83 protein-coding genes and 2 riboswitches (2 of these 85 running past the window's edge) are annotated in these 115,343 nt (G+C 61.3%); of the genes, 47 read left to right on the top strand and 36 right to left on the bottom strand.

Annotated elements, in window-relative coordinates; genetic code table 11:
- A protein-coding gene (locus tag POF45_RS03935; protein WP_259494606.1) for an EamA family transporter crosses the window boundary here: on the top strand, positions 1–73 show its final stretch. The gene continues 803 nt to the left of window position 1, outside the view; the window shows 73 of its 876 coding nt (coding positions 804–876); its start codon lies beyond the left edge, outside the window; its stop codon occupies positions 71–73.
- A gap of 61 nt (positions 74–134) precedes the next feature.
- On the opposite strand, the gene POF45_RS03930 is transcribed toward POF45_RS03935, so the two are convergent.
- Complete coding sequence (locus tag POF45_RS03930; RefSeq protein ID WP_282315123.1) at positions 135–476, bottom strand: hypothetical protein; 342 nt, start codon at positions 474–476, stop codon at positions 135–137.
- A gap of 145 nt (positions 477–621) precedes the next feature.
- Between POF45_RS03930 and POF45_RS03925 the strand changes: the two genes are divergently transcribed.
- Positions 622–1,842, top strand: coding sequence for a putative DNA modification/repair radical SAM protein (locus tag POF45_RS03925; protein ID WP_259494603.1), 1,221 nt, complete (start codon positions 622–624; stop codon positions 1,840–1,842).
- Positions 1,839–2,684 carry a TIGR03915 family putative DNA repair protein gene (locus POF45_RS03920; protein ID WP_282315122.1) on the top strand — a complete coding sequence of 282 codons (846 nt, stop codon included), beginning with the start codon at positions 1,839–1,841 and terminating at the stop codon, positions 2,682–2,684. Before POF45_RS03925 ends, POF45_RS03920 begins: the two co-directional genes overlap by 4 nt.
- Before the next feature lie 54 nt (positions 2,685–2,738).
- Here POF45_RS03920 and POF45_RS03915 read toward each other — a convergent pair whose 3' ends face one another.
- From POF45_RS03915 to POF45_RS03895, 5 genes are all read right to left on the bottom strand, one after another.
- Positions 2,739–3,758 carry a branched-chain amino acid aminotransferase gene (locus POF45_RS03915; protein WP_259494601.1) on the bottom strand — a complete coding sequence of 340 codons (1,020 nt, stop codon included), beginning with the start codon at positions 3,756–3,758 and terminating at the stop codon, positions 2,739–2,741.
- Between the two features lie 259 nt (positions 3,759–4,017).
- Positions 4,018–5,400, bottom strand: coding sequence for a dihydrolipoyl dehydrogenase (lpdA, locus tag POF45_RS03910; RefSeq protein WP_282315121.1), 1,383 nt, complete (start codon positions 5,398–5,400; stop codon positions 4,018–4,020).
- Between the two features lie 18 nt (positions 5,401–5,418).
- On the bottom strand, positions 5,419–6,693 hold the full coding sequence (locus POF45_RS03905; RefSeq protein WP_282315120.1) for a dihydrolipoamide acetyltransferase family protein: 1,275 nt from the start codon (positions 6,691–6,693) through the stop codon (positions 5,419–5,421).
- Complete coding sequence (locus POF45_RS03900; RefSeq protein ID WP_259494595.1) at positions 6,694–7,752, bottom strand: alpha-ketoacid dehydrogenase subunit beta; 1,059 nt, start codon at positions 7,750–7,752, stop codon at positions 6,694–6,696.
- 1 nt (position 7,753) lies between these two features.
- On the bottom strand, positions 7,754–8,989 hold the full coding sequence (locus tag POF45_RS03895; RefSeq protein ID WP_259494594.1) for a 3-methyl-2-oxobutanoate dehydrogenase (2-methylpropanoyl-transferring) subunit alpha: 1,236 nt from the start codon (positions 8,987–8,989) through the stop codon (positions 7,754–7,756).
- 186 nt (positions 8,990–9,175) lie between these two features.
- Between POF45_RS03895 and bkdR the strand changes: the two genes are divergently transcribed.
- Positions 9,176–9,667, top strand: a complete 492-nt coding sequence (gene bkdR / locus POF45_RS03890) for a Bkd operon transcriptional regulator BkdR (protein WP_259494593.1) — start codon at positions 9,176–9,178, stop codon at positions 9,665–9,667.
- Positions 9,668–9,802: 135 nt separating this feature from the next.
- Positions 9,803–11,029, top strand: coding sequence for an HD-GYP domain-containing protein (locus tag POF45_RS03885; protein WP_259503199.1), 1,227 nt, complete (start codon positions 9,803–9,805; stop codon positions 11,027–11,029).
- Positions 11,030–11,040: 11 nt separating this feature from the next.
- On the opposite strand, the gene POF45_RS03880 is transcribed toward POF45_RS03885, so the two are convergent.
- Positions 11,041–11,904: an MBL fold metallo-hydrolase gene (locus POF45_RS03880; protein WP_282315119.1), complete on the bottom strand. Its 864-nt coding sequence runs from the start codon at positions 11,902–11,904 to the stop codon at positions 11,041–11,043.
- A gap of 103 nt (positions 11,905–12,007) precedes the next feature.
- On the opposite strand from POF45_RS03880, the gene POF45_RS03875 reads away from it, so the two are divergent.
- The 3 genes from POF45_RS03875 to POF45_RS03865 all read left to right on the top strand — a co-directional run bounded on the left by POF45_RS03875 (position 12,008) and on the right by POF45_RS03865 (position 14,558).
- A complete protein-coding gene (locus POF45_RS03875) occupies positions 12,008–12,343 on the top strand; it encodes an ArsR/SmtB family transcription factor (protein WP_259494590.1) in 336 nt (111 codons plus the stop codon).
- 160 nt (positions 12,344–12,503) lie between these two features.
- A complete protein-coding gene (locus tag POF45_RS03870; protein WP_259494589.1) occupies positions 12,504–13,748 on the top strand; it encodes an NAD(P)/FAD-dependent oxidoreductase in 1,245 nt (414 codons plus the stop codon).
- A 9-nt stretch (positions 13,749–13,757) separates the two neighbouring features.
- Positions 13,758–14,558, top strand: coding sequence for a sulfite exporter TauE/SafE family protein (locus tag POF45_RS03865; RefSeq protein WP_259494588.1), 801 nt, complete (start codon positions 13,758–13,760; stop codon positions 14,556–14,558).
- A gap of 16 nt (positions 14,559–14,574) precedes the next feature.
- Here POF45_RS03865 and POF45_RS03860 read toward each other — a convergent pair whose 3' ends face one another.
- Genes POF45_RS03860 through POF45_RS03850 form a run of 3 tightly spaced genes read right to left on the bottom strand, consistent with a single transcriptional unit; the run spans position 14,575 to position 17,243 of the window.
- On the bottom strand, positions 14,575–15,438 hold the full coding sequence (locus POF45_RS03860; protein WP_431978586.1) for an aldose 1-epimerase: 864 nt from the start codon (positions 15,436–15,438) through the stop codon (positions 14,575–14,577).
- A 59-nt stretch (positions 15,439–15,497) separates the two neighbouring features.
- Positions 15,498–16,391 carry an SMP-30/gluconolactonase/LRE family protein gene (locus tag POF45_RS03855; protein ID WP_282315117.1) on the bottom strand — a complete coding sequence of 298 codons (894 nt, stop codon included), beginning with the start codon at positions 16,389–16,391 and terminating at the stop codon, positions 15,498–15,500.
- 27 nt (positions 16,392–16,418) lie between these two features.
- On the bottom strand, positions 16,419–17,243 hold the full coding sequence (locus tag POF45_RS03850) for an NAD-dependent epimerase/dehydratase family protein (protein WP_282315116.1): 825 nt from the start codon (positions 17,241–17,243) through the stop codon (positions 16,419–16,421).
- 644 nt (positions 17,244–17,887) lie between these two features.
- On the opposite strand from POF45_RS03850, the gene POF45_RS03845 reads away from it, so the two are divergent.
- A complete protein-coding gene (locus tag POF45_RS03845) occupies positions 17,888–19,552 on the top strand; it encodes an MFS transporter (RefSeq protein WP_282315115.1) in 1,665 nt (554 codons plus the stop codon).
- Positions 19,549–20,709 carry an HlyD family secretion protein gene (locus POF45_RS03840; RefSeq protein ID WP_259494582.1) on the top strand — a complete coding sequence of 387 codons (1,161 nt, stop codon included), beginning with the start codon at positions 19,549–19,551 and terminating at the stop codon, positions 20,707–20,709. The genes POF45_RS03845 and POF45_RS03840 overlap by 4 nt, the downstream gene beginning before the upstream one ends.
- A gap of 83 nt (positions 20,710–20,792) precedes the next feature.
- Here POF45_RS03840 and copD read toward each other — a convergent pair whose 3' ends face one another.
- Together copD and copC are read right to left on the bottom strand one after the other, a co-directional pair.
- The gene (copD, locus tag POF45_RS03835) at positions 20,793–21,653 is read right to left on the bottom strand and encodes a copper homeostasis membrane protein CopD (protein ID WP_259494580.1); all 861 of its coding nucleotides are present in this window, start codon (positions 21,651–21,653) and stop codon (positions 20,793–20,795) included.
- 3 nt (positions 21,654–21,656) lie between these two features.
- A complete protein-coding gene (gene copC, locus POF45_RS03830; protein WP_259494579.1) occupies positions 21,657–22,022 on the bottom strand; it encodes a copper homeostasis periplasmic binding protein CopC in 366 nt (121 codons plus the stop codon).
- Positions 22,023–22,163: 141 nt separating this feature from the next.
- On the opposite strand from copC, the gene POF45_RS03825 reads away from it, so the two are divergent.
- The 3 genes from POF45_RS03825 (at position 22,164) to POF45_RS03815 (ending at position 27,950) form a co-directional block, all read left to right on the top strand.
- Positions 22,164–22,784, top strand: coding sequence for a TetR/AcrR family transcriptional regulator (locus tag POF45_RS03825; RefSeq protein ID WP_259494578.1), 621 nt, complete (start codon positions 22,164–22,166; stop codon positions 22,782–22,784).
- Positions 22,785–23,000: 216 nt separating this feature from the next.
- The gene (locus POF45_RS03820) at positions 23,001–25,112 is read left to right on the top strand and encodes a hybrid sensor histidine kinase/response regulator (protein WP_282315113.1); all 2,112 of its coding nucleotides are present in this window, start codon (positions 23,001–23,003) and stop codon (positions 25,110–25,112) included.
- Between the two features lie 201 nt (positions 25,113–25,313).
- Entirely contained in the window at positions 25,314–27,950 is a 2,637-nt protein-coding gene (locus tag POF45_RS03815) for an excinuclease ABC subunit UvrA (RefSeq protein ID WP_282315112.1), read from the top strand.
- Between the two features lie 1,346 nt (positions 27,951–29,296).
- On the opposite strand, the gene POF45_RS03810 is transcribed toward POF45_RS03815, so the two are convergent.
- From POF45_RS03810 to POF45_RS03780, 7 genes are all read right to left on the bottom strand, one after another.
- Positions 29,297–31,240 (bottom strand): response regulator, encoded by a 1,944-nt coding sequence (locus POF45_RS03810; protein WP_282315111.1) that lies wholly within the window; start codon positions 31,238–31,240, stop codon positions 29,297–29,299.
- The gene (locus tag POF45_RS03805) at positions 31,230–32,105 is read right to left on the bottom strand and encodes a sensor histidine kinase (protein ID WP_259494573.1); all 876 of its coding nucleotides are present in this window, start codon (positions 32,103–32,105) and stop codon (positions 31,230–31,232) included. Before POF45_RS03805 ends, POF45_RS03810 begins: the two co-directional genes overlap by 11 nt.
- Positions 32,098–33,108 carry an ATP-binding protein gene (locus POF45_RS03800; RefSeq protein ID WP_282315997.1) on the bottom strand — a complete coding sequence of 337 codons (1,011 nt, stop codon included), beginning with the start codon at positions 33,106–33,108 and terminating at the stop codon, positions 32,098–32,100. Before POF45_RS03800 ends, POF45_RS03805 begins: the two co-directional genes overlap by 8 nt.
- Complete coding sequence (locus POF45_RS03795) at positions 33,105–33,509, bottom strand: anti-sigma regulatory factor (protein ID WP_259494571.1); 405 nt, start codon at positions 33,507–33,509, stop codon at positions 33,105–33,107. Before POF45_RS03795 ends, POF45_RS03800 begins: the two co-directional genes overlap by 4 nt.
- A complete protein-coding gene (locus POF45_RS03790; RefSeq protein WP_259494570.1) occupies positions 33,506–33,868 on the bottom strand; it encodes an STAS domain-containing protein in 363 nt (120 codons plus the stop codon). Before POF45_RS03790 ends, POF45_RS03795 begins: the two co-directional genes overlap by 4 nt.
- 4 nt (positions 33,869–33,872) lie before the next feature.
- The gene (locus POF45_RS03785) at positions 33,873–34,724 is read right to left on the bottom strand and encodes an STAS domain-containing protein (RefSeq protein ID WP_259494569.1); all 852 of its coding nucleotides are present in this window, start codon (positions 34,722–34,724) and stop codon (positions 33,873–33,875) included.
- Between the two features lie 256 nt (positions 34,725–34,980).
- Positions 34,981–35,502 (bottom strand): DUF4142 domain-containing protein, encoded by a 522-nt coding sequence (locus POF45_RS03780; RefSeq protein ID WP_282315110.1) that lies wholly within the window; start codon positions 35,500–35,502, stop codon positions 34,981–34,983.
- Positions 35,503–35,708: 206 nt separating this feature from the next.
- Here POF45_RS03780 and POF45_RS03775 point away from each other — a divergent pair, with 206 nt between their 5' ends.
- A complete protein-coding gene (locus POF45_RS03775) occupies positions 35,709–35,951 on the top strand; it encodes a DUF465 domain-containing protein (protein WP_259494567.1) in 243 nt (80 codons plus the stop codon).
- 115 nt (positions 35,952–36,066) lie between these two features.
- A complete protein-coding gene (locus POF45_RS03770; protein ID WP_259503310.1) occupies positions 36,067–36,231 on the top strand; it encodes a hypothetical protein in 165 nt (54 codons plus the stop codon).
- A 79-nt stretch (positions 36,232–36,310) separates the two neighbouring features.
- On the opposite strand, the gene POF45_RS03765 is transcribed toward POF45_RS03770, so the two are convergent.
- Entirely contained in the window at positions 36,311–41,902 is a 5,592-nt protein-coding gene (locus tag POF45_RS03765) for a dermonecrotic toxin domain-containing protein (protein WP_282315109.1), read from the bottom strand.
- Between the two features lie 137 nt (positions 41,903–42,039).
- Positions 42,040–43,206, bottom strand: a complete 1,167-nt coding sequence (locus POF45_RS03760; RefSeq protein ID WP_282315108.1) for an SRPBCC family protein — start codon at positions 43,204–43,206, stop codon at positions 42,040–42,042.
- A gap of 235 nt (positions 43,207–43,441) precedes the next feature.
- Between POF45_RS03760 and POF45_RS03755 the strand changes: the two genes are divergently transcribed.
- Positions 43,442–46,072 (top strand): MGH1-like glycoside hydrolase domain-containing protein, encoded by a 2,631-nt coding sequence (locus tag POF45_RS03755; protein WP_282315107.1) that lies wholly within the window; start codon positions 43,442–43,444, stop codon positions 46,070–46,072.
- Positions 46,073–46,874: 802 nt separating this feature from the next.
- Here POF45_RS03755 and POF45_RS03750 read toward each other — a convergent pair.
- On the bottom strand, positions 46,875–48,593 hold the full coding sequence (locus tag POF45_RS03750; RefSeq protein WP_282315106.1) for a hydrogenase maturation protein: 1,719 nt from the start codon (positions 48,591–48,593) through the stop codon (positions 46,875–46,877).
- Positions 48,594–48,919: 326 nt separating this feature from the next.
- Between POF45_RS03750 and POF45_RS03745 the strand changes: the two genes are divergently transcribed.
- From POF45_RS03745 to POF45_RS03710, 8 genes are all read left to right on the top strand, one after another.
- Complete coding sequence (locus POF45_RS03745; RefSeq protein WP_259494562.1) at positions 48,920–49,432, top strand: sigma-70 family RNA polymerase sigma factor; 513 nt, start codon at positions 48,920–48,922, stop codon at positions 49,430–49,432.
- A complete protein-coding gene (locus tag POF45_RS03740; RefSeq protein WP_259494561.1) occupies positions 49,429–50,382 on the top strand; it encodes a FecR domain-containing protein in 954 nt (317 codons plus the stop codon). The genes POF45_RS03745 and POF45_RS03740 overlap by 4 nt, the downstream gene beginning before the upstream one ends.
- 148 nt (positions 50,383–50,530) lie before the next feature.
- Entirely contained in the window at positions 50,531–53,443 is a 2,913-nt protein-coding gene (locus POF45_RS03735) for a TonB-dependent receptor (protein ID WP_282315104.1), read from the top strand.
- Between the two features lie 872 nt (positions 53,444–54,315).
- Positions 54,316–57,201 carry a TonB-dependent receptor gene (locus tag POF45_RS03730; protein ID WP_282315103.1) on the top strand — a complete coding sequence of 962 codons (2,886 nt, stop codon included), beginning with the start codon at positions 54,316–54,318 and terminating at the stop codon, positions 57,199–57,201.
- 316 nt (positions 57,202–57,517) lie between these two features.
- A complete protein-coding gene (locus tag POF45_RS03725) occupies positions 57,518–59,329 on the top strand; it encodes an extracellular solute-binding protein (protein ID WP_431978601.1) in 1,812 nt (603 codons plus the stop codon).
- Positions 59,316–60,380, top strand: a complete 1,065-nt coding sequence (locus POF45_RS03720; protein WP_282315101.1) for a microcin C ABC transporter permease YejB — start codon at positions 59,316–59,318, stop codon at positions 60,378–60,380. Before POF45_RS03725 ends, POF45_RS03720 begins: the two co-directional genes overlap by 14 nt.
- The gene (locus POF45_RS03715) at positions 60,380–61,402 is read left to right on the top strand and encodes an ABC transporter permease (RefSeq protein ID WP_259502661.1); all 1,023 of its coding nucleotides are present in this window, start codon (positions 60,380–60,382) and stop codon (positions 61,400–61,402) included. The genes POF45_RS03720 and POF45_RS03715 overlap by 1 nt, the downstream gene beginning before the upstream one ends.
- 10 nt (positions 61,403–61,412) lie before the next feature.
- Complete coding sequence (locus POF45_RS03710) at positions 61,413–62,987, top strand: ABC transporter ATP-binding protein (protein ID WP_282315996.1); 1,575 nt, start codon at positions 61,413–61,415, stop codon at positions 62,985–62,987.
- 155 nt (positions 62,988–63,142) lie between these two features.
- Here POF45_RS03710 and POF45_RS03705 read toward each other — a convergent pair whose 3' ends face one another.
- Both POF45_RS03705 and POF45_RS03700 read right to left on the bottom strand, forming a co-directional pair.
- Positions 63,143–63,457 carry an SCP2 sterol-binding domain-containing protein gene (locus tag POF45_RS03705; RefSeq protein WP_282315100.1) on the bottom strand — a complete coding sequence of 105 codons (315 nt, stop codon included), beginning with the start codon at positions 63,455–63,457 and terminating at the stop codon, positions 63,143–63,145.
- A 64-nt stretch (positions 63,458–63,521) separates the two neighbouring features.
- Positions 63,522–64,232, bottom strand: coding sequence for a histidine phosphatase family protein (locus POF45_RS03700; RefSeq protein ID WP_259502662.1), 711 nt, complete (start codon positions 64,230–64,232; stop codon positions 63,522–63,524).
- Positions 64,233–64,432: 200 nt separating this feature from the next.
- Between POF45_RS03700 and sohB the strand changes: the two genes are divergently transcribed.
- The 3 genes from sohB (at position 64,433) to POF45_RS03685 (ending at position 70,092) form a co-directional block, all read left to right on the top strand.
- A complete protein-coding gene (gene sohB, locus POF45_RS03695) occupies positions 64,433–65,455 on the top strand; it encodes a protease SohB (protein ID WP_282315099.1) in 1,023 nt (340 codons plus the stop codon).
- Positions 65,456–65,677: 222 nt separating this feature from the next.
- Positions 65,678–66,223, top strand: coding sequence for a DUF6543 domain-containing protein (locus POF45_RS03690; protein WP_282315098.1), 546 nt, complete (start codon positions 65,678–65,680; stop codon positions 66,221–66,223).
- An 11-nt stretch (positions 66,224–66,234) separates the two neighbouring features.
- Positions 66,235–70,092: a dermonecrotic toxin domain-containing protein gene (locus POF45_RS03685; RefSeq protein WP_282315097.1), complete on the top strand. Its 3,858-nt coding sequence runs from the start codon at positions 66,235–66,237 to the stop codon at positions 70,090–70,092.
- A gap of 72 nt (positions 70,093–70,164) precedes the next feature.
- Here POF45_RS03685 and POF45_RS03680 read toward each other — a convergent pair whose 3' ends face one another.
- On the bottom strand, positions 70,165–70,659 hold the full coding sequence (locus POF45_RS03680) for a DUF934 domain-containing protein (RefSeq protein WP_259502666.1): 495 nt from the start codon (positions 70,657–70,659) through the stop codon (positions 70,165–70,167).
- On the bottom strand, positions 70,643–72,301 hold the full coding sequence (locus POF45_RS03675; RefSeq protein ID WP_259502667.1) for a nitrite/sulfite reductase: 1,659 nt from the start codon (positions 72,299–72,301) through the stop codon (positions 70,643–70,645). The genes POF45_RS03680 and POF45_RS03675 overlap by 17 nt, the downstream gene beginning before the upstream one ends.
- A gap of 523 nt (positions 72,302–72,824) precedes the next feature.
- Here POF45_RS03675 and POF45_RS03670 point away from each other — a divergent pair.
- Positions 72,825–73,910: an ABC transporter substrate-binding protein gene (locus tag POF45_RS03670; RefSeq protein WP_259502668.1), complete on the top strand. Its 1,086-nt coding sequence runs from the start codon at positions 72,825–72,827 to the stop codon at positions 73,908–73,910.
- A gap of 7 nt (positions 73,911–73,917) precedes the next feature.
- On the opposite strand, the gene POF45_RS03665 is transcribed toward POF45_RS03670, so the two are convergent.
- A complete protein-coding gene (locus POF45_RS03665; RefSeq protein ID WP_259502669.1) occupies positions 73,918–74,133 on the bottom strand; it encodes a DUF2970 domain-containing protein in 216 nt (71 codons plus the stop codon).
- 161 nt (positions 74,134–74,294) lie between these two features.
- Between POF45_RS03665 and POF45_RS03660 the strand changes: the two genes are divergently transcribed.
- Complete coding sequence (locus POF45_RS03660) at positions 74,295–81,233, top strand: NEL-type E3 ubiquitin ligase domain-containing protein (RefSeq protein ID WP_282315096.1); 6,939 nt, start codon at positions 74,295–74,297, stop codon at positions 81,231–81,233.
- Positions 81,234–81,285: 52 nt separating this feature from the next.
- On the opposite strand, the gene metH is transcribed toward POF45_RS03660, so the two are convergent.
- Complete coding sequence (gene metH, locus POF45_RS03655; protein WP_282315094.1) at positions 81,286–84,996, bottom strand: methionine synthase; 3,711 nt, start codon at positions 84,994–84,996, stop codon at positions 81,286–81,288.
- Between the two features lie 154 nt (positions 84,997–85,150).
- On the opposite strand from metH, the gene POF45_RS03650 reads away from it, so the two are divergent.
- The 3 genes from POF45_RS03650 to nfuA all read left to right on the top strand — a co-directional run bounded on the left by POF45_RS03650 (position 85,151) and on the right by nfuA (position 89,211).
- Positions 85,151–87,436 carry a fatty acid cis/trans isomerase gene (locus POF45_RS03650; RefSeq protein WP_282315995.1) on the top strand — a complete coding sequence of 762 codons (2,286 nt, stop codon included), beginning with the start codon at positions 85,151–85,153 and terminating at the stop codon, positions 87,434–87,436.
- A gap of 98 nt (positions 87,437–87,534) precedes the next feature.
- On the top strand, positions 87,535–88,569 hold the full coding sequence (locus POF45_RS03645; protein WP_282315093.1) for an acyltransferase family protein: 1,035 nt from the start codon (positions 87,535–87,537) through the stop codon (positions 88,567–88,569).
- Between the two features lie 57 nt (positions 88,570–88,626).
- A complete protein-coding gene (gene nfuA, locus POF45_RS03640; protein WP_007898222.1) occupies positions 88,627–89,211 on the top strand; it encodes a Fe-S biogenesis protein NfuA in 585 nt (194 codons plus the stop codon).
- 203 nt (positions 89,212–89,414) lie between these two features.
- On the opposite strand, the gene cobM is transcribed toward nfuA, so the two are convergent.
- The 4 genes from cobM to POF45_RS03620 all read right to left on the bottom strand — a co-directional run bounded on the left by cobM (position 89,415) and on the right by POF45_RS03620 (position 91,574).
- Positions 89,415–90,161, bottom strand: a complete 747-nt coding sequence (gene cobM, locus POF45_RS03635; protein WP_282315092.1) for a precorrin-4 C(11)-methyltransferase — start codon at positions 90,159–90,161, stop codon at positions 89,415–89,417.
- A 92-nt stretch (positions 90,162–90,253) separates the two neighbouring features.
- Positions 90,254–90,667, bottom strand: a complete 414-nt coding sequence (locus POF45_RS03630) for a cobalamin biosynthesis protein (RefSeq protein WP_259502674.1) — start codon at positions 90,665–90,667, stop codon at positions 90,254–90,256.
- On the bottom strand, positions 90,664–91,371 hold the full coding sequence (locus POF45_RS03625; protein WP_259502675.1) for a CbtA family protein: 708 nt from the start codon (positions 91,369–91,371) through the stop codon (positions 90,664–90,666). Before POF45_RS03625 ends, POF45_RS03630 begins: the two co-directional genes overlap by 4 nt.
- 11 nt (positions 91,372–91,382) lie before the next feature.
- Entirely contained in the window at positions 91,383–91,574 is a 192-nt protein-coding gene (locus tag POF45_RS03620) for a CbtB domain-containing protein (RefSeq protein WP_259502676.1), read from the bottom strand.
- 97 nt (positions 91,575–91,671) lie between these two features.
- Positions 91,672–91,896, bottom strand: a riboswitch (cobalamin riboswitch).
- Between the two features lie 214 nt (positions 91,897–92,110).
- A riboswitch (cobalamin riboswitch) is annotated at positions 92,111–92,323 on the top strand.
- A 98-nt stretch (positions 92,324–92,421) separates the two neighbouring features.
- Here POF45_RS03620 and cobW point away from each other — a divergent pair.
- The 5 genes from cobW (at position 92,422) to POF45_RS03595 (ending at position 100,977) form a co-directional block, all read left to right on the top strand.
- Entirely contained in the window at positions 92,422–93,495 is a 1,074-nt protein-coding gene (cobW, locus tag POF45_RS03615) for a cobalamin biosynthesis protein CobW (protein WP_282315091.1), read from the top strand.
- A gap of 3 nt (positions 93,496–93,498) precedes the next feature.
- The gene (gene cobN / locus POF45_RS03610) at positions 93,499–97,380 is read left to right on the top strand and encodes a cobaltochelatase subunit CobN (RefSeq protein ID WP_282315090.1); all 3,882 of its coding nucleotides are present in this window, start codon (positions 93,499–93,501) and stop codon (positions 97,378–97,380) included.
- 84 nt (positions 97,381–97,464) lie between these two features.
- Positions 97,465–98,463 (top strand): magnesium chelatase ATPase subunit I, encoded by a 999-nt coding sequence (locus tag POF45_RS03605; RefSeq protein WP_282315994.1) that lies wholly within the window; start codon positions 97,465–97,467, stop codon positions 98,461–98,463.
- On the top strand, positions 98,388–99,128 hold the full coding sequence (locus tag POF45_RS03600; RefSeq protein ID WP_282315089.1) for a vWA domain-containing protein: 741 nt from the start codon (positions 98,388–98,390) through the stop codon (positions 99,126–99,128). The genes POF45_RS03605 and POF45_RS03600 overlap by 76 nt, the downstream gene beginning before the upstream one ends.
- Positions 99,129–99,330: 202 nt before the next feature.
- Positions 99,331–100,977 (top strand): phospholipase D-like domain-containing protein, encoded by a 1,647-nt coding sequence (locus POF45_RS03595; RefSeq protein WP_259502680.1) that lies wholly within the window; start codon positions 99,331–99,333, stop codon positions 100,975–100,977.
- Between the two features lie 165 nt (positions 100,978–101,142).
- On the opposite strand, the gene poxB is transcribed toward POF45_RS03595, so the two are convergent.
- Both poxB and POF45_RS03585 read right to left on the bottom strand, forming a co-directional pair.
- Positions 101,143–102,867 carry a ubiquinone-dependent pyruvate dehydrogenase gene (gene poxB / locus POF45_RS03590; protein ID WP_282315088.1) on the bottom strand — a complete coding sequence of 575 codons (1,725 nt, stop codon included), beginning with the start codon at positions 102,865–102,867 and terminating at the stop codon, positions 101,143–101,145.
- An 84-nt stretch (positions 102,868–102,951) separates the two neighbouring features.
- Positions 102,952–104,175, bottom strand: a complete 1,224-nt coding sequence (locus POF45_RS03585; RefSeq protein WP_282315087.1) for an NADH:flavin oxidoreductase/NADH oxidase family protein — start codon at positions 104,173–104,175, stop codon at positions 102,952–102,954.
- 78 nt (positions 104,176–104,253) lie between these two features.
- On the opposite strand from POF45_RS03585, the gene POF45_RS03580 reads away from it, so the two are divergent.
- Positions 104,254–104,652: a MerR family transcriptional regulator gene (locus POF45_RS03580; protein WP_282315086.1), complete on the top strand. Its 399-nt coding sequence runs from the start codon at positions 104,254–104,256 to the stop codon at positions 104,650–104,652.
- Here the strand turns inward: POF45_RS03580 and POF45_RS03575 are convergent.
- Both POF45_RS03575 and POF45_RS03570 read right to left on the bottom strand, forming a co-directional pair.
- Positions 104,649–104,906, bottom strand: coding sequence for a DUF2790 domain-containing protein (locus tag POF45_RS03575; RefSeq protein ID WP_259502684.1), 258 nt, complete (start codon positions 104,904–104,906; stop codon positions 104,649–104,651). The two genes, POF45_RS03580 and POF45_RS03575, sit on opposite strands and share 4 nt — an antisense overlap.
- Positions 104,907–104,969: 63 nt before the next feature.
- Positions 104,970–106,517 carry an MFS transporter gene (locus POF45_RS03570; RefSeq protein ID WP_282315085.1) on the bottom strand — a complete coding sequence of 516 codons (1,548 nt, stop codon included), beginning with the start codon at positions 106,515–106,517 and terminating at the stop codon, positions 104,970–104,972.
- A gap of 102 nt (positions 106,518–106,619) precedes the next feature.
- On the opposite strand from POF45_RS03570, the gene POF45_RS03565 reads away from it, so the two are divergent.
- From POF45_RS03565 to POF45_RS03525, 9 genes are all read left to right on the top strand, one after another.
- Positions 106,620–107,486, top strand: coding sequence for a LysR family transcriptional regulator (locus tag POF45_RS03565; protein ID WP_259502686.1), 867 nt, complete (start codon positions 106,620–106,622; stop codon positions 107,484–107,486).
- Positions 107,487–108,022: 536 nt separating this feature from the next.
- Entirely contained in the window at positions 108,023–109,582 is a 1,560-nt protein-coding gene (locus POF45_RS03560; protein ID WP_282315082.1) for a TerC family protein, read from the top strand.
- A gap of 759 nt (positions 109,583–110,341) precedes the next feature.
- Positions 110,342–111,190 carry a transporter substrate-binding protein gene (locus POF45_RS03555; protein ID WP_259502688.1) on the top strand — a complete coding sequence of 283 codons (849 nt, stop codon included), beginning with the start codon at positions 110,342–110,344 and terminating at the stop codon, positions 111,188–111,190.
- 53 nt (positions 111,191–111,243) lie between these two features.
- Positions 111,244–111,906: an amino acid ABC transporter permease gene (locus tag POF45_RS03550; RefSeq protein ID WP_259502689.1), complete on the top strand. Its 663-nt coding sequence runs from the start codon at positions 111,244–111,246 to the stop codon at positions 111,904–111,906.
- 9 nt (positions 111,907–111,915) lie between these two features.
- Positions 111,916–112,578: an amino acid ABC transporter permease gene (locus POF45_RS03545; RefSeq protein WP_259502690.1), complete on the top strand. Its 663-nt coding sequence runs from the start codon at positions 111,916–111,918 to the stop codon at positions 112,576–112,578.
- Positions 112,575–113,366, top strand: coding sequence for an amino acid ABC transporter ATP-binding protein (locus tag POF45_RS03540; protein WP_259502691.1), 792 nt, complete (start codon positions 112,575–112,577; stop codon positions 113,364–113,366). The genes POF45_RS03545 and POF45_RS03540 overlap by 4 nt, the downstream gene beginning before the upstream one ends.
- A gap of 31 nt (positions 113,367–113,397) precedes the next feature.
- A complete protein-coding gene (locus POF45_RS03535; protein ID WP_259502692.1) occupies positions 113,398–113,787 on the top strand; it encodes a RidA family protein in 390 nt (129 codons plus the stop codon).
- A 143-nt stretch (positions 113,788–113,930) separates the two neighbouring features.
- Positions 113,931–114,695: an IclR family transcriptional regulator gene (locus tag POF45_RS03530; protein WP_259502693.1), complete on the top strand. Its 765-nt coding sequence runs from the start codon at positions 113,931–113,933 to the stop codon at positions 114,693–114,695.
- 39 nt (positions 114,696–114,734) lie between these two features.
- Positions 114,735–115,343 carry the 5' end (the start) of an amino acid deaminase gene (locus tag POF45_RS03525; RefSeq protein ID WP_259502694.1) on the top strand. The gene runs 609 nt beyond the window's last position, so the window shows 609 of its 1,218 coding nt (coding positions 1–609); its start codon is at positions 114,735–114,737; its stop codon lies beyond the right edge, outside the window.

The following is a 115,343-nucleotide window of genomic DNA, read 5'->3' as shown; positions in this document are numbered from 1 at the left end:
GTTGATGTGCATCCTGGCGACGCTGGCGCTCAACCATCAGTTTTTCCTGCGACCCCGGGCGCGCCTGGGCTGAGCAACAGGTTAAGGCATCAAGGGGCCTGTCCACCGCAAGCGCGGGGATGGGCTTGTGGGTGTCAAACGCGCAAATCCCAGACAATTTCCACAACCCGTTCCGCCAGGATCAAGTACATCAGAAACAGGATGACCTGCAACGCCGTGTGATAGCGCAATCGCGATAACCGGCGCATCCCGTCACTGACATTGAGCAACAGCAACACCGTCGACACGGCAATCAGTACCCAACCCGCCACGTTGGAGCCCATCACGCCCATGTACAGGTGATGTTCGCTGTGCAGGGCGTTGGTGCCGGCGGCGAACAGCAACGCGCATACGAGCAGATTCTTGATGTTGTCGAACACCTGCGTGGTGAAGTCGGTGTCCAGCAAGGCCAGATACTTTCGCCAGAGTCTGCTCATGTTTTTTTGTACCTGTTGGTCGATTGCACGCGCCAAGTCTAGTGCAAGGCGCTGATTTGATCCGGGCCGACGAAGGGCCTGCTGATGGCTTGTGTCCCGGTCGCTGACGCTATACTGTATATGCAAACAGTATCAGGCATAGCCCATGGAACTCATCGACAAGCTCAGCATCCTCGCCGACGCCGCCAAGTACGACGCGTCCTGCGCCAGCAGCGGCGCGCCCAAGCGCAGCTCCGAGGGCAAGAGCGGGTTGGGCTCGACCGATGGCATGGGCATTTGTCACAGCTACACGCCTGACGGGCGTTGCGTGTCGCTGCTGAAGATCCTGCTGACCAACTTCTGTCTGTACGACTGCCAGTACTGCGTCAACCGCCGTTCCAGCGATGTGCCGCGAGCCCGTTTCACGCCGGAAGAAGTGGTGACCCTGACCATGGATTTCTACCGGCGTAATTGCGTCAGCGGGCTGTTTCTCAGCTCCGGGATCATCCGCTCGGCGGACTACACCATGGAACAACTGATTCGCGTGGCCAGACTGCTGCGCGAGGACCATGAGTTTCGCGGCTACATCCACCTCAAAACCATTCCCGAAGCGGATCCGGCCCTGATCGAGGAAGCAGGGCGTTATGCCGATCGCCTGAGCGTCAATATCGAGTTGCCCACCGATGCCAGTCTGCAAACCCTGGCCCCGGAAAAACAGCTGGGCTCGATCAAGCAGGCGATGCAGACCATCTACACCGGCGAACAGACCGTGTTGAACGAGCCCCGGTCGCCGAAGTTCGCCCCGGCCGGGCAGAGCACCCAGATGATCGTCGGCGCCGATGATACCGACGACAGCACCATCCTCCACAGTGCCCAGGCGCTGTACGGCAACTTCCGTCTGCGGCGGGTCTATTACTCGGCATTCAGCCCGATCCCCAACAGCCCGAAAAGCGTGCCCCTGGCTGCACCACCGCTGATGCGCGAGCACCGCCTGTACCAAGCCGATTTTCTATTGCGCAGTTATGGCTATACCGCAGGCGAGCTGTTCAAGGGGCCGGGGCATCTGGCGTTGGACATCGACCCGAAACTGGCTTGGGCACTGGAGAATCGTGAGGTCTTCCCGCTGGATCTCAATCGCGCCGAGGCCTCGTTGATCGCCCGTATTCCCGGGATCGGCCTGCGCACTACCGAGCGGCTGGTGGAGCTGCGCCGTCAGCGGCGCATTCGTTATGAAGACCTGGCCCGCATGCGCTGCGTGCTGGCCAAGGCCAAGCCGTTCTTCATTACCAGTGACTACCACCCACAGCAGGCGGAAGTCACCAGCCATTTGCTCTATCAGCAATTGCGCGACCGGCCGCAGCCGCAGCAAATGGGCTTGTGGGGATGATCAATCTCGATTGCGACGACCTGTTCGACACCTGGCGCCAGCAGGCGCGCTGGCTGCTGAGCCATGAGGTCGATCCGAGCCTGGTGAGCTGGGCCAGCGAAGGCGTCGCGGACCTGTTTGCCAGTGACGATGCGCCGCCCGCTGTACCCGGTCCTTTTCAGGCGCGTATTCCGGTGGCGTTGCTGGGCATTCTGGAAAACGCTGCCCGCTATCGTGGCGATCAACGCTGGAGCCTGTTGTATGAAGTGCTGTGGCGGGTCAGTCACGGCGACCGCACGGCGATGCTGGCGGGTGACAAGCTCGGCAGCGAGTTGCAGCGGCGTATCAAGCAGGTCCAGCGTGAATCTCATCATTTGCACGCGTTTGTGCGATTCGTCGAGCGGCCACAAAGTGCCGAGGGCCCGCAGTATGTGGCCTGGCACGAACCGGCCCACGACATTCTGCACAGTGCCAGCGAGCATTTCGTCCGGCGCATGGGGCGCCATCGCTGGTTGATCGCCACGCCCCGCGACGGGGTTTATTACGATGGCGAACAGTTGATCCACCAGCGCCAGTGTCCGGTTGAATGGCAGCAACTGGCGCAGAACGTCGACGACCCGCACGGCGACATGTGGTTGACCTATTACAGCCATACCTTCAATCCGGCGCGCTTGAACCCGAAAGTCATGCAAGGGCATTTGCCGGCTCGGTTCTGGAAAAACTTGCCTGAAGGCGCGCTGATTCCGGGGTTGATCACTCAGGCGCGCACCGGCAAGCAGCAGGACGGCCAGGCCAGTGGCATCAAGGGCAGGGGCGGTAAACGCATTGCCGTGGGGGACGCCGAACGCAATCAGCAGCCGTAAAAAAGCCCGGCCATCAAGGAGATGGTCGGGCTTTTTATTCAGGCGGTTGTCAGGTCAAACCTTGACGATCCAGCCTGCTGGCGCTTCGATGTCGCCGGTTTGCACACCGGTCAGCTCTTTGTAGAGCTTCTGGGTGACCGGGCCGACTTCGGTTTCGCTGTGGAACACGTGCAGTTTGTCGTTGTAGCTGATGCCGCCAATCGGGGTGATCACGGCCGCGGTGCCACAGGCACCGGCTTCCTTGAAGTCCGACAGCTTGTCGATGAACACGTCGCCTTCAATCACTTCCAGACCCAGGCGCGATTGCGCCAGCTCAATCAGCGACAGGCGGGTGATGCCCGGCAGTACCGACGGCGAGCGTGGGGTGATGAACTTGTTGTCGTGGGTGATCCCGAAGAAGTTGGCAGAGCCGACTTCTTCGATTTTCGAGTGAGTCATTGGGTCCAGGTAGATGCAGTCGGCGAAATTCGCTTTCTTGGCCTGGGAGCCGGGCATCAGGCTGGCGGCGTAGTTGCCACCGACCTTGGCCGCACCGGTGCCTTGTGGGGCGGCGCGGTCGTAGCTGGAGATCAGGAAGTTGTGCGGGGTCAGGCCGCCCTTGAAGTAGGCACCGACCGGGATGGCGAAAATCGAGAAGATGAACTCGGGGGCGGTACGCACGCCGATGTTGTCACCCACGCCGATCACGAACGGACGCAAGTACAGCGCGCCACCGGTGCCGTAAGGCGGGATGAAACGCTCGTTGGCGCGGACCACGGCCTTGCAGGCTTCGATGAACTGTTCGGTTTCGACGAACGGCATCAGCAGGCGCGAGCAGCTGCGTTGCATACGCAGGGCGTTCTGGTCCGGACGGAACAGGTTGATCGAGCCGTCCTTGCAACGATAGGCCTTCATGCCTTCGAAGCACTGCTGGCCATAGTGAAGGGCAGTGGAGCCTTCGCTGATGTGCAGCACGTTGTCTTCGGTCAGGGTGCCTTCGTCCCAGGCACCATTACGCCAGTACGACAGGAAACGCTTGTCTGTCTTGATGTAGTCAAAGCCCAGCTTGTCCCAATTGATGCTTTCGTTACCCATGACACCCTCTATCACTTAACAATCGCCTGAACGATTCAAGGCTTCTGACGTTTTTCTGGATGGGGACAACAATACTTCATTCTTGAGCCCTGTGGGAGCCGGGCTTGCTCGCGATAACGGTGTTTCAGTCAACCTCGGTGGTGACTGTGAAATCGCCATCGCAGGCAAGCCAGCTCCCACATTGGATCTATGCCGTACACGGATGTCGTGTACGACGCTGCCCCTGTGGGAGCTGTCGCAGGCTGCGATCTTTTGATCTTTACAGGTGCAACGCATGCCCCAACGCACGCAGCGCCGCTTCCTGCACCGCCTCGCCCAATGTCGGATGCGCATGGATGGTGCCGGCGATGTCTTCCAGTCGTGCGCCCATTTCCAGGCTCTGGCCGAACGCCGTCGACAATTCCGAAACGCCTACCCCCACCGCCTGCCAGCCCACAATCAGATGATTGTCCCGACGGGCTACCACCCGCACGAAGCCGCTTTTGGACTCCAGCGTCATCGCCCGGCCATTGGCGGCAAACGGGAAGCTGGAAACGATACAGTCCAGCCCGGCAGCCTTGGCTTCGTCCGGCGTCTTGCCGACCACCACCAGTTCCGGGTCGGTGAAGCACACGGCGGCGATAGCAGTAGGGTTGAACTCACGGCTTTTGCCGCTGATCAGTTCGGCAACCATCTCGCCCTGGGCCATGGCCCGGTGCGCGAGCATCGGTTCGCCACTCAGGTCGCCGATGGCATACACGTTGCGCATGCTGGTCTGGCAACGATTGTCGATCTTGATCGCCGGGCCATTCATCGCCAGGTTCAGCGCTTCGAGGTTCCAGCCTTGAGTGTTCGGCTTACGCCCGACAGCCACCAGCACCTGATCGGTTTCCAGGTTCAGAACGTCGCCGTCTGGCGCGAGAACCTGCAAGGTATTAGCAATAGAATCAAAGCCTTGAACGCTATGCTTCAAGTAAAGCTTAACGCCCAGCTTTTTCAGTTCGTCGTGCACCGGCTGCGTCAGTTCAGCATCGTAGGCCGGCAGGATGCGGTCCTGCGCCTCGACCACGCTGACCTCGGCGCCGAGCTTGCGGTAGGCAATGCCCAGCTCCAGGCCGATGTAACCGCCACCGACCACGATCAGTCGTTTGGGCACGGACTTGGGCGTCAGCGCTTCGGTCGAGGAAATGATCGGCCCGCCGATTGGCAGCATCGGCAGGTTCACGCTTTTGGAACCGGTAGCCAGCACCAGGTGCTCGCACTGGATGCGCGTATCGCCCACGTCGACGGTCTTGCCGTCGATGACGTTCGCCCAGCCTTGAATCACCTGGATCTTGTGTTTTTTCAGCAGCGCCGACACGCCAGTGGTCAGGCGATCAACGATGCCGTCCTTCCATTCAACGCTTTTGCCGATGTCCAGCGTGGGCGCCGAGACGCTGATGCCCAGCGCCGAATGCTGGCTGTGGTGGCGGGTTTGATGAAACTGCTCGGCCACATGGATCAGCGCCTTGGACGGAATGCAGCCAATGTTCAGGCAGGTACCGCCCAACGATTCGCCTTCGACCAGGATGGTCGAAATACCCAGCTGACCGGCACGGATCGCCGTCACATAACCGCCAGGGCCGCCGCCGATGATCAGTAGCGTGGTGTTCAGAGTTTGCATGCCTTGCTCCACAAATACTTATTCCACAAACAGCGTGGCGGGTTGTTCGAGCAAGCCACGGACGGCCTGGATGAATTGCGCCGCGTCCATGCCATCGACCACCCGGTGATCGAAGGAGCTGGAGAGGTTCATCATCTTGCGGATCACGATCTGGCCTTTGACCACCATCGGCCGTTCGACGATCTTGTTGACGCCGACGATTGCCACTTCCGGCAGGTTCAGTACCGGCGTGCTGACGATGCCGCCCAGGGCGCCAAGGCTGGTCAGGGTGATACTTGAACCGGACAACTCGTCGCGGCTGGCCTTGCCGTTGCGCGCAGCCGTGGCCAGGCGCGAGATTTCCGCGGCGCTGTCCCACAGGCTGCGGGCTTCGGCGTGACGCACCACCGGCACCATCAAACCGATGTCGGCCTGAGTGGCAACACCGACATGCACGGCGCCGAGGCGAGTGATGACCTGGGCTTCGTCGTCGTAACGGGCATTGATCTGGGGGAAGTCGCGCAGGGCGACGACCAACGCACGGACCAGGAACGGCAGCAAGGTCAGCTTGCCGCGCGTGGCGCCGTGTTTTTCGTTCAGGTGCGCGCGCAGTTCTTCCACGGCAGTCACGTCGATCTCTTCGACGTAGCTGAAGTGGGCGGCGCGTTGGGTGGCGTCCTGCATGCGTTGGGCGATCTTGCGGCGCATGCCAATGACCGGGATCTGCTCTTCATCGTTACGCTGGGCGTAAGCGGCGCCAACGGACGTCGAGGCATTCGACTGACCTTGAGCCAGATAGGCGTCGAGGTCTTCGTGCAAGACGCGACCGGCCGGGCCGGAACCGCGCACCAGACGCAATTGAATGCCCAGATCCAGCGCATGCTTGCGCACGGCCGGGGACGCCAGCGGACGCTCATCGGCTTCGCGAGCCACCATCGGCCCCTGACAGGTCGGTGCCGGACGCGGTGCGGCAAGCGGTTTGTTCTCAGCCACGGCGGCGGCCTGAGGGGCGACAACCGGAGTCTCTTTAACAGCCACCGCAGGCTGCGCTGACTCCTTGAAGTTGCCCGCGCCTTCGACTTCGATGCTGATCAGAATGCTGCCAACGGCCATCACTTCCCCTGGCACACCGCCAAGGGAGATAACTTTGCCATGCACCGGCGATGGAATATCGACCATCGCCTTGTCGGTCATGACATCGGCCAGCACCTGGTCCTCGACGACCATATCGCCGACCTTGACGTGCCACACCGACAATTCAACTTCCGCGATGCCTTCGCCAATGTCCGGCATCTTGATAACGTGCGTGCCCATTCAGACCTCCATAACCCGATGCAAAGCCGCGCCCACTCGGGACGGGCCAGGGAAGTACGCCCACTCTTGCGCGTGTGGGTAGGGGGTGTCCCAACCGGTAACGCGTTCGATGGGCGCTTCGAGGTAGTGGAAGCAGTGTTCTTGCACCAGCGCCGCCAGTTCGGCGCCGAAACCGCAGGTGCGGGTGGCTTCGTGAACGATCACGCAGCGGCCGGTTTTCTTCACCGAGTTGACGATGGTCTCAAGGTCCAGCGGCCACAGGCTGCGCAGGTCGATGACTTCAGCGTCAATGCCGGTTTCTTCGGCGGCCACTTGCGACACGTAAACCGTGGTGCCGTAAGTGAGAATGGTCACGGCCTTGCCCGGACGGGTAATCGCGGCGACGTCCAGCGGCACCGTGTAATAGCCATCTGGCACTTGTGCCGCAGGGTGCTTCGACCACGGGGTTACCGGGCGGTCGTGGTGGCCGTCGAACGGGCCGTTGTACAGGCGTTTCGGCTCCAGGAAAATCACCGGGTCATCGTTTTCGATGGAGGCGATCAGCAGGCCCTTGGCGTCGTACGGGTTGGACGGCATCACGGTGCGCAGGCCGCAGACCTGAGTGAACATCGCTTCAATGCTCTGGCTGTGGGTCTGGCCTCCATAGATGCCGCCGCCGCAAGGCATGCGCAGGGTCATTGGGGCGGTGAACTCGCCGGCCGAGCGATAACGCAAGCGCGCCGCTTCGGAAATGATCTGGTCCGACGCCGGGTAGACGTAGTCGGCGAACTGGATTTCGGCCACTGGCCGCAGTCCGTAGGCACCCATGCCGACGGCCACCCCGACGATGCCGCTTTCGGAAATCGGCGCATCGAATACACGGGAGGTGCCGTATTTGGTCTGCAGGCCTTCGGTGCAACGGAACACACCGCCGAAGTAGCCCACGTCCTGGCCAAAGACCACGACGTTGTCGTCGCGCTCAAGCATCACGTCCATGGCCGAGCGCAGCGCCTGGATCATGGTCATGGTGGTGGTGGTCATGGCGGTTTCCAGCTGGATATTGTTGTTGTGATCGTTCATGTCAGATCCCCAACTGCTGACGCTGGCGCTTCAAGTGCTCCGGCATCTCTTTGTAGACGTCTTCGAACATGGTCGCGGCGCTTGGAATCTGGCCGCCGGCGAGGGTGCCGTACTGCTCGGCTTCTTTCTGCGCGGCAATGACTTCGGCTTCAAGTTCGGCGCTGACGGCGGTGTGTTCCTCTTCGGACCACTGGCCGATTTTCACCAGGTGCTGCTTCAGACGCGCAATGGGATCGCCCAGCGGGAAGTGGCTCCAGTCGTCGGCAGGACGGTATTTGGACGGATCGTCGGACGTCGAGTGCGGACCGGCGCGGTAGGTGACCCACTCGATCATGGTCGGGCCGAGGTTACGGCGGGCGCGTTCGGCGGCCCAGGCGGAAGCGGCATAGACCGCGACGAAATCGTTGCCATCGACCCGCAGTGAGGCGATGCCGCAGCCAACGCCACGACCGGCGAAAGTGGTGGCTTCACCGCCGGCAATCGCCTGGAAGGTCGAGATCGCCCACTGGTTGTTGACCACGTTGAGGATCACTGGCGCCCGGTAGACGTGGGCGAAGGTGAGGGCGGTGTGGAAGTCGGATTCAGCGGTGGCGCCGTCGCCGATCCAGGCCGAGGCGATTTTGGTGTCGCCCTTGATCGCCGAGGCCATGCCCCAGCCCACGCCCTGCACGAACTGGGTGGCGAGGTTGCCGGAAATGGTGAAGAAACCGGAGTCCTTGACCGAGTACATGATTGGCAACTGACGGCCCTTGAGCGGATCGCGCTCGTTGGATAGCAGTTGGCAGATCAGGCCCACCAGTGGCACTTCGCGGGCCATGAGGATGCTTTGCTGGCGGTAGGTCGGGAAACACATGTCGTCGATGTTCAAGGCCAGGGCCTGGGCGCTGCCGATGGCTTCTTCGCCAAGGCTTTGCATGTAGAACGACATTTTTTTCTGACGCTGGGCAACCACCATGCGGTTGTCGAAGATCCGCGTCTTGAGCATGGCGCGCATGCCTTTGCGCAGGATCTCGACCGGTACGCCTTCGGCCCATGGGCCAAGGGCATTACCCTGGTCGTCGAGTACGCGGATCAGGCCTTTGGCCAGGTCGGCGGTGTCGGCGGGTTCAACGTCGATGGCGGGTTTGCGCACCGTGCCGGCATCGGTCAGACGCAGGTAGGAGAAGTCGGTTTTGCAGCCTGGGCGGCCCGAGGGTTCGGGAACGTGCAGGCGCAGCGGTTCGTACGCTTGGTTCATGGCTTCTACGCTCGATCTTGTGAATTTCTTGTAGTGAGCTGACCGTCATTCCATGGGTGATGGAAATCTTGTCCTACAAACATCATAGGCCCGGCGCAGGAGAATATTTCTCTCTGTTTCGTTGCGTTGGCGATCATTTGAGGATAGAAATTCTGCATAAACAAAAATAACAGGTGGTTTTGTCTCATGCGCAAATTGGACCGTACCGATATCGGCATTCTCAATAGCCTCCAGGAGAACGCCCGCATCACCAACGCCGACCTCGCACGCTCGGTGAACCTGTCGCCCACGCCGTGTTTCAACCGGGTCAAGGCGATGGAAGAACTGGGGCTGATTCGTGAGCAGGTAACGCTGCTCGACGCCGACCTGCTGGGGTTGCACGTCAACGTGTTCATTCACGTCAGCCTGGAGAAACAGGTTGAGGAGGCGCTGGCGCATTTCGAGGAGGCGATTTCCGATCGCCCGGAGGTGATGGAGTGCTATCTGATGGCCGGCGATCCGGATTATCTGATCCGGGTGCTGGTGCCGACCATTCAGTCGCTGGAGCGTTTCATGATGGATTTCCTGACCAAAGTCCCCGGCGTAGCCAACATACGCTCAAGCTTTGCGCTCAAGCAGGTGCGTTATAAAACCGCACTGCCGTTGCCCCGAGACGGATTGATGTTAAGCAAGCCTTGACTGAACCCTGGCGGATGGCGCTATGGTGGCCAAGGTGCGTAAAAGGACTTGTGACACCTGCTGCACTCTGCGCCGCTGATTTCTGGGGGCTGCGCAGACAGTAGTTTTATCCTTCCATTTGGGGGATACGCGCTTATGTTGAAACGAATTCCGCCACCCGACATCAGGTTGGGCATGTACATCCACAAGCTTGACGGTTCGTGGATAAGTCACGGGTTCTGGAGAAGCAGTTTCAAGCTGGAGCGACAGGAGGACCTGCAACAACTGCGCGGTTCCACGCTGAGCGCTATCTGGATCGATACCGAGAAAGGTCTTGATGTGCAGCTGGCGGCGCCCCGGCCCGATGCCGCGCGTGTGAGTCCAGCCCTTCCAGTGCGTTCTAGCCGGTCGCCGCGTACGGAGATGAAGGTGGAGATGACTCGGGCCCTCAAGCTCTGTGCCCGCTCCAAAGCCGCGGTGATCGAGATGTTCAGCGATTTGCGCATGGGGCGAGCGGTGGAACTCACCCAGGTCGTCTCATTGGTGGATGAGATTTGCGCGTCGGTCTTGCGTCACCCCAATGCCCTGATCAGCCTGGCCCGCCTGAAAAAGGCCGACGAATACACCTACATGCACTCGGTGGCGGTCTGCGGCCTGATGATATCGCTCGCCCATCAGCTCGATTTTTCTCCGGACATGGTCCACGAAGCTGGCATGGCCGGACTGTTTCATGATGTTGGCAAGATGGCCATTTCCGAGCAGATTCTGAACAAGGCGGGAGCACTCAGCGATGAGGAGTTCGACATCGTGCGCAGCCATCCGGAGGAGGGCGGCAAGATGTTGATCGGCAGCCGGCATGTCAGTGCGCTGGTGCTCGACGTGTGTCTGCACCACCACGAGAAATGTGACGGCAGCGGGTACCCCCATCATCTGGTGCAGGACCAGATCAGTCTGTTCGCCCAGATGAGCGCGGTCTGTGATGTGTACGATGCAGTGACCTCCGATCGACCTTACAAGAAGGCCTGGGGCCCGGCGGAGGCGATTCAGAGAATGGCTGAGTGGAAAGGACACTTTGATGAACGGGTGTTTCAGGCGTTCGTCAGGTGTGTCGGCATCTACCCGGTGGGCACGCTGGTTCGCCTACAGAGCGGGCGCATTGGCGTGGTGGTCGAGCAACACGAAAAGTCCCTGTTGACGCCAGTGGTGAAGGTGTTTTTCTCCGCACGTTCACGCCTGCCGATCATTCAGACGATCGTCAACCTGGCGGATGCGGGCATGGACGACAAGATCGCGGGCCGCGAGACCGCCGATGCTTGGGGGCTCAAGGGCGTCGATGAGCTTTGGTCGGGCCTGGCGCAGCAGAAAAAATCTCACTTTGATTGAGCTGCTCGCCCTTAGAGCTGATTGAGCGGGATCTTCAGGTACGTGACGCCATTGTCGTCGGCCGGCGGCATATTCCCCGCCCGCACATTCACCTGAATCGCCGGCAACAACAGATTTGGCATGCCCAGCCCGGCGTCGCGCCGGGTGCGCATCTCGACGAACGTGGCTTCATCGACGCCATCGTGTACGTGAATATTGCTTTTGCGCTGCTCACCCACGGTGGTCATGCAGTGCGGCTCACGGCCTTCGGGCGGGTAGTCGTGGCAAACGTACAGCCGCACGCTGGCCGGGAACGCCAGCAACGTGTGGATCGAGGCATACAGCTGATTGGCGTTGCCACCCGGAAAGTCGCAACGCGCCGTGCCCACGTCCGGCATGAACAGCGTATCGCCCACCAGAATGATGTCGTTGCCGATCAGATAGGCCATGTCCGCCGGGGTGTGGCCGGGCACGTGCAGGGCCGTGGCCTTGAGATTGCCGATCATGAACGACTCGTTTGGTGCGAACAGGTGATCGAACTGCGAACCGTCGACGCAGAATTCCGGTTCGAGATTGAACAGGGTCTTGAACACGCCCTGAACCTTGCTGATCGACCGGCCGATGGCGATCTTGCCGCCCAGTTCACGGCGCAGGTACGGCGCGGCGGACAGGTGATCGGCGTGGGCGTGGGTCTCCAGCAACCATTGCACTTGCAGCCCGTGCTCGCGGACAAAGGCAATCAGCCGGTCAGCCTGCACCGTCGCAGTGCGCCCGGCGGCTGCGTCGTAATCCAGCACTGGGTCGACGATGGCGCACGGCCCGCCGCAGGCTTGGTAAACCACGTAGCTGTAGGTCGAAGAGGCGGGGTCGAGGAAGGCTTCAATCAACGCGGGCATGGGCACGAACCTGTGAAAAGGGCGGAAAGACATTAACCTGTTGCAACACTTTATGTTTACACATAATGTCCGCAGCTTAAGTGACGTCCAAGGCATCGTGCAAATGCAATCCAGTCTGACCGAATGTGAAGTCGCCCAGTTACGGGCTTCGGCCTCCAAGGCCTGTTCGTTGCTCAAGGCCCTGGCCAATGAGGATCGCCTGCTGATTCTCTGCCAGTTGACCCAGGGCGAACGCAACGTCGGCGAGTTGGAAAAAATGACCGGCGTGCGCCAGCCCACGCTGTCCCAACAGCTGGGCATCCTGCGCGATGAAGGCCTGGTCGGCACACGCCGCGAAGGCAAATACATTTTCTATGGCCTGGCCAGTCACGAAGTCATCCAGGTGATGAAGACGCTGTCCGGCCTGTATTGCGGAGCGGTGCTCAAGAGCTGGGGCTGAATCGAATGCCTTTCAATTAAAAATAAACACCGTACTTGTGGCGAGGGAGCTTGCTCCCGTTGAGCTGCGCAGCCGCTCTGCGTGAATCGGGGCCGCTTTGCGACCCAGTGCGAGCAAGCTCCCTTGCCACATGCGTGCAGCAATAAAAAGGGAACAACCTATGAACGATCAACACTGGGGCTCAACCATCAGTGCCGACATCGTGGTGATAGGCGGCGGCACCGCAGGCATCGGCTTCGTCGCGAGCCTGCTCAAACGCGATCCGTCGTTACAGATCACCGTCATCGAACCCAGCAACCAGCACTACTATCAGCCGGCCTGGACCCTGGTCGGCGGCGGCGCGTACAGCGTCGAAGATACGGCGCGGCCGATGGCTTCGGTGATGCCCCGTCAGGCCACCTGGCTGCAAGCGGCGGTGAGTGTCATTGACCCCGACAACAAGCAGCTGACCCTTGATGATGGCCGCAACCTCACGTATCAGAACCTTATTGTCTGCCCGGGTTTGCGCCTGGCCTGGGAAAAAATCGAAGGCTTGCCGGAAACCCTGGGCCACAATGGGGTGACCTCCAACTACAGCTACCAACACGCCGCTTACACTTGGGAACTGGTCAAGGGATTGCGCGGCGGCAAGGCGATCTTCACTCAGCCGGCGATGCCGATCAAATGCGCCGGGGCACCGCAAAAGGCCTTGTACCTGTCTTGTGATCACTGGCGCAAAGCCGGGGTCCTGAACCAGATCGACGTCGAGTTCAATCTGGCTGGCGCTGCGTTGTTCGGGGTGGCGACCTTCGTGCCGCCACTGATGAAGTACATCGAAAAGTACAATGCTCGATTGGCTTTCACCTCCAATCTGGTCAAGGTTGATGGCCCGTCAAAAACCGCCTGGTTCGATGTCATTGACGCTGACGGCAACATTACCCAGCAAACGAAAACCTTTGATCTGTTGCACGTCGTGCCACCACAGGTCGCGCCGGATTTCGTCCGTAAAAGTCCCCTGGCCGACGCTGCTGGCTGGTGCGAGGTGAACATGCACAGCCTGCAACACGTGCGTTATCCCGAGGTCTTCGGGCTGGGTGATGTGTGCTCCACCAGCAACGCAAAAACCGCAGCGGCCGTGCGCAAGCAGATTGTGGTGGTGGCCCAAAACCTGCTGGCACAGCGCAGGCGGCAACCGTTGCCGCTCAAGTACGACGGCTATGGCTCCTGCCCGCTGACGGTGGAGAAGGGCAGGGTGATCCTTGCCGAATTCGGTTACGCCGGCAAGTTGCTGCCGACCTTCCCGATGGACCCGACCGTGGCCCGTCGTTCGGCGTGGTGGCTCAAGGCGACGTTCCTGCCGTGGTTCTACTGGAACGGCATGCTCAAGGGCCGCGAGTGGATGACCCGCCTGTCCAAGGTCGATTGAGAGAACCCTATGCTGCTGGCAAGTTTTTTTGGCGTGATCATGGGGCTGGTGCTCGGTTTGACCGGCGCCGGTGGCGGCATCCTTGCGGTGCCAGCACTGGTGTTGGGGTTGGGCTGGACCATGACCCAGGCGGCGCCGGTGGCGTTGTTCGCGGTGGGCAGCGCAGCGGCGGTCGGCGCCATCGACGGTTTGCGTCACGGTCTGGTGCGCTACCGCGCGGCGTTGCTGATTGCGTTGCTCGGTGCGGTGTTTTCACCGGTGGGCATCTACTTTGCCCATCAGATGCCGGAAAAAGTGCTGATGATCCTGTTCAGCCTGCTGATGGTCATGGTGGCCTGGCGCATGCTGCGCCGCGAACGTCAGGACGAAGGCCCAAGCGACCACGGCCACGCCAACTGGGGCCAGAAAAACTGCATGCTCGATCAGCAGACCGGGCGTTTTTCCTGGACCGCCAAATGCACCGCGACCCTGGCGGCGTTAGGTGCAGTGACGGGCGTGGTATCAGGGTTGCTGGGTGTGGGCGGCGGTTTCCTGATCGTGCCGGCGTTCAAGCAACTGACCGATGTGCAAATGCGCGGGATCATCGCCACGTCGCTGATGGTGATCAGTTTGATCTCGGCCATAGGTGTGGTCGGTGCGTTCCATGCCGGGGTGAGGATCGACGACCAGGGCGTGGCCTTTATCGTCGCCAGCATCATCGGCATGGTCATTGGCCGTCAGCTCTGCGCACGGGTGCCGGCCCGGGCGTTGCAGGTAGGGTTTGCCAGTGTCTGCCTGATTGTTGCGGTGTACATGCTGATTCGTGCCTGAACGCTGTGCCTGGGAGCTACAGTGGCCGGTATTGCAGGCTCAAACCCAGCTCGGCAGCTTGGCCTTGCTCCAGTAATCGCAGGCCCGGTTGACCGGGCAGGTGATGCGCGTTGACCGGGTGGCTCACCGGTTCGATACAAAAAAAGTCCATGCCCACCGGGCAGTACAGCAGGTAGTAGTCGCTGCCGGTGGCCTGGCATTCCAGCTCATGGCCGAGCTCGGGTTGCCGGATCAGGCAGCGGCCATCCCATTGGCAGAAACCGTTGTCCACCAGCGTATCGGGCAACGCCTTGAGCTGGCGAAAATCCCACGCTTGAGGCAGTTCGACAAGCTGGGTCGGCAGTTTCGCGCTATCACACAACCAGACTTGCCGGGCCGGCGCCTGCAGGCGTGTGCCTCGCGTTCGCGGTAAATAAGGATGCAACCCCAAGCCATGCCACGCAGCCTGCTCGGCCAGATGGGTGACCTTCAGTTCAATACTCAACTTGCCGTCACTCAGATGAAACCGTTGCCGGGCGCGATAAGCGAAAGGCGTCGAACTGTCGAGTTGCAGGACGATATCGTTAGCGGACTGCGAAACCACCTGCCACGGTTGCTGCCAGGCGCTGCCGTGAATGGGCAGGGGATCGGTCAGGCTGTTGGCGGTCAGTGCCAGCCAGCCGTCCGGGCAATCGAAGCCGCCCCTGGCGATGCGGTTTGACCACGGCGCCAATGGGTAGCAGGCGAGCTTGCCCGGCAGGCCGGCGTTCAAGGCATGGCTGTCGCTGTGACGCAGCAGCGCCTGGCCGCTGCTGCGAACGGTCCAGTTGACGATGCTCGCGCCCAGTTCGGGGGCGAGGGTCAGGCGAGTGAGATCGTCTTCAAGTACCAGCAATGTCATGGCGATCCGGTCCGGCTCAGTAAAGGACGTTTCTGTGAGCAACAATGCCGCAGCAACGCTTATCCGGGAAGTTCAAATTGCGGCTCCTCAAGACCTTTGACACCGGGATCGAGGGCGAACACCCCACCGGCCAGCGACTGCTCGTCGTGGTCGTCGGCGGGGCGAATCGAGGTGACGAACAGGGTGTCGAGTTGGCTGCCACCGAACGCGCACATGGTTGGCTTTTTGACCGGCACGGCGACGGAGCGGTCCAGCCGACCATCCGGGGTGAAGCGGTGAATCAGCCCGGCATCGTTGGCGCAAATCCAGTAGCCGCCGTCGGCATCGACAGCGGCCCCGTCAGGGCGGCCAGGGAAGCGGTTCATATTGACAAACAGCCGGCGATTACTCGGCGTGCCACTGTCGATGTCGTAGTCGAACGCCCAGATCTGCTGGACTTGCGGGTGCGAATCCGAGAGGTACATCGTGCGTCCGTCCGGGCTGAATGCCAGGCCATTGGGGGTGATGAAACCGTTCAACCGCGCTTCGAGTGGTCCGCTTTGGCCCGCGTTGTAGCGATAGAGCGCACCGTCGTTGGCATTGGCGCCCATGTCCAGCACCATGCTGCCGGCCCAGAAACGTCCCTGGCGATCACAACGACCGTCGTTCAGGCGCATGTCCGCACGGGCGTGATCGATGTGGGCCAGCGGCTGCCAGTCGAGGCGGCCATCGGCGTGAGGCTGCAATTCGAAGAAGCCGCTTTCCATGCCGGCGATCCAGCTCCCGGCGCTGCTGCGGGCGATGCACGCAAGCATTTGCGGGGTGTGCCAGGTGTCGATCTGGCCACTGTCGGCGCTCCAGCGGTGCAGGTTTGCGGCGGGGATATCGACCCAGTACAGGGCATTTTCCTCGGGCACCCAGACTGGGCTTTCACCGACCGCGTTGCGGGCATCGACAATCAATTCAGCTTGCATGGTCACTCCACTCCCAGACGTGTCGTTTCAGTCGCCGAACGGCCCAGCCACGCAAAATGCGCCACCCTGATAGACGCGCACGGGATCATCGGTGGCAGGCAGCGGTAGCGCATCAACCTGTTTGCGGAACGCTTCGGAGCTGTCTTGCGGGGCATAACCCAGCGCAGTGGCGAAACGGTTGTCCCACCAGACGTTGCGGTTATCCGACACGCCGTACACCACGGTGTGACCGACACCCGGTGTGTACAGCGCCCGCTCCAGCAACTGGGTAAGGTCGCCGAAACTCAGCCAGGTGCTCATCATTCGGCGGTTTTGCGGTTCCGGGAACGATGAACCGATACGGATGCTGACGGTTTCGATGCCGTAGCGATCAAAGTAGAAAGTGGCCATGTCTTCGCCGTAGGACTTGGACAGGCCGTAATAGCTGTCTGGGCGGCGAGGGGAGTGGGCGTCGAGCGTTTCGTCCTGCTTGTGGAAGCCGATAACGTGGTTGGAACTGGCAAAAATCACCCGTTTCACGCCGTGGCGACGTGCCGCCTCATAGATGTGGAATACGCCGCAGATGTTGGCGCCGAGGATTTTTTCGAAGGAGCGCTCTGTCGACACGCCGCCAAAATGCACGATCGCGTCCACACCTTCGACCAATTGATGCACGGCGTTCTTGTCGGCGAGATCGCAGAGCACCACTTCTTCACGGTCATCGATGGCCGGGGTGATATCAGCGATGTCCGACAGGCGAATCACCTTGGCGCAGGTCCGCAGACGCTCTCGCAGGACCTTGCCAAGGCCGCCGGCGGCACCGGTCAGCAGCAGGCGATTGAAGGGAATTCGGGCAGGTGAGGAGATGGTCATGGAAGTCTCAGTACCGCAGTTGTTGTTATTGGATGGTTGTAAGTTGTCGTACGACTTGGGCGGAGTATTGTTGTGGGATAGGGGGATTGTCAATGCGATCGCTCGATATTGCCTGCCAGACTGCATAGCCCTTGTGGGAGCGGCAGTTTTGTGTACGACCCAAATCAAATGCGGGAGCGAGCTTGCTCGCGATAGCAATCTGTCAGGCGATATCGATGCTGGATGTGCCGGCCCCTTCGCGAGCAGGCTCGCTCCCACAAGGAGCTGGCTGTCGGGCGGCAGTTTTGTGTATGACCCAAATCAAATGCGGGAGCGAGCTTGCTCGCGATAGCAATCTGTCAGGCGACATCGATGTTGGATGTGGCGGCCCCTTCGCGAGCAAGCCCGCTCCCACAAGGAGCTGGCTGTCGGGCGGCAGTTTTGTGTACGACCCAAATCAAATGTGGGAGCGAGCTTGCTCGCGATAGCAATCTGTCAGGCGACATCGATGTTGGATGTGCCGGCCCCTTCGCGAGCAAGCCCGCTGCCACAGTGGATTTTCGCCGGGTTTTGAACATTTGTGCCTGGCAACGATCAACGGGTGAGCGAGCGTCTTCCATGATTTTGCGGCAAACTGACGCTGTCCCCAGAACAAGGCCCTTGAATTGGATCAATACGCCCCGCGCAACTGGCAGCCCCACGAAAAGCCCAGCCTGCCCGGTTCCCCCTCGACGCCTGAGCACTCCAACCCCAAGCGGTTGGCGTATGCGCTGGTGGGTCTGCTGGTGGCTTTGACCGGTGGCCTCGGTAACGCGCTGGTGATCGCCAACCTGCCTTACCTGCAAGGCGCCTTGGGTGCGACCACCGCCGAGATGGCGTGGCTGCCCGCGGCCTATGTGATGACCAACGTCTCGATGAACCTGCTGCTGGTGAAATTTCGCCAGCAGTTCGGCCTGCGGGCGTTTACCGAGGTGTTCCTGGTGCTGTACGCGCTGGTGACCTTCGGTCACTTGTTCGTCAACGACCTGAGTTCGGCGATTGCCGTGCGCGCAGCCCACGGCATGGTCGGCGCGGCGCTCAGTTCGTTGGGCCTGTATTACATGATCCAGGCGTTCCCGGCGAAATGGCGAATGAAAGCGCTGGTGCTTGGGCTAGGTGCCTCGCAACTGGCGCTACCGCTGGCCCGGCTGTTTTCCGAAGACCTGATGCAGATTGCCGAATGGCGCGGGCTGTACCTGTTCGAGCTGGGCATGGCGCTGCTGACTCTGGGCTGTGTTTTCCTGCTCAAGCTGCCGCCGGGAGACCGCTTCAAGACCTTCGAAAAACTTGACTTCCTGACCTTCGCCATCCTCGCCACCGGCGTCGCCTTGTTGTGCGCCGTGCTGTCGCTGGGGCGCATCGACTGGTGGCTGGAGGCACCGTGGATTGGCATCGCCTCGGCGGCCTCCATCGTGCTGATCCTCACCGGGCTGGCCATCGAACATAACCGCAGCAACCCGATGCTCATGACGCGCTGGCTGGGCAGCGGGGTGATGATTCGTCTGGCCCTGGCGGTCATCCTGATCCGCATGGTCACCTCGGAGCAATCCACCGGCGCGGTCGGTTTCATGCAGGCGCTGAACATGAGCAGCCAGCAACTGCACAGCCTGTATGTGGTGATGCTCATCGGTGCCGTCGCCGGACTGGCCACCAGTGCCCTGACCATCGACCCCAAACACCTGTTCATGCCGCTGATCGTGTCGCTGGCGCTGATGGCGGTCGGCTCGGTGATCGACAGTTATTCGAACAACCTGACGCGTCCGGCAAACATGTACTTCAGCCAGTTTCTGCTGGCCTTCGGCGGTACGTTCTTCCTCGGGCCGACCATGGTCCTCGGCACCCGCAACGTACTGACCAATCCGCGCAACCTGGTGAGTTTTTCCGTGCTGTTCGGGATCTGCCAGAACCTCGGCGGCCTGATCGGCGCGGCATTGCTGGGTACGTTCCAGATTGTCCGGGAGAAATTTCATTCCAGTAATATCGTCGAACACCTGACGCTGCTCGATCCACGGGTGGCGGCGCGGGTGCAGAGCGGCGGCAACGCGGTCGGCTCGTTGATTGCCGACCCCAGCCTGCGCAACCTGCAAGGCATCCGAACGCTGGCCACGGCGGCCACCCGCGAGGCCAATGTGCTGGCCTACAACGATGTGTTCATGCTGATCGCGCTGATCGCGGTACTGACCATGATCTGGATTTCCATTCGCGCCCTGTGGCTGATGAGCACCACCCAAGCCGTCAGCCCGGCGCCAGCCACCCCTTCCGTCCCATCCAGCGGTGCCACTTCTTCATGACTGAACCGACGACCACGACCACCAACGCCATCGCCGCCACCCCGGAAGGCGTCGCGCCGCCTTCTTCGCCTGCCACCGAACCGCGTTCATTGCGGGTACGGGTGATTTCTTCGATGGGCTTTGCGGCGATTGCCCTCGTCGGCGTGCTGATCGTGTTGTACGCCTGGCAGCTGCCGCCGTTCAGCAGTGCGGTGGAAACCACCGAGAACGCGCTGGTGCGCGGTCAGGTGACGATCATCGGCCCGCAATTGAGCGGTTACGTGTTCGAGGTGCCGGTGCAGGACTTCCAGTTCGTCAAGGCCGGCGACCTGCTGGTGCGCCTCGATGACCGAATCTACAAACAGCACCTCGATCAGGCACAGGCGCAACTGGCGGTGCAGAAAGCTGCGCTGGCCAACGTGGTGCAGCAGCGCAACAGCGCCGAGGCGACCATCAAGTTGCGGCAGGCCGCCGTGGCCGACACCCAGGCTCAGGTGCGCAAAAGTGAAGCGGATTTGCGCCGTAACAACGAGCTGATCAGCGACGGCTCGGTGTCCAGACGGGAACTGGACGTGACCCTGGCCGCCAACGCGCAAACCGTGGCCGCCGTGGCGCAAGCCCAGGCCAACCTCGACATCGCCCGTCAGGACCTGCAAACGGTGATCGTCAATCGCGGCTCGCTGGAAGCGGCGGTGGCCAGTGCCGAAGCCGCTGTAGAACTGGCGCGGATCGACCTGTCCAACACCCGTATCCTGGCGCCCCGGGACGGTCAGCTCGGGCAGATTGGCGTGCGCCTGGGCGCTTACGTGAACTCGGGTGCGCAGTTGATGGCGCTCGTGCCGAAGCAGTTGTGGGTCATTGCCAACATGAAGGAAACCCAGATGGACAACATCAGGGTAGGGCAGCCGGCGAGCTTCACTGTCGATGCCCTGGACCACCGTAAGTTCAAAGGCCAGGTGCAGCGTATTTCACCGGCCACCGGTTCCGAGTTCAGCCTGTTGCAGGCGGACAACGCCACCGGCAACTTCGTCAAGATCGCCCAGCGGGTGCCGGTGCGCATCACCGTGGATGCGGATCAGGACGAGACGGACCGGCTGCGGCCGGGGATGTCGGTGGTGGTGAGTATCGATACGGCGGCTGAAGTTAATCACGACAAAACCGAATCAACACAAAACTGATGTGGAAGCGGGCTTGGTCCCACAGGTAGTGTGTTCAACTCAAAGGTCTGCTTGAGCACACATCCCAACCGTGAATCTGCGTTTCAGGACGCAATCATCGGCGGCAACGTACCCAGCAACGACACCGCCGCCACCGCCCCCATCCCCAGCAGCCATTCGAGAATCACGCTGGTCTTGAGCATGCCGACCCGCTGTTCACAATCCTTGATTCGCAACCGGTTGAACAACGCCAGCCCCAGCATCACCGCCACCAGCAGCACCTTGATCAACAGGATCAAGGCAAAGCCGGACAACAGCGGCGTCGGCCAGAACGCGCCGGTCAGCACCCGCACATTGATCAGCCCGGTGATCACCAGCCCCGCCACCAACGCATAACCGACCCCACTGAACCGGCGTAACACCGCGCTCAATGAGTGGCCATCGGGATGACGCAAAATCATCACCAACAGCATCAGGCCGCCCAGCCAGATGCCGACGCAGGTCAGGTGAATGATCTGGTTGAGAATCAGCAGTTGCCCGCTGAGCCCGTCGAGCATCGCGCCGTGGCCCACGGGGGCGAGGGTCGCCAGCAGCAGGCTGGCGAGGCCGATTCGCAGCGGCGCATTCGGGCGCCATGGCGACAGCAGCAACGCCATCAGTACACCGTTGAACAGCAGATGTGCGCTCCAGACCTGACCGAAAAAGGTGTTGCTCAAGACCAGGCCCAGGGTCGACGGGTCGAATGCCGCGTCCCAGGCACCGGCCATGCTGGCGGTGATCAGCAGCAACCAGCCCACGCCGCTGACCAATGCTACAGCGGTCAGCCAGACGCTGACCCGCGCCAGGCGCCGGTCCAGATTCACTGCCTCACCGCTGAGCAGCAACGGCCTGAAAATCCAGGCCCCGAACAGCATCAACACCACGGTGAAATGCAGGAAACGGCCCAGCACCAGCGCGTCACTCATGAATTACTGACCCACCTTGAAGCTGTAGGCGCCTTCGCTTTTGTGGGTGTCGACCGATACCGCATGCCATTCGACTTTGTAGTCACCTGCTGCCAGAGGCGCTGCCGGGGTGACGATCAGGGTTTTCTTGTCCGCGCCTTCGGTGGTCAGGCTTTTTACCGCAACGGCAGCACCGTCCTTGGTCAGGCTGACCTTGGTGAAGCTCGCTTCGACGCCTTCGGAAAACACCAGGCGCAAGTCCGTTGGTGCGGCCACGGTGCTGTCGGCGGCCGGGGTTTCACTTTTCAGATGAGCGTGGGCAAACACCGAAGAGGCGGCGAGCAGCGAGCCGAGCAGGGCGGTGGTGGTCAGGGTTTTCTTGAGCAGCATGGGGAAATACCTCTGAGGCAGGATCGAAGAAGCCAGCAGTTTACCTGCCGCAAGCGCGCTGTACGAAGTTTCGTTTCAGGCTGTCGCCGGGAGGCCAGAGCGGGTGCTAGTCTTGGGCATTGCTGTTGTCAGGGAGCCCTCATGGGCAATCACAAGATCGAGATTCGTCGCAGTAACGTCGAGAAAATCCTGCTGGGCGCCGAGAAGGTCTTCGCCGAAAAAGGCTTCGGCAGTACCGCGATGGCGGACATTGCCGCCGAAGTGCAACTGCCGCGCTCCAACCTGCATTACTACTTCAGCACCAAGAGCGAGCTCTACAGCGCGGTGTTGTTCGACCTGCTGGAAGTGTGGAAACAGGACGCGCTGTGTTTCGAGATGTTCGACGACCCGCGCGTCGTTCTGAGCAGCTACATCCGCGCCAAGATGAACCACTCCCGTAGCCGGCCCTACGGTTCGAAAGTCTGGGCCAACGAGATTATTCATGGTGCCCCGACGCTGGGTGAGGCGCTGGATGTCAGCCTGTACGACTGGGCCAAGATGAAGGAAGCGAAAATCCGTCAGTGGGTGGAGGATAAACGCATCCTGCCGATAGAGCCTTCAAGCCTGCTGTACATGATCTGGGCGTCGACCCAGCATTACGCCGATTTTGACCACCAGGTAAACATCATCAACGACCACCAACCGCTGTCGGACATGCAGTTCGAGCGTGCGGTGCAGACGGTGACGAGTGTGATATTGCGCGGGATCGGGCTGGAGCCCTGACCCTGCGAACCCGTGGGAGCGAGCCTGCTCGCGAAGGCGGTGGTACATTCAGCAATGATGTGACCGAGGCGCCGCTTTCGCGGGCAGGCTCGCTCCCACAGGTCATCGGTTCACCACAAAACCTGGTGACTGTGAATCAGCTATACCTCAATGAAACCATTGGCATCCCCGATGCTCGAAACAACGGGCGTCATCACAGGAAGACAGAGTCAGTCGATGCAGTTTCTATCTGATAGCCACGGGTGTGCCGGCTGGCGCGGCGAAATGGCCGGGCGTATCCGTGCGTTTGACTGGAGCCAAACCGAACTGGGCAGCCTCGACGCCTGGCCGCAAAGCCTGTGCAGCGCAGTGCAGCTGATGCTCGCGTCCCCACTGCCGATGGTGATGCTCTGGGGGCACCCCGGCTACATGATTTACAACGATGCCTATTCCGCCTTTGCCGGTGGCCGTCACCCGTACCTGCTGGGTTCACCTGTGGAATTGGGCTGGCCGGAAGTGGCGCAGTTCAACCGGCATGTGCTGGACACCTGCCTGGCCGGTGGCACCTTGTCCTATACCGGCAAGGAGCTGGTGCTGTTGCGCGACGGCGTTCCGGAAGACGTCTGGCTGGATCTGTATTACAGCCCGGTGGCCGACGATGGTGGACGCCCTGGCGGGGTGATGGCGATGGTGGTCGAGATCACCGAGCACGTGATCTCCGAACGCCGGCGCCAGGAAGCCGAAACCGCTTACCGTGCCGACAACGAGCGGGTGCGCCTGGCTCTGAACGCCGGGGCGTTGCTCGGCTCGTTTGTCTGGGATCTGAGAACCGATGTGCTGTCCGGCGACGAGCGTTTCGCCCGCACTTTTTCCTATCCAGAGCACCACAACCTGGCCAACTTGCCCGCGCACATCGCCGAAGCGCGGATTCATCCCGATGATCAGGCCTGGGTCAAGGAGCAAGTCACTCAAACCGTGGAAACGGGTGCCCCTTACCATGCGGAATATCGGGTCCTGCGCCCCGATGGCAGTTACCTGTGGGTCCTGGCCAGCGGCTGCTGCGAGTTCAACGAGCAGGGCGTGCCGCTGCGTTTCCCGGGCGTATTGATCGATATCCACGAACGCAAGAGCGCCGAAGAATCATTGCTCAAGTTCACCCGCAATCTGGAACAGCGAGTCGCCGAAGAAGTCGATGCGCGGCTGGCGGCGGAAGAGCAGTTGCGTCAGTCACAAAAGCTCGAAGCCATCGGCGGGCTGACCGGGGGCGTGGCGCACGACTTCAACAACCTGCTGCAAGTGATCGCCGGCAACCTGCACCTGCTGGCCCGCCACGAACCGGATAATGCCAATGTACAGCGTCGTGTCCGAGCCTCGATTGCGGCGGTCGAGCGAGGGGCCAAGCTGTCATCGCAATTGCTGGCCTTCGCCCGTCGTCAGCCGCTGTCACCGGCGGTCTGTGATCCACGGCAGGTCTTCGAAGGTTTGGCGGAACTGTTGCAGCGAGCGCTGGGGGAAACCATCCAGCTGGATGTGCAACTGCCTGCCGAGTCCTGGCATATCCACGTGGACCGCAACCAGTTCGAAAACGCCATACTCAATCTGCTGATCAATGCCCGCGACGCCATGAACGGTGAGGGGGTCATTGAGCTGGAGGCGCAGAACATTGTGCTCGATCGCCGCTTCTGCGCCGGCAAAGGCATCGTCGCCGGTGACTACGTGCGGGTGATGGTGGCGGACAGCGGCGTGGGCATGCCGCCTCAGGTGCTGGCTCAGGCATTCGAGCCATTCTTCACCACCAAGGCCGACGGCCAGGGCACCGGCCTGGGGCTGAGCATGGTGTTCGGTTTCGTCAAACAGAGTGGTGGGCACATCGAGATGTCGAGCGTGGTGGGCGAGGGCACCCGGGTGCAGGTGTACTTTCCTCGCAGCCTGCGACCATTGACCGGCGAAAACCTGGCGCACGGCTCGGCACATCAGGGCGGCCACGAAAGCATTCTGGTGGTGGAAGACAACGAAGCGGTGCGCAGTTCCGCGGTGGAACTGCTGCGCGAAGAGGGCTATCAGGTGCATACCGCCATCAATGGCGACATGGCCATGCAGATGTTGCTGGAGGGCCTGGCAGTGGACCTGATTTTCACCGACGTGGTCATGCCCGGTCTGATCAAGAGTTCCGACCTGGCGGCCTGGGCCAAGGTCCAGGAGCCCCCCGTGGCGGTGCTGTTCACCTCCGGGCATACCCGCGACATCATTTCGCGCAACCACCAACTGAGCCCGCATACGCATTTGTTGAGCAAGCCGTATGGGCCAGAGGGGCTGGCACAGATGGTGCGGATGGTGCTGAGTAGCTAATGCAGCGCACCATCCCCTGTGGGAGCGAGCCTGTGTCGCGAGGGAGCTTGCTCTCGCTGGATCGCGCAGCGACCCCAACTTCTGAGCTTGGGGTTTGTCAGAAAGATCTCGGATACCGATTTCAGGACTGCTGCGCAGCCCAGCGGGAGCAAGCTCCCTCGCCACACAGGCATCACCTTTAACCTGAACCAAGGCTGACCCATGACTTCCAGGCACACCCCCAGCCCACCTTCCAACATGGTCAGGGTGCGCGGCGCCCGGGAACACAACCTCAAGAACGTCGATGTCGACATCCCCCGGGACTCGCTGGTGGTGTTCACCGGAGTCTCCGGTTCCGGCAAGTCGTCGCTGGCGTTTTCCACACTGTATGCCGAAGCCCAGCGCCGCTATTTTGAATCCGTGGCGCCTTATGCCCGGCGCCTGATCGATCAGGTCGGCGTGCCGGACGTGGACTCCATCGACGGCCTGCCGCCAGCGGTGGCCCTGCAACAGCAGCGCGGCACGCCGAGTACCCGCTCCTCGGTGGGCAGCGTGACGACCCTGTCGAGCCTGATCCGCATGCTCTATTCCCGCGCCGGCAGTTACCCACCGGGGCAGCCGATGCTGTACGCCGAGGACTTTTCGCCGAACACGCCGCAAGGCGCATGCCCCGAATGCCACGGCCTGGGCCGTGTCTACGAAGTCACCGAGGCGCTGATGGTGCCGGATCCGAGCCTGACCATTCGCCAGCGTGCAGTGGCGTCCTGGCCGCTGGCCTGGCAAGGTCAGAACTTGCGCGACATTCTGGTAACGATGGGCTATGACGTGGACAAGCCCTGGCGCGACCTGCCGAAAAAACAGCGCGACTGGATTCTGTTCACCGAAGAAACGCCCACGGTGCCGGTGTACGCCGGGCTCAGCCCCGAAGACACCCGCGTGGCCCTCAAGCGCAAACTGGAACCCAGTTATCAGGGCACGTTCAGCGGCGCCCGGCGCTACATCCTGCATACCTTCACCCATTCCCAGAGCGCCTTGATGAAGAAGCGCGTCGCGCAATTCATGCTCGGCAGTCCCTGCCCGTTGTGCGACGGCAAGCGGCTCAAGCGCGAAGCGCTGTCGGTGACGTTTGCCGGTTATGACATTGGCGAGCTGTCGCAGATGCCGTTGCTGCAAGTGGCACAGGTGCTCAAACCGGTGGCCGACGACGCCTACCTGCAACAAGCCGATGAAGCGGGCGAAGTGCTGACTCACCAGCAAACCCGTGACGCCCGCGAACGGCGCGTGGCCCACGGCGCCAGCGGCCACGCCAACGCCCCCGACGTGCGCCATACGCCGAACCTGTCGGTGGAAAAACGCCTGGCCGCGCAACGTATCGCCCAGGACCTGCTGGAACGGGTCAGCACCCTGACGGATCTCGGTCTTGGTTATCTGGCGTTGGAGCGAAGCACGCCGACGCTGTCGTCCGGCGAACTGCAGCGTTTGCGGTTGGCGACGCAATTGGGTTCGCAGTTATTCGGGGTGATTTATGTACTGGACGAGCCGTCCGCCGGCCTGCATCCGGCTGATGGCGAAGCATTGTTCGAGGCCTTGCAGCGCCTCAAGGCTGCGGGCAATACGTTGTTTGTGGTCGAGCATGATCTGGAAACCATGCGCCGCGCCGACTGGCTGATCGATGTCGGGCCAGCGGCGGGCGAGCATGGCGGACGGGTGCTGTACAGCGGGCCGCCGTCCGGTCTGGCGCAGGTAGACGAGTCGCAGACCCGCGCCTACCTGTTCGCCGACCAGGCCCCGCAGTCACGCCCCGCACGAAAGCCGTCGGACTGGTTGCGTCTGGAGGGCATCAGCCGCAACAACCTGAACAGCCTCACTGTCGAGTTCCCGCTGGGCTGTTTTACGGCGGTGACCGGCGTGTCGGGTTCAGGCAAGTCGAGCCTGGTCAGTCAGGCGCTGCTGGAGCTGGTGGGCGCGCACCTGGGGCGCGTGGTGAATGACCGTGAAGCAGAAGAATTGAGCCTGGAAGACGATGCCCCGCAAGTCAGCGACGGTCAAGTCACCGCCGGCCTGGACGCGATCAAGCGACTGGTGCAGGTCGACCAGAAACCCATCGGCCGTACGCCGCGCTCCAATCTGGCGACCTACACCGGGTTGTTCGACCAGGTCCGCAAACTCTACGCCGCCACGCCCGAGGCGAAAGCGCAAGGCTACGACGCGGGGCAGTTTTCGTTCAACGTCGCCAAGGGCCGTTGCCCGACTTGCGAAGGGGAAGGTTTTGTCAGCGTCGAGTTGCTGTTCATGCCCAGTGTCTATGCGCCATGCCCGACCTGCCACGGCGCCCGTTATAACCCCCAGACGCTGGCGATCAGTTGGCAAGGCTTGAACATCGCGCAGGTGTTGCAATTGACGGTGGACGAAGCGGTGCCGGTGTTCGCCGAGCAACCGGGAATTCGTCGCTCGCTGCAAGTGCTGAGCGACATCGGCCTCGGTTATCTGCGCCTGGGTCAACCCGCCACCGAGTTGTCCGGCGGCGAAGCCCAGCGGATCAAACTGGCCACCGAGCTGCAACGCAACGCACGCGGCGCGACCTTGTATGTGCTGGACGAGCCCACCACCGGTTTGCATCCTCGGGACGTGGATCGATTGCTGGCGCAATTGAATGTGCTGGTGATGGCGGGGCATACGGTGATCGTGGTCGAACATGAAATGCGTGTGGTGGCCCAGAGTGACTGGGTGATCGACATGGGACCGGGGGCAGGGGATCAGGGCGGGCGGGTGGTGGTGGCCGGGACGCCGCAGAAAGTGGCGGCGAGCAAGAAGAGCCGGACGGCGCCGTTTTTGGCCCAGGTCCTTGGCAATATCTGATCAAACGCCGACCCCTGTGGGAGCGAGCTTCTGTGGCGAGCGAGCTTGCTCGCGCCGGGCTGCGAAGCGGCCCCAAAATCTGCGACAAACCACAGACTTTGTGAGTGCTGCGCGCTCAAGCGGGAGCAAGCTCCCTCGCCACAAAAAAACCTCGCTCCTACGCAGTGTGGTGGCCCAGGTCCTTGGCAATATTTGATCAAACGCCGACCCCTGTGGGAGCGAGCGTCTGTGGCGAGCGAGCTTGCTCGCGCCGGGCTGCGAAGCGGCCCCAAAATCTGCGACATACCACAGACTTTGTGAGTGCTGCGCGCTCAAGCGGGAGCAAGCTCCCTCGCCACAAAAAACCTCGTTCCTACGCAGTGTGGTGGCCCAGGTCCTTGGCAATATCTGATCAAACGCCGACCCCTGTGGGAGCGAGCTTCTGTGGCGAGCGAGCTTGCCCGCGCCGGGCTGCGAAGCGGCCCCAAAATCTGCGACATACCACAGATTTTGTGAGTGCTGCGCGCTCAAGCGGGAGCAAGCTCCCTCGCCACAAAAACCTCGTTCCTACGCAGTGTGGTGGCCCAGGTCCTTGGCAATATCTGATCAAACGCCGCCCCCTGTGGGAGCGAGCGTCTGTGGCGAGCGAGCTTGCTCGCGCCGGGCTGCGAAGCGGCCCCAAGATCTGCGACAAACCACAGACTTTGTGAGTGCTGCGCGCTCAAGCGGGAGCAAGCTCCCTCGCCACAAAAAAACCTCGCTCCTACGCAGTGTGGTGGCTCAGGTCCTTGGCAATATCTGATCAAACGCCGACCCCTGTGGGAGCGAGCTTCTGTGGCGAGCGAGCTTGCTCGCGCCGGGCTGCGAAGCGGCCCCGAAATCTGCGACATACCACAGACTTTGTGAGTGCTGCGCGCTCAAGCGGGAGCAAGCTCCCTCGCCACAAAAAACCTTGTTCCTACGCAGTGTGGTGGCCCAGGTCCTTGGCAATATCTGATCAAACGCCGACCCCTGTGGGAGCGAGCTTCTGTGGCGAGCGAGCTTGCTCGCGCCGGGCTGCGAAGCGGCCCCGAAATCTGCGACATACCACAGACTTTGTGAGTGCTGCGCGCTCAAGCGGGAGCAAGCTCCCTCGCCACAAAAAAACTCGTTCCTACGCAGTGTGGTGGCCCAGGTCCTTGGCAATATCTGATCAAACGCCGCCCCCTGTGGGAGCGAGCTTCTGTGGCGAGTGAGCTTGCTCGCGCCGGGCTGCGAAGCGGCCCCAAAATCTGCGACAAACCACAGACTTTGTGAGTGCTGCGCGCTCAAGCGGGAGCAAGCTCCCTCGCCACAAAAAATCTCGTTCCTACGCAGAGAAGGGGTAATCAAACTCCATCAATCGTGCGCCGCACCTTGTCCAGCAGCTCGCTGATCTGAAACGGTTTCACCAGCATTTCCATTCCTTCCCCGAGAAACATCTGACGATCAAGGGCGTTCTCGGCATAGCCGGTCATGAACAGAACCGGTAGCCCCGTGCGCCAGCCACGCGCCACATCCGCCAGCTCGCGTCCGCTCATGCGCGGCAGGCCGACGTCGGTGAGCATCAGGTCGATGGAGTGATCGTTTTGCAGACGCTCCAGCGCCGCTTCGACGTCGCTGGCCTGGGTGCAGCGATAACCGGCGTCCACCAGCACTTCAGCGACGAACATGCGCACCGACGGCATGTCTTCGACGATCAGCACATGTTCCCCCGAGCCTTGCGCGTCCACCACCGAGGGTTCGGGCTCACGGGCGGTCGGGTCGGCGCTGGCGGGCAACATGATGGTCACTTCGGTGCCACGGCTGGCGACGCTGCGGATGTGCGCATCACCCCCCGATTGTCGGGCGAAGCCGTAGATGGTCGACAGCCCCAGCCCTGTGCCCTGGCCCAGCGGCTTGGTGGTGAAGAACGGATCGAAGACCTTGTCGATCACGCTGTGTTCGATGCCGGTGCCGTCGTCGCGCACCGCCAGCGCCACATAGGCGCCGTCCGCCATATTGGGGTCGCCGTGGGAGTAGGCGGCGTAGGTGCTGACCCAGATATTGCCACCCTTGGGCAGCGCGTCACGGGCGTTGATCACCAGGTTGAGCACCGCGCTTTCCAGCTGAATCGGATCGACCAGCGCGATGGCGGATTTTGAGGTCAGTTCCAGCTTCAGTGCGATGCGTTCGCCGATGGTGCGCACCAGCAATTCCTCAAGCGAACGCACGTGTTCGTTGATGTCCACCGGGCGCGTGTCGAGAGGCTGTTGGCGGGCGAATGCCAGCAGGCGATGGGTCAGGGACGCAGCGCTCATGGCCGAGTTCAGGGCCGCCTCGGTGTAGAACTGGACCTTGTCGGTACGGCCACCGGCAATGCGCTTCTGGATCAGCTCCAGGCTGGTGATGATGCCGGTGAGCAGGTTGTTGAAGTCATGGGCGATGCCGCCGGTGAGCTTGCCCAGCGCATCCATCTTCTGCACTTGCAACAGTTGTGCTTCGGTGCGCACCCGCTCGGCGACTTCCTTGGCCAATTGCGTAGTGGCATCGTCAAGTCGTGCCAGGTGCGAGCGTTCGCGGTGACGGTGTTCGGTCACGTCCTCGACGAACACCAGGCTCAGCTCCGGCGTGCGATAGGGCGAAATCTGCCACTCGGTTTCGCGAATCTGGCCTTCGACGCGCATGTTCAACGTGCCTCTCCAGCGTTCACCGTAGGCCAGGCGCAGGCGCAACTCATCAAGCACTGCGTCCTGATCCTCGGCAAAGCACTCGCCGAGGCTGTCCGGGTCGCGATTGTCCTGAATCAGCTGGGCAAAGGCGTGGTTGCATTCGTGGACTTTGAGGCTGGCGTCCATCACCGCGATGGGCGCCGAGACGTTGACGAAGATCTCGCGAAAACGCGCCTCGCTTTCGCGCAGGGCGTTCTCGGTATCGCGTACCCGCAGCAGGGTGCGCAGGGTTGCCAGCAGCACGTCCGGGTCCACGGGGTGAATCAGGTACGCATCGGCGCCGGCATCCAGGCCGGTGATGATGTCGCCGGTCTGAATCGAGGCGGCGGACACATGAATCACCGGCAGCAGCGCGGTGCCTGGCTCCGAACGCAGTTTGCGCACGATGTCGAAACCGCTCATGTCCGGCAGGTTGACGTCCAGAATCAGCGCGTCGATCCACTCGTTGTCGATCAGCGCGAGCCCGTCGCCACCGGTGCCGGCTTCCAGCACGATGTAGCCATGCAGTTCCAGACGCCGACGCAGGGCGTAGCGGGTGGCGACGTTGTCGTCGACGATCAGCAGGCGGATGTCACGTTTCATCGACAGGCTCCACGGCAATGGCCAGCGGGATGATCACGAAGAAGGTCGAACCGACCCCTGGCGTGCTCTCGACCCCGACTTCGCCGCCCAGCAGCTCAGCGAAGCGTTTGCACAGGGACAAGCCCAGGCCGGTGCCGCGCAGGCGTTTTTGCAGGGGCGAATCAACCTGGGAAAAGTCCTCGAACAATGCACCATGCAATTCGGCAGCGATACCGATTCCGGTGTCGCTGACGGCAAAACGCACATGGTCTGCGCCTTCGAGGCGAGCCGAAACCCGCACTTCGCCACGGGTGGTGAACTTCAACGAGTTGGAAATGAAATTGCGCAGGATCTGGGCCAGCTTCTTGTCGTCGGTGAACAGGCGCGGCAAACCCGCCGGTTCTTCGAAAATCAGGTCCACGGCGCTGGCATCGACGATCGGGCGAAACATGCCGCGCAGGGCGGCGAACAAATCGAACATGTCGAACCAGGCCGGGGAAATGGTGATGCGACCGGCTTCGATTTTTGCCAGGTCCAGCAAGTCATCGACCATGTCGCTCAACTCGCGGGCGGCGGTGCTGACGAAGGCCACTTGTTTGTGCTGTTCAGGGCTCAGCGGGCCGTCAAGCTCGTCGGTCAACAGGCTGGCGATGCTCAGGATCGAACCCAGTGGCGTGCGAAATTCGTGGCTCATGTACGACAGGAACCGGCTTTTGAGGTCCGACGCCTGGCGCAGTTCTTCGGCCTGGTTGTCGAGCTCGGCATACAGCGCCAGAACGCCTTGATTGGTTTCATCCAGTTCTTCACGCAGGGCGTCGGCTTCGCCTTGCAAGCGGCGGATCAACGCGTTCTGTTCGTCCGGTGTCAGGTTCGGCGACTCAGTCATGGGCGGCCTCCAGGGCAACGACCAGCACCGTTATGTCGTCCCGGCCGCGAGAGAAATCGCGGTTCAGGACGGCGGCTATCACGGCCGGGTGGCGATGCACCAGGCCGGGGTAGTCTTGCAGGTTCCAACGGGACTGCAGGCCATCGCTGTACATGATCAATAGATGTCCATTCACGTGAGCATAGTCAAAGGGCTGGGCTTTTCGGTATTGGCCACCGACGATACCGGGGTGGGAGGCCAGGCCACGGGACTTGTCCGGGGCAATCAGGCTGGCGCCGATATTGCCGATTCCGATGAATGTGAGCGTGCCTTGGCGAGCATCGTATTGCGCAATGGCCACTGCGCCGCCACGGGTGCCGATCATGCTGCGATGCAGGTCTTCCAGCAACAGGGTCGGCGAGGCGAAGGGGTCAAGGGCAAATGCCTGCTCCCCGGCACGGCCTGCGCGTTCGGCTTCTTCGCCATGGCCCAGGCCGTCGATCACCAGCGCGCTGATGTTCGCCCCGTCAAAGGCCAGATGCCAGACATCGCCGCACGCCGCCATGTTATGCAGCGAGTGCTGACTGACGCCCAAGCGCCTGTCCGGCGCCTTGTCGGTGCGCGAATACAGACGCGCCAGCAACACCGCGCCACGGGCATCGGCATACACATCGAAGACGTCGGTCTGGCGCGAAACGGCGCCAAGGCCGATGCCCTGGGTGCCGCCGGTGGAAAATCCGTCCGCCAGGCACGCGTGCAGATCGAATCCCTGGGCACGGTCCACTGCCAGTATCTCGATGCCAAAACCGTTGGCCCGGGGCAGGGCGCGCAGGTGCAGTTCACCGTGTGTCGCGTGTTTGAGCACGTTGCTGGCCAGTTCCGTGGCCACCAGCGCGACGCGCCCGGCGTCGGTGGCGTCGAAGCCATGCTGCTCGGCCAGCCTCTGCGCAGTGCGCCGGGCATGGCCGATCTGGCTGCTGTCTTCGACCGGCAGCACGAGGGTCAAGGTGCCGCCGATATTCATGTCCATCGGGTAATCGTTATGCGTGTGCCTTTGCCGGGCGCGGTGTCGAGTTCGAACTCATCCACCAGCCGTTTGGCCCCGGTCAAACCCAGGCCCAGGCCGCTGCCGGAGGTCCAGCCATCGGTCATTGCCAGTTTGACGTCGGCAATGCCGGGACCTTCGTCGCGAAACGTCAGGCGCAAGCCAACCCTGGCGTTTTCATCGAGGATCTGCCAGTCCATGTCTCCGCCACCGCCATAGACCATGGTATTGCGCGCCAGCTCGCTGACGGCGGTGACGAACTTGGTCAGGTCAATCAGGCGCATGCCGCACTCGGTGGCCAGTTTGCGCGCGGTCTGGCGGGCCAGCACCACGTCCTGTTCGATGTTGATCGGTTGGGAACCGCTGCTGCGCAGGGTCATTGCCGCTGTACCCGGGCTTGCAGCAGTTTCATCCCGCGCTCGACGTTCAACGCCGTGCTGACGCCGGGCAGGGTCAGCCCCAGTTCCACCAGGGTGATCGCCACCGCCGGTTGCATGCCCACCAGCACGGTTTCGGCGTCCATGATTTTCGACAGGCCGGAGATGGTGCCGATCATCCGGCCAATGAACGAGTCGACCATGTCCAGCGCCGAGATATCGATCAACACGCCACGGGCGGACGTGCGGCTGATGCGTTCGGACAAGTCGTCCTGCAAGGTCAGCGCGAGCTGGTCATGCATGTCGACCTGGATGGTCACCAGCAGAAAGTCGCCCATCTGCAAAATAGGAATTCTGTCCATCGGCTTAAACTGCCTTGGTGACGGTGATTCCCAGACGGGTCAGGGCCAGCTTCAGCGCATCAGCCAGGTTGGCCTTGGTGACCACGCCTTGCAGGTCAAGCCCGAGGTGGACGATGGTCTGGGCGATTTGCGGGCGCACGCCACTGATGATGCAGTCGGCACCCATCAGGCGAATGGCGGTCACGGTCTTGAGCAGGTGCTGCGCCACCAGGGTATCGACGGTCGGCACACCGGTGATGTCGATGATGGCGATTTCCGAACCGGTATCAACGATGCGCTGCAACAGCGACTCCATCACCACCTGGGTGCGCTGGGAGTCGAGTGTGCCAATCATCGGCAGGGCCAACACGCCGTCCCACAGCTTGACCACCGGGGTCGAGAGTTCCAGCAGTTCTTCCTGCTGACGCTGGATCACCGACTCGCGGGATTTCTGGAACGTGCGGATGGTGTGCATGCCCAGCGCGTCGAGCAGCTCCGAGACTTCCCAGAGTTGTTCGGCCAGCACCGCCGGGTTTTCTTTGTAGTGGCTTTGCAGCAGGGCGAACATCGGGCCCTTGAGAGAGAAGATGAAGCTGGCAGTCTGGTGCGAGTCCTGGCCGAGCAGGGCGCGGCTGTGGGACAGCTTTTCCAGGAACTGGCGGGTTTCGTCCCAACCTGGCGAGCTGATGTTGGTGCCGTTGCCGTTTTCTAGACCACGGGTGACCAATTGCAGAAACTCCGAAGTTTGCTGCCTGAGGTCCTGTTCCTTGAGATTGCGCGTGGCGCCGCTGGATTCGAGGCCGTTGGTCCATGCGCTGAGCAGTTGCGTCTGGTTGTTTTTCATCGCATCGAGTGTGCTGATTTGCAGTGCTGCCATGTGCTGAGCTCCTGAAGAAGTAACGCCGACTCCCCAAAAATTGATCGACGCGATTCAATGACATTTGCCGTATGAAATAGTTGTTCGCCCGGGACAGGATTTTTTTCTCCCGCGCAAAACTTGCGATAACTCTAGTAGGCGCTGCCCAAGGCTGCCCGGCGAAGCGAACACAAAACCTGTGGGAGTGTGGTGTTCTGTTGGATGACGTGCATAAAAAAACCGCCCCAATCGAGGCGGTTCTTTCGTTTCAGGCCAATCATTTGCTCGGATGCGCAGCCTGCAGTTTCTTCGCCATGTCCAGGTGCTTTTGCAGCGCCGGCAGCATTTTCTGGGCGAAGCCTTTGAGTTCGGTCGCGCCTTTGACCTGATCGTCAGTCACCGTGTCGGCTTCCTTCTTGAACAGGGCGATGGTGTCTTCGTGGGCCTTCACCTGATTGTTGGCGTAGGCCGCATCGAACGAGTCATCGCGCATGTCGAGAATTTTTTCCTTGGCCTGTTTCACCAGGGTCGTGCTGTCCGGGACCTTGATGTCGTTTTTCTGGGCAATGGCTGCCAGTTCGTCGTTGGCCTTGGAGTGGTCGGTGATCATCATGTTGGCGAAATCCTTGACGTCCGCCGATGAGCTTTTTTGCAGGGCCAGGCGACTGGTTTCGATTTCCGAGATCCCGCCAGCGGCCGCGTTGTCGACAAAGTCATTGGAAGTGGCCGCAAACGCGGTGCCCATGCTGGTGCTCAAGGCAACGGCCAGGGCGAGGTGGCGCAGGGTAAATCCGTCCATTGGTTATTCTCCACACGGGTTTCATGGGCGATCGAATGATCGTTACTCTGTGGAGGCTTATGCCTGGGCAAAGGTTTTATCGCATTTGCGACAGGACGACGAACGGGCATCGCCATGGTCGACAGAACCGGCCAACCAAGGCCATTCTGAGGGTTGGCGAACGCAATCGATCGCGTTTGCTACCGATCAACAAACGGAGGTGTTCCATGCCGGTGACCCATGACCTTTATCAGGATCTGAAACGCTCGAAGGAAGAGATCCAGCAAAAACGCGCCGAGGATCCGTTACTGGATTCGCTGATTGAAAAGTATTCACGAGCGGATGCGGAGGTGGTCAAGGCCGAAACAGCCCAATCCGACGCGCCCAGCGACGACGCGTTGAGGAAGCTCAAGGAGAAGCGTTTGCTGGTCAAGGACAAGATCGTCAGACAACTCCAGGCGCCGTCCTGAGCAGTCCTCAGTGCCACCAATGACCGGTGCCTGAATAAATATTCGGAACGACGTGACCCGCCGGCACCTCGAAAGATCAGAGTCCGATTTTTTCAGATTCCCTGCGAGGTGCCTCATGAATCGTCCAAAATTCCCCAGCGAACAACAGGGCGGCTACGATCCGATCCCGACCCATCCGCAGCCTTTGAGCCCGGAACACTACACCGAGCATCCCGAAGAAGAACCGGGGCTGGATGAGCCGCCGGATGATGAGCGGCACCCTGAAAAATCCGATCACTGATTCGTTTTCCGTGGTCGCCACCGGGCTGTTCAGAGCGCGTTGACTGATAACAGTCAGCGCGCTTTTTTGCATGCGTGCCTCAAAAAACCGGTTGGAAATGCAGGCGGGCCAGGGGCTTGCCGATATCACCGCGCCAGATGGCGTCAACCGTGCCTGCGGTTGCAGCCTGTCGCTGTTGCCATTGCAAGCCAAGATTGCGCTGCTCCGGGAGTTTCAGGTGGGCCTTGACGAACAGGTCGAATTGCTTCGGCTGCGCCGTGTCGAAGTGGAAATGGGCGTACCACAGCACGGTGGGTGGTGCTGTCCTCAGGTCCTGCACGACAAACTCCTGAAGAAAATCTCGCCTGCCGTCCACTCGGCGATCCATTTCGCGCAGGACGCCTTCTTTTCTTATCTGCACCACGCCTTCTTGCCGCAAATAATCCAGATACCCTTCGGTGGGCGTCTTGCTGGCCATGGACTGTTGAATACGCAGGGTGCGTCCTTTGGCCGTGAGGAGGTTGGCCTGGCGACGTAATTCGACCAGCACGGTGGCGTTCGCGTCGAGTGCCTCGATGTTTTGCGCACGCAGATTCAGGGCGGCGGCTTCACTGGTCATCATGTATTGAAGGTCGACGGGGGCCATGCCTCTTTTGGCATAGTCATTGATTTTCTCGACGTAGCTTCCCAGCGCTTCCAGCCTGTTTTGTGCGTCGGCCTGCAACGCGCCCAGATTCCCCGGGGCAGGCTTGGGGGCGGGCGCCAATACCGAGTTGCCCACGCGACGGAATTTGCCGTTGTCGCCTTGCACCCAGGTTTCGACGCTGCCCCGCGCCGTGGACAGCGTGTAATACCGGGTGTTGGTGGTCTGGTCCCAATGTTCTGTACCGATCAGCAGACGGTTGTCTTCGCTTTCGAAGACCCTTTTGCCGGTGGTGCCAGGCGCCACCTCGGGGGCGGACCTTTGCAGAGCGTTCCTGGCACGGTTGGCGAGTTTTTCCAGTTCGTCCATCAGCAGCGCCATGTGATTGTCATCGAAATGCCGGGCGTAACTGGCGGTCCAGTAGTTCATGTCTCGACGGAAGTTGTCATAGACTTCAATGCAGTCGTTGAGTATGCGGTTACGCTGGATTTTTCCCGCGCTCACTTCCAGCAGGTTTTTGTGCATGGTCAGTGCCACCCGAACCCGGAGCTCTGCTTCAAGGAACGGCGTGCGCAGGTAGAGCCAGGAGCTGTCGGGGGGCTCGGCATATCGCATGACCAGGCCCAGCAACTCGGACGTTCTCATGTAGTTGAGGTTGGCCTCCGAAAAGTTTCGGTTGATGACTTCCCGGTTGTGGGCCAGTTTTTTTCGCTGGGCGTCGATGGTAACGCGCCTGCTCCAGGTGTTCATCTGTTGCACGCGGGTGTCGAGTTGAAGAATTTCCCGCAGGTTCTGTTCTTCGAGCACTCTGATGCGCTTGCGCAGTTGAATGCGTTGTCCAGCGGCACCCTCAGGCAGTGCTTCCACTTCGCTGGCGAGGCTTTCCAGCAGGTCGTTGGTTCTGTCGATCCGCCGGGCACTGAACAGCACGCCGCGCTCATGGTTCTGCGCCAGGTCGACGGCGAAGTCGCTCTGCGCTCTGAGCGTGTCTCGGCCTCTGTTGCCGTGGCTCAACGGCACTTGCTGTTGCAGATTGCGAAAGAGCCGTTCGGCCATGTCCGAGCATCTGGCGATGGCCGCTTCGATGGCCGGCTCCAAGGCCGCTTGAGCCGTGGCGTCGGCGGCGTTATAGCGCGTCATCATTTCGCCCAGTGCCTGATGCTGGGGCGTGTATTGGCTGTATTGGGACCTCAGGCTGCTTTGCAAGGCTTCCATGCGCCTGGCGGCGGTGTTGGTCCACCAGTTCGGCAAGCGCTCACGAATGGCCAGCGGCCAGATCGGGTCCAGCACATCCGCCATATGTCGCAGGGCGCTACCGCCCCCCGCCAGACCGCCGTCAACCAGTACGCCAAACACCGCGCCATGGGTATTCCATTCTCCGGCTTCATCCAGGGTAATGGGCTGTTTATAGGTGCGCGTTCGCGTCCCGCTCAGCCGCCAGGTCTGGGGGGCGCCGCTCAGTTCGATCTGATAGATACGGCCCTGGCTGACAACGAAGTCACCCAATGGGTGGCGATAGACATGGCGGTAGAGACCGTGTGTTTCGGGTTGCAGGCCCGTCAGGGATATTGCCTGCTCGTACTCGTAGCCCTTGAAACGCTCCACGCCTGCCCGTGCCGCCCGACTGGCCGGGACCCGGGCGCTGCGAATACCTTTGGACAGCGTTCTGAATTGGCGCTGGCGGGTCAGCAGGCGAGCGGCTGCCGGCGCGTTTACAGACCCGGGCAGGATGTCCATGGCCGCGTCGATGAATGACAAGAGGGTGGCTTCCACTTGTTCCAGCCCTTTGACCGCATCGCCGCGCAGGAAGGCAGAGGTGGCCAGGTTGATGCTGGTCCAGGCGTCGTAGAGGGCGATGGCGCTTCCTGCAAACGGGACCAGGCTCAAGGCGATTCTCAGGTACTGGAACACCATGCCGTACTCCAACGTCCGGCGTTCCATGTCAAGGCTGGCGTTGGAGTGCGAGGTGGCACGCAGGGCTTCGATCATGCGGCCCATGCGGGCGTGCAGCAGATGGCGGGTCAGTGACGTGTGGGACGGCCAGGCCAGGCCCGTGGCGATCATGGCGTCGAAGTTTTTCAGGTGGGCTTGAGTGATCCGCGCCACATGGGCATGGAAGTCGCCGAGCAGGGCGCGTCCAGCCAGGTAGCGCTGCATGTCCGGCTTCAGCGTCAGGTTGAAGAGCGCCAGGCGGGCCAGCTCAAGGCTTGCGTATTCGCGCAGGGGAACGTTGTCGGGGCTGTCCGGCAGATAGAGCAGCGTCAATCCCCCAACCTGTTCTTCGATGAAGGTGACGCCGCTCAGGCCGGTTGAAAAATTGCCGGTATCTCTTCCTCCTGCGCTGAGGGACGCAGGCACCAGGCGGATGCGTTTGCCGTTGGCTTGCCAGGCCTGCGCGGTGTCGGCGTCGATGGCCGTATCAAGAATGGCCAGGCCTGCGTCGCTAATACCGATGGTTGCGTTGGTGGCGCGTTGCAGACGGGCGAACCGGCCTTGCAATCGGAGCAGCAGGCGCACTGGTTCGCTCAGGGCTTCCTGGCGGTATTGCGTCTCGAAAACCGGCTCGTCGCTGTTCCCCATGAATGCATGACGGATCAGGTTTTCATAGTGCTGTGGCAGGTCCAGGCTGGCGGCCAGCTTGATCACGTAGGACGCTGTGATTCTGCTGCGCAAGGTGGCCAGTTCGATGCGATTCTCGGCTGTGGCCTCGACCTGAAGGAAATAAAGGCGTTCAGACAGCTCGGGATCGACGTTGCGCATCATCACATCCAGCAGAGAGAGCGTGCTGCGTTGTTTGCCCGGCTTTTTCTCAAGCTTGAAGGGCGTGCCCGGGCCTGCATGCTCGCTGATCAGGACCCGTTCAGTGGTGACCGAGTCGGGCAGGTTCAACTGAACGTTGAAGCGTCCGTGCAGGTTGAAATCGCTGCGTAGCCGGTCATGGAGGCGAGGTCTGCTGAAGTCCTCGTAGGTGGGTACATGGCGTTCGAACACTTGATGGGAACGGCGCATGGCGACGATGTACGCCTCGATCAGCGCCTTGATGTCCACGCGCTGCTCTTGCGTCACGTCGTTGAGCCACTCGGGTGGCGCCCCGGCCAGGCGACTGCTGTTGATTTGTTCCAGGATCATGGCAAAGGCCATGGATCGGGCCGCATGGACCGGCACCAGCAGCGTGTGCAGGGTATGTTCGCGCAGTTTTTCCAGCTCGCTGACGCGCAGCCCGCCGGCGGTTCGGGCAGGGTAGCGTTTTATCAGGCGAGTCGCGGCTTGCTCGGCGCCATACAGTTGGCTATCGAGGCTGTAAATAAACGGTGTGTTGAGCAGCTCCTTGAATTCGACGGTCTGATGCGCTTCGTCAGGCTGGATCTTCAGCAGTGATTGCTCCAGCACCTGGCGTGAAGCAAACCGCTGCAAACCACCGCCCTTGCCGGGCCAGTACAGCAGCACGCTTTGCGGGGCAAGACGATCGCGCAGCACGGCCGCGGGGGCGATCAGCAAAGCACCGGACAACTCTCCCGTTTGCGGCAGGTCGCTGGCATTGTCCGGTTCGGGGTTGGGCAGGTACAGGGTGGCGACGCTGACATCAAGGGTGCGGCTGGCCCAATGCGCTGTATCGAGGACGGCAACCACCCAGTCGTGTTCGGTCTGATCGATCTGTCCCAGCGCCCGTTGCAGGGCCGCTTCGGCGCGCAGCCCGGTCAGTCGGGCGAGTTGCAGGGCGGTGTAATACGGGTTTGGCTGGCGGCGCAGATCAAGCCACTGCGAGGGATCGGTTTTTTCCAGCAGGCCGGTTGCGGCGGCATAGGCCTCCTGCTCGGCTTTATCCAGCGCGTCGAATGAGGCCTGGAGGGCGGCGAGCCGAGCAGTGTCCGGGGCTCCCTGAACCGCGTCCCCAAGCACGGCCTCCAGTGCGTTCTGTTGTTGCCTGACCGATGCCAGACGGCTGTTGAGGTCGATATCGGGCGTCAGATTGCCGAAGGGTTCAGGTGTGATGTCCTCCTCGTCCACCTGTAAGGTCGACGGCAGGGCGAACAGCGGTGTGGTGCGGCGCTGACGGTCGAACAGGTCGGCATTGTCCATCGCGTGGGGACCATACTCGACCAGGCTCTTGCCATGACCGTTGAAATGGCCGTTGCGCAGGCTTTCTCTCTGAATCTCATAGGCATGGAGCAACAGTTGTTCGATGCCGTTTTTCAGCGGTTGTGAGTCCAGCGTGTATTCGACGCGGGTGCCATTGACCAGCGGGTTGTCGGGGATCAATTGCTGTTGCGGGTCAATTAGCCATTGCTCCATTTCCGAGCGCAGTCTGAACCGGTGCAGGGCCGGTTTGCGGGACGCCAGGTACAGCAGTTGTTCTTCGTTGCGCGCGGTGGCGACGGTCAGGACCCAGCTCCCGGGCAATTTGATGCGGCTGTCGTCAGAGCGCTTCAAGGCCAGTTGCTCGGTGACGAGGGGCGGGACGTCGTTTACTGGCTCCTGCGCCGGATCGACAACCCTGCGCATCAGGGCCAACTGCGCGGCATCCATCTGCCCCAGTGCGAATGCCTGGTCGGCGCAGGCGTCGACATGTTCACTGTACGCTTGGGCGACCTGGGCACGGCACGATAACGGGGAGCGGGGCGCACGGCTGTTCCAGTAGGTGCTCCAGCGCTCCTTGAGAAACTCATCGAAGTCCAGTGTCTTGAACGTCTGCAGCCACTCCACGGCGCCACTGTTGAACCGCGGGTGCTTGCTGTCGAGACCGACCGACACGCACTGTTGATCGAGTGAGGCGTCTATGTGCGGGTATTGCAATACGTAGGCAAAGGCGTTCGCCAGGCTGACGAACGTCGCGGGTCGGCCATTGGCGGGCGGGAAATTCAGGCCGGCCGAGTTGGCGTCCACCTGCAGTTCCTGCTTGAGCAACAGATAGATTGTTTCGCTGACGGTAGGCGTATTGGCCATCAGTGCGTGCAACTGCTGACGACTGTTGAAGGACCGGCTCGCGGCATCGAGGGCCAGGTTCTGGTCTCGCAGATGCAGGAGCGGCAGAGACTCAAGGCGGTGCACAGTCCCCACCAGGGGGAGTGCTGAAAATGTATCGGTCATGGTTTATGGACTCAGATGGGGCAAGGAACTGATCCTTGCCGGGATGTCCATTTGAGGCGTATTGCCCTGGCCGCAGGTGGTACATAGTTACCGCAACTTCATGCTGGATAATCGGTATCGGACTGTCCCCAAGTCATCGTCATCAGATGTTTTTGCGCCATCTCCCGCAACGCCCGCAGCGAATCGGCCGACTCCTGATCGATTCGTCGCTTGAGCAGCAGCTGATTGGCAATGCGCATTCCCAGGCTGGCGAACTGATAGTCCAGAGTGCGGACAAACCGCGTGCCGCTGTCGCACGCTTCGCACTCGTAGGTGACCACCAGCGACAGTCCGTGATCGCCCCGCGCCCGGGCGATCCAGCGGCGCCCCGGCAAGTACTCCTCGACCTCCCAGCTCAGGTGCCCGGCGCGCCCCCCGGCGCGAATGTCTTCTTCGAACCGTGAGCCGGCATGCAGCGGCCCACCCTGGCCATCGACCTTGAGTGATGACGGGTGCCACTGCGGCCAGCAGGTCACCGTGCTGGCGTAGGCGAGCACGGCGATCGGATTACCGGCGATGTCGATCTGATGCTGCATTCGGGTCATGGGCATTCTCGTCAGAGTGAGGGGCGTCGTTTCCGGCTCCCAGTACAGGGTGCCGAACAGGTAGTCCATCAGCGGAAACACGATATTGAAGTTGCGCTCCTGCATCAGTTCGCGGCGGTGATGCAGTTCGTGCAGGCGACGCATGTGGCGAATCCACGGCAGCCGCGACACCGGGTTGCCGGGCGGCAGATGCTCGCAGGCGTGAAACACCTCGTACATCAGATAACCCAGGACCATGCAGCCGCCGAACAAGCCGGCGACGTTGACATTGACGCGGGCAACCAGCCACCAGAGGGGCAGGGTGATCACCAGCGTATGCAGGACGATCAGCCACGCCGGAAACAGGATCACTCGAAAATCCCGGGCGCTGTCGTAGGTCATGTAGCCGGGGGCGAAGAAGCTGTGATGGTCGCCGGCGTGCCGGGCGTAGAACATTCGCGCGTAACTTTTTTTGTGATGGCCCAGATGCCGGTGCACCACGTACACACCCAGATTGAACAGCAACAGGCTCACCGGCACCGCCAGCCATTCCAGCGGTTGCACCTGGTGCACGGTCTGCCAGAACCCGCCAATGGCCAGCAGGCCGAACAGCAGCACAAAACTGCCGTGCAGCCACGGGTTGTAGCGCTGATGGATATCGGCCCGATAACGCGCGCGGAAAGCTACTGTGGTCTGCCTCACGGGGATTACCTGAGTGGTTTTGTTATTCCAGCAGATTAGCCGATCCGCCAGCACAGGCCGGGGCAACCTTGAGGACGCAAATGCCAAATCCCGGCCTGCGGCCCTGAAACCCGCCCCCGCCCACTCCTACAAAGTCAGCCGGAATTGTGCGGGTCAACAGGTGTCACAGTTTTCACATTCCTGCCCGGACGTGCGCACTACACTGCAACCGTCTCTCGCCTCAACGGATCGCCCCATGACTGCAAAACCCGTCGCGAACATCCTCCAGACCTCAGAAGGCCAGCGCCTGGCCGGCAGCGAGGCCCAAGGCTGGCGTGAGTGGGGCCCGTACCTGAGCGAGCGCCAGTGGGGCACAGTGCGCGAGGACTACAGCAGCGATGGCGACGCCTGGCGCTATTTTCCCCATGACGACGCCCGCAGCCGCGCCTACCGCTGGGGCGAGGACGGGCTGGCGGGTTTCTCCGACAAGGCCCAGCACTGGTGCCTGGGACTGGGCTTGTGGAACGGTCACGACCCGATTCTCAAGGAGCGCCTGTTCGGCCTGAACAACGGCGAAGGCAATCACGGCGAAGACGTCAAGGAGCTGTATTTCTTCACCGATGGCGTGCCGAGTCACGCCTACATGCGCATGCTCTACAAATACCCGCAGGCCCCCTTTCCCTACGCTGACTTGCTCGCCGAAAACGCCCGTCGCGGCCTGGCCGATACCGAGTACGAAATCCTCGATACCGGGGTGTTCGACGACAACCGTTACTTCGACGTGACCGTGGAATACGCCAAGCACACGGCAGACGACATCTTCATGCGCATCACCGTGCACAACCGTGCCGATCAACCGGCGCGTCTGCATGTGCTGCCGCAACTATGGGCGCGCAACACCTGGAGCTGGGCGGCCGACGAAGACAAGCCAAACCTGATGCTGGACGTCGATCAGGTGTGGGCCTCGCACCCGCGGGTGGCGGACCGACAGGCCAGCGCCTGGGGGGAAGCCAGCTGCGAATGGCTGTTCTGCGAAAACCAGAGCAACTTCCCCAAACTCGATGGCGTGCCGGCCAGCGGCCCATTCAAGGACGGGATCAATGACTTTCTGGTCGATGGCGTCAGCGACGCCATTCGCCGTGACAGCGGAACCAAGGTCGCGGCGCATTTCGACCTGAGCTTCGAAGCCGGACAAACCCGCAGCGTGTTCCTTCGCTTCGCCCCGGCCGGCAGCCCGCAGGTCAGTGCGCGCACGCTGTTCGAACTGCGGCGCAGCGAGGCCGATCAATTCTACGCGGCGCTGCAACAGGGGATTTCTGACGCCGATGCGCGAAATGTGCAGCGCCAGGCCCTGGCCGGTTTGCTGTGGTCCAAACAGCTGTACTACTACGACGTCAATCAGTGGCTCGACGGCGACCCGACGCAACCGGCACCGCCGCCGCTGCGGGCAAACAAGCGCAACAGCCACTGGCGGCACCTGTCGAATTTCGACATCGTGTCGATGCCCGACACCTGGGAGTACCCGTGGTACGCCTCGTGGGACCTGGGTTTTCAGGCGGTGGCGTTTGCCCTGATCGACCCGGCGTTCGCCAAGCATCAATTGCTGTTGCTGGTCAAAGACCGGTTCATGCACCCCAACGGCCAGTTGCCGGCCTATGAATGGCGCTTCGACGATGCCAATCCGCCGGTGCATGCCTGGGCGTGCTGGCGGGTGTATCAGCAGGACAAGGCGCTGACCGGGACCGGGGACCTGGACTTCCTGGAACGGATCTTCCACAAGTTGCTGTTGAATTTTTCCTGGTGGGTCAACCGCAAGGACGCCGAGGGCCGCAACCTGTTCCAGGGCGGTTTTCTGGGGCTGGACAACATTGCGCTGTTCGACCGCTCGGCCGCCATGCCGCCGGGCTATGCACTCGATCAGGCGGACGGCACGGCGTGGGTGGCGGCCTATGCGCTGGACCTGATGCGCATCGCCCTGGAACTGGCCAAGCGTAATGCGGTGTACGTGGACATCGCGGTGAAGTTTTTCGAACACTTTCTGTACATAGCCGGGGCGATCAACAAGATCGACTCCGACGCCGAAGGGCTGTGGGACGAAAAGGATCAGTTTTTCTACGACGTGCTGCACCGTCCCGACGGCATCAACGAGCCACTGCGGTTGCGTTCGATTGTCGGCTTGATGCCGTTGTTCGCCGTGCAGGTGCTGGAGCAACACGAACACGAGGGCCTGCCCGGATTGCGTGAACGGCTGCTCGGTTTCATGGCGCACCGGCCTGATCTGGCAGCGCTGGTGTCACGCTGGACCGAACCCGGGGAGGGCAACCGCATGCTACTGGCGCTGTTGCGCGGTGAACGGACCAAGAACCTGCTCGAACGCATGCTCGACGAGAGCGAATTTCTCTCGCCATTCGGTATTCGCTCGTTGTCCAAAGCCTTTGCCGAGCAACCCTTCGGCATGCAGATCAACGGCAGCCTGCTCTGCGCGCATTACGAGCCGGGGGACTCGGAGTCGCGGCTGTACGGTGGCAATTCCAACTGGCGCGGGCCGGTGTGGATGCCGATCAATTACATGCTGATCGAGGCGCTGCGCGAGTTTCATCGTTACTACGATCAGAATTTCTCGGTGGAGTACCCGACGGGCTCGGGATTTCTGGCGTCGCTGGAAGAGGTGGCGGACAGTCTGGGCCAGCGGCTGACCCGGCTGTTTCTGCGTGATGAAGAGGGTAATCGACCGTCGATGGCGGCGTACCCGCAGTTACAGGCCGATCCGTACAGCCGCGATCTGGTGTTGTTCCATGAGTACTTTCACGGCGAGACCGGGCGTGGGTTGGGGGCCAGTCACCAGACCGGGTGGACGGCGCTGGTGGCGTTGTTATTACAACCCTGATACCGCGTTATCGTTCTTCGCGGGCAAGCCCGCTCCCACACTGGATTTGCGCCGTTCACAAAAGCTGTGTTCCCAGCAAATCCCCTGTGGGAGCGGGCTTGCCCGCGAAGACGGCGGCCCATTCACCCTTGATATTTCAGACAGATCGCTTTCGCGAGCAGGCTCGCTCCCACATTTGAATGTTGCCGTTCACAAAAGCTGTGTTCCCAGCAAATCCCCTGTGGGAGCGGGCTTGCCCGCGAAGACGGCGGCCCATTCACCCTTGATATTTCAGACAGATCGCTTTCGCGAGCAGGCTCGCTCCCACATTTGAATGTTGCCGTTCACAAAAGCTATGTTCCCAGCAAATCCCCTGTGGGAGCGGGCTTGCCCGCGAAGACGGCGGCCCATTCACCCTTGATATTTCAAACAGATCGCTTTCGCGAGCAGGCTCGCTCCCACATTTGAATGTTGCCGTTCACAAAAGCTGTGTTCCCAGCAAATCCCCTGTGGGAGCGGGCTTGCCCGCGAAGACGGCGGCCCATTCACCCTTGATATTTCAGACAGATCGCTTTCGCGAGCAGGCTCGCTCCCACATTTGAATGTTGCCGTTCACAAAAGCTGTGTTCCCAGCAAATCCCCTGTGGGAGCGGGCTTGCCCGCGAAGACGGCGGCCTATTCACCCTTGATATTTCAAACAGATCGCTTTCGCGAGCAGGCTCGCTCCCACATTTGAATGTTGCCGTTCACAAAAGCTGTGTTCACAGCAAATCCCCTGTGGGAGCTGGCTTGCCCGCGAAGGGGCCCTCAGCAGCACCGCAAATCAGACCGCCAGATCAACCTCTTGAACCCGCGCCCAATCCGCCACCAGCCGCTGTGGCGTCCCGCATGCCTTGCGCTTGAACACGAAATTGCGGCACTTCTCGGCGAACTGTTTGCGGTTGTGGACCATGTCCTGTTCCATCGCTTGCAACTCCGCATTGCGGCAGTGCTGCACCAACTGATCATCCTGCAGCAGCTTGCGTTCGCGCACCGCCGCATAGGCCGGATCACTCAGCACACCATTGGCCCGCTGCAACAACCACAGACTGAACTCGTCCGGGCAGCGCGGCCCGATCTCCTGGACCATGCCCATGTGCAACGCCTGGCGGGTGCTGACGGGCAGGCAGTCTTCGGTGAGTTTTTCCGCCATCGCCTGACCCACTGCACGGGGCAGGCTGTAGGTCCAGTATTCGGAGCCGTACAGACCCATGGTCCTGTAGTGCGGATTGAGCACGATGCCCTCGCGGGCCAAGACAATGTCGGCGGCCAGCCCCAGCATCACGCCACCGGCCCCGGCGCTGCCGGTCAGGCCGCAAACCACCAGTTGCCGAGCCTCAAGCAGTTCCTGGCAGACGTCGTCGATGGCCTGGATATTGGCCCAGGCTTCAAGCCCTGGAACGGCGGCCGCCTGAATCACATTGAGGTGCACGCCGTTGGAAAAACTGCCGCGTCCGCCCTTGATCAGCAGCACCTGTGTGTCCCGCGCCTTGGCCCATTGCAGCGCCTGCACCAGCCGCTGGCACTGCTCGGTGCTCATGGCGCCGTTGTAGAATTCGAAGGTCAGTTCGCCGACCAGCCCGGACTCGCGATAGCGGATCGGTTGATACGCCTCGACGTTGAACGGCTGTGAGGCGATTGACCAGTCGAGCACCGGCACTTCGCGCAGTTGATCGCCCAGCACATGGCGCGCCGGGCGCTTGAAGGTTTCTTCACCAGGCAGTGGTTTGCGCCGCAACGAGCCGATCCACAGACTGCGATCACCAACAGCCACCAGCACTGCATCATCGTGCACCGCCAGAATCTGCCCCGGCATGCCGCTGCGCGTATCCAGATGCGCGTCATACACGTAGTACTGACCCCCGGCCAGACTTGCCAGCACGCCGGGCTGGCCGTCGGCGGCGTCGATGCAGCGTTTGATGAAGCGGGCGCAATCGTGCCAGCTGAAGGTGCGGTCGGCCTGGGTCATATTGGGCTGCAAGCGCCCCCGCACCGTGGGCAGGTTGTAGTCCAGCGGCACCGGCGCTGTACCTGCGATGAATTTTTCCACCACTTCGCGAATGCAACGCATCGCCGCATCGCTCACCCGGCCGTTGTACAGCTCGGATTTGCGCAGGCCTTGTGGCAGGTTGAATTCGCAGGTGGCCCAGACCGGACCGGCGTCCATTTCTTCGACGGCTTGCAGCGCGGTGACGCCCCAGCGCTCCAACTCGTTGGTGATTGCCCAGTCGAGGGCGCTGGCGCCACGGTCGCCGACGATGCCCGGATGGATGATCACCACCGGGCGCTGGCGGTTGCTCCACAATTGCTGCGGCACGCGGTCCTTGAGGAACGGGCAGATCACCAGGTCGGCGCCGCTGTGTTCGATCTGCTCGCACACGGCGTCTTCGTTGGTGAACAGCACCACGCTGGGAACGTGTCCGGCTTGACACAATTCCAGCCAGGCTCGTTGGGTCAGGCCGTTGAACGCCGATGCCAGCACAATGATTTTCAGTGAACGCATGTTGGGGGTCTTCCTTGAACGTTTTGGCCTGAGGCTCCCGATGAGCCGTCCCTGGCTTGCGATGGAAGCGCGATAGTAGAGATAGCGCGGTGGTAGACCACTGATCGAGATCAACGCTTGTGTCAGCCCGCACGGTTCCCGCTTATTCCTGATAGTTAGCAGATACTATTTTTTTATTACTTCAATTGTATCCAACCTTGTAGCAAAGTCCTCGCCGCAGCTCCTACAGGTGAAATGTAGAGAGTCGGGTTAATCAGATGCCGCAGATCCCGGCAGAACGACAGAGAGTCGAAGCAGGTCGGACCTGCTTCATGAGGGAGCAAGGCATGGGTGCGAATCAGAACCCGCATTACCAACTGATCGGGCAGATGTTCCAAAAGGACTATCACTGGCTGTGCAGCTCCGTCAGCCGCACGCTGGGTTGCCCCCACAGTGCGCAAGACATTGCCTCGGAAACGTTTTTGCGGGTGCTCGCATTGCCCGATCCGCTGGCCATTCGCGAACCCCGGGCCTTGCTCACCACCATCGCCCGGCGTCTGGTGTACGAAGGTTGGCGGCGGCAGGATCTGGAGCGCGCTTACCTGGAGAGCCTGGCCCTGGCACCGGCGCTGGTGCATCCGTCCCCGGAGGATCGTGCGTTGGTGATCGAGGCGCTGCTGGCGGTGGACCGGCTGCTCAACGGCTTGTCGGCCAAGGCCAAGGCAGCCTTTCTCTATCATCAGCTCGACGGCCTGACGTACAGCGAAATCGGCGAACGCCTCGGGGTATCGACCAGTCGTGTGCAGCAATACATGGCCGATGCCTTCAAACGTTGCTATCAGGCGGTGGCCCTGCCATGAGCCTGCCTCGGCCGGATGAGACGGTGGTCGACGAAGCCGCGCAGTGGATGGCGCTATTGCAATCGGGCGATGTCAGCGCGCAGGAGCGTGCGGCATTCGAAGCGTGGCAGGCGGCGGACCCCAGGCACCGGCAAGTGATCGAACAGATGAGTGGCGGCTTGAACGTGTTGCGCAGCAACGCCTTGCGCGGCCTGCCCAGCCAAAGCCTGCTGCACAGCCTGAATGCGCCGTCGAGTCGCCGGCGTTTTGTCAGTGGCAGTTTGAGTGTGCTGGGGCTGGCGGTGGTGGCGGGTTTGTTGGGGCGCCGTTATGGCGTGTGGCCTGAAAGTGGCGAGCTGTACACCGGCACCGGCGAGCGTCGGGATTTCACGCTGGAGGATGGCAGTGCGCTGACCCTCAATGCCCGCAGCCGGGTGATCAACCGCTTCGATGCACGTCAGCGATTGCTGGAATTGCGCGACGGCGAATTGCTAGTGGACGTGGCCAAAGACCCGACGCGCCCCTTTGTGGTGGAGACCGAGCACGGTCGAATGCGCGCCCTGGGCACCCGATTTCTGGTGCAGCGTGGCGAGGACTCGACGCGGCTGGTGATGGTGCATTCCCAGGTCGAAGTGGTGACACGCGGCGGTGCACGGCAAGTGGTGGAGGCGGGCGAGAGCCTGCTGTTCGACGAAAGCAACATCCTTGCCCTGGAACGCACCCAGGGTCATGAAAGTGCTTGGACCCAAGGCCGGCTAGAAGTCCGTGATCGGCCATTGAGCGAGGTCATCGACAGTTTGCGCGGTTATCGACGAGGCATCATTCGGCTGAGCCCGGATGTCGCGGATTTGCGTTTGAGTGGCATTTATCCGCTGGACGACAGTGACCGCACCTTACAGTTGCTGGCGCATTCGTTGCCGATACAGGTGATTTACCACAGCGCGTATTGGGTCGGTATCGAGGCGCGCTAAACACCGCCGCCAAACACAAAACCACTGTGGAAGCACTGACGGCGCACCCGGTTATAAAACCATAACTTCTTGGCCTAATCAGCGCCCTATAAAAACCTTCGTCCCACTGCTCATTCCCTGCAGATGCCTTCAACAGGGAAACCCTTCGATGTTCTCATTCAAACAACAATTACCCCGACTGACCCTGGCCGCCGCACTGGTGATCGGCCTGTGCCCGGCGCTGACGCTGGCCGCCGACGCCGCGTCCCCGGTGTTCACCTTCGACATCGCCAACGGCCCGCTGGACGAGGTGCTGCTGGACATCTCGCGGCAAACCGGCGTACCGATTTCCTTCAGCCAGAACCTGGTGCAGGGCAAACGCAGCGCGGCGATCCGGGGCGCGTTGGGCAGCCAGCAAGCGGTGGAAAAAGCCCTTCAGGGCAGTGGCCTGCAAGTCGATCACAGCGAGCAGGGCCTGACGGTGCACCAGGCCCCTGTTGCAGCCAAAGTCAGCGCAGCGGCGGCCCCCGCCAGCAGCGCCGATTACCGCATGGAAAAAGTTACCGTCACCGGCTCGCGCATCGCCCGATCACAAACCGACGGCGCCACGCCGGTCAACGTCATCACCCATGAAGAAATGGAAGCCCGAGGCTACAAAAACGTCTACGACGCGCTGGCGACCCAGACCCAGAACACCGGCATGACCCAGGGCGAAGACTATGGCAACACCTGGCAGCCCGCCGCCAGCGCCCTCAACCTGCGCGGCCTTGGCCCTAACCACACGCTGGTGTTGATCAATGGCCGGCGCGTCGCGGATTACCCGACGCCGTACGACGGCAAGGTCAACTTCACCAACCTGGCAAACATCCCCTCGGCGATCATCGATCGCATCGAAATTCTCAGCAGCGGTGCGTCGGCGGTCTACGGTTCCGACGCGATTGCCGGGGTGGTCAACATCATCCTCAAGAACAAAATGAACGGCATCGACGTCAACCTGAAGGGCGGTACAAGCGAGCGCGGTGGCGGTGAAAATCAGCGGCTGCAACTCAGCGGCGGCGGCACCTGGGGCGATTTTGACGGCCTGTTCGGCCTGGAACTGACCCGCCGCGACCCGATCTGGGCCGATGATCGCGGCTTCATGCAGAGCAGTCCTCTGGCGGATGTCGGTTATCGGCGCGACCTGAGCAGCGGCAATTACCTGGGACCGGGATGCAGCGCCTATAAGGGCGTGTTCGATAACAAACTCACCAACAGCAGCGGTCGTTGCCGCACCGATCAGGTCTACAACGACTACTGGACGATCCAGACGCAAAAGGAAAACTACGACGGCTACACCCGTGGCACCTGGCATTTCAGCGACAGCGGCCAGGTGTTCGCCGACCTGATGTACGGCCTCGACCACATCCAGAACAACACCCGGGGGCCGACCTTCACCTCGCCGGATTTCATCAACCGCAACAGCGGCAATCTGGAGCGCTGGTATCGGCGTTTCGGTGAAGAGGAAATCGGCGGACGCACCACCAACAACAGCCAATGGCGCGACACCTCGTGGACCGGGACGCTGGGCCTGTCGGACAAGATTGCCGACAGCAACTGGCACTATGAACTGGCCGCCAACCGCTCGGAATATCGCAGCGTGCGCACCACCCGTTACACGCCGTTGTCGGCGATCCAGGATTTCTACCTCGGCCCGCAACTGGGCGTGCAGGGCGGCTACCCGGTGTTCGCCCCTGACGCTTCGCGCCTGGACCGGCCGTTGACGCCGCAGGAGTGGCAACAGTTTCGCGGTGACCTGACCCAGAGCAGCAAGTCGGTGTCCAGCAGTTACAACGCCTCGATCAATGGCGAATTATTTGACCTGCCTGCCGGGCCGGTCGGTTTCGCCGGAATTCTGGAGGCGGGCAAACAGCAATATCGCGTCGACCCGGACGACGGTCTCAACGACGGCACGTTCTACGGTACGTCGCCGCAACAAAGCTCCGGTGGCTCGCGCAAGCGTTATGCCGCCGGTGGCGAGTTCAGCATTCCAGTCACCGACAGCGTATTGGCCACGGCGGCCGGGCGTTGGGACCAGTACAAATTCAGTGGCCGCACCGAGCAGCAGAAGACCTACAACCTCGGCCTGGAATGGCGACCACTCAACAGCCTGCTGGTGCGCGGCAGCTACGGCACCAGTTTCCGGGCGCCGGACCTCAATTACATCTATCAGTCCGACAGCAACGGTTACTACCCGGCGCAGATCGATTACTACGGTTGCAGCAAAGGCGTGGAGGGCGCCTGTGATCGCGGACGGGTCGATTACACCCAGAGCGGCACCGCGGACCTCAAATCCGAACAGGGCAAATCCTGGACCTACGGCTTCGTCTGGTCGCCGTCGCACGACTTCGATTTCTCCACCGATTTCTGGCGGGTCGAGATCGATGACCTGCTGACGACCGTCGATGAAAACCGTCTGCTGCAAGATGAAAACGCCTGCCGCAATGGCACCCAGGACATCAACTCCGCCAGTTGCCAGGAGACGCTTGCGCGCATCGACCGCAACCCGGCGAACGCCGCCATCGACCCTAACCAGTTGCAGCGAGTGCGAGTCAACGCCATCAACGCCGCCAGCGAACGCGTCAGCGGGCTGGACTTCAAGAGCAACATTCGCTGGGGCGCCGGGCAATACGGCGCGTTCAGTTCGGCCATCGGCTACACGCTGGTGCTGTCGCACTACTACAAGGAATCCGACGAAGCACCGACTCAGGACCTGCGTTCATCGCGCAGCAATTACGACTGGCGCAGCAAGGTCAACGCCAGCCTGACCTGGGAATACCAGAAGGCCACCGCGACGCTGATGGGCATCCGCTACGGCAGCGTCACCAACGGCGCCGGCGACGGGCGTCTGTCGCCCTGGACCGTGTTCAACGCCAGCGCCCGCTACAAACTCAATGACCGGGCCAGTGTCGGCCTGACCGTCAACAACGTGCTGAACCAGATCAAACACGACGACTCGGCCGGCTGGCCGTATTACCCCACCGGCAACTACGACCCGTATGGCCGGCAGTGGTGGCTGGATGTGAGTTATCACTTTGGGAGTTGATATTCGCTGCCATTCGCAACCCCAATGTGGGCGTTCACAAAATGTGTATTCACCGCAGACCCCCTGTGAGAGCCGGGCTTGCCCGCGACAGCGGTGGGTCATTCAGCAAGGACGGTGACTGACACGGCCCCATCGCGGGCAAGCCCGGCTCCCACATTGATTCGGTGTGGAACACAATATTTGCGAACGCAGCAAACCCCCTGTGGGAGCCGGGCTTTCCCGCGACAGCGGTGGGTCATTCAGCAAGGGTAGTGACTGACACGGCCCCATCGCGGGCAAGCCCGGCTCCCACATTAATTCGGTGTGGAACACAATTTGCGAACGCAGCAAATCCTCTGTGGGAGCCGGGTTTGCCCGCGACAGCGGTGGGTCATTCCGCAAGGATGGCGACTGCCATCGCGGGCAAGCCCGGCTCCCACATTGATTCGGTGTGGAGCACAATTTGCGAACGCAGCAAACCCCCTGTGGGAGCCGGGCTTTCCCGCGATAGCGGTGGGTCATTCAGCAAGGAGGGTGACTGACGCTGCCCCATCGCGGGCAAGCCCGGCTCCCACATTAATTCGGTGTGGAACACAATTTGCGAACGCAGCAAATCCTCTGTGGGAGCCCGACTCCCACATTGATTCGGTGTGGAACACAATATTTGCGAACGCAGCAAATCCCCTGTGGGAGCCGGGCTTGCCCGCGATAGCGGTGGGTCATTGAGCAAGGATGTGTCTGCCGGATCGCCTTCGTGAGCAGGTATGGTGTCATCGCCGGTCATCCTGTTCAGAACGGCATAACCTCATCACCCAACGGTCTAACCACCCCCTATAAAATCCCTCTCGCCATCGCACAACCCTGCATAAACCTAAACGCAGGGATGGCTGTTCATGATTCGATTTTCACCCCACAAATCCCCTCTAAGCCTGGCCTTGCTGCTTGCCCTGAATGCGTTGCCGGCGTTCGCCGCCAGCGCTGTCGATTTCAACCTGCCAGCCGGTCCGCTGGATCAGACTTTGCTCGGTATTTCGCGTCAGACCGGTTCACCGATTTCCTTTGATCAGTCGTTGGTCAGCGGCCTCAAGGCGCCGGCCATCCACGGTCAGTTGACCCAGGCCCAGGCGTTGACCCTGGCCTTGCAGGGCAGTGGATTGAAAGACGATGACGGTGTGATCACTGCTGCGCCGGTGACGGTTGCGCCGGCCGCCTTATTCGCCGAACCGACCACGCAATTGCAGCGGGTCGAAGTCACCGGCTCCGCGATCCGCCGGGTCGATGCCGAAACCGCGGTGCCGATCACCATCCTGCATGTCGAGCAACTGCGTGAGCAGGGTGTGACCAGCACCGAGGAGCTGGTCAGCCGCATTTCCGCCAACCAGTCTTCCGTGGGATCGGGACGTTCGGTGGGCTCCAGCAGCGGCGGTGCCGCTTACGCTGACTTGCGTGGCATCGGCCCGAACAAGACGCTGGTGCTGCTCAACGGCCGACGCCTGAGCAACAACGCGACCAGCGCCATCAACGGCTCCGGCGTGGACTTGAACACCATTCCGTTCGCCGCCATCGACCGGGTCGAAGTACTGCGTGACGGCGCCTCGGCGCTGTACGGCACCGATGCCATCGGCGGGGTGATCAACTTCATCACCAAGAAAAGCCTGACCACCGGCCAGCTCACCACCGGTTACGACTCCCCGACTCACGCCGGAGGCGGTGACAGCCATAACTTCAGCGGCAGCTGGGGCATCGGTGACCTGGACGACGATCGCTTCAACGTCTTCGGCGTGGTCAGCTACGACAAGCAAAAACGCCTGGCCGCCGAAGATCGCGGCTACACCTACAACTACCAGCCAGGACGTGGCCTGGATTACACCTCCGGCACCGCTTCGCCGGCCAACTACAGCCAGGGTAGCCATGCCACCAACCCACTGGCCGGCTCCGGCTGCAATGCGCCGGGGCTGTTGTCGCGCAATGGCATCTGCCGTCAGAGTCTGTGGAATTATCTGGATCTGGTGCCCGAAACCGAGAAGACCTCGGCCTTCGCCAAGGCCACCGGCAAGCTCTCGGATGAGCACAATGTCAGCCTCGAATATTTCTGGGCGCGCAACGAAAACCGCACGCAGATCGGCCCCGGCACCTTGATGGGCAATCAGGTCAATCCCGGCACTGCGTTCTACCCAGGCAACGGCATCACCCCCGGCCCGACCAGTTTTGCCCTCGACTCGACACAACCGGTGGACGTGAACTGGCGGGAAACGGCGGTCGGCGCCCGCAATCATGAAGACGACAACACCAGCCAGCGCCTGCTGCTGAGTTTCGATGGCACCTTGGTGGGTTGGGACTACAACGTCGGTGCGTCGTACAACCAGAACAAAGTGGTCAACAGCATTCTCGACGGCTATGTGAATGACAAGCCGATCAGCCAGGGCATCGCGACCGGCGTGATCAACCCGTTCGGTCCGCAGACCGCCGCCGGTGATGCCTTGCTGGCGGCCAACAATGTCGACGGTGATTACGGTACGGCGGTCGGTCGGGTCAAGGCCATTGATGGCCGGGTCAGCCGCGAGATCGGCGACTGGTTCGGCGCCGGTCCTTCGGCGCTGGCACTGGGCGGCGAGTACCGCAAGGAAGACTTTCACCAGGACTTCGCCCAGTTTGCCGGCGATATCCAAAGCCTCGGCGTCGACCCCAATGGCAGCGTGACCGGTGATCGCAGCGTCTCGGCCGAATACGCCGAGGTCAACGTGCCGGTGCTCGACAGCCTGGAATTGTCCGCCGCCGTGCGTCACGACAAATACAGCGATTTCGGCAGCACCACCAACCCGAAATACTCGTTCCGCTTCCAGCCGTTCAAGGAGCTGGTGCTGCGTGGCGCGTATAGCGAGGGCTTCCGCGCACCGTCGCTGTACGAGCTGTACAACCCGACATTCACCTCATACACCAACGCCAACTACAACGACCCGCGCCTGTGCGCTGGCGGCAATCCGAGCAATGGCGGGATCGCCAACCGCGATTGCGCCCAGCAATTCAACCGCACTTCTGGCGGCAACACCGACCTGAGCCCGGAGACTGCGCGCAACGTGACAGTCGGCTTCGTCTATCAGCCGTTCGATCGCCTGACCACCGGGCTGGATTTCTGGTGGATCAACATCGCCAACCAGATCGCCGAGTTCCCGGAATCTGCCGTGTTCGAGAACCCGCAGCTGTACCCGGAGCGCCTGGTTCGCAAGCCTGATGGCTCCATCGACCACATCGTCACCGGCCTGGCCAACCTGGGCAAGATCAAGACCAATGGCGTCGACGTCAGCTTCGATTACCGCCTGCCAAGCACCCCGATTGGCCAGTTCGGCATCGGCCTGCAAGGCACTTACGTCAGCCGTTACGAGTACCAGCAGCAACTCAAGGGCGACTACATCGACAAGCTCGGCGACTTCCGTGGCGGTGACTTTGCCTCGGCCGGCGCCGTGGCCCGCTGGCGGCACAGCCTGACCGGCACCTGGAACTACGGTCCGTACGGCGCGACCCTGACCAACCGCTATACCAGCGGCTATCACGACTCCGACCGCGAGACGCACGACTACGTCGGCTCGTACAACGTCTGGGACGTGGCCGGTACTTACACCTGGCGCAAAACGTTGGGCGTGACGCTTGGCGTGAAAAACCTGTTCGACCGCGAGCCGCCGTTCAGCAACCAGACCTACACCTTCCAGAGTGGTTACGACCCCAAATACGGCGACCCTTTTGGCCGGACGCTTTATACGCGGGTCAGTTACAACTTTTGATGTCATTAACCAGTCAGGACAGGTTTTAGTAACCAAGTGTTCTAACGCCGCCCTATAAAAATCGTGGGCCTGTTGCACATGACAGGTAGGCGAGGGGATGTCCTGATTTGAATTTCATGGTTCGGATTTTGGGTTGACTGTTCTGGCCTCATCGCGGGCAAGCCCGCTCCCACACGGGTCTGCGGTGTACATAAGAACCAATGTGGGAGCGAGCTTGCTCGCGATGAGGCCGGTAGTTGCACTGAAGATTCTGACCCTGCATGAAGGATAAACCCCCATGCTCCCCAGACTCACCGCCCTGGTTTTGTGCCTCTTCATGAGCCCAACCCTGTTCGCCACCGCGCAATCCGCCCTGACGGTCTACGGCGAGGCGCCCAAGTACGCGCCGGGCTTCCAGCACCTGGATTACGTGAACCCCAACGCCCCCAAGGGCGGCAGCCTGCGCCGCTCCTCGCTGGAAAGCGGTCCGTTCGATCATCTGGTCCCCTACGTCGACAAAGGCACTGGCGTCGCCGAAATCGACGGTTGGCTGTATGCGCCGCTGGCCTACCGCTCCAAGGATGAGCCCTATAGCGTCTACGGTCTGGTCGCGCAGCAAATGGAGCTGGCACCGAACCGCACCTGGCTGCGTTTCTACCTCAACCCGGCCGCCCGTTTCGATGACGGCAGCCCGATCACCGCGCAAGACGTGCGCTACACCTTTGAACTGTTGACCACCCAGGGCAGCCTGAAATATCGCCAGCAATTCGTCGATGTCGCCGAGGTCGTTGTCGAGTCGCCGACTCAGGTGCGCTTCGTGTTCAAGAACAACGAGAGCCGCACATTGCCGCTGGATCTGGCGACGCTGCCGGTATTGCCGGAACACTGGTGGCGCGGGCGCAACTTCGCTGACGGTGGCGGGTTCGAAGCGCCGTTGGGCAGCGGGCCGTATCGGGTCAGCGCCGTGGACGCCGGGCGCAGCGTCAATTTTGAACGGGTGAAAAACTGGTGGGGCGAGAACTTGCCGATCACCCGCGGCCTCTACAACTTCGATGCGCTGCGGGTCGAGTTTTTCTCCGACACCGACGTTTCGCGACAAGTGCTAAAAGCCGGTGGCTTCGATTACAACCGCGAGTTCTCCGCCACCAGTTTCACCATCGGCTATGCCGGCGCGGCGCTGGATCAGGGGCGACTGATCCGCGAGCATCTGGCCCCCGGCGCGGCCCAGGGCGCCCAGGGGTTTGTGTTCAATCTGCAAAAGCCGCTGTTTCAGGACCGCCGCGTACGTCAGGCGATTGCCTTGCTCTGGGATTTCGAATGGAGCAACCGGCAGATGATGCGCAGCATGTACCTGCGTCAGCGCAGTTTCTTCTCTCACAGCGAACTGTCGGCCACCGAGTTGCCGGATGCCGAAGAGCTGAAGATCCTTGAGCCCTGGCGCGGCCGGATCCCCGATCAGGTGTTCACCGAAGTGTTTCAGGCGCCGCGCACCGATGGCAGCGGCATCATTCGTGGCCAGCAGTTGCAGGCGCTGAAGTTGCTGGAAGAGGCGGGCTGGAAGCCCTGGGGCGATCAGTTGGTGAACGCCGCCGGCGAGCCGCTGCACTTCACTTTTCTCAATGGCCAGAAAGGCTTCGAACGTCTGTTGTTGCCGTTCAAACGCAACCTGGCGCAGATCGGCATCGGTTTCGATATCCGTCAGGTCGACACCGCGCAATACACCAACCGTGTGCGCAGCCGCGACTACGACATGATCGTCGCCGGCTACCCGGTGAGCCAGGCGCCGGGGCGCGAGATGTTCAATTACTTTGGTGCCGATGGCGCTGACGATCCCGGTTCCAACAACTACATGGTGCTGCGCGATCCGGCCGTGGACGGCCTGCTCACCGGGCTGGTGCAGGCCGACAACCGCGAGAGCATGTTGCGCCATGCGCGGGCGCTGGACCGGGTGTTGCAGTGGGGCTACTACTGGATTCCCAACTATTACCCGCCGGGGATTTCCACGGTGTGGTGGAACCGTTTCGGCCGCCCGGCGATTGCGCCGCTGTACGACGCCGGCCTGGAAACCTGGTGGGAAATCAGCCCCACGGCGCTGACCCAGACGCAGATGCAACAACGCACCAAGGAGTACGCCCATGTGGGGTTATAGCCTGCGGCGCCTGCTGCTGATCGTGCCGACCTTGTTGTGCATTCTGCTGGTCAATTTCGTCATCGTGCAGGCCGCACCGGGCGGGCCCGTGGAGCAAGCCATTGCGCGCTTGCAGGGCATCGGCGTGGGCAGCGCGGTGGGGGGTGGGCACGTCGAGACCGTCGGCGGCGAATCCCGCGCCACCCGTGGCCTGGACCCGAAACTGGTGGCCGATATCGAGCGTCAGTACGGCTTCGACAAACCGGCTGGCGAACGCTTGTGGCTGATGCTCAAAAGCTATGCACGACTGGATTTCGGTTCGAGTTTCTTCAGGGGCGCGAAGGTCACTGACCTGATCCTGCAGAAGCTGCCGGTGACTTTGTCGCTGGGTTTGTGGGCGACGCTGATCACCTATCTGGTGTCGATTCCGCTGGGTATTCGCAAAGCGGTGCACTACGGCTCGGCGTTCGATGTGTGGAGCAGCGCGGCGATCATCATCGGTTACGCAATGCCGGGATTTCTGTTCGCGCTATTGCTGATCGTGGTGTTCGGTGGCGGCACGGTGCTGGACTGGTTTCCGGTGCGTGGGCTGGTATCGGAAAATTTCGCCGAGCTGTCGGCCTGGGGCAAGGTGGTGGACTACTTCTGGCACCTGGTGCTGCCGGTCAGCGCGCTGGTGATTGGCGGGTTTGCGACGCTGACCATCCTCACCAAGAACAGCTTTCTCAACGAGATTTCGCGGCTGTATGTGGTGACCGCCCGGGCCAAGGGCCTGAGTGAAAAGCAGGTGTTGTACGGCCATGTGTTTCGCAACGCGATGTTGCTGGTGGTCGCCGGTTTGCCCCAGGCGCTGGTGACGGTGTTCTTCGGCGGCTCCTTGCTGATCGAAGTGATCTTCTCCCTCGACGGCCTCGGGCGCATGAGCTACGAAGCGGCGGTGGCCCGTGATTATCCGGTGGTGTTCGGCTCGCTGTTCATCTTCACCTTGTTTGGCCTGCTGATAAAACTGCTGGGCGACCTCTGCTACACCCTGGTCGACCCGCGTATCGATTTCACCACGAGGACTGCCTGATGTTGACGTTGTCTCCCATAGGTCGTCGGCGCTGGGCGCGTTTCAAGGCGCATCGGCGTGGCTGGTGGTCGTTGTGGCTGTTTCTGGCGCTGTTCGGTCTGAGCCTGGGCGGTGAACTGGTGGCCAATGACAAACCGTTGCTGGTGGCGTATCAGGGCGACTGGTATTTCCCGGCGTTCAAGCGCTACACCGAACAGGATTTCGGCGGTGAGCTGCCGTTTCAGCCGGATTACCGCAGCCCCCAGACCCGGCAGTTGATCGAGGGGCAGGGCGGGCGGATGTGGTTTGCGCCGATCCCGTTCGGCTTCGACACGGTCAACTACGACCTGAGCGAACCGGCACCGAGCCCGCCGACCGCCGATAACTGGCTGGGCACCGACGATCAGGCGCGGGACGTGCTGGCGCGGGTGATTTTCGGCACGCGTATTTCGCTGCTGTTTGCCCTGGCACTGACCGCCGCCAGCGCCGTGATCGGCATCACCGCCGGAGCGCTGCAAGGCTATTACGGCGGCTGGATCGACCTGATCGGGCAACGCCTGCTGGAGGTCTGGTCGGGGTTGCCGGTGTTGTATCTGCTGATCATTTTGTCGGGCTTTGTCGAACCGAATTTCTGGTGGTTGTTGGGGATCATGGCGCTGTTTTCCTGGCTGAGCCTGGTGGACGTGGTGCGCGCCGAGTTCCTGCGCAGCCGTGGCCTGGAATACGTCAAGGCGGCGCGGGCGCTGGGTGTCGGCGATGCTCAGGTGATGTGGCGGCACATCCTGCCCAACGCTCTGAGCGCCACGCTGACTTACCTGCCGTTCATTCTTACCGGCGCGATTGCGACGCTGTCGGCGCTGGATTTTCTCGGTTTCGGCATGCCCGCCGGAAGCGCTTCGCTGGGCGAGTTGATCGGGCAGGGCAAAAGCAATCTGCAAGCACCGTGGCTGGGGCTGACGGCGTTTTTCGCGCTGGCCCTGATTCTGTCTTTGCTGGTGTTCATGGGTGAGGCCTGCCGCGATGCGTTCGATCCACGATCTTGAGAGCATGAAATTGACCGACAACCTGATCGAACTGCGCAACCTCAAGGTCGCGTTCAATGGCTGCCAAGTGGTGCACGGCATCGACCTGGATATTCGTCCCGGTGAATGCCTGGCGTTGGTGGGGGAGTCCGGCTCCGGCAAATCGGTGACTGCGCACAGCATCCTGCAATTGCTGGAGCCGTCCATTACCCGTACCGAAGGCAGCATTCGGTACGCCGGTGAAGAGCTGCTGGGCGCCAGCCAACATCGCTTGCGCCAGTTGCGTGGCAACCGGATTGCGATGATTTTTCAGGAGCCGATGAACTCGCTCAATCCGCTGCACACCGTCGAGCGACAACTGGGTGAAACCCTGGCGTTACACAAGGGACTGGCCGGTGCGGCAGCGCGCAAACGGATTGTCGAACTGCTGGAACTGGTGGGCATTGAGCAGCCGCAAAATCGATTGAAGGCCTATCCGCACCAATTGTCTGGCGGCCAACGGCAGCGGGTGATGATCGCCATGGCGCTGGCGTGCGAGCCGCAGTTGCTGATCGCCGATGAACCGACCACCGCGCTGGACGTCACGGTGCAACGCAAGATCCTGCTGTTGCTTAAGGAACTTCAACAACGGCTGGGCATGGCGCTGCTGATCATCAGTCACGACTTGAATCTGGTGCGCAGAATCGCGCAGCGAGTGGCGGTGATGCGCGGTGGGGAGATTGTCGAACAAGCCGCTTGCGAACAGCTGTTCAGCGCGCCGCAGCACCCCTACAGCGTCGAGCTGCTGAATGCCGAACCCGGTGGCACGGCGTTGTGTCGGGACGAAGCCGAAACGCTATTGGCGGTCAGTGATCTGAAAGTCTGGTTCCCCCTTGGCGGTGGCTGGCTGCGGCCCAGGTCGTACCTCAAGGCGGTGAACGGCATCGGGTTGAACCTGCAACGGGGCAAGACGCTGGGAATTGTGGGCGAGTCGGGATCCGGCAAGTCGACGTTGGGCCAGGCGATCCTGCGTCTGATCGATGCACAGGGCAGCATCCGTATTCAGGGGCAGGCGCTGGAGACGCTGAGCGGCAAGGCGTTGCGACCGCTGCGCAAGCGTTTGCAGGTGGTTTTTCAGGACCCGTTCGGCAGCCTCAGCCCACGGCTGAGCGTGGCACAGATCATCGCCGAAGGCTTGCAGGTTCACAGCGACCTGAATGCCCGGCAGCGAGAACAGGCTGTGATCGAGGTGCTGCGCGAAGTCGGCCTCGATCCGGCGACACGTCATCGCTATCCCCACGAGTTTTCCGGGGGGCAGCGACAACGTATTGCGATTGCACGGGCATTGGTGCTCAAGCCGGACTTGATTCTGCTGGATGAACCGACCTCGGCGCTGGACCGAACGGTGCAAAAGCAAATCGTCGCACTACTGCGCCGGTTACAGGAGGAACATGGTCTGACGTACCTGTTCATCAGCCACGATCTGGCGGTGGTACGAGCGCTGGCCCATGACCTGATTGTGATGAAAGACGGCGAGGTGCTGGAGCGGGGCGCCACCGCTGAACTGTTCACCTCGGCGCGGCATCCGTATACGCGGGAGTTGTTGGCGGCTTCGTTCAGTCAGTAGGCGGGTATGAAACCCTGTGGGAGCGTTGGTGAACACAACATTGGCGTTCGACCGCTCCCACAGAGAATGCGTTGTGTTCTGAAACGACAAATCCCGCCTCCAAGGGCGGGATTTGTGTGCAATCAGCGAGGCTCCCGCGAACGGGGGCGGTCACCTCAGGACGGGAACAGCTCGGACAGTTTCATGGCCAGCATCATGTCGCCTTCAGCGCGCAGTTTGCCGCCCATGAACGCCTGCATGCCGTCGGTCGAACCGTCGACGATGCCTTCCAGGGTTTCGGCGTCCATGACCAGGGTCACTTGAGCGTCCGGGTTCACGCCTTCTTGCAGGTCGCAAGTGCCGTCTTTGACGATCAGCGAGAAGTGCTTGTCTTCGTCGATGCGGAACCCGAATACCAGGTCCAGACCGGCAGCAGCGGCTGGGTTGAACTTGGCTTTCATTGCTTGTACGGCATCAGCTACGGAGGTCATGGTTCGTTCCTTTCTTGTGTAATAAGAGCTTGGTGATTACAGCCAGGGTCACAGTAGTCCGGACTCAGCGAAACGTGATGAGTTCCGGGGCCTTCAGCAGTTGCAGGTGTGCATGACTGTTGAAGGAAGCCAGAGCCACCTCGCGACCACGGAACTTCAGTTGGTTGAGCGAGGTGTTGACGATTTGCCAGTTGAGCTCAAACGCCTGCCGCGCAGGCATTTGGGTAATCAGATGGAGCAGTGCGGTGATGGTGCCGCCGGAGGTGAACACGGCGATTTTCTGTGTGTCATCGGTCTGCTCGAGGATGCGCTGCAGGCCGGCATGGACCCGCTCGACAAACCCCAGCCAGCTTTCCAGACCCGGTGTGTCGTAAGAGCCGGCCAGCCAGCGTTCGATGATCAGGGCGAAGATGCGCTGGAACTCGGTGCGGTTTTGCGCGGCGTTGCGCAGGATGTCCAGCGCATGGGGTTCGTCGTCCAGCATGGCCGGCAGCAGCGCACGAATGACGGCTTCGGCGTCGAATTCGTTGAAGGCGGAGTCGATTTCCAGAAGCGGCACCGGCAGACCCACGGCGGCGTACTGTTGCAGCGCGCTGTTGGCCGTATGTTGCTGACGACGCAGGTCACCCGAGAGGCAGCGATCAAAGCTGATACCGAGCTCGGCAAGGTGCTGGCCGAGGATTTCTGCCTGGCGAACACCGATTGGCGACAGAACGTCATAGTCGTCTGCACCAAAGGAGGCCTGGCCATGTCGAATCAAATAGATGCTGCCCACGTCCGCTTCATCCCGGTGCGTTGAAGGTTTGGCGAGGTTATGAGGATGGCGGGTAGCTGTCAATGAAAAAACATACGCTTGTTTGAAAGGGCGTGTTGCAAGTGTTTGGCAAAGGTTTCACGGCTGGCCGTTGGGCCGGCGCGTGGGTATGCTGAACGCATCCGCGCGTATATGCAGCGCATTGTATTGAGGAGCCATGTGTGGATTTTCTGATGGAATACGCCAGTTTCCTGGCAAAGACCGTGACTCTGGTGATCGCCATTCTGGTGGTCCTGGCCAGTTTTGCGGCGCTGCGCAGTAAAGGGCGGCGTAAATCGGCTGGGCAGTTGCAAGTCAGCAAGCTCAATGATTTCTATAAAGGGCTGCGTGAACGTCTGGAGCAGAGCCTGCTCGACAAGGATCAGCTCAAGGCCTTGCGCAAGTCCGCCGCCAAGTCCGAGAAAAAACAGAAGAAGAAACCCGACGCCAAGGGCCGGGTGTTCGTGCTCGATTTCGACGGTGATATCAAGGCCTCGGCCACTGAAAGCCTGCGCCACGAAATTACCGCATTGCTGACCCTGGCCACGCCCAGGGATGAAGTGGTACTGCGTCTGGAAAGCGGCGGCGGCATGGTTCACAGCTACGGCCTGGCGTCCTCGCAACTGGCGCGCATCCGCCAGGCCGGCGTGCCGCTGACCGTGTGCATCGACAAGGTCGCGGCCAGCGGCGGCTACATGATGGCGTGCATCGGCGAGAAGATCATCAGCGCGCCGTTCGCCATCCTTGGCTCGATCGGCGTGGTGGCGCAGTTGCCCAACGTCAATCGCCTGCTGAAAAAACATGACATTGATTTTGAAGTGCTGACCGCGGGGGAGTACAAGCGCACCCTGACTGTTTTTGGCGAAAACACCGAGAAGGGCCGGGAGAAGTTTCAGGAGGACCTGGACATCACCCACGAGCTGTTCAAGAACTTCGTCTCCCGTTATCGCCCGCAACTGGCCATCGATGAAGTGGCCACCGGTGAAGTCTGGCTGGGCGTGGCGGCGCTGGACAAACAACTGGTCGACGAACTCAAGACCAGTGACGAGTACCTCGCCGAACGTGCCAAGGGCGCCGAGCTTTACCACTTGCATTACGCCGAACGCAAAGGCCTGCAAGAGCGCATCGGCATGGCGGCCAGCGGTTCGGTGGATCGCGTATTGCTGAGTTGGTGGAGTCGCCTGACTCAACAACGCTTCTGGTAATGACAACATGAACCCGGTCACTTCGGTGATCGGGTTTTTTTATGTCCGGTGTTTGGGGAATAAACAACGGGCATGAATAACACGTTGTCGGGTGGTATCTATGTATCTTTTAAGTTCAAGTTGTTGTTTTGTTGGCGGGGATTCTTATCGGGTTTTAGCGCTTTTAATTGAAAGGTCGGGGCCTAGACTGAATATTCTTATCAGTCGCAAGGTTCAAAGGATATGCCTTCAACTTTAACGAATAAAAACACACAGGATATGACGCCCGAAGAACAAGGCGCCTTTTTCGAACTTTTCAAACGTAAAGAACACCCGTCATGGCTGCTCAGTACCACACCTGAACGGCGTAGGGCTCTGCACGCCAGTCTGGTGGCCAGCCATCACTCCAGGGCCGAAACCGTCAAGGCACTGGGCAGGCTCAAGCGTCCGGAAAAATTCTGCAGCCCTCTGCTGGCCAAGGCCATGTCTGACAAGTTGGGAGAGTCTCTGGATGTACGAGGTGTTATTTTCCAGCATGTTCGCTCGACTTCAAGTTTGCTGGGGCTTCGCAAGAGACGTGTGTTGCCAATTGACGGGGACTTGCTGGGCGCCGCGTGTGAGAACTTTGAGGTCAGCGAAACATGGCTGACAGGTGTCACCGTTGACGAAAAGGTACGAAGGCGATTGTTGTGGGGGGCGCAGGCCTTGCAGCGGCATCCCGGCCTTGTGTTGCCAGACGCTGCGGGTGGTGATTCGGCGGTCAGCAAAAAGTCGGAGCCTGTTCAATGAAAGGATTGGCGATGAACACCTCCGAACAGCACGGTGTGGCGGGGGGCAACCCGATGATTGCCAGCCTCGCACTGACCACTGCGCTACCCATGACCGCCGCGCAATATGCGGCAAAGCTGATCGGCCAGCGCTGGGGTGATGAGTCCTTGAGGGCGCTGATGGTGGATCTCAATTACGACTTTTATGGCTATCGCGCAGACGGGAATGTGCATTTGGGCAAGGTGCGAACCTCGCAAAATCTGGTTCAGGCCTTGCTGAACAACTACCAGACCGTGGGCGCGGGTCGTTTTGGCGAGACAGCTTTTGGTTTGTACACCCAGCCCAGAGTGGGACCGCAGGTGCGTATCGTCGCTATCGAGGAGGCGATCAATCCTGGTAGTGGCTTTCGCGACTACGAAGGCATTTACCGACAAACCAGGCCGCAGGTCTATGGCCCGGACACGCAGCTTGCCCTCCAGCCGGCCGAGTTCAAGCAGTGGGTATGGGAACTCGAATTCCAGAGTCAGTACGCCGCTTATGTAGGTGATGCCTGGCCAGCAGACGAAACGTTGCTGGCGGCGGCTGCCTATCCGCTGCGCACCGGTGTCAAGGCGGCTTTTGTCATGGCAGCGTGGCTGCAACGTCAGGAAAACAGTCTGACCGTACCCGCGCACGGTCTGGCGTTGCGAGCTGCCGGGCTTGAGCCGCAACAGCCATGGACGCAACTGACGGTCGAACACATGCAGGTGCGTGCACCGATTCCGCCATCGGTTGAGGCCGCCCGCCTGATGATCTATCGCTACACCTCTAGCGATATCTGGAGTTTCAGGGACAAGGCCAGTGGCCGGATTGTGCTGTACGTTCCGGGAAACTCTTCAGCGTTTCACGAGTTTGCCGATCATCAGGCGTTGCTGGACTGGGTGGTCGACATCGCTCGTCATCCCGTGAGGCGGCAGGCGCTGGCCGCGCATTTTGCCGAGGATGATCGTGAAGACGGTACTTTCCATGCCGGTGTGTTGAGCGCACTGGAAGGCATTGCCATTTATCCGCGCCAATACCAACTGAAGAAGGGCAGCGGTTTCTTCAACAACGACGGTTACTGGCCAGCGGGCGATTACATTCAATTGCAAGTACCGCCGCCGCTCACCGACCCGTTTGCACAATGGGTGCGGGTCATGAAGCAGGCGGCCCTGGCGAGTATCGACAGCATTCGTGACGATGCCCAGGTCAATCGTGACAACCTGAGCGCAGTCGTCGAGCCAGTGGCGCAATGGATCGAGAAGTTCGGCCCGTTGGCGTTGTTCGTCCCCGGTGGCGAGGGCCTTCTGGCGCTGGCAGGGTTGATCGATGCCGGTTATGGGGTGGCTCAAGCGGTGGAGGGGCAGACAGCAGATGAGCGTTCGGCCGGGATCACCCGCACGGTGTTCGGCTTGCTCAACGCCTTGCCGGTGGCCATGGCCGGTGCGCTCGTGAAGACCGAAGAACGGGCTGTGGCGGCCACGGACCCGCAGCCGCAGCCGCAGCCGCCACAGGGTGTACTTGAAGCACCGGTGCCTGCGCTTGCCACCGACGTGCCGTCATCGTCCCTTGTCCTGAGCGAACGTTTACGCCTGCTACGTGGTCTGGGGCCTGAAGTGGCGTCCTTCAGCGACGAAGTGTTGGGGCAAATCGGCCATGTCTGCGATATCAACAATGACCTGCTGACCTTGATGCAGGCGGGGCGCCGACCACAGGCGCCGATTCTGGTGGACACCATTGCCCGGTTTCGTCTCGATCAGGACATCCAGCAGGCGCTGGGGCAGGCCGTTTCCCCTTCGCCCGCCGAGTTGTTCCGCCTACGCTATGGCGCGTTGCAACAGTCGGATCACGAGTGGGTAAAGCTGTTTCAGCATCACTATCCCGATTTGCCCAGAGGCGCTATTGAACAGATGCTCGACCGGGCCGGGGTCGACATCGACGCGCCGCATACACTGGCCGATGCCAAGCGGATGCTGAGTGAGCTGAGCGCCAAGGGGCAGCAGTATCAATTTCATGTGCGCTTGACCCGCGCCTATGAAGGTCTGTACTTGCGCTCGGTCGAATGCGCCGACAGCGATGTGCTGGCGTTGCATTCGCTGCGGCGGTTGCCGGGATGGTCGCCGCAGACTCGGATCGAAATCATTGACGGAACTTCGGCCAACGCCCGAGTGCTGGACAGCATCGGTCCGGGCAGTGGTGGTCATTATCGCCAGTTGATCAGGCAGGGTTCGGGGTATCAGGCCACCCCGCCTGTCATCGGTCGCACCGTGGACTTCCACACGGCGCTGCTCGATGCACTGCCCGCCGAGCAGCGTACGGCCTTGGGCCTGCGCCCGGAAAGCGCGTTGCAGGATTTGCAGGTGAAGCTGCGTGAATCGGCGTTGCCCCGCGCCGAGCTTGAAACGGGGTTGCAGCGAATGGATGCGGGCATGCCGTTCGACAGACAGGGTTTGCGTGGTGGCGGTTATCCGGATACGCCTCAAAGCGCGGCACTGACAATGGAAATCCTGGGGGTGCAACTCAGGCAGATCTACCCCGGCATCACGCCGCAAGAGGTCGAGGAGTTTGCGCAACGGTGGGGGCCCAGCGTGCAGAACCGACTGTCGATTCTCAGTGATCAATTGCAGCAGTTGCGGATCGACCTGGAGGAGTGGGTCGAACAGGTCGAGCAAGATGCCGAGGACATGGACGTCGATTGGCTGGATTCGGATGACGAGGACGCCCAGGGAATGGACCCCGGGGAGCTTGATGTGGCAAACGAGGCACGTCTTGACGACGCCATGGAGCTTGAGCGCCGTTCAAGAGTCGAGCTGGCCAATGATCTGGAAGCTCGCTGGCAGCGCCAGGGCGATGCGGCCAGCCATGTCTATGAAGGGGGGCAGTTTACCGGCTTCCGGTTGGAAATGGACTTCGAAAATCTGCACAGCCTGCCGCGGCTCAACGCCAAACTGCCAGATGTCGTGGAGCTGTCAGCCACCCATCTCACGCTGACACAGATTGACAGCCTTTCTGGGTTTCTGAAGTGTTTCCCCAATCTTCGCACGCTGGATCTGGCGCAGACCGATTTGCGTAGTACGGTGCAGGGAGGAGGATTTGGCGCCAGCCTGCCTGAGGCCATCAGCCAGCTGACTCAACTCACCCGTCTGAATCTCAGGGCGACCTGGTTGACGCTGACCGAGCAAGCGGCTGGCAGGCTGGGTGAGTTGACCCGCCTTGAAGAACTCGATTTGAGCGAGAACCCCCTGGGTACCGCGCCGGTGGTGGTGCAGATGCTTGCCCTGCGGCGTTTGAACCTGCGGAGCACGGGCATCCAAATCTGTCCGGTGGGTATCCGTGATCACGCTTATCTGCAACGTCTTGATCTGCGTGACAATCAGATCGGGCTGATACCCGAACCGGTCAGGGTACAGTCTGTGGCCCCGTACAACCTGTTGTTGGCGGGCAACCCGTTGAGCGATACCGATTCACTGCGCTGGGTCATGACCCATCGCCAGCAAACCGGTATCAACGTGTGGCTGGGGCCGCCGCATCCCGAGATCGTCAGCGCGCAGCCATGGCTGGCCGGGCTAGCGCCGCAGGATGCAGTCTTGCAGGTAGCACGCTGGGAGCGTCTGGTGGCGAAGGAGGGCAGTGACCGGTTTTTCGGAACACTGGATCTGGCCCGGCGTACCGCTGATTTTCAGGTGGACTACGTGCCATTGCAGCAGCGAGTCTGGAACATGCTGACCGCGATAGACGCTTCACCCGCGCTTTGCCAGCACCTGTTTCAGGAAGTGCAGTGGACGGCGCTCGACGGCGACAACCCGTTTGCCAGCCTGTCCAGGCTGGAGGATCGCATCGCAGCGTTTCAGGCGGCTGGTGCGGCCCCCTGACGGCGGCTTTGCACCGGCGAAAAAAAACCTTGAGCCTCGGCGGGCATGCCGAGGCTCAAGGCTCTTTATCAATCAGCGACGACGGAACAGCGGCAGCGGTTCGTCGGTGGCGGCCTGATAAGTCACCGAGAAGTCCTTGAGGCTTTCAAGGGCTTCATACGGGTCTTTGTCAGCGCGCAAGGCAAAGGCGTCAAACCCGCAACGGTGCAGGTAAAACAGCTGGTCGCGCAGCACGTCGCCAATTGCCCGCAGCTCGCCCTTGAAACCATAGCGGTCACGCAGCAGGCGGGCATTGGAGTAGTTGCGGCCATCGGTGAAGGCCGGGAAGTTCAGGGCAATCACCTTGAACTGATCCACGTCGTCACCGATTTCCTCGGCTTCTTCATCGGCGTCCAGCCACACACCCAGGCCGCCATCGCGGGCCTTGAGCGCGTGGGCATGATCGCGCCACAGGGCCAGCGGCACGATCAGGTCGTCGCAGTTGGAAATGCCGTCGAGGGTCGCGTCCTTGGGCAGTAAGTGCCAGGTTTCGTCGACGACCTCGTTGTTCTTAATGATTCGCTGCATAGACGCGTTCCTTGAAGAGGTCGATGCCGATACGTTGATAAGTGTCGATGAAGCGCTCGTCCTCGGTACGTTGTTCGACGTACACATCGATCAGCTTCTCGATCACGTCAGGCATGGCGTCCTGGGCGAAGGACGGGCCGAGGATCTTGCCCAGGCTGGCGTCACGGCTGGCGCTGCCACCCAGGGACACCTGGTAGAACTCTTCGCCTTTCTTGTCCACGCCCAGAATGCCGATGTGGCCGACATGGTGATGACCGCAGGCGTTCATGCAACCGGAGATGTTGAGGTCCAGCTCGCCGATGTCGAACAGGTAGTCCAGGTCGTCGAAACGGCGCTGGATCGATTCGGCAATCGGGATCGACTTGGCGTTGGCCAGCGAGCAGAAATCGCCACCGGGGCAGCAGATGATATCGGTCAGCAAGCCGATGTTCGGCGTGGCGAAACCTTGCTCGCGCAACTCGCCCCACAGCGCGAACAACTGTTGTTGTTCAACGTCGGCCAGGATGATGTTCTGTTCGTGGGAGGTGCGCAGTTGACCGTAGCTGTAACGCTCGGCCAGGTCGGCAACGCCGTCGAGCTGCTTGTCGGTGATGTCGCCCGGCGCCACACCGGTCGGCTTCAGGGACAACGTCACCGCGACGTAGCCCGGCTTCTTGTGGGCCAGGGTGTTGCGGCTGCGCCAGCGGGCGAAGCCAGGGTGTTGCTTGTCGAGTTCGGCCAGTTCGGCGCTCTGGTTGTCCAGGGCCTTGTAGTCCGGGTCGACGAAGTGTTTGGCCACGCGATGCACTTCGGCTTCGGTCAACGTGGTCTGGCCTGCGCGCAGGTGTTCCATTTCCGCATCGACTTTTTGCGCGAAGACTTCAGGGGTCAGCGCCTTGACGAGGATCTTGATCCGCGCCTTGTATTTGTTGTCACGACGGCCATAGCGGTTGTAGACCCGCAGGATGGCGTCGAGGTAGCTCAACAGGTCTTGCCACGGCAGGAACTCGTTGATGAACGCGCCGACCACCGGTGTCCGGCCCAGACCGCCACCGACCAGCACCCGGAAGCCCAGTTCGCCAGCGGCGTTGTGCACCGGCTCAAGGCCGATGTCATGGACTTCGATGGCCGCACGGTCGGAGGTCGAACCGTTGATGGCGATCTTGAACTTGCGCGGCAGGTAGGCGAATTCCGGGTGGAAAGTAGTCCACTGACGGACGATTTCGCACCATGGCCGCGGGTCGATCACTTCATCGGCGGCGACGCCGGCGAACTGATCGGTGGTGACGTTGCGCAGGCAGTTGCCGCTGGTCTGGATCGCGTGCATCTGCACGGTGGCCAGCTCAGCCAGGATGTCCGGAATGTCTTCCACCGCCGGCCAGTTGAACTGCACGTTCTGGCGGGTACTGATGTGGGCATAGCCCTTGTCGTAGTCGCGGGCAATCTTGGCCATCATTCGCGTCTGGCGCGAAGTGAGTTGGCCATAAGGCACCGCCACCCGCAACATCGGGGCAAAACGCTGGATATAAAGGCCATTTTGCAGGCGCAGGGGGCGGAATTCCTCTTCGCTCAGCTCGCCTGCCAGATAGCGTCGGGTCTGATCACGGAACTGCTTGACGCGGTCCTCGATGATCCGCTGATCGTACTCGTCGTATACGTACATATAAGTCCTGTTCTCAGGCTTGGGCCGGTCGGATACGGCTGCTTTTTTTGGCTGGCTTGCGTCCGATACTGCCTCGGCAATTCTGCGCGCACGGCCGCGCACTCCCTACGGAGCGGGGGCAAGATACCAGTTTGCAGTTATGCGCAAAAGTGATGTTTGAGTATATGTAAAGAACCAAAATGACTAACGAGAAGCGTTATTGAAAAGCCCTTGGTTGTCGTAAGGGCAATCATCGTCTTAACTGTGGTCGAGTCTTTATGCAATCACCGATAAAACCGACAAGAGGCGATGCAATGAGCAACCCAACCAAAGCAAGGAAAAGCGATAGCACGGTCGATGCCTGGGCGATTCTGTTCCTGATCATTCTTGTAGTAGGCACGGCGGTATTCTGGGTCAGTCATCAATAAAACGACCTCGTCCGGGCTCATTCCGACGATTGTCGGACAATAGCCGGAATAAACCCGGTTTTGCGGGTATTCGCCGTTTATAATGCGCGGCGAATTTCCGGGGGCTCGGACGACCTATGTTGAAGTTTTTCTGTGGCGTGCTGTTGACGCTTGGGGCGGTCTCGGGATCGTTTGCCCAGGCAGCTTCAGTGCTGTTTCTCAATCCCGGCAGCACTCGGGAAGCGTTCTGGGTCAGTTACTCGCAATTCATGCAGGCCGCCGCCAGGGATCTGGGCATGGACCTGCGTATTGTCTATTCCAATCGTCAATCCGATGTGGTCATCGAGCAGGCCCGTCGGGCACTGCAAGGCCCCGACCGTCCCGATTATCTGGTATTCGTCAACGAGCAGTACGTCGCGCCGCAGATTCTGCGCCTGGCCCAGGGCCGCGGCGTGAAGTTGTTCATGGTCAACAGCGCGTTCACGGCCGACCAGACAAGCCTGATGGATGCGCAGCCCGACAAGTTCGCTGAGTTGCTGGGCAGCCTGGTGCCCAATGACGAGGAGGGCGGCTACCTGATGCTCAAGGAGCTGATTCGCCTCAAAGGCCCGGTCCCGCCGGGTCAGGTGATCGAGTTGCTGGCGTTTTCCGGGCTGAAGATCACCCCCTCGGCGCAACTGCGTGAGAAGGGCATGATGCGTGCCCTGGCCGAGCATCCCGAAGTGCACCTGCGCCAACTGGTCTACAGCGGCTGGACCCGCGAACGTGCCTATGAACAAGCCCGGTTGTTGTTCAAGCGCTACCCGCATACGTCGCTGGTGTGGTCGGCCAATGACGAAATGGCCTTTGGCGCCATGCAGGCCTACACCGAAACGGGGGGGCAACCCGGCAAAGGCGTGTTGTTCAGTGCCGTCAATACGTCGCCGCAGGCGTTACAGGCACTGCTGGACGGTCGATTGAGTGCGCTGCTGGGTGGTCACTTCAGCCTGGGCGGCTGGGCGATGGTGCAGTTGCATGACGATGAGCTGGGGGTGGACATCAGCCAGTACGGCGGACGCGACCAGCAGATACCGCTGCTGCAACTGATCGACCATGCTCAGGCCAAACGCCTGTTGGTCCTGAATTCGACACAGAACTACGGTGTGGATTTTCGGCAGCTCTCGGCCAAGGGCCACCCGAGCTCGTGGCGTTATCCGTTCAGCCTGCAAACGCTGATGCACTGAGGCCGCTTCAGACGCCTGCCAGGTGCACCACGAGCTGCACGATGCCAAACAGCGTCAGGGCGAACACTGCGGTGAACACAATCCCCATGATCAGGAAGTGGCTGGGCTTGCCATGGGTGAAGTCGCGGGCGCGGTTCTTGCCGCTCTGCACGCCGAAGGCCGCAGCCATCACACTGTGGAGCATTTGCCAGAACGTTGGTGGTTTGTTGTCGGAGTCGTCCATGTGTCCCTCGACTGGTGGTGACAAAAGCAATGCTCCCCAGAGAATAGTCAACTTTGTGCAAAAGGTCGGCGTGGCCCCGAACGTATAACTATGTACCGCCATCGACGCGTGTTTGCTCGCTGTAATGAGGCTCCTTAAACAGAGTCATCAGGAGTTACCGCATGTCGAGTTCAACCCCGCTGCCGGGTATGGGACTGCACACCGAGCTGATCAAGGACCGCTTGCCAGGCTGGATTGCCCACAGTGCATCTGCCGATATTCGCCGCTTGCGGTCCGGCCTGCTTGCCGGCCATACAACGCCAGACTCGCCGCCGAGCTGGGCGGTGCAGGCCAGTCAGACGCTGCGTCAGGCACTGGCTGACAGCCAGAAGGCCAGTCGCCGCTCCCACACGGCGCTGGCCAAGACCCTTGAAGGCCTCAAGGGTATTACCGCCTTTGCCGAACCGCTGCTGAGCGAAGCGCTGCGTAAAAAATTCGGCCAAGCTCCGGACGTCAACAATCACGCCTTGTATTACTTGCGTTATCGCCAGTCGGTCCAGCAGCACTCGTTGCTGCAAGCGGCGTTACTGAACTTTGAAGGCAACGAGGACTTTCACGATATTTCCCTTGAGGCCACCAGCGCCCTGGCACCCAAGGATGCGCTGAAGACCGAGTACTACGGCGAAGTGATGGCCGGTGGCAGGCAACGGGCACGTCATCGCTACAGTGAAAAACTGTCCATCACACCGGATGATTTCTCGACGCTGTGTCGCAGCCTCGACCTCGGCCAGCAGTACCAGAGCCACCTTGAGCGGGTATTTGAAACACCGGCCAGCAAGGCGCAGGTGCGTCAGCAGATGATCACGGCGCAAAAGGATTTGCTGGCCATTCGCGTGCACACCGCACGAATGAAAAATGAGATCAGCGAATCAGCCTACACGTTGCTGCTGGCGATCCTGGCCGGGACGGATCGGCCCAAACTGGACGACAAGCCGGTGGCGTATAGCCAACTGAAAATCTTTGGTTTCGCGCTGGGCGAAATCGTGCTGATCGGCCCCGGCGTTGGTCAAGTGACCGCCCCGCCAGCTGACTGGTACTCGCCGTTCACCCCTGGCAGGAATCTGTTTGATTCAGCGTCTGACCCCTCTGGCGGACGCCTGGTGGCCTGGATTCCCGGGGCGCCGCTGTATCCTGTCAAGGAATACGCCTCGATGGAGGCCTTCAAGACAGACCTGGCAATCAGCCTGCGCTCGCCGGCCTATCAGCAGTTCTTTGCCAGTTTGCTGCCACAAGACGACGCGGCGGCTTTTCTCAACCAGTTGAAGGACAAGTTATATACTTGGAAGTGGAATGCCAATGGCCTCAAGGAGCAGGTCTTTGACGACGCAATCGACCTGAATCTGCGAGAGACGGTGATCAGCGGCGAGCTGTTCGGTGCGCTCTACGACAAGCACCTGCAACGCTTGAAAGCCAACGCCCGCCTGCTGGCGGTGCCCACCGCCGATGCTGATCGCAAGGCGGCCCAGGAGCGTCATGAACACTGGCTCAGCATCGGCCTGAATATGCTGAACGTGGCCGCGTTCATTGTGCCGGGCGTGGGCGAGGTGATGCTGGTGGTGACGGCCATCCAGCTGGGGCTTGAGGTGTACCACGGCATCGAGTCGTGGAAGGACGGCGATATGGTTGCCGCCTGGGGGCATCTGGAATCGGTGGCGTTGAATGTGGCTTTCATTGCCGCGCTGGGCGGTGCCGGCATCGTGGCGAGTCGGGCGCCGGTGATTCAGGTTTCGCGCTGGGTCGATGGTCTGGTGCCGGTCAAGCTGCCCAATGGTGAAGCGCGACTGTGGAAGCCGGACCTTGCGCCCTATAAAAGTGACGTGGTGTTGGCTCCGTCGATCAAGCCCAATGCCCTGGGGCAGTATGAAACGGGCGGTAAAATCTATGTGCGCATCGGCGATGGGCTGTACGAAAAAGGCTTTGATGCGCAGCTGAAAAAATGGCGGGTCAAACACCCCACCGATTCGGCGGTGTACCAGCCGGTGCTGGAAGGCAACAACAACGGTGGCTGGCGCGGTAATCATGAGCGTCCGCTGGAGTGGGACCGGCTGACCCTGCTGCGGCGAATGGGCCATCACACCGAGGCGTTCTCCGATGACGCCCTGAATACCATTGGCGATATCAGCGGTGTGCAGGACGAGGTGCTGCGCAAAATGCACGTCGATGGCCTGCCGGTTCCGTCGCTGCTGGCCGATACCTTGCAACGCTTTCGGATCGACCGGGAAGTGAGCGAGCTGATCGAGCAGATTCGCACGGGCAGGGGGCTCGACCCGCGTTATGAATACGTCATGCCCTTGCTGGTGGAGATGCCACGCTGGCCGGCCGGGCGGGTGCTGGAAGTTTTTGACGGGCCTGAACCGTGGGGCCGTTCCCGGCTGTACGGCAGCCCTTTATCGGCGGCGGATGTGCGGGCGACAATCAAGGTCACTCGCGCTGAAGTGCTGGGAGGCAAGTTGTCTCAACGTGTTCTGGCGGAGTTGAGCGAAGAGGAAGCCCTCGACGTGCTCGGGAGCCGTGCGGTCGGGGAAGGCGCGGAGCGTGAAGCGTTGTTCAATTCACGGCTGGCGGATGTTGCACTGAAGCGCCAAAAAGCCATTTTCCAAAGTCTGGAGCACTCAGCCGAGCCCGCACATCAGGGCGCAGAGGGCTTGCAGCGCAGGTATCCTCAATTATCCGATGCGGCTACGCGAGAGATCCTGAACACTGCCAGCGCAGGCGACCGGACGCAAATGCACACGACTGGCACGATTCCCCGGCGTGTGGACAATGCTGCCCGAGCGTACCTGCAACAGCGTCGTCTGAATCGGGCAATAGCCGGTTTGCAGCGCGAAAACATGGCCTCTGTCGACAGTGATCGTCTCGCCCTGCACGGGCTGGAACAGCTTGCGCAATGGCCCGCAGATCTGCGGCTGGAGTTGCATGCCGACCATTTCAATGGCCGGTTGCTGGACAGTGTCGGCGACGAAAATGCGTCGGTGCGCAAGTACCTGGTCAAGGATGGCGAGCGTTTTCAGGCTTATGACGAGCGCGGTCAAACCCTGAACAGCGTTGCACCTCACGGACGTCATTTGTTCGATTCGATCATGCATGCCCTGCCCGATGAGGCCCGGCAAGGGCTGGGGTTGCCCAGGGTCACTCAAGGCCCCGAGCTGCAACAGGCCCTGGCACGTCATGCCTTGGGGCACCGTCGGGAAATGGCCGGTATTTTGAAACAGCGCCAGCCGATGTCCAGGCCAACGGCGCGCCTGGGCAAAGGCCGACTGGGTTATGGCTTGACGGGCAGGGGCGATGCCTTCCGGGGCGACGCGTCATTGATTGCCCGGGTACGCGATGTTTATCCCAATATCACTGAGGAAGAAGCCTCGCTTTTTGTGCTTGGCCGTCTGGCCAATGGCGAAGAACCCAGGCAGATATTTCATCTGCTCAACAATCGGCAGCGAGAGTTGACGGGGTTACGGGCGGTTCTGGAGCACTGGGTGGCGGCAGACGGCAACCTGATGGCGAGTCGACAACGGGTGTCTGACAACCTCATCAGTTGTTGGCGAGAAAATCTGTACCGTGGTCAGCTCCCCGAGGCGTCCGTGGATTTGACCGGGGTTGACGAACTGCCAGTACTGACTGCGGATTTCTCTCACGTTCAGGCACTTTATGTGGGGGGCAGGGCCATCGCCGCAGAGCGGGGCGCTGCGTTGTTGAGGCAGTTCCCTGGCGTGCGACGTCTGGAACTGTATGTTGATCAGGAGCTGATAAACCAGGTCAGTGAGAGTCTGGCCGGCTTGACCACCATTACCGAACTGGCAATTCACGGTTGGGGGCTGCGTTGCCCGCCTGAATTTGTGCAGCGCCTGAGTGCACTGACACAACTGGAACGCCTGTCTGTGGCCGGTTCCACGGATGGCCTGGATGTCAGCGGCATGGCCCGCCTGCGCTGGTTGAGCGTCACCCTGATGGAAGCGGACTGGCCTGCGGGCATTTTGCAGCTGGAGCAACTTGAATCCCTGAGTCTTTCGGGCGACAGGGTCGGCACGCTGCCAGAGGGGTTGTTCACCGGGCATGAGCGCCTGTGGCGAGGCTTGCATCTGGATTGGTCGAACTTCGATCCGCAGACCGTTGTGAAAGCCTTCGAATACCTGCATGACAATCCTGCGCATCTGGTTGATGAACAAGCCTGGGTAACGAGCTACGCCAAACGCTCGCTGGAACGCCTGGGTGCCGAGGATCCGAGATTTCCAGGCAAGGCCATCGCCGAGTTCAGGCGTCAGGGGCTCACGCCTCGCGAGATGCTTGACCGTATCAACAACGTGCGCGAAGAGCAGCGAGTCATGCAGCAAGGCTTGCTGGAATGGCAAGCGAGGACGTTGCGCGTCGATCGCCGCACCGTGGACCCGGTGATCCGCGAACGCTGTGTGGAAAGAATCCTGGCGTGTTGGCGTAATGGCTTGAGCGGGCGCTATACCGAGGATGCGTTACCGCCGGGGCGGTTATTTACAGCCCTTTCAGACCGTGCGGTGCTGGATCTGTCGGCAGGCGTATTGGGCGATCTGCCGCCGCTGCCCCGGGATGCCTTTGCGCATGTGCGACGTTTGAATATCGCAGGCGTAAAAGCCTCGACCGAGGACATCGATGGTTTCCTGAAGCATTTCCCCCGGCTCGCCGAACTGAACCTGAGCCGCAATAGCCTGACGGAACTGCCGCCAACACTGGTGGACCTCAAAGACCTGACGCACCTGGATCTTTCCTACAACCAACTGACGGTCACGGGACCGGTCCAGTATCAACTGAGTCGCCTGGGCAAGCTGCGGGTGTTGAGTTTGCCGTACAACCGGATCGTTGAACTGGACGTCAGCACCCTGACCGATCTGGTGAAACTGGACCTCAGTCATACCGCGCTCAGGAATTGGCCCAAGGGCGTACTGGACCTGCCAGGCTTGCAACAACTGGACCTGAGCTACAGTGCGATCACGACCATCCCCGAGGCAGCCCTAAGTGGGCATGACGTGCTGCTGCTCCTTACCAGTGTCCGTGGCTGCCGGTTGGCGCCGCCAGCGCGTGCGGCATTGTTGGCCTATGGCGAGCGAGCCGGTCTGGGCAATCTGCTGGGCATCCCCAAAAGCACCCTCGCTGAAGGACTGACGGGCGGTGATCCGGAATACTTTCCCGTGGAGGTCGCCGATGACCCCCGGTTGCTGCTGTCGCTCCCGCTGGAGCCCGTTGGTGGTGAGCTACGCTTGACTCCCGCAGCCCAACTGCAGCGCCTGGACCCTGGGCTAGGCAACGTCGAAGCGATTCAGCGGGTTACCGAGTTAAGTGCGAGTGGATTGAGTGCGCTTGAAATCGAGGCCCGCCTGGGCGAGTGGCGTCAACAGCACCAGACGTTGATCAGGCAACTCAATGCCTGGATCGACATCCGTGCGTATCGCGAGGGGGGCGGCTGGGTCAGCGCCATTGATCGCAGACGTGCGGCTGACAGAATTCTGCAAAGCTGGCGGGTCGGTCTGCGGCCTCAGCCGGTGGCGGGACCTCATGTACTCGATTTCGATGGCCTTACCCTGGGTGATCTGCCTGGCGTGTCAAAGGTCTTCAACCACGTCACGGAGCTGAACCTGAGCGCGATCAAGTTGACGGAGCAGGGCTCCAACGAGTTCCTGCGTGCGTTTCCCAATCTGCGCAGCCTGATGCTCAACAAAAATGGCCTGGCCCGTTTGCCCGAGCCCGTTGCCGAACTCAAAGCCCTCACCCGTCTTGACGCGGCCAGCAATGACCTGCGCGATGTCGTTCAACTGCAACGCGAGCTGGGTGGCTTGCCGGCACTGGAGACGCTGGACTTGAGCGAGAACACGCTGTTCGAGTTTGATGTAACCGGTATGACGCGGCTCAAAAGCCTCGACCTGCGTGGCAACGTGCTGTCGGATTGGCCGACCGGGGTGTTGGTGATTGCGGACCTCAGCTCCCTGAATCTGAGCAATAACCAGATCGAGACCATCCCGCCAGAGGCATTACAGCCAGAGCACCGGGCGCTGATGGCGGGTACGAATCTGTCCGATAACCTGCTGCTGGAGCATGAATTCGAGATTCTGCGCGCCTACCTGCGCGATACCGGCAACGGCCTGGGTTTTTCCGACCAGGAGATCGAACGTATGATCGATGGCTACGCACAGACAGAGGAAAGCGCAGAGGGCTCTGATGCAGAAGACGTTCACCCTGACTACCAGACGCCACAGGAGCAGAAGAATCGCTGGTTTGCAGGCGTGGCTGCGGACTCGGAAAAGCATGGTGTCTGGGACGCCCTCAAGGACGCCGACGATAACCACAACTTTTTCTACATCCTGTCACAGCTGCCGCAGACCAAGGATTTCAAACAGGACGTGGCCGAACTGACGCGTCGGGTCTGGGACGTGCTTGATTCGGCCCACGAAAGCGAGGCACGGCGCGAGAGTCTGTTTGATACCGCAACGGTATCAATGGTCAAAGCTACCTGTGGTGATGGCTGGATTCTCTTGTTCAGTGATCTTGAACTCAACGTCTACCAATTCAATACCTTGCGGTCGGCGACTGCCGGGCAGGAAGGACCGAAGCTGTTCAAGCTGGCCACCGGGATGATTCGTATCGATGAGGTCGAGGCCGTTGCCAGTGACGTGATCAGGGCCAGGCCCGGTATTGATCCGGCGGAGATTCGTCTTGCCTACCGCATTGGCCTGGCGCAACGGCTGGAGCTGCCGCGCCAGCCCGTCGACATGTTGTACCGCAACGTGTCGCGAGTGACGCAGGCTGATATCGACCGGGCATACACCTCGATCATCGACAAGGAGCGCACCCCGGTGTTTCTGCACAATCTGGTCAAGCGTGAATACTGGGTGGACTACCTGAAACGCCAGTACCCGGCCGACTACACCGAGTTGACGCGCAGCCAACAGCTGAAATACGAGGCGCTGGAGGCGCGTCATGCCAATCTGGATGCGCACTACCAGGCAGAATTGCTGGTGTTGACCGAGGCCAATAACGCCGAGCAGACGCAGCTGGCCATTCGTCTTTCAGCCCGGGAGCGGACGCGCATGGGCCTGTAGTTGCAAGCGCTGCGGGGGACAATCCGGCGTGTCCCCCGCCGTGCTCAGGCTGTCAGTTGTCGTAGCCCAGGTTCGGCGCCAGCCAACGCTCGGTGACGCTCAACTCCTGGCCCTTGCGCGAGGTGTAGCTTTGTACCTGGTCCTTGTCGATCTTGCCCACGGCGAAGTACTGCGCCTGCGGGTGGGCGAAATACCAGCCGCTGACCGCCGCTGCCGGGAACATGGCGTAGTGCTCGGTGAGGAACACGCCGCTGCGCCCTGCATGCATTTCGCTCGCTTCGGGGTCCAGCAACTTGAAGAGCGTCGATTTCTCGGTGTGATCCGGGCAGGCCGGGTAGCCGGGGGCAGGGCGGATGCCGGTGTATTGCTCTTTGATCAGCGCTTCGTTGTCCAGCGTCTCGTCCTTGGCATAACCCCAGTGCTCTTTACGCACCTGCTGGTGCAGCCACTCGGCGCAGGCCTCGGCCAGGCGGTCGGCCAGGGCCTTGACCATGATCGAGTTGTAGTCGTCGCCGGCGTCCTGATAGGCCTTGGCCACTTCTTCGGCACCGATACCGGCGGTGGTGATAAAGCCGCCCACGTAGTCGGTGATCTCGCTGTCTTTGGGCGCCACGAAATCCGCCAGGGAGAAGTTCGGCTTGCCGTCGGTCTTGATGATCTGCTGGCGCAGGTGATGCAGCTTGGCCAACGGCTGACCGTCATCGCCATAGACTTCGATGTCGTCTTCGCGCACCTGATTGGCCGGCCAGAAGCCGAACACCGCACGGGCGCTGATGAGTTTTTCGTCAATCAGTTTGGCGAGCATTTCCTTCGCGTCGGCGTACAACGCGGTGGCGGCTTCGCCGACCACTTCGTCTTTGAGGATGCGCGGGAACTTGCCGGCCAGGTCCCAGGAGATGAAGAACGGCGTCCAGTCGATGTACTCGGCCAACACGTTCAGATCGATGTTATCCAGTACGCGCGAACCGGTGAAAGTCGGTTTGACCGGGGTGTAGCTGCCCCAGTCGAACTGCGGCTTCTTGGCGATGGCGGCCGGGTAGCTCAGGCGTTCGGTGCGGGCACTGCGGTTGGCGGTGCGTTCGCGAACGTCGATGTATTCCAGGCGGGTTTTCTCGACGAAACCAGCCTTCAGTTCCTTGGACAGCAACTGCGTCGCCACGCCCACGGCGCGGGAGGCGTCGGTCACGTAGATCACCGCGTCATTGCTGTACTTGGGTTCGATTTTGACCGCCGTGTGCGCCTTGGAGGTGGTCGCACCGCCGATCATCAACGGCAGGTAAAAGTCCTGGCGCTGCATCTCGCGGGCCACATGCACCATTTCATCCAGCGACGGCGTGATCAGCCCCGACAGGCCAATGATGTCGCACTTCTGCTCCTTGGCGACCTGCAGGATTTTCTCTGCCGGGACCATCACCCCAAGGTCGACGATGTCGTAGCCGTTACAGCCCAGCACCACGCCGACGATGTTCTTGCCGATGTCGTGCACGTCGCCCTTGACCGTGGCCATCAGGATCTTGCCCTTGGCCTCCGGTTTGTCGCCTTTTTCCAGCTCGATGAACGGGATCAGGTGGGCCACGGCCTGTTTCATCACACGGGCGGATTTGACCACCTGGGGCAGGAACATTTTGCCGGCGCCAAACAGGTCGCCGACGATGTTCATGCCCGACATCAGCGGGCCTTCGATCACTTCGATCGGGCGTGCGAACGACTGACGCGATTCTTCGGTGTCTTCAACGATGTGGGTGGTGATGCCCTTGACCAGCGCATGCTCCAGACGCTTGTTGACTTCCCAGCCGCGCCATTCTTCGGTCTCGGCTTCCTTGACGCTGCCATCGCCTTTGTACTTGTCGGCGATGGCGAGGAGGGCGTCAGTGCCTTCGGGGGTGCGGTTGAGGATCACGTCTTCCACGGCGTCGCGCAGCTCGGCCGGGATCTGGTCATAGATCTCCAGCTGGCCGGCGTTGACGATGCCCATGGTCAGGCCGTTGCGGATCGCGTACAGCAGGAACACCGAGTGAATCGCCTCGCGCACCGGGTTGTTGCCACGGAACGAGAACGACACGTTGGACACGCCACCGGAGGTCAGCGCATACGGCAGCTCGTCACGGATGTAGGCACAGGCGTTGATGAAGTCCACGGCGTAGTTGTTGTGTTCTTCGATGCCGGTGGCCACGGCGAAGATGTTCGGGTCGAAGATGATGTCTTCCGGCGGGAAGCCGACTTCGTTGACCAGAATGTCGTAGGAGCGTTTGCAGATTTCTTTTTTGCGCGCTTCGGTGTCGGCCTGACCCGATTCGTCGAAGGCCATGACGACCACGGCGGCGCCGTAGCGCTTGCACAGTTTGGCGTGATGGATGAACTGCTCGACGCCTTCTTTCATGCTGATCGAGTTGACGATGCCCTTGCCCTGGATGCACTTGAGGCCAGCTTCGATCACTTCCCACTTCGAGGAGTCGATCATGATCGGCACGCGCGAGATGTCCGGCTCGCCGGCAATCAGATTGAGGAAGGTCACCATGGCCTTCTTCGAATCGAGCATCCCTTCGTCCATGTTGATGTCGATCACCTGGGCGCCGGCTTCGACCTGTTGCAGGGCGACTTCCAGGGCTTCGGTGTAGTTGTCTTCACGGATCAGCCGGGCGAACTTGGCGGAACCGGTGATGTTGGTCCGCTCGCCGACGTTGACGAACAGCGAGCTGCGGTCGATGGTGAACGGTTCCAGGCCCGACAGGCGGCACGCCTTGGGAATGTCCGGAATCACCCGAGGCGCGTAACCGGCCACGGCCTTGGCGATCGCCTCAATGTGGCCCGGCGTGGTGCCGCAGCAGCCACCGACGATGTTGAGGAAGCCGCTCTGGGCGAATTCCTCGATGACCTTGGCCGTTTCCGAGGGCAATTCGTCGTACTCGCCGAATTCGTTCGGCAGGCCGGCGTTCGGGTGCGCCGAGACGTGGGTGCTGGCCTTGTTCGACAGCTCTTCCAGGTACGGACGCAATTCACGGGCGCCGAGGGCGCAGTTCAGTCCGACCGAAATCGGCTTGGCGTGGGCCACGGAGTTCCAGAACGCTTCGGTGGTCTGGCCCGACAGGGTGCGGCCCGAGGCGTCGGTGATGGTGCCGGAAATCATGATCGGCAGTTCGACGCCCAGCTCTTCGAACACGCCTTGTACGGCGAAGATGGCTGCCTTGGCGTTCAGGGTGTCGAAGATGGTTTCGATCAGGATCAGGTCGGCGCCGCCTTCGATCAGGCCCTTGGTGGCCTCGGTGTAGTTTTCCACCAGTTCATCGAAGGTCACGTTGCGGTAGCCGGGGTTGTTCACGTCCGGGGACAGCGAGCAGGTGCGGCTGGTCGGCCCGATCACGCCGGCGACGAAGCGCGGCTTGTCCGGGGTTTCCAGGGTCTTGGCGTCGGCGACCTTGCGCGCCAGTCGCGCACCTTCTACGTTTAATTCATACGCCAGGCCCTGCATGCCGTAATCAGCCAGGGACACTTGGGTAGCATTGAAGGTGTTGGTTTCCAGAATGTCGGCGCCAGCATCGAGGTAGGCCTTCTCGATCGCACCAATCACGTCCGGGCGAGTCAGCACCAACAGGTCGTTGTTGCCTTTGACATCGCTCGGCCAGTCAGCGAAGCGTTTGCCACGGTAGTCCTGCTCCTCCAGCTTGTAGCTCTGGATCATCGTGCCCATGCCGCCATCGAGAATCAGGATGCGCTCTTTGAGGGCGTGCTTGAAAGCTTGAAGGCGAAGGCTGCGATCGGACATTGAGGCTACTCGAAAAGACCATGACTAAGGGCCGGGATCATAGCAAACCTGTGCGCTTTTAGAGCATGTCCCGGTTTTGCATGAATATCGCTCATGTTGGTGCGGGGCACGGACCGGTAGAATCGCGGCGTTTTTCATGATTTGGACCACGGACATGTCGTATCGCGTCGTCGTCAGCATTGTGTTGCTGCTTTCAAGCTGGGGCGCCGTTGCGCAAGATCCGGCCATTTCCTACACCCGCGATATCCAGCCGATCTTCACCGAAAAGTGCGTGGCCTGCCATGCCTGCTATGACTCCGCCTGTCAGTTGAACCTGGGCAGTGGCGAAGGCGCCGGCCGTGGCGCGACCAAAGTCCCGGTGTACGACGGCGAACGCAGTCAGGCCGCGGCGCCGACCCGTTTGTTCTATGACGCCTTTGGCAAACGTGCCTGGCAACAAAAGGGCTTTTATTCGGTGCTCGACGCCCAGGGCAGTCAGGCGGCGCTGATGGCGCGAATGCTGGAGTTGGGCCACAAGACCCCGCTGCAACCCAACGCCAAACTGCCGGACGAGATCGTGCTGGGCCTGAACCGGGAAAACATGTGCCCCATGCCTGCCGAGTTCGACGGCTATGCCGGCGCGCATCCAAAGGAGGGCATGCCGCTGGCGGTGACCGGCCTGACCGACCAGCAATACCAGACGTTGCAGCGCTGGCTGGCGTCCGGTGCGCCCATCGATGAGCAAGGCCTGGTGCCCAGCGCCCAGGAGGCGTTGCAGGTGGTGCAATGGGAGAACCTGCTCAACGCCCCTGGTGCCCGGGAAAGTCTGGTCGGGCGCTGGTTGTTCGAACACTGGTTTCTCGCCCATATCTATTTCAAGGACGGCGAGCCTGGGCATTTCTTCCAGTGGGTGCGTTCGCGCACACCCACCGGCCAGCCCATTGACCTGATCAACACCCGCCGCCCCAACGACGATCCGGGTACGCAGATTTACTACCGGCTGTGGCCGGTGCAGGGCGTGATCGTGCACAAGACCCACATCACGTATCCGCTGAGCGCGGCGAAGATGGCCCGGATCAAAAGCCTGTTCTACAGCGGCGACTGGCAAGTGATGGCGCTGCCGGGTTACGGCCCGGAACGTCGGGCCAATCCGTTCAGCACCTTCGAGGCGATCCCGGCCCAGGCGCGCTATCAGTTCATGCTCGACAACGCCGAGTATTTTGTCCGCACCTTTATTCGTGGCCCGGTATGCCGGGGGCAGATTGCCACGGACGTGATCCGCGACAACTTCTGGGCGCTGTTCCAGGCCCCGGAACACGACTTGTACGTCACCGACCCGTTCTATCGCGGCAAGGCCACGCCTTTGCTGGCGATGCCTGGGCAGAACGATGACGTCGGCAGCGTGCTGACGGTCTGGCACGACTACCGTGACAAGCGCAACGAATACGAAGCCCTGCGCCGCGACGCCTATGCCGACGCCCCGGCACCGAGCTGGTCGTCGCTGTGGGCCGGCAATGACAACGCCTTGTTGAGCATTTTCCGCCACTTCGACAGCGCCTCGGTGACCAAGGGCCTGATCGGCGAAGTGCCGCAGACGATGTGGCTGTTCGATTACCCGCTGCTGGAGCGCACCTATTACCAGTTGGCGGTCAACTTCGACGTGTTCGGCAACGTCTCGCATCAGGCCCAGACGCGACTGTATTTCGACCTGATCCGCAACGGCGCCGAGCAGAATTTCCTGCGCTTGATGCCCGCCGATTCCCGGGACGACTACCTCGATGACTGGTATCAGAGCAGCGGAAAATTCAAGATGTGGCTGGATTACGAGGCCATCGACGACAGCAAGCCGACGGCGCTCAAACTCAATGAAAAGGACCCGAAAGGCGATTTCGCCAAGCAGTTGCTGGCCCGTTACGGCGACCTGAATGCCCGGCCCGATCCGATCAACCGCTGCGAAGGCGCCTATTGCTCACGGCCCAATATCGACCCGGCGTTGCAGAATGCCGAACAGGCCCTGAGCCGTCTCACCGCGCGCCCGGCGGCCGGTTTGAAGGTCATCGACCAATTGCCGGAAGCGACCCTGCTGCGCATCGAAACCAAGAGCGGCAAACGCGAGATCTACAGCCTGCTGCGCAACCGTGCCCACAGCAACGTGGCGTTCCTGCTCGGCGAGTCTCTGCGCTATCAGCCGGGGCTCGACACCCTGACCATTTATCCGGGTGTGCTGAGCAGCTACCCGAACTTCATCTTCAATATCCCCGCCGATCAGGTGCCGGCGTTTGTCGATGCCATGGAAAACGCCAGGAGCGCCAACCGCTTCGAGAAAATCGTTGAACGCTGGGGCATCCGCCGCAGCCATCCGCAATTCTGGTTTTACTTCCATGATCTGAGCACCTACCTCCATGAGACTGACCCGATGGAAGAGGGCGTGCTGGACATGAACCGGTACGAGAATCTTTGATCGACTTTTGATGCGGGCCTGTTGTCCCAATTACCAGAACCACCACACCCCACAGGGGGAGATGGTGATTTTGTGAATTGTGGTCGGGAGCGCGTTTGATGTTGATTTCAGTACAGGCCCTGCGTGCACTCGCAGCCTGGGCGGTGGTTTGTCACCATTTCATGCAGATTTTCTTCAACTTCCAGGCACGCGGGCCGGTGGGGCAGGCGTTCATCGACAAGGGCGCAGTGGGCGTCGATATTTTCTTCGTGATCAGCGGTCTGGTGATTTTCCTTTCCACCGAAGGCAAGGCGTTGGCGCCGGGCAAATTTCTGCTCTATCGGCTGATCCGCATCGTGCCAGCCTATTGGTTGTACACGCTGTTGATGGCGCTGATCGTGGTGTTCGCGCAGCCGGTATTGCCCGACCAGACGGTCGACTGGCCGCACGTGCTGCTCTCGTTGCTGTTCATTCCCTCGCAAAACCCCGGCGGATACGGGATCTACCCGACGCTCAATGTTGGCTGGACCCTCAACTACGAAATCCTGTTTTACCTGCTGTTTGCCTGGGCCTTGTTGTTCCGTTTGCAGGTGCGGCTGTTGATCGTTGCGGCGCTGTTGTTTGCCGTGTGCCAGGCCTGGACAGGTTATGGCTGGATCAGCGATTTCTACCGTTCGGACATCGTCTACGAATTCCTGCTGGGCATGGCCCTGGGCATGCTCTATCGACGTGGATGGATCAGGCCCGGATTCTGGCTGCCGTTGCTCGGTATTATCGGTGCGCTGCTGGCAATCTATCACTGGCCGCCAGCGCCTCGCCTGCTGGCCTGGGGCTTGCCGAGTGCGGTGTTGGTGGTGTCGTGCATGGCGCTTGAGCGTTATTTTCAGGGCGCCCAGGTGCTTAAACTGCTCGGCGATTGCTCCTACTCGGTGTACCTGATGCATGTGCTGGTGCTGTCTGCCGGTGGATTTGTCGCCAAGCGCTATGGAGTCAATCCCTATCTGATGTTCACCGTTTGCGCGATGATCATCGGCATCGCTTCGTGGCTGAGCTACGAATGGGTGGAAAAACGTAGCTATCGGTGGCTTAAAACCTGGATCGACGGCGAAACACCAAGTCAGCCAGTGCTGGCGCTTTCCCGACAAAAATACTAGGACTTTGTGCGGCGCGATGATTGGCGTAAACTGCGCCCAAGCCTGCGAGGAGTTTCCATGACCGCTATTACCATCACCGACGCCGCCCACGATTATCTGGCTGATCTGCTCTCCAAGCAGAACACCCCGGGCATTGGCATCCGCGTCTTCATCACCCAGCCTGGCACCCAGTACGCCGAAACCTGCATTGCCTACTGCAAGCCGGGCGAAGAAAAACCCGAAGACACCGCGCTGGGGCTCAAAAGCTTCACCGCGTATATCGACTCGTTCAGCGAAGCGTTCCTGGACGATGCGGTAGTCGACTACGCCACCGACCGCATGGGCGGCCAGCTGACCATCAAGGCGCCGAACGCCAAAGTACCGATGGTCAACGCCGACAGCCCGGTCAACGAGCGCATCAACTACTACCTGCAAACCGAGATCAACCCGGGGCTGGCGAGCCACGGCGGTCAGGTCAGCCTGATCGATGTGGTTGAAGACGGCATCGCCGTCCTCAAGTTCGGCGGCGGTTGCCAGGGCTGCGGCCAGGCCGACGTCACCTTGCGTGAAGGCATCGAGCGCACCTTGCTCGAACGCATTCCCGAGCTCAAGGGCGTTCGCGACGTGACCGACCACACGCAGAAAGAAAACGCCTACTACTAAGGTGTTCGCTGCGGACATAAAAAAAAACGGCGCCCCGTGAGCGCCGTTTTTTTATGGGTGAACAGTTACCTGTGGCGAGGGGGCTTGCCCCCGTTGGGCTGCGAAGCGGCCCCGGCATTTTTTCAGGTATACCTTACATGCAGGTTTTGCGACGGCTTCGCCGCCGGACGGGGGCGAGCCCCTCGCCACAGGGGGTGGTTGGCTCAAGGTCTGTAAAGATGTGCATGCCCCGCGCGGTAAAGCGACGACTCACTGAAGTGATCGCTGCCCAGCACCCTGCCCACCAGAATCAATGCCGTGCGCCGAAACCCCTTGGCCTCCACCTTCTCGGCAATGTCCTCAAGCGTCCCCACCACCCAATCCTGATCCGGCCAGGTCGCCCGGTGAATCACCGCGATCGGGCAGTCCGCGCCGTAGTGCGGCAGCAGTTCCACCAGGATCTTTTGCAGATGATTGACCCCCAGATGAATCGCCATGGTCGCACCGTGTTGCGCCAGGCTGGCCAGCTCCTCGCCGGCCGGCATTGCCGTCTTGTCGGCGTAACGGGTCAGGATCACGCTTTGTGAAATGTCCGGCAGCGTCAGTTCAGCCCCCAGCAACGCCGCGCAGGCTGCCGTGGCGGTAACGCCGGGGATGATTTCAAAGGCAATCCCCAGCTCGCGCAAATAACGAATCTGCTCACCAATCGCGCCATACAGGCTCGGATCGCCGGAATGCACGCGGGCCACGTCCTGGCCTTGGGCATCGGCGTTCTTGATCAATTCGATGATCTGTTCCAGGTGCAGCTCGGCGCTGTTGACCACCTGTTCGGCGCTATGTCCGTCCAGTACGGCAGCCGGCACCAGCGAGCCGGCATAGATGATCACTGGGCAGCTGCGAATGAGCCGCTGGCCTTTGACGGTGATCAGTTCCGGGTCGCCGGGGCCGGCGCCAATGAAGTAGACGGTCATCGTCAGTTCCTGAAAAAAGAGCTGTGAAAAAAGGGCAGGGCAAGGCTTCAGATGAAGATTGCTCATGATCGAAGCGGGGATTATCGGGGATTTTACGCGGCGCCGGCCAATGCGAGGGTGGCCTGAGCGTATTTTTGCCGTGAAATCAGCAACTTTGCCGGCGCCTGAGCCAGTTGTTCAGCCAGGGCCAGGGCGGCACTTTCGGCGACGCCGTAGCAGCCGGTGCGTTCGAAGGCGATTTGCGAGCGGTGACTGAGCTGTGGCTGATAGCCGGCCAGTTGTTCGCTGCTGAAATACATCAACGGCAGTGCCAACTGGGCGGCCAGTTCAACGAGGCCCGGTTCGTCGCGTTTCAGGTCGATGCTGGCCAGTGCCTTGATCGCCCGCAACTCGATTTGATGAGCCTGTAACGCCTGATCCAGCAGCGCCCGTAGCGTACTGACCGGGCAGCCGCGTTGGCAACCCAGGCCGACCACCAATGTCGGCGCGGCGCTGGTATCGGTCATGCGTGGTATTGACCTTCGCTTTTGCGGCGGAACAACCAGGCGCTGATCAGGCCCAGGGCCAGCCAGAACGCGACGTTGGTCAACTGCGAAGCAATTTTGAACTGGGCTTGCAGGGCTTCAGGCGCCAGCATCGAATGAACGTCCGGTTGCGGTGCGCCAATCACATGCGGCACGGCGAGAATTGCCACACCGAGGATTTTCATCAGCCAGTGGCGGCTGAACACGATCAGCGCGATGCCGACAGCCGTGGAAGCGGCGGTGCCGATCCACCAGATTTGCCGTTGCGTCAGATCGGCAGCAGCGGTGCCCGGCAGTTCAGGCGGCAGGCCGAGGGTCGGTGCCAGCACAAACGTCGCATAACCGGCCAGGCCCCAGAGCAGGCCTTGCGAGGTTTTGGTCGGTGCGCGCAGGGTGTAGAGGCCCGCGAGCATCAGCGCGAAACCGACTGCAACCACCAGGTTGCCGCCGGTGGTGGACAGCACGCGCTGCCAGCCATTTTCCGGCTCCCAGGCTTGCGCATCGTGGCTGTGGGCGGCCATGGCGCCGTCGGCGTGTTCATGGACGACAGCGGCGGCGGGTTCGGATTTTTCGAACGTCTCGGCCTGCAGAATCAACGGGGCGACCCAGAAACTTTGCAGCAGGGTCAGCAGCAGGGCGGCCAGCAGCCCGGTGAAACCTGCGGTTTGAGCAATACGCTTGATCATGTCGGCAGCTCTCAATGGCACGGGAACGCGGAGCTGTGACGGGTGTCGTGAGCGGCGTTGTGCACCGCGTCGATGTGCGAGAAACCGGCGAAATACACCAGGCACGCGCCCAGGATCGACGCGCCGATAGCGGCAGTCAGGCGCTGGCTCAAGGTCGTGGTGGTGCTGGCGGTGCTGTGGTTGGTGCTGCTGATGATCGACATGGCGCTTCCCTCTGGTCTGTCAGCGGGTGAACAGGGCGCATGAAAACCCCGCGCGCAGGCACGCAGAGCTTAAACAGCGCCCGCCCACCGCGGGTTTGTTCTCTAGGTGTTGCGGGCCGGTCTCCGGGCTCACGAGGGGCAGCGGTCTTCACCGTCACCTGCAACGCATCACCTTCCCATGCTGTGTGGCACAGTGGATCTGACGCGTCCTCGTTTACCGTTGCGGGGGCAGCACCGGACTGACATGGCTTTAGAGTAAAGCACATGATTCACCGGTTTCCCGTTTCACCCTGTGAAGGGCACCCGTAACAAGACGCGCAGCAGAGCATAGGCGGGGCAGGGGAGTCAATTGGCAAGGGTTCTCAATACTGTGGCGAGGGGGCTTGCCCCCGTTGGGCTGCGAAGCGGCCCCCGACATACCTGCCGACATACCTTGCACAAGATTCTAGCGACGGCTTCGCCGCCGAACGGGGGCAAGCCCCCTCGCCACAGGAGCGCAATCAGCTTGCGGACATTGACCCGCCCCCACACGATGCGTAGCCTTGCGCTTTCGAGGTTCTTCGGCGGTTGCCGAAGCTAAGAAGGGAACGCGGTCAATGCCGCGGCTGCCCCCGCAACTGTGAACGGTGATGTTCGCTGCCACGCCACTGCAAGCCCTGTCTGTCGGGCGAACGGGAAGGCGCAGCCAACGCCAGTCAACTGACTGGCACACCCTCAGCCAGGAGACCTGCCTCGACACAGATTCTCACTACAACCGGGCGGGGTGATCCGGTGGCGAACTCTTCCCGCGCGCTCAGCGTTGCCGGTTGTCGTCCCGTATGCCCGCCACCTTGCCAAAGGGCATCCGATGAAAACACTGGCCAAACTCCCCGTCACCATCGTCACCGGCTTCCTCGGCTCGGGCAAAACCACCTTGCTGCGGCACATGCTCGACAACGCCCAGGGTCGCCGCATCGCGGTGATCGTCAACGAGTTCGGCGAGCTGGGCATTGACGGCGAAATCCTCAAGCAGTGCTCCATCGGCTGCACCGAAGAAGAAGCCAACGGCCGCGTCTACGAACTGGCCAATGGCTGCCTGTGCTGCACCGTTCAGGAAGAATTCTTCCCGGTGATGCGTGAACTGGTGGCCCGTCGTGGCGACCTCGACCACATCCTCATCGAAACCTCGGGCCTGGCCCTGCCAAAACCGCTGGTGCAAGCCTTCCAGTGGCCGGAAATCCGCAGCGCCTGCACCGTTGACGCGGTGATCACCGTGGTCGACAGCCCGGCCGTGGCCGCCGGCACCTTCGCCGCGTTCCCGGATCAGGTCGATGCCCAGCGCAAACTCGATCCGAACCTGGATCACGAATCGCCCCTGCACGAACTGTTCGCCGACCAATTGGCCAGCGCCGACCTGGTGATCCTCAACAAGGCCGACCTGATCAGCCCGGAAGACCTGGCCCGCGTGCGCCTGGAAGTTGCCGAAGAACTGCCGCCAGCAGTCAAGATCATCGAAGCCAGCAGCGGTCGCCTGCCGCTGGACGTGCTGATCGGCCTCGGTGCCGGTTCCGAAGAACACATCGACAGCCGCCACAGCCATCACGACCATCACCACGGTGAAGGCGATGACGACCACGACGATCACGATCACGACGCCTTCGATTCGATCTCCATCGAACTGCCACAAGCCGACGAAAGCCTGTTGCTCGACGCCCTGACACAACTGGTGGTCAAGCACGGCATCCTGCGGGTCAAGGGTTTTGCCGCGATCCCGAACAAGCCGATGCGCTTGCTGATCCAGGGCGTGGGCACCCGTTTCGACAAACACTTCGACCGTCAGTGGGGCGCCGATGAAGCGCGTACCACGCGTCTGGTGTTGATCGGTCAGGAACTGGACGCCGCCCTGCTCGAAGCGCAATTGCGCGCCGCGATCAGCGTTTAACCCATGCACCTGCTCAGGACCCAGCCCGGCGGTTTCGTGTCGGATGACAACATCGCCGACCTTGGACAAACCCCTGCCGAGCTGGTGATCCTGTGCAGCGGCGACTCCAGCCTGGCGCTGCTCGCCGAAGCGGCGCAGCAGTTGCCCGACGATTATCCGAGCCTGCGCCTGGCCAACCCGATGCAGGTGCAGAATCACGCCTCGGTCGATCTGTACGTCGACGAAGTGCTGCGTCATGCCAAGGTCATTCTGATCTCGCTGCACGGCGGCATCGCCTATTGGCGCTACGGCGTCGAGCGGCTGGTGGAGTTGGCCGAACGCGGCGTGCAACTGATCCTGGTGCCCGGCGACGATCGTCCGGACCCGGAACTCAGCGACCTCAGCAGCGTGGCGGCTGAACACCGCGACCGTCTCTGGCAATTTCTGCGTCAGGGCGGCATGGGCAATGCCCTGGATTTTTTTCGCTGCCTGGCCAGTCAATGGCTGGACCGCGACTACCCGTGGCGCGAACCGCAAACCCTGCCGCGCACGGCGATCTACCATCCACAAAAAAGCCCCGCAGAACTGAACGATTGGCAAGCCGACTGGCTGGCCGGTCAACCGGTGGCGGCGGTGCTGTTCTACCGCTCGCATTTGCAGGCGGCCAACACTGGCTTCATCGATATTTTTTGCGAGCGGTTGCTGGCGGCGGGGTTGAATCCGTTGCCGATTGCTGTGGCAAGCCTCAAAGAGCCCGGCTGCCTGACGCGGGTCGAGGACTGGCTGGATGAGGTCGAGGCAGCGGTGATTCTCAACACCACCGGTTTCGCCCAGTCCAGCCCCGAAGCGCCGCACCTGCGCCCCTTTCGCCGCAACATCCCGGTGATTCAGGCGATCTGTGCCCAGGACAATGAACCCGGTTGGCGCGCCAGCGAGCAGGGCCTTGGCCCGCGGGATCTGGCGATGCACATTGCGCTGCCGGAACTGGACGGGCGGATTATCAGTCGGCCCATCAGTTTCAAGGATCTGGCCTGGCGCAGCGAGCGCAGTCAGTCCGACGTGGTCTGCTACCGCCCGCAACCCGAGCGCATGGATTTTGTCGCCGAACTGGCGCGGCGCTGGACCGATCTGGCGCGCGTGCCCAACGCTGAAAAACGCATCGCCCTGATCCTTGCCAATTACCCGACCCGCGATGGTCGTATCGGCAACGGTGTGGGCCTCGACACGCCAGCGGCGGCACTGAATATCCTGCGTGCGCTGCATCAGCAAGGCTATCCGCTGCCTGCCGAACTGCCGGACAGCGGCACGGCGTTGATTCAGCAATTGCTCGGCGGGGTCAGCAATGACCTCGATACGATTGACCAGCGTCCGTGCCAGCAAAGCCTGGCGATGGATGACTACCTGATGATGTTCGACGCGCTGCCCGAGGCCAATCGCCGGGCGGTGCTGGAACGCTGGGGCGAGCCACAGAACGACCCGATGTGCCGCGACGGCCGGATGATGATCGCCGGCCTGCGTTTCGGCCTGACCTTCGTCGGCATTCAACCGGCTCGGGGTTATCAGGTCGACCCGAGCGCGGTCTATCACGACCCGGACCTGGTGCCGCCGCACGCCTATCTGGCGTTCTATTTCTGGCTGCGCCACACCTACGGCGCGCACGGCGTGATTCACGTCGGCAAGCACGGCAACCTCGAATGGCTGCCCGGCAAAGGTGTCGGGCTCTCGGAGAACTGCTGGCCGGACGCATTGCTCGGGCCGTTGCCGAACATCTATCCGTTTATCGTCAACGACCCGGGCGAGGGCGCCCAGGCCAAGCGCCGCACCCAGGCGGTGATCATCGACCACCTGATGCCGCCGTTGACCCGCGCCGAAACCTATGGCCCGCTGCGCAATCTTGAGCTGCTGGCCGACGAGTATTACGAAGCGCAGCTGCTCGATCCGCGCCGTGCCCGTGAGTTGCAGCGCGACATCCTGCAACTGGTGCGCGACACCCATATTGATCGCGAACTGCAACTGGACGAGAAACTCGACAGCGACGCCGACGCGGCGATCTGGCTGCCGCGTCTGGACACGTACCTGTGTGACTTGAAGGAGTCGCAGATCCGCGATGGCCTGCACATTTTCGGTGAGTCGCCCACCGGTCGATTGCGCATCGACACCTTGCTGGCCTTGCTGCGCATTCCTCGGGGCGATGGTCGTGGCGCGCAATCGAGTCTGCTGCGGGCGTTGGCCAAGGCGTTCGGCCTGGGCTTTGATCCGCTGGATTGTGCGCTGGCGCAGCCCTGGGCCGGGCCGCGTCCATTGCAACTGCTGACCGTCAACCCTGAACCCTGGCGCACGGCCGGCGACACCCGCGAACGCCTGGAACTGTTCGCCGCGCAGCTGATCTCGCAGACGTTGAACGCCTCTCTAGCCAACCCCGGACCCTGTGGGGGCGGGCTTGCTCGTGAAAGCGGTGGGTCAATCGACATTAATGCTGAAGAGGTAACCGCTTCGTCGGAACGCCGCCCTGAGACAGGCTCGCTCCCACAAGATGCCAGCTGGGCCGACGTCAGCGCGATCATCGACAACCTGCGCGAGGTAGTCGCACCCCGTCTGGACGCCTGCGGCCCAGCGGAAATGCGCGGCTTGCTGGATGCCCTGAGCGGCCGCTTCGTCCCCGCCGGCCCCAGTGGCGCACCGAGTCGCGGGCGTCTCGATGTATTGCCCACCGGGCGCAACTTCTACTCGGTGGATGTGCGCAACCTGCCCACCACCACCGCGTGGCGCATCGGTTTCCAGTCGGCCAACCTGATTCTTGAACGCCACTTGCAGGACCACGGCGATCATTTGCGCCAGCTCGGCCTGTCGGTCTGGGGCACGGCGACCATGCGCACTGGCGGCGACGACATCGCCCAGGCCATGGCGCTGATGGGCGTGCGCCCGGTGTGGGCCACCGGCAGCCAGCGGGTCGATGATTTCGAGATTCTGCCGGTGAGCCTGCTGGACCGGCCACGGGTGGATGTGACGCTGCGTGTCTCCGGTTTTTTCCGCGATGCCTTCGCCAACCTGATCCGCCTGTTCGATGCCGCTGTGCAAGCGGTCGCCGCGCTGGATGAACCGGATGACCTGAACCCGTTGGCCGCCAAAGTCCGCGCCGAACGCGAGTCGCTGATGCAATCGGGCCTCGACGAAGAGGCGGCAAGACGTCAGGCCGGCTGGCGCATTTTCGGCGCCAAGCCCGGCGCTTATGGTGCCGGCGTGCAGGGCGCTATCGACGGGCGCCTGTGGCAAAGCCGCGAAGACCTGGCCGAGGTTTATCTGAACTGGGGCGGCTACGCCTATGGCGGCTCGGACGAAGGCACGGCGGCCCGCGAACAGTTTGCCCAGCGCCTGAGCCAGGTGCAGGCGGTGCTGCAAAACCAGGACAATCGCGAGCATGACCTGCTCGATTCCAACGACTATTACCAGTTCCAGGGTGGCATGCTCGCCGCCGTCGAAAGCCTGAGTGGTGAAGCCGCCGCCAGTTATCACGGCGACCACAGCCAGCCGGACCTGCCGAAAATCCGCACCTTGAAGGAAGAGCTGAACCGGGTGATTCGTTCCCGGGCGGCCAATCCGAAGTGGATCGAGGGGGTCAAGCGTCACGGCTATAAAGGTGCCTTTGAACTGGCCGCGACAGTCGATAACCTGTTCGCCTTCGATGCCACCACGCAATTGATCGACGATCACCAGTACGCGCTGCTGGCTGATGCGTATTTGCTCGACCCGGCGACCCGCGACTTTGTGCGCGAGCATAATCGGCATGCGCTGCGCGACATGACCGAACGCATGCTCGAAGCACAGCAACGGGGGATGTGGAAGGCGCCGGGCGAGTACCGCGAGGCGCTGGAGAATCTGTTGCTGGACATCGAAGAAGATGGCTGACACAGCACAAGCCCGCTCCCACAGGGTTTATAGGTGCTTGAGAGATTTGTTGGAATATCACCGACCATGAATGAGAAACCCGACATGACCGACACCCCACATTTTCCACTCTGCGCCGTGGTCGGTGCCGATGACTTGAAACTCGCCCTGTACCTGACCGCCATCGACCCGAAAATCGGCGGTGTGCTGATCGAAGGCCCGCGTGGCATGGCCAAATCGACCCTGGCCCGCGGCCTCGCCGATCTGCTCGCCAGCGGGCAGTTTGTCACCCTGCCACTGGGCGCCACCGAAGAGCGCCTGGTCGGCACCCTTGATCTGGACGCCGCCCTGAGCGAAGGCCGCGCGCAATTTTCTCCCGGCGTGCTGGCCAAGGCTGACGGCGGCGTGCTCTACGTCGATGAAGTCAATTTGCTGCCCGATCATCTGGTGGACTTGCTGCTCGACGTCGCCGCCAGCGGCACCAACCTGATCGAGCGCGACGGGATTTCCCATCGACATTCGGCGAAGTTCGTACTGATCGGCACCATGAATCCGGAAGAGGGCGAACTGCGGCCGCAACTGCTCGACCGCTTTGGGCTGAACGTCGCCCTCAGTGGCCACACCGCGCCCGCCGAACGCGGTCAAATCATTCGTCGCCGGCTGGATTTTGACAGCGACCCGCAGGGCTTTTGCGCCCAATGGGAAACCGGGCAACAGGCATTGCGTGAACGTTGCCAACGGGCCCGCGAGAACCTGGCGAACATCCCGCTCGACGATCAGGCCCTGGTGCAGATTACCGAGCGCTGTTTTGCTGCGGGCGTCGACGGTTTGCGCGCCGACCTGGTCTGGCTGCGCGCGGCCCGCGCCCATGCGGCATGGCGCGGTGCAACTGCGATTGCCGAGGAAGACATTGACGCCGTGGCCGAGTTTGCCTTGCGCCATCGCCGTCGCGAGCAGACACCGCCAGCGCCGCAACAACACTCGTCACCCTCCCGCCAAAGTCCCACCCCGAGCGAAGCCCAGGGCCAATGGGGCGAAATGCCTGCCCAGGCGTTGCCGATTGGCGCGCGCCGAGAAGTACCGAGCTGGCCAAAAAAGCCCTAGGCATTCGCCCTCGATCTGACGCGGGGGCGAATGCCAGACCCCGCGCCGGACGTCTGGATCACGGCAAGCAAGGCCAGCGCCACGCCGCCCGCAGCGGCTCGGTCAACTGGCCCGGCACCTTGCTCAATGGCCGCCCGCGTCAGCGCGATGATCTGCTGTTTCATCTGCGCACTCGTTCAGCGCATGAGTTGTGGCTGGTGATCGTCGATGCCTCGGCATCGACCCGTCGGCATCAGGCGTTGAGCGACGCCAAGGGCTTGCTGGCGCAGCTGTTCGATGACGCTTATCGCCAGCGCGCACGGCTGGCACTGCTGACTGCCAGCGGTGCGGCGCCGAAGTGGCAGGTGCAGGGATTGAAAGCGTCTGGTGGTTTGCGTCATTGGCTTGATGGGCTGGGGGCGGGCGGTGGTACGCCGTTGTTGGCGGCGCTGGGTGAGGCGGGGCATTGGCTGGCTGTGCGCAAGAAGCGTTTCCCGGCGGAGCAGCAGCGGTTATTGCTGGTGACGGATGGCCGGCTTAAAGAGTGGGCGGGTTTGCCTGCGATTGATTGTCCTGGGCTGCTGATTGATATCGAGAGAGGGCCGATTCGGTTGGGTCGGGCGAGGCAGCTGGCGGCTGAGTTGCAGGCGGATTATCGGCATATTGATGAGCTGATTTCAGGCTGAGTCTTTGTGTTGTCTGTTCTGGTCTCTTCGCGAGCAAGCCCGCTCCCACATTGGATCTCCTTTGAACACACATACCTCATACAACCGAGATCCCCTGTGGGCGCGGGCTTGCTCGCGAATGCATCACCCTCATTGCGGATAATCACCCTTAATCAGCATCGCCACCTATGCTGTAGGGGCAGCCCAATCACAGGAGTGACCCATGCGCGTTCTAACCGCCAACCATCAGGATGATTTTCGCGTCAAGGCCTATGCCGGCACCAACGGTGTGTTGCTGGCCATGGACCTGGCCGAACCCCGTCGCAAAGGCTTGCTGGGCTTTGCCATCGAAAAACAGCAGGGTGCCGAGCCCTGGCTGTTCCTGTTCAACAGCCTGACCTTCCCTGGCAAGGCCCACACGTTCCCCCAGTACGCCGCCACACCGAGCAACATCGCGCCCTTGCAGAAATTCCGCTGGGCTGATTACGCGATCAATCCGGGCGTGACCATGAATTACCGCGTGCACCTGGTCTACGGCACCGCCGATGCCCCGCAACTGGGCGAGAATCTGCAACTGACCATCACCACCGACAACGGTCTGCCGGCCAATCAAAGCGTGATTTTCAACCGAGCCGTCGCCGCCAGTCAGGCGTTCCAGCGTAAATTCCCCGACCTCGATGCACAAATCAGCGCCAACAAGAACATGCCCATCGAAGCCTGGCCCGATGCCGCGCGTGAGTGGCTGGAGAACGGTTTGCTCGAGCGTTTGCTGGGCTATATCCGGCGCGCCGTCGATGGCCAGTGGGCGCTGGACATCGCCATCTACGAATACCAGTTGCAGGCAATCGTCGATGAAGTGAATGCTGCGTTCGACCGTGGGGTGAAGGTCCGGGTGCTGTACCACGCCAAGCCGGGTGACGCCGACACCGCATTGAACGAGGCCAGCCTGGAAAAAATCCCCGCGGCCAACAAGCGAGCCCGCGTCACTCACGAGATCTTCCACGACAAGTTCATCGTCCTGAGCAAACTCGATGGTAGCGGCGAACACGTGCCGCAGGCCGTGCTGTGTGGCAGCACCAACTTCACCGCCAACGGCGTTTACCGTCAGGCCAACGTGGTGCATGTGCTGGACGATGTACGGATCAGCACCGCGTATCTGCAAACCTTCGAACAGGTCTGGAGCACCCCGACCGACGTCGGCGCAACCCGGCAATGGCTGACCAAAAACAACCCGATGGACCCCACGCAAGCACTGTTTGCCGGGTTCTCGCCGCGCACGGGGCAGGGCGACCTGACCGAGTTTGTGCAGATCATCAACGCGGCAAAAAAGGACGTGCTGTTTGTCACCGCATTCGCCTTGCCGGACGAGATTCTCAACGCCTTGCTCGGCCAGCCCCACGACGACATTCTGCGTTACGGCCTGCAAAACACCGCCAGCCGCATCACTGGGTTCCACGCCGACCGCACCGCCGAATTCGCTGCCACCGCATTGCTCGACACCGGGCTGGAAGGCTGGCTCAAGGAAAGCATGAAAGGCCAGAAAGGCGATCTGTTGGTGCACACCAAAGCCATCGTCACCGACTTCACCAGCGACACCCCGACCATCATCAGCGGCAGCCACAACTTGAGCGTGTCAGCCAGTGATGGCAATGACGAGAACTTCCTGATCATTCGTGGCGACGTGGACCTGGCGGACCGTTATGGGCTGGAGTTGTTGCGGTTCTACGAGCATTACCGCTTTCGCTATTTTGCGAAGAAGCTGGAATTGAAGCAGGTTGATCCACTGTCGGTGGATGACAGCTGGGCCAATGATTACTATGTTGAAGGGGATTTGCAGCAGCTGGATCGGTTGCGTTTCTCAGGACGATAAAAGCCCCTTGTGAGCGCCAGGTTTTGTGGGGAGCAAGCCTTTGTGGCGAGGGTGCTTGCTCCCGCTTGAGTGCGCAGCACTCACAAAACGAGCGATATTGGTCGGAATTCTGGGGCCGCTACGCAGCCCGGCGGGAGCAAGCTCCCTCGCCACAAAAAAGCCCTTTCAGCGAAAGAGATTGGTCCGCGCCAACTCAATCACCTCATCCCCACGCCCACTCATCACCGCCTTGAGCATGTACAAACTGAAGCCCTTGGCCTGTTCCAGCTTGATGGTCGGTGGCATGGCCAATTCCTGGGTGGCGGTGATCACGTCGACCAGCACCGGCCCGTCATGAGCCAGCGCCCGGCGCAACGCCGCTTCCAGGTCTTCGGACGCCGTCACGCGAATCCCCAGAATGCCCATGGCATTGGCCATCGCCGCGAAATCGGGGTTGTGCAGGTCGGTGCCGGTATTGAGCAAGCCGCTGGATTTCATTTCCATCGCCACGAAGCCCAGCGACGCATTGTCGTAAACGATGATTTTCACCGGCAACTTCAACTGCGCCAGGGAAATGAAATCGCCCATCAACATACTGAAACCACCGTCGCCGGACAGTGAAATCACCTGGCGGTCTGGGAATGTCGCCTGCGCGCCGATGGCCTGGGGCATGGCGTTGGCCATCGAGCCGTGGTTGAACGAGCCGAGCAACCGGCGCTTGCCGTTCATTTTCAGGTAACGCGCTGCCCACACGGTGGGCGTACCCACGTCAGCGGTGAAGATCGCGTCGTCGTCGGCCAGCTCGCTCAGCAGGCGTGTGAGGTACTGCGGATGAATCGGCCGGCCCGGCGCCGACGGCTGCGCCAGATCATCGAGCCCCTGACGGGCCTTCTCATAATGCTTGAGTGACGACTCCAGAAAGCTCCGGTCGCCGCGATATGGCAGGCGCGGCAGCAAGGCGGCCAGGGTCTCGCCGACGTCTGCGGCAATGCCCAGGTCCAGCGTGGTACGGCGGCCAAGCGCCTGCGGGTCATGGTCAATCTGCACGATGGTGGCGTCGGTCGGGTAGAACTGTCGATAAGGAAAATCAGTACCGAGCAGCACCAGCGTGTCGCAGTTGAGCATCGCGTGATAACCCGAGCTGAAGCCGATCAGCCCGGTCATGCCGACGTCGAACGGGTTTTCCCATTCCACGTGCTCCTTGCCGCGCAGGGCATGCACCACTGGCGCGCCCAAGGCATCGGCCAGCGCCACCACCTGATCGTGGGCGCCCGCGCAACCGGCGCCGCACATCAGGGTCACGGCCTTGCTTTGGCTCAGTAACTCCACCAGGCGATCCAGATCCTGCGGCGCGGGCAGGGTGCGTGGTCTGGACAACGCTGGCCAGGGCTTGAGCTTGTTTTCCACTTCCTGCAACGCCACGTCGCCGGGAATCACCACGACCGCCACGCCGCGATTGAGGATCGCGCTGCGCATGGCCCGGTGCAACACCTGAGGCATCTGCGCCGGGTTGCTGACCAGTTCGACGAAATGGCTGCATTCCTTGAACAGTTCCTGCGGATGTGTTTCCTGAAAGTAATTGAGGCCGACTTCGGAGGACGGAATCTGTGCCGCGATGGCCAGCACCGGCACATGGTTCTTGTGGCAGTCGAACAGCCCGTTGATCAAATGCAGATTGCCCGGCCCGCAACTGCCGGCACACACCGCCAATTGCCCGGTCAGGGCGGCTTCGGCGCCGGCGGCGAACGCAGCGACTTCTTCGTGGCGCACGTGCATCCACTCGATGCTGTCCATGGTGCGCAGGGCGTCAGTCAGGCCGTTGAGGCTGTCGCCGGTCAGGCCCCAGATGCGTTTGACGCCGGCCTGTTCCAGGGTGGTTGCCAGTTGTTGGGCAATGCTGATTTTCGCCATGGGAGTGCTCCGGTGATCGATGAGTTGTCCTCGGGATTAAACAAGGACAACGCGATAGCCGGCATGACTCCCGTCTATTTCGCTTTACTTGCCCATGGCCTGCCGGTACTGACGGGTGCGGCGGCTGATGTACAGGCGGTCGAGAATCAATGCCCACAGCGCCGAGACCCCGGGCCGGGTCGTGCGCCCGCGGCTGAGGCGATGCAGCTGGAATTTCACCACGGCCATGCTCGCCAACGCGGCCAGCGGTTTGCGTTTCCAGCGGATCGGCGGCAGTTGCGGGTGGCTGTTGCGACCTTCACGCCAATGTTTGACCAGATGCGGTTCAATCGCCATCGCGGTGCCGATTCCGGCCATGGCGATGCCGCTGTCGAGCACCTGTTCAACGATGGCCAGACGCCGGATGCCGCCAGTGACCATCACCGGCATGCGGGCGACACTGGCCAGCTCGGCGGCCATTTCCAGAAAATACGCTTCACGGGCCAGCGTGCGCCCGTCGCGGGCTTCGCCCTGCATGGCCGGGGCTTCGTAGCTGCCGCCCGATAGTTCCAATAAGTCGATGCGTTGATCGTTGAGCCATTCGATCACTTGGCGTGCGTCGTCGGCGTCGAACCCGCCACGCTGGAAATCCGCCGAGTTGAGCTTCACCGCCACACAGAACTGCGGCGACACGACCTGGCGAACCGCTCCGATCACAGTCAAAAGCAGGCGCGCACGGTTCTCCAGCGAACCGCCCCAACGGTCGGTGCGGCGATTGGTCAATGGCGAGAGGAACTGGCTGATCAGATAACCGTGCGCGGCGTGAATCTGCACGCCGGTGAAACCGGCTTTTTCCGCCAGCGCGGCGCTGTTGGCAAAGCGCTGGATCACCTCTGCAATATCGCTTTCGGACATCGGTTTGGGTTCGGCAAACATTTTCGAGAAGGTCCCCAGGTCCAGCGCCACCGCCGACGGTGCCCACGCTTGCTGGCCGAGGTTGGCCATGGTCTGCCGGCCTGGATGGTTGAGCTGCACCCAGAACTGCGCGCCGCCAGCCCGGCCAATGGTTGCCCACTGCCGAAAGCGCGGCAGGTCGCGTTCGTCTTCCAGCACTACGCCACCGGGGCCGGTCATGGCGCGGCGGTCGATCATCACGTTGCCGGTCAGCAACAAGCCGGCTTCGCCCTCGGCCCAGGCCTGATACAGACGATACAAGGCATCCGACGGCGCCTGCCCGGTGTCGGCAAGATTTTCTTCCATGGCCGCTTTGGCGATGCGATTGCCGAGGGTCTGACCGTTGGGCAGATTCAACGTTTGGAAGGGCGACATGCTTGACTCCTCATCAGTAAAGCGTAGAGGCTAAGCTTAAAGTTAACTTTAATGTCAAGCGTGTAAAACGAGGCTTGGATGAAGATCGGTGAATTGGCGCAATTAAGCGGGCTGAACGCCTCACGTATTCGTTTCTACGAGGCTCAAGGCCTGATTCGTCAGGTCGAACGTCAGGCCAACGGCTACCGGCGTTATCCGGCACAAGTGCTGCAAACCCTGAAAATCATTCAGTGCGCCCAGCAAGCCGGGTTCAACCTGGAAGAACTCAAGTTGCTGCTACCGAACAGCACCACCGGCGAAATCAGGCACGCCGAACTGCTGACGGCCCTGTTGCGTAAAGTCGAGCAGATCGAAGCGATGCAGTTGCACCTGGCACAGAGCAAGGCGCAGTTGCTGGGCTTGATCGAAAACATCGAGGCGCGGCCCGAAGGCATGGCGTGCGGCGAGAATGCCGAACGGGTGCTGGCGTTGCTTTAGTTTTCATTGTTGCAGGCATCGCCAAACGCTTGGTAGCGCAGCACGTGGGTGATGCCCATCGGGTCGACGTAGGTCATTTCCCGTTGGCCGATGCCGCAGTAATCGCCACGGGTGATGTTGATGACTTTGGCGATGTGCAGCGGTGTCGAGTACTGATAATCCTCGACCTGGGTGGTGCCGGAATTGTCGACTGAGGAAGCGGCTGCAACGCCGCTCAAAGTGACGAGTAACAGGGCGGTCAGGCTGCGTTTCATGATGAGGCTCTCGTAATGGCTACTGATCAATTTCAGTGGGAGTACGACGAGCCTCGTTCGGGTTTATTCCAGGCTCAGGGAAAAACTCTTTGTTGCCGGGATCGGATTGCGCATCAGCGTGCCCACCACCAGCGCTCCCAACAACGCCAGCAGCCCCGCAACCCAGAGCAACAAACTGAACCCGCCGACAAAAGCCTGACGTGCCAGTGGCTCGACCAGCCGCCGTGCCGTATTCGGCAGCAGGCTCATGGCCGCCGACATGTCGCCGGCCACCACCCGCAAGGCGATGCCTTGTGCCTGCCCCAGCCATTGCCCGCCCTGCGTTGTGAGGCTGGCGCGCAGCAACTGTTCGGTATGGCTGGAAAGCAGGGCACCGAAGACGCCGATGGCCAGCACGATGGCGCTGAACCGCATGGTGGTGCTCATGCCCGACGCCATCCCGGTGCGCTCGCGGGGCACGCAGGCCATGATGTTTTTCTGGGTGTCGCCATTCAGCAGCCCGGCGCCGGCACCGGTCACGGCGCTCGCCAGTGCGAAAGGCAGGTAGCCGCCGCTGCTGACCGCCCAGGCGCTGAGCAGGTTGCCGCAGCCGACCAGTGTCAGCCCGGCGGCCATCAAGGTGGCCGGGGTAAAGCGTGCTGCAAGCCGGGCGCCGATGCGCGGGCAGATCAACATGGTCACGGCGAACGGCAACATGCCCAGCCCCGAAACGATGGCCGAAAAACCCAGGCCGTTTTGCAGGTAGAACGGCAGCAGGGTCATCATTACCTGGGCGCAACCGGCGTAGGCAAACATGCCGAGCAGGGCGCCGATGAAGCGTGGATGGCGAAACAGTTGCAGGTCGATCATGGGTCGCTGCTGCATCCGTTCGATCACCACGAACAGTGCGAGCAGCAATGCACCGCCGATCAGACGAGCGCAGGTCAGCGGGTTGTTCCAGCCAATGCGGTTGGCCTCGATCAGGCCCCAGATCAGGCACAGCAGGCTCGCACTGAACGCCAGACTGCCCCACGGATCGAGCCGCGCCGATTGCGTGTCGCGAGACTCCGGCACGGCGCGCCAGACCATGGCCATCAACAGCAATCCCACCGGCAGGTTGAGGTAGAAAATCCAGCGCCAGCCGATGTCCTCGGTGATCAGCCCGCCGACGGTCGGCGCGGCGGTCATCGCCACCCCCATGCACGCGCCCCAGAACGCCCAGGCCTTGGCGCGCTCCGCTTCGTCGTGAAAAGTGTGGCCGATGGAGGCCAACGCCGAGGTCAGCAACAGCGCTGCACCGACGCCCTTGATGGCGCGGGCGATGTCCAGAAACAAAGCCGTGGGCGCCGCGCCACAACCGATCGAGGCGAGGATAAAAATGCCCAGCCCGCAGAGCAGGGTTTTCTGCCGGCCAAAGCGATCGGCGATGCTCCCGGCCGGCAGCAACAATGCGGCGAAGGCCAGCATGTAGGCGCTGACCACCCATTCGATATCGGCAAAATTGGCGCCAAGGTCTCGAGCGATGCTGGGCAAGGTAACAGCGACGATGTTGGTGTCGAGCACGATCAACGAACAGACGCCAGAAGCGGTCAACAGCGTCATTCGCTTGCTGACATTGGGTTTGACGGACATGACGAGACTTCTCTAGTGTGGGGTCCGTGCAGCTTATCGCTGGCACCCGCTGACCTTGTTAGGCGTCGGCCATCACTTCATTACCTTTGAGCTAACGCGCCGATGGACATCCGTCACTTTCGTTATTTTCTTGCCGTCGCCCGTCTGCGCAATTTCACCCGTGCAGCCGAACAGCTGGGCATTGCGCCGCCGACCCTGAGCCGACAGATTCAGGACATGGAACAGGAACTGGGCACCCGGCTGTTCCTGCGTCAGCAGCGTGAAGTCAGCCTGACCGAAGCCGGTGCGGCGCTGGTGATCGAGGCTGAGGCGACGGTGCGTCAATTCGAATTTGCCCAACGCAATGCCCAGCGCGCCGGACGCGGCGACATCGGCCATATCGAACTCGGGTACGTTGCCTCGGCCGTGTATTCGGGTTTGCTGCAAAAGCAGGTTCGGGCGTTCAGTGGCGAGTGCCCCGACGTCAGCCTGAACGTGCGGGAAAGCCCGATGGCGGCGTTGCCGGGCATGGTGCTCGAGGGGCGATTCGACATCGGTTATGTGCGCTCACCCATGACGCTGCCCGAAGGGCTTGAGGCCATCCGGCTGGACGCCGAAGGCTTTGTGCTGGCGGTGTCCGCCGAATCCTGGTTGTGCCGCTTGCCCGCCATCGCCCCTGAGCATCTGCAGCACGAGACGTTCATCTTGCCGGAGCAGATCAGCGGCACGTTGCAGGTCGCCGCCCAAGGCGGATTTGCCCCCACGCTTGGGGCACAACCGGGCGGGTTGGTGGCGGTGATTGCCTTGGTGTCGCTGGGGCAGGGCGTGGCAGTGGTGCCGGAATCAGTGATCGGGCATATCGGTTTGCCGGGGGTGTTGTATCGGCCGATTGCCGGGTTTGAGGTGACGTCATGGTTATCGTTGATTCATCGCCGGTTCGAGAAATCGCCGGTGGTGGCGCGGTATATCGAGCGGGTCAGAAAACAGTAGAAGCAAAAGCTTCGCGAGCAGGCTCGCTCCCACATTGGATCTTCGTCGTTCACAAATCCCCTGTGGGAGCGACGGTGCGACGATTCGACTTGCTCGCGAAAGCGGTGGATCAGTCAGCTGGGTTTTGGATGTTATGACCTCATCGCGGGCAAGCCCGGCTCCCACAGGTGTTTGGTGGTGATCATAAATTTTGTATTCACCGAAGATCCAGTGTGGGAGCGAGCTTGCTCGCGAAGACGGCCCCGAAAACACTGCATATCCAGGCGCATTACAGATTTTGTAATGATTTCCATGTGTAGGAAAAATCTCAATCACCTGTAAGCTCCAAGTCCTTTTTCCTTTCAGGACCTGCATGAACACCCTCTTGGAGCCTCCCGGTTACTCCTCCATCCCCCGCGTCCGCGCAACATTGACGCACGCCGTTCACCCGGTCTTTCGAATTTCAAACTACCTTGCCATAGCAACCCCACGGCCTCTGCGCCGCGCTTTGCCATGCCCGGCATTCTGAATTTCACTGAAGAGATCGAGACATTTATATGGAATGGTTAGCTGACCCCACCGCCTGGCTGGGCTTGTTGACGTTGATCGTGCTGGAGCTGGTGCTCGGCATCGACAACCTGGTGTTTATCGCCATCCTGGCGGACAAACTGCCGCCCGAGCAGCGCGACAAGGCGCGGATCATCGGTTTGTCCCTGGCATTGATCATGCGCCTGGGCCTGCTCGCGAGTATTTCCTGGTTGGTGACGTTGACCCAGCCGCTGTTCGAGGTGTTCGACAAGAGCTTCTCCGGACGTGACCTGATCATGCTGTTCGGTGGTGTGTTCCTGTTGTTCAAGGCCACCATGGAGTTGCACGAACGGCTCGAAGGCCATGTTGGCCAGCGTTCGAACAACACCGCTTATGCGCTGTTCTGGCCCATCGTGGCGCAGATTGTGGTGCTGGACGCGGTGTTCTCGCTCGACGCGGTGATTACCGCCGTGGGCATGGTCGATGAACTGGCGGTGATGATGATCGCGGTGATCATTTCCATCGGCCTGATGATCGTCGCCAGCAAGCCGCTGACCCGCTTCGTCAACGAGCACCCGACGGTAATCATGCTGTGTCTGGGCTTCCTGATGATGATCGGCTTCGCACTGACCGCCGAAGGCCTGGGGTTCCACATTCCCAAGGGCTATCTGTACGCGGCCATCGGTTTCTCGATCCTGATCGAAGTGTTCAACCAGATCGCCCGGGCCCGTCGCAAGAAGTCCGTGCAAGGGCTGCGACCCATGCGTGAACGCACGGCCCATGCGGTGATGCGTTTGCTTGGCGGTCGCCGTCTGACCGAGGAAGAGGTCGGCGAGGACATTGCCGACCTGCTGGACAACGGTGCAGCGCCGAGCGAAGTGCTGTTCGATCGACGTGAGCGAGTGATGATCAGTGGCGTGCTGCAACTGGCCGAACGGCCGATTCGCACGTTGATGACGGTGCGCGCCGATGTCGATTACATCGACCTGGCCGACGACGCCGAAACCATTCGTACGCGCCTGATGCATTCGTCCTACTCACGTCTGCCACTGATTCGTGACGGCGCGGTGGATGAGCCGCTGGGGTTTGTGCACAAGAAGGAGTTGTTGAAGGCGTACCTGGCCGGCAACGAGCCTGACCTGCAAGCGCTGGCGCGGCAGAGCGTCAACCTGCTCGACAGCTACACGATCCTCAATGCCCTGGAACAGATGCGCAAAGCGTCGACCCACATTGCCTTTGTGGTCAACGAATTCGGCGACTTCGTGGGTGTGCTGACCATGACCGACATTCTGGAATCGATTGCCGGCGAGCTGCCTGACGCCAGCGAAATCGAAGGCCCGGATGTGGTCGAAGAGCAGGGCGGGTTCATGGTCGGCGGCGCGCTTAACCTGACACGGGTGCGGCAGCTCACCGGCTTCAATGCCGAGCCGACCGAGGACTATCAGACTTTGGCCGGGTTGGTGATGAGCCTGCTCGACCGCCTGCCGATGATCGGTGACAGCCTGGAGCAGGATGGCTGGCGGATGGAGGTGGTGGCGGTTGAAGAGCGGCGCGTGATGCGGGTGTTGCTGGTGCGTGCTGCTGGGTGATTTTGCTCGGGCTCTGATGGCCTCTTCGCGAGCAGGCTCGCTCCCACAGTTGAACGGTGGTGATCAGAAATCTGGTGTCACCGCAGATCCAGTGTGGGGGCGGCGGTGCGACGGTTCGACTTGCTCGCGAAAGCGGTGGGTCAGTCAGCTGGGGTTTTGAATGTTATGGCCCCATCGCGGGCAAGCCCGGCTCCCACAGGTGGTTCGACTTGCTCGCGAAAGCGGTGGGTCAGTCAGCTGGGGTTTTGGATGTTATGACCTCATCGCGGGCAAGCCTGGCTCCCACAGGTGGTTCGACTTGCTTGCGAAAGCGGTGGGTCAGTCAGCTGGGGTTTTGGATGTTATGACCTCATCGCGGGCAAGCCCGGCTCCCACAGGTGGTTCGACTTGCTTGCGATGGCGATGTCACAGTCGCCGAAGAATCCAGCACTCTGGTAAACGGGAGCATGACTGTCCGCTGGAGCCGTGTGCATGGGCCGTTGAGAGTAGTGGCATTGCCGAAAGGATTTGCGCCACATCTTGAGTCGTTACACGACGATTGTGGTGCAAATACCCGCCTCCTGTAGCCAACGGTAGCGCTCCCCCCGCTGCGCATTTCGTAACACCCGCTTTTCGCTTTCACTCATCTGTTTGATTCCAAACGCTTTTCAATCCCTGCGCGATTCCTTGCTCGTTCTGTGGCACACTTTCTGCTGTCTATTCCGCTGTGACAAACCAATATCCGCTATAGCGGAATAACACAGCCCTGGAGTGCTTGCCATGCATCGCCGACCTTCCTTGTTAAAAGCGTGTGTTTTTGTTTTTGCGGCGTGTGCCGCGGCCGTGGGCGTGGCCCAGGCGGCGGACAGTAAACTGGACAGTGTGCTGTCCCGTGGGAAGTTGATTGTGGGCACCGGCAGTACCAATGCGCCATGGCATTTCCAGGGAGCGGACGGCAAGTTGCAGGGGTTTGATATTGATATCGGGCACATGATTGCCAAGGGTCTGTTCAACGACCCGAGCAAGGTCGAGTACGTGGTGCAGTCGTCCGATGCGCGGATTCCCAATCTGCTGACCGACAAAGTCGACATCAGCTGCCAGTTCATCACCGTTACCGCCAGCCGCGCGCAGCAGGTGGCCTTCACCCTGCCGTACTACCGCGAAGGCGTGGGCCTGCTGCTGCCTGCCAACAGCAAGTACAAGGAAATCGAAGACCTGCAAGCTGCCGGCGACAGCGTGACCGTGGCCGTGCTGCAGAACGTGTACGCCGAAGAGCTGGTGCACCAGGCCCTGCCCAAGGCCAAGGTTGATCAGTACGACAGCGTCGACCTGATGTACCAGGCCGTGAACTCCGGCCGTGCCGACACCGCAGCCACCGACCAGTCTTCGGTCAAATACCTGATGGTGCAGAACCCGGGTCGCTACCGCAGCCCGACTTACGCCTGGAGCCCGCAAACCTATGCCTGCGCAGTCAAACGCGGCGATCAGGACTGGCTGAACTTCGTCAACACGGTGCTGCATGAAGCCATGACCGGCGTCGAATTCCCGGCGTACGCGGCGTCGTTCAAGCAATGGTTCGGTGTGGATCTGCCTACCCCGGCCATCGGTTTCCCTGTCGAATTCAAATGATCCCGTGAGAGCGGGGCGGTCATGACATCGCCCCGTTCAAGGTACTGCTGACCATGAACTATCAGTTGAACTTTGCCGCCGTGTGGCGTGATTTCCCCAGTTTGCTGGCGGGGCTCGGTCTGGGTCTTGAGCTGGCGCTGGTGTCGATCGCCATCGGCTGCGTGATCGGCCTGATGATGGCGTTTGCTTTGTTGTCCAAGCATCGCGCGTTGCGGGTGCTGGCATCGGTGTACGTGACGGTGATCCGTAACACGCCGATTCTGGTGTTGATTCTGTTGATCTACTTTGCGTTGCCGAGCCTGGGGATTCGTCTGGACAAGATTCCCTCGTTCATCATCACCCTGTCGCTGTATGCCGGGGCGTACCTGACTGAAGTGTTTCGCGGCGGCCTGCTGAGCATCCCCAAGGGCCAGCGCGAAGCCGGGCTGGCGATCGGGCTCGGCGAGTGGCAGGTCAAGGCGTACGTCACCGTGCCGGTGATGCTGCGCAATGTGCTGCCGGCACTGTCGAACAACTTCATTTCACTGTTCAAGGACACCTCGCTGGCGGCGGCGATTGCCGTGCCGGAGCTGACCTATTACGCGCGCAAGATCAATGTCGAGAGCTACCGGGTGATTGAAACCTGGATGGTGACCACAGCGCTCTATGTTGCGGCCTGCTACATCATTGCCATGCTGCTGCGTTACCTCGAGCAGCGTCTGGCGATTCGCCGATAGGAGGCCCTGATGTACGAATCCCCTAGTTGGTTGCATGAGTTGTGGGTCGCCCGCGACGTGTTATGGCAAGGCTTTGTCACCAGCGTGCAAGTCTCGGCGCTGGCCATTTTGATGGGCACCCTGATCGGCATCGTTGCCGGGCTGGTGCTGACCTACGGCAAGCTCTGGATGCGTGCGCCGTTCCGGCTGTACGTCGACCTGATTCGCGGCACGCCGGTGTTTGTGCTGGTGCTGGCCTGCTTCTACATGGCGCCGGCGCTGGGCTGGCAGATCAGCGCGTTCCAGGCCGGAGCCCTGGGGCTGACGCTGTTTTGCGGCTCCCACGTTGCCGAGATTGTGCGCGGTGCGTTGCAGGCATTGCCGCGCGGGCAGATGGAGGCGAGCAAGGCCATCGGCCTGACGTTCTATCAGTCGCTCGGTTACGTGTTGTTGCCTCAGGCGCTGCGGCAGATCCTGCCGACCTGGGTCAACTCGTCCACCGAAATCGTCAAGGCGTCGACCTTGTTGTCGGTGATCGGCGTCGCCGAACTGTTGCTCAGCACGCAGCAGATCATCGCCCGGACGTTCATGACCCTGGAGTTTTACCTGTTCGCCGGATTTCTGTTTTTCGTCATCAACTACGCCATCGAATTACTCGGCCGGCACATTGAAAAGCGGGTGGCCTTGCCATGACTCAAACTTCTGCTGCACACAATCCACAGGCGCTGCTGGACATTCGCGGCCTGCACAAACAATACGGCAAGCTCGAAGTGCTCAAGGGCGTCGACCTGACCATGCAGCGCGGCAACGTGGTCACGCTGATCGGCTCCAGCGGCTCGGGCAAGACCACGCTGCTGCGTTGCGTGAACATGCTCGAAGAATTCCAGGGCGGGCAGATCGTGCTCGACGGCGAATCCATCGGCTATGACGAGGTCAATGGCAAGCGTGTGCGCCACGCGGAAAAAGTCATCGCCCGCCACCGGGCCATGACCGGCATGGCGTTCCAGCAGTTCAACCTGTTCCCGCACCTGACGGCGTTGCAGAACGTGACCCTCGGCTTGCTCAAAGTGAAAAAGCTGCACAAGGACGAAGCCGTCGCGCTGGCCGAGAAATGGCTGGAGCGGGTCGGCCTGCTGGAACGCCGCGATCACTTTCCCGGTCAGTTGTCCGGTGGTCAGCAACAGCGCGTGGCGATTGCCCGGGCAATTGCGATGAACCCGAGCCTGATGCTGTTCGACGAAGTCACCTCCGCGCTCGATCCGGAACTGGTGGGCGAAGTACTGAACGTGATCAAGGGCCTGGCCGACGAAGGCATGACCATGTTGCTGGTGACCCACGAAATGCGCTTTGCGTTCGAAGTCTCGGACAAGATCGTTTTCATGAATCAGGGGCGGATTGAAGAGCAGGGGCCACCCAAAGAGCTTTTCGAGCGCCCGCAATCGCCACGTCTGGCGGAATTTCTCAAGAACACGCGTTTCTGAGTTTTCAATTTTTCAAGCAGGAGAAACACCCATGAGCATCACTCGTTACGGCACCGGCAGCACCGCCGGTGGCGGCCAGCCTCGTCCTTTCGCCCGTGCCGTTGAAGCCGATGGCTGGCTGCACGTGTCCGGCCAGGTGCCGGCGCTCAATGGCGAAATCATCGTCGGCGGCATTGTCGAGCAGACGCACCAGACCATGAAAAACCTGATCGCCATTCTTGAAGAGGCCGGTTATGGCCTGCAAGACGTGGTGCGCGCTGGCGTGTGGCTGGAAGACCCACGGGATTTCTGGAGTTTCAACAAGGTCTTTTCCGAGTACTTCAAAAGCGAACACGCCCCGGCCCGGGCCTGCGTGCAGGCGAACATGATGGTTGACTGCAAGGTCGAGATCGACTGCATCGCTTACAAGAAAAAGGTCTGAACCGAGGTGCATTCTTCGCGAGCAGGCTCGCTCCCACAAAGGGATGCGATCTCATGTGGGAGCGAGCCTGCTCGCGAAGGCGACCTAACAGTCGCCACCGTACTCTGGTTAAACTCCCGGCACTTTAATGGGAACCTGATGACATGACCGAAGACACCATCAAACGCCGGGCTCGCGGTCTGGACCGGGCGTTCGATATTCTCGATTTTCTCAAGGAAATCGGCCAGCCCCTGCGCCCGAACGAAATCGCCAGTGGCATCGGCAGCCCGAAATCCACGGTCTATGAACTGGTGGCCTCGTTGCTGGAGCGGCGCATTCTCGAGCCGGTGGGCAAGGACGGCCACGTCTACCTGGGCCGTCAGCTGTACTTTCTCGGGCAGGCGCACCTGCGTCATTTCGACCTGACCCGCGAGGCCGATTACGCCTTGCAGGAAATCGTCAGGCAGACCCGCGAAACCGCGCAGATGTGCCTGCTCAATGGGCGCAAATACACGGTGGCGCTGATGAAGGAGGGCGAGCGGCATTTCCGTATTTCCTCGGACATCGGCGAGAACGCGCCCATCCCGTGGACCGCTTCCGGACGCCTGTTGCTGGCGCACATGAGCGACCAGCAGATCAACGACCTGATCGACTACGACGACTTCATCCTGCCCGGCGGCGAGCGTTTGCCGATGGAGCAGTTTCTGAAGGAAATCCGTCAGGCCGGCATCGACGGGTTTTTCTCCTTCGACAGCGTCGCCGACACCTTCACCCACTGCTTCGCCGCGCCGGTCAAGGACAACCACGGCGTGGCCATTGCGACCCTGTGCATCGTCGCGCCACGGGCCGATGCCAAGAACAATTACGACGACTATCGCCGGGTGCTGATCGACAGCGCCAACGGCCTGGCCCGGCGTATCAACGAATAGCAGCGGCTGCCTGCGGCCGCGAATCCAAGGAGTTCGAACATGTCTAGTGCAATCAATAGCGCCGCCGTGGAAAAGGGCGACGCTGGCATCGGCGCGCACCTGGTGCGTGACGTCAGCCTGCCGGCGCTGGTGCTGCACCGCGAGGCCCTGGAACACAACATTCGCTGGATGCAGGCGTTTGTCAGCCACAGCGGCGCGCAACTGGCGCCACACGGTAAAACCAGCATGACCCCGGCGCTGTTTCGCCGGCAACTGGACGCTGGTGCCTGGGGCATCACCCTGGCCAGCGCCACCCAGACTCGCGCGGCCTATGCCCATGGCGTGCGTCGGGTGTTGATGGCCAACCAGTTGGTCGGCACACCGAACATGGCGCTGATTGCCGATCTGTTGGCGGACCCGGCTTTCGAATTCCATTGCATGGTCGATCACCCGGACAACGTCGCCGACCTCGGCGCCTACTTCGCCTCGCGCGGCGTGCGTCTGAACGTGATGATCGAGTACGGCGTGGTCGGCGGTCGTTGCGGTTGCCGCAGCGAACTGGAAGTGGTTGAACTGGCCCGGGCCATTGCCCTGCAACCGGCGCTGGCGCTGACCGGCATCGAAGGCTACGAAGGGGTGATTCATGGCGACCAGGCCGTCAGCGGCATC

Source organism: Pseudomonas fungipugnans (assembly GCF_029955235.1).
GTDB classification, from domain to species: domain Bacteria; phylum Pseudomonadota; class Gammaproteobacteria; order Pseudomonadales; family Pseudomonadaceae; genus Aquipseudomonas; species Aquipseudomonas fungipugnans.
Note: the sequence above shows the minus strand (reverse complement) of the source record. Positions and strands in the feature narration are given on the sequence as shown.

Bases quoted from the DNA above. Each gene is read 5' to 3' on its own strand.
- copD (WP_259494580.1), bottom strand. From the start codon at position 21,653: ATGAGTGACGCGCTGGTGCTGGGCCGTTTCCTGCATTTCACCGTGGTG.
- POF45_RS03820 (WP_282315113.1), top strand. From the start codon at position 23,001: ATGCAGTTTCTATCTGATAGCCACGGGTGTGCCGGCTGGCGCGGCGAA.
- POF45_RS03600 (WP_282315089.1), top strand. From the start codon at position 98,388: ATGGGGCGAAATGCCTGCCCAGGCGTTGCCGATTGGCGCGCGCCGAGA.
- POF45_RS03915 (WP_259494601.1), bottom strand. From the start codon at position 3,758: ATGGGTAACGAAAGCATCAATTGGGACAAGCTGGGCTTTGACTACATC.
- POF45_RS03740 (WP_259494561.1), top strand. From the start codon at position 49,429: ATGAGCCTGCCTCGGCCGGATGAGACGGTGGTCGACGAAGCCGCGCAG.
- POF45_RS03605 (WP_282315994.1), top strand. From the start codon at position 97,465: ATGACCGACACCCCACATTTTCCACTCTGCGCCGTGGTCGGTGCCGAT.
- POF45_RS03795 (WP_259494571.1), bottom strand. From the start codon at position 33,509: ATGACCCTGCGCAGCAGCGGTTCCCAACCGATCAACATCGAACAGGAC.
- POF45_RS03685 (WP_282315097.1), top strand. From the start codon at position 66,235: ATGAACACCTCCGAACAGCACGGTGTGGCGGGGGGCAACCCGATGATT.
- lpdA (WP_282315121.1), bottom strand. From the start codon at position 5,400: ATGCAAACTCTGAACACCACGCTACTGATCATCGGCGGCGGCCCTGGC.
- POF45_RS03735 (WP_282315104.1), top strand. From the start codon at position 50,531: ATGTTCTCATTCAAACAACAATTACCCCGACTGACCCTGGCCGCCGCA.
- POF45_RS03580 (WP_282315086.1), top strand. From the start codon at position 104,254: ATGAAGATCGGTGAATTGGCGCAATTAAGCGGGCTGAACGCCTCACGT.
- POF45_RS03565 (WP_259502686.1), top strand. From the start codon at position 106,620: ATGGACATCCGTCACTTTCGTTATTTTCTTGCCGTCGCCCGTCTGCGC.
- POF45_RS03755 (WP_282315107.1), top strand. From the start codon at position 43,442: ATGACTGCAAAACCCGTCGCGAACATCCTCCAGACCTCAGAAGGCCAG.
- POF45_RS03850 (WP_282315116.1), bottom strand. From the start codon at position 17,243: ATGACCATCTCCTCACCTGCCCGAATTCCCTTCAATCGCCTGCTGCTG.
- POF45_RS03870 (WP_259494589.1), top strand. From the start codon at position 12,504: ATGAACGATCAACACTGGGGCTCAACCATCAGTGCCGACATCGTGGTG.
- POF45_RS03805 (WP_259494573.1), bottom strand. From the start codon at position 32,105: ATGACTGAGTCGCCGAACCTGACACCGGACGAACAGAACGCGTTGATC.
- POF45_RS03705 (WP_282315100.1), bottom strand. From the start codon at position 63,457: ATGACCTCCGTAGCTGATGCCGTACAAGCAATGAAAGCCAAGTTCAAC.
- POF45_RS03780 (WP_282315110.1), bottom strand. From the start codon at position 35,502: ATGGACGGATTTACCCTGCGCCACCTCGCCCTGGCCGTTGCCTTGAGC.
- POF45_RS03900 (WP_259494595.1), bottom strand. From the start codon at position 7,752: ATGAACGATCACAACAACAATATCCAGCTGGAAACCGCCATGACCACC.
- cobW (WP_282315091.1), top strand. From the start codon at position 92,422: ATGAAAACACTGGCCAAACTCCCCGTCACCATCGTCACCGGCTTCCTC.
- POF45_RS03855 (WP_282315117.1), bottom strand. From the start codon at position 16,391: ATGCAAGCTGAATTGATTGTCGATGCCCGCAACGCGGTCGGTGAAAGC.
- bkdR (WP_259494593.1), top strand. From the start codon at position 9,176: ATGCGCAAATTGGACCGTACCGATATCGGCATTCTCAATAGCCTCCAG.
- metH (WP_282315094.1), bottom strand. From the start codon at position 84,996: ATGTCCGATCGCAGCCTTCGCCTTCAAGCTTTCAAGCACGCCCTCAAA.
- POF45_RS03800 (WP_282315997.1), bottom strand. From the start codon at position 33,108: ATGAATATCGGCGGCACCTTGACCCTCGTGCTGCCGGTCGAAGACAGC.
- cobM (WP_282315092.1), bottom strand. From the start codon at position 90,161: ATGACCGTCTACTTCATTGGCGCCGGCCCCGGCGACCCGGAACTGATC.
- POF45_RS03750 (WP_282315106.1), bottom strand. From the start codon at position 48,593: ATGCGTTCACTGAAAATCATTGTGCTGGCATCGGCGTTCAACGGCCTG.
- POF45_RS03815 (WP_282315112.1), top strand. From the start codon at position 25,314: ATGACTTCCAGGCACACCCCCAGCCCACCTTCCAACATGGTCAGGGTG.
- POF45_RS03530 (WP_259502693.1), top strand. From the start codon at position 113,931: ATGACCGAAGACACCATCAAACGCCGGGCTCGCGGTCTGGACCGGGCG.
- POF45_RS03885 (WP_259503199.1), top strand. From the start codon at position 9,803: ATGTTGAAACGAATTCCGCCACCCGACATCAGGTTGGGCATGTACATC.
- POF45_RS03905 (WP_282315120.1), bottom strand. From the start codon at position 6,693: ATGGGCACGCACGTTATCAAGATGCCGGACATTGGCGAAGGCATCGCG.
- POF45_RS03690 (WP_282315098.1), top strand. From the start codon at position 65,678: ATGCCTTCAACTTTAACGAATAAAAACACACAGGATATGACGCCCGAA.
- POF45_RS03670 (WP_259502668.1), top strand. From the start codon at position 72,825: ATGTTGAAGTTTTTCTGTGGCGTGCTGTTGACGCTTGGGGCGGTCTCG.
- POF45_RS03665 (WP_259502669.1), bottom strand. From the start codon at position 74,133: ATGGACGACTCCGACAACAAACCACCAACGTTCTGGCAAATGCTCCAC.
- POF45_RS03825 (WP_259494578.1), top strand. From the start codon at position 22,164: ATGGGCAATCACAAGATCGAGATTCGTCGCAGTAACGTCGAGAAAATC.
- POF45_RS03675 (WP_259502667.1), bottom strand. From the start codon at position 72,301: ATGTACGTATACGACGAGTACGATCAGCGGATCATCGAGGACCGCGTC.
- POF45_RS03650 (WP_282315995.1), top strand. From the start codon at position 85,151: ATGTCGTATCGCGTCGTCGTCAGCATTGTGTTGCTGCTTTCAAGCTGG.
- POF45_RS03840 (WP_259494582.1), top strand. From the start codon at position 19,549: ATGACTGAACCGACGACCACGACCACCAACGCCATCGCCGCCACCCCG.
- POF45_RS03860 (WP_431978586.1), bottom strand. From the start codon at position 15,438: ATGACATTGCTGGTACTTGAAGACGATCTCACTCGCCTGACCCTCGCC.
- POF45_RS03585 (WP_282315087.1), bottom strand. From the start codon at position 104,175: ATGTCGCCCTTCCAAACGTTGAATCTGCCCAACGGTCAGACCCTCGGC.
- POF45_RS03880 (WP_282315119.1), bottom strand. From the start codon at position 11,904: ATGCCCGCGTTGATTGAAGCCTTCCTCGACCCCGCCTCTTCGACCTAC.
- POF45_RS03730 (WP_282315103.1), top strand. From the start codon at position 54,316: ATGATTCGATTTTCACCCCACAAATCCCCTCTAAGCCTGGCCTTGCTG.
- POF45_RS03630 (WP_259502674.1), bottom strand. From the start codon at position 90,667: ATGACCGATACCAGCGCCGCGCCGACATTGGTGGTCGGCCTGGGTTGC.
- POF45_RS03540 (WP_259502691.1), top strand. From the start codon at position 112,575: ATGACTCAAACTTCTGCTGCACACAATCCACAGGCGCTGCTGGACATT.
- POF45_RS03865 (WP_259494588.1), top strand. From the start codon at position 13,758: ATGCTGCTGGCAAGTTTTTTTGGCGTGATCATGGGGCTGGTGCTCGGT.
- POF45_RS03745 (WP_259494562.1), top strand. From the start codon at position 48,920: ATGGGTGCGAATCAGAACCCGCATTACCAACTGATCGGGCAGATGTTC.
- POF45_RS03625 (WP_259502675.1), bottom strand. From the start codon at position 91,371: ATGATCAAGCGTATTGCTCAAACCGCAGGTTTCACCGGGCTGCTGGCC.
- POF45_RS03725 (WP_431978601.1), top strand. From the start codon at position 57,518: ATGAGCCCAACCCTGTTCGCCACCGCGCAATCCGCCCTGACGGTCTAC.
- POF45_RS03560 (WP_282315082.1), top strand. From the start codon at position 108,023: ATGGAATGGTTAGCTGACCCCACCGCCTGGCTGGGCTTGTTGACGTTG.
- POF45_RS03785 (WP_259494569.1), bottom strand. From the start codon at position 34,724: ATGGCAGCACTGCAAATCAGCACACTCGATGCGATGAAAAACAACCAG.
- POF45_RS03550 (WP_259502689.1), top strand. From the start codon at position 111,244: ATGAACTATCAGTTGAACTTTGCCGCCGTGTGGCGTGATTTCCCCAGT.
- POF45_RS03720 (WP_282315101.1), top strand. From the start codon at position 59,316: ATGTGGGGTTATAGCCTGCGGCGCCTGCTGCTGATCGTGCCGACCTTG.
- POF45_RS03790 (WP_259494570.1), bottom strand. From the start codon at position 33,868: ATGGACAGAATTCCTATTTTGCAGATGGGCGACTTTCTGCTGGTGACC.
- cobN (WP_282315090.1), top strand. From the start codon at position 93,499: ATGCACCTGCTCAGGACCCAGCCCGGCGGTTTCGTGTCGGATGACAAC.
- copC (WP_259494579.1), bottom strand. From the start codon at position 22,022: ATGCTGCTCAAGAAAACCCTGACCACCACCGCCCTGCTCGGCTCGCTG.
- POF45_RS03545 (WP_259502690.1), top strand. From the start codon at position 111,916: ATGTACGAATCCCCTAGTTGGTTGCATGAGTTGTGGGTCGCCCGCGAC.
- POF45_RS03595 (WP_259502680.1), top strand. From the start codon at position 99,331: ATGCGCGTTCTAACCGCCAACCATCAGGATGATTTTCGCGTCAAGGCC.
- POF45_RS03620 (WP_259502676.1), bottom strand. From the start codon at position 91,574: ATGTCGATCATCAGCAGCACCAACCACAGCACCGCCAGCACCACCACG.
- POF45_RS03930 (WP_282315123.1), bottom strand. From the start codon at position 476: ATGAGCAGACTCTGGCGAAAGTATCTGGCCTTGCTGGACACCGACTTC.
- POF45_RS03680 (WP_259502666.1), bottom strand. From the start codon at position 70,659: ATGCAGCGAATCATTAAGAACAACGAGGTCGTCGACGAAACCTGGCAC.
- POF45_RS03770 (WP_259503310.1), top strand. From the start codon at position 36,067: ATGAATCGTCCAAAATTCCCCAGCGAACAACAGGGCGGCTACGATCCG.
- POF45_RS03895 (WP_259494594.1), bottom strand. From the start codon at position 8,989: ATGAACCAAGCGTACGAACCGCTGCGCCTGCACGTTCCCGAACCCTCG.
- POF45_RS03555 (WP_259502688.1), top strand. From the start codon at position 110,342: ATGCATCGCCGACCTTCCTTGTTAAAAGCGTGTGTTTTTGTTTTTGCG.
- POF45_RS03570 (WP_282315085.1), bottom strand. From the start codon at position 106,517: ATGTCCGTCAAACCCAATGTCAGCAAGCGAATGACGCTGTTGACCGCT.
- POF45_RS03715 (WP_259502661.1), top strand. From the start codon at position 60,380: ATGTTGACGTTGTCTCCCATAGGTCGTCGGCGCTGGGCGCGTTTCAAG.
- POF45_RS03775 (WP_259494567.1), top strand. From the start codon at position 35,709: ATGCCGGTGACCCATGACCTTTATCAGGATCTGAAACGCTCGAAGGAA.
- POF45_RS03925 (WP_259494603.1), top strand. From the start codon at position 622: ATGGAACTCATCGACAAGCTCAGCATCCTCGCCGACGCCGCCAAGTAC.
- POF45_RS03660 (WP_282315096.1), top strand. From the start codon at position 74,295: ATGTCGAGTTCAACCCCGCTGCCGGGTATGGGACTGCACACCGAGCTG.
- POF45_RS03575 (WP_259502684.1), bottom strand. From the start codon at position 104,906: ATGAAACGCAGCCTGACCGCCCTGTTACTCGTCACTTTGAGCGGCGTT.
- POF45_RS03645 (WP_282315093.1), top strand. From the start codon at position 87,535: ATGTTGATTTCAGTACAGGCCCTGCGTGCACTCGCAGCCTGGGCGGTG.
- nfuA (WP_007898222.1), top strand. From the start codon at position 88,627: ATGACCGCTATTACCATCACCGACGCCGCCCACGATTATCTGGCTGAT.
- POF45_RS03875 (WP_259494590.1), top strand. From the start codon at position 12,008: ATGCAATCCAGTCTGACCGAATGTGAAGTCGCCCAGTTACGGGCTTCG.
- poxB (WP_282315088.1), bottom strand. From the start codon at position 102,867: ATGGCGAAAATCAGCATTGCCCAACAACTGGCAACCACCCTGGAACAG.
- POF45_RS03535 (WP_259502692.1), top strand. From the start codon at position 113,398: ATGAGCATCACTCGTTACGGCACCGGCAGCACCGCCGGTGGCGGCCAG.
- POF45_RS03810 (WP_282315111.1), bottom strand. From the start codon at position 31,240: ATGAAACGTGACATCCGCCTGCTGATCGTCGACGACAACGTCGCCACC.
- POF45_RS03920 (WP_282315122.1), top strand. From the start codon at position 1,839: ATGATCAATCTCGATTGCGACGACCTGTTCGACACCTGGCGCCAGCAG.